Origin of the sequence: Methanoculleus marisnigri JR1, assembly GCF_000015825.1 — an archaeon.
GTDB lineage: Archaea > Halobacteriota > Methanomicrobia > Methanomicrobiales > Methanoculleaceae > Methanoculleus > Methanoculleus marisnigri.
Map to the genome: position 1 here is coordinate 892,858 of NC_009051.1, position 111,855 is coordinate 1,004,712.

Sequence of the window (111,855 nt, forward strand, 5' to 3'; positions counted from 1 at the left end):
GCACATCACGAGACGGCTTTGGCGATCGGTGACGTAGATGGGTGCCGGCGTATTCTCGCAGATGGCGTTGAGGATGGCATTGGCCTTCGCAAGTTCGTCCGTACGTTCGATCACGCGCTCTTCAAGTGTCTCGTTCAGCCGTTGCAGCGCCTCCTCGGCACGCTTGCGTTTGGTGATGTCGATGCCGACCTCCAGGATGTGGGGGGAGCCGTCCGCTTCGGTGAAGGGGAAGTCGAAGATATCGTAATCGCGGCCGTCCGGGCCGGTCCACTCCCAGTGGTGGGGCGCTCCCGTCTTCATGACGCGGTAAGACTCGCAGTTCTCACAGGGCTCCGAGCGCGAGAAGAGGTAATCGAAGCAGCGCCGACCGTCGGACTCGCCGAACTGCTCCCGGAAGAAGCGGTTTGCGAAAGGCACGTGATAGTCCGGTGAGAGGAGTACCACGTATACCGGCAGCATCTCGAGGACGTCGTAGAGCCGCTTTCGCTCGGCCTTCACCGCCTCCTCCGCCCGGGTGCGCTCCGTGATCTCGGCCTGCAGGGCCTCGTTGGCCGCCCGGATCTCGAGGGTGCGTTCCCTGACACGCATCTCCTGCTCGTCGTGCGCTCTCTTAAGCGCCTCTTCGGCCCGTTTGCGCTCGGTGATGTCCTGGCCCTGGGCGATGACCGAGGAGACCGTTTTCCGATCGTCCCCGTACACGGCGGCAGAGTTCCAGAGAACCGTCCTGATCCTGCCGTCCGCCGTGAGTATGGGAATCTCGACGGTCTCCCACCGCTCCCCTGCCGTCGTCTTCCGGATGAGATCCATCAGTTCTTCCCGCCGGGTTTCGGGGAAGAGGATCTCCGGCGACCGGCCGATGACCTCGTCCGCGGCCCGTCCCGTCAACCGTTCGAAGGCGTTGTTGAACCTGGTGATCCTGAGACTCGCATCCCAGACGATGATGGGGGCATTGGCGTAGGTGATCAGGTTCTCCAGGTACTGGGTCGTTTCGGCCATCTTCTCGAGTGCTTCGTAATCGCGTGTCAAAATTTGTTCCTCCTTCGGAAGACGTGTCGTCGAGCGGACCGGTGCCGCGGGGAGCTTGCATCGGCGGCCCGGAGCAGCTTTTCCTCTCTGTCGCTCCCGGTGCCGGCCTTTATGGCAGGCTGCTCCGGCGATGTTCTGAGTAGAACGCTTGAATGGAATAGGATTCTGTCCGTAGGAGAGTTTTGGGATACGTTTGCAATTAACGTTTGGCATTGAGTGCCCGCAAAGGCTCACGACGGGCGCGTCAGGATCATTTCGGCCTCTTAATACTCTTAATCCGTTACCGTGTCCTCGTAAACTGCCGGTCGGAATCGTCCGTTCGAGAGCAGGCGCCGGGAGGGTTGTAGGTGAATAATATTGGGTTGAGGTGATCGTTTTTTCCGGAAGCGGCACCGAATACGACGATAAATTCGCTATGTTTTTTAATCTGCGTTGCCTTTTTCCTTCATGCGAAAGCGTATCGGTATAGCTCATTTTCTCCAAAGTTGCCTCTGTCTGTTCGCCGTGCTCCTGCTGGTATCGAATGCAGCGGCATGCACCGTCTTTGCGATAACGCCGGGTGCATCCGAAGACGGATCGATGTATGTCGGGCATACGAACGACGGTGTCGGGAAAGACTGGAGAAACATCGACGACATCAGCATACTCTACGTCCCCGCGGCGAACCATGCGCCCGGAGAGAAGAGGGCGGTCTTCTTCGATCCCGACAGCGGTTCGGATGCGGCGGGAGGCGAGGACAGTGGTGATTCGGGTCTGATTCTCGGGTATATCGACCAGGTGCCGCACACCTACGCCTACTACACCGGTTCGTACGGTATGATGAACGAACACCAGCTCCTCTCCGCCGAATGCACCGAATACGCGAAGGTCGAGCTCAGTGCAGCCGAAGGAAAGCGGATCTTTTACTCCTCGGAGCTCTCGAACGTGGCACTCGAGCGGTGCACGAAAGCACGTGAGGCGGTTGAACTGGTCGGCGGCCTGATCGACACCTACGGCTACTACGGAACCGGCGAGACGCTCGTCTTCGCCGACCCGGAGGAGGCGTGGGTCATCGAGATGTGCTCGAGCCTCGATGAGGAGGACGGCGGGGGCCTCTGGGTCGCACAGAAGATCCCCGACGGAGAGGTCTTCGTCGCGGCAAACGAGTTCAGGATCCGTGAGGTCGTTCCCGGAAACCCCGACCCGATTTACTCGACCGATCTCTTCAGCAAACTCGAAGATGCGGGGGTCTGGTCCCCTGCGGACGGCACCCTCGACTGGCTCGAGGCCGTCAGCTACGGCGAGTATGCGCATCCCTACTACTCGCTGATGCGGGTCTGGCGCATCCAGGACCGGCTCGCCCCGTCGCTCAACCTGAGCCCGTACGTCGAGAACTCGTACACGAAGGCGTACCCGTTCACCATCACGCCCGACGAGAAGGTCAACCTGACCGGGGCGTTCTCGCTCTTCCGGGACCATTACGAAGGAACCGGGTTCGACCTCTCGACCGGCGAGGCCGCTGGGCCGTTCGGGAACCCGTACCGCTACTTAGGGCCCGACGACGCCCACACGAACTTCCAGAACGCGTCGTACATGGAGGTCCGTGCCGGGGCGAATCCGCGGCCGGTCTCGGCGGTCTTCTGCAGTTACAGTTACGTCGCCCAGGCTCGCTCCTCCCTCCCCGACCCGGTGGGAGGCGTGCTCTGGTTCGGTCCGGCGGTCGCGTACGAGACGGTCTATGCACCGTTCTACGCGGGCGCAACGAACGTATCAGCCGCGTACGCGACCGGCGACCGGTTAACATATGATAGCAGTACCGCCTACTGGACGTTCGACCTTGTAACGAACTGGGCCATGCTCCGCTACGACGCGATGATAGACGAAATCACCGCAAAGCAGGGCGAGATCGAGGCCGGGTCCATAGCCCTCGTGCAGGAGACCGACAGAGAGGCGGCCGAACTCATCGCTGCCGGCGACGAGGAAGGGGCGGCACGTCTCCTCACGGACTTCACGGTCACCCGGGGCGACGAGATCATCGATGAGTGGCACGATCTGTCGGGCACGCTGATCGTCAAGTACTCGAACGGCCTCATCACCGACCCGGCGACGGAGGCGGTCGAGGAGCCCGGGTATCCGGCGTGGTGGCTGAACGAGACCGGGTACCAGTACGGGCCGCGGGTCTACCCGCTTGAGGAACTCCGCGCGACCGACGGGCTGAACTATACCGGCAACACTGTCCGGGTTCCGTTGAACGCGACGTTTGCGGACATCCGGGAACTCATCTGATCGCCCTTTTTTTTGCCGATCGGGCGTCACCGTTATATGACGTGAGCAGGATGAGGGTGCACCCTGGAACGGGGGGAAACCTATGAAAAATGTGATTCTGCTTGCAGCGGCCGTATTCCTGCTCCTCCTCGCCGGCGGTGTGAGCGCCGTCGACGTCGGGACTGCCGGGATGCGGAACGGAACGACGGTGACTATCCAGAGCGGCGGCCAGAGTTATCCGGCCTACATCACGACGCCCGAGGACGGCGGCCCGTATCCGGCCGTGGTGTTGATCCACTCCTTCAACGGCCTGGAGCCCGGTTACCAGGTCATGGTCGACCGCCTGGCGACAGAGGGGTTCGTCGTCATCGCCCCGGAGTGGCAGACCTTCGAAGAGGCGCCGGCGGACAACGTGACGGAGGCGCTGGTCAGGGATACGGTCGCGTACCTCGAAACCCGGCCCGAAGTTAACTCAAGCAGCATCGGCCTGACGGGGTTCTGCGCGGGCGGGCGCTACACGATGCTCTTCCTGCCCCGGATCGAGGAGTTCAGTGCGGGTGTCGCCTGGTACGGCTTCCCCTACTCCGGGGGGCAGGCGAACGGGACTCCCCCGGCGGAGTTCGTCGAGAACATCACCGGCCCGATGCTGATCATCCACGGCACGGCGGATGAGGCGAGCCCGGTGGCCGATATCTACCGGTATGCGACCGACCTCGATGCGGCCGGGAAGTACTTCGAGCTCAAGGTCTACCAGGGCGAGCCGCACGGGTTCATGATCGGCGAGGACGGGGAGCTGGTGGAGACGCCCGTCGCAGAGAGCGCGTATGAGGAGATGGCGGGGTTTTTCAATCAGCGACTGGCGGGCGCGTAAGCGCCCGGCAGGAGTTGGAGAAAATGCGCAGCATTTTCGACCGGCGACTGGTGTTTCCGACAAGCGCCCGGCAGGAGCTGGAGAGAGTGCGGAGCATTTTCGACCGGCGACTGGTGTTTCCAACAAGCACCCAGCAGGAGCTGGAGAAAATGCGCAGCATTTTCGACCGGCGACTGGTGTTTCCGACAAGCGCCCGGCAGGAGCTGGAGAGAGTGCGGAGCATTTTCGACCGGCGACTGGTGTTTCCGACAAGCGCCCAGCAGGAGCTGGAGAAAATGCGGAGCATTTTCGACCGGCGACTGGTGTTTCCGACAAGCGCCCAGCAGGAGTTGGAGAAAATGCGCAGCATTTTCGACCGGCGACTGGTGTTTCCAACAAGCGCCCAGCAGGAGCTGGAGAAAATGCGCAGCATTTTCGACCGACGACTGGTGTTTCCAACAAGCGCCCAGCAGGAGTTGGAGAAAATGCGCAGCATTTTCGACCGACGACTGGTGTTTCCGACAAGCGCCCAGCAGGAGCTGGAGAAAATGCGGAGCATTTTCGACCGGCGACTGGTGTTTCCAACAAGCGCCCAGCAGGAGTTGGAGAAAATGCGGAGCATTTTCGACCGGCGACTGGTGTTTCCGACAAGCGCCCAGCAGGAGCTGGAGAAAATGCGCAGCATTTTCGACCGGCGACTGGTGTTTCCGACAAGCGCCCGGCAGGAGTTGGAGAAAATGCGCAGCATTTTCGACCGGCGACTGGTGTTTCCGACAAGCGCCCAGCAGGAGCTGGAGAAAATGCGCAGCATTTTCGACCGGCGACTGGTGTTTCCAATAAGCGCCCAGCAGGAGCTGGAGAACATGCGGAGTTTTCGACCGGACGCTCGGGTGATCTCCACTACCCGGTCATTTTTTAGGTGAATACAGTCTGTCGCTCCGCTCGATCTTCTTCATCACCTTCTCCCAGGACCCCGTGATGAGGAAACTCTCCTCCATGAAGCCGACCACCTTTGTAAACTTCTTCATGGGGAAGGCCATCGTCAGGACGTCCGGCGGGACGCAGGGCCGTGCCGAGGGGTCGAACATCCCGAGCACCGCTCGTGGATTCTCGTTCTGCTGCTCGAGCCACGGGAAGTAAAAGACCGAGCTGCACCCGGCGCCGAAGGGAGAGATGACGCCGTTCGGGTCGGCCCGGTCGAAGTTTGCAAGCGTGAAGAGACCGGAGAGCACCTCCGGCCGGGCGAAGAAGACGACGGCGTCCGGGTTGTCGGCCTCCGTGAGGTTGTCCCAGCGCTTGAAGACGATCTCCTTGCCCTTCGTCGGAATCCGGGTGGTCCCCCGGTCGAGTTCGTCCACGATCTCCGGCGTCTGCTTGTAGCGCTCCCCCTCCATCTCGCCGGGCTTTCCGTAGGAGAGGAAGTAGCGGAAGTCGGGGAACCGTTCGGCGTCGTAGCCGAGGTAGAACCTCCCCCCGCGGCACCCGATGGAGTCTTCTGAGAAGGCGAGGCTTTTGCCGTTCCGTACCTTCGTAAGGTCGCAGACGAAGCACCTCCAGCCTTTCGGGGCGGGGGCCTCCTCCACCCCGTCGGTCGGACCCCCGACCTCGAAGGCGATCGGGAGGTCCGTCCCCGGGAAGTAGTTCTCGTGGAGCCGGATGTAGGCGTCGCGCAGTGCTGTGTCCATATGGCCCTGTTCCGGGGCACCGGGGATTAATATTCTGATCCGTCTCCCGGTCGGGGAGCATACAGCCGGCGGCCTGTCACCATCCGGTCAGGGAAGTGGGGTGTGGCCAGGGCGCTATCCGGCTGCGGGGAACCGCACACGAGCCGGATCGGCGGGAAAGATCGAAATGTATATATTGTCAACCTTCGACTGTTGACGCATGCCTCTCCCCTTAAACGACAGGCAGTTTGCGTTCTGGAAACTCCGCCGCGGCGGTCTTGTAAACATCCAGATCGCGGACCGCTTCCGCATATCCCGCCAGGCGGTCTCGAAGGCGCTGCTTGCCATGGACCGCAAGGTCGAAGAGACGCTTCTCGAGATGGCGCAGGCGAACCAGATCGAGGTCGAGCGCCTGAACGCGGAAAAAGGCGTCCTCTTCGGCCGTTCCGTCCCCTTCAATGCGGCTGCGATCGTCTTCGTCTCGGCAGACCACGGGGTGCAGGTCTGGTACGAGCACGAGGGCGACTGCGGCACATGCCCCCGGTACGCCCGGTGCATCGAGCTCCTCTGGGGCTACGCGGACGAACTGGGGATCACGCTTGAAAAGACCGACGATCCGACACGGTTGGCCGACGAACTCTTTGCGAAACTCCGGGAGATGATATGATGCCTCTTATGGAGACGATACGCGCATACCTGGGCTGGTGCCCCCTGCAGGCGTCGATGCGGGCGGATCTCAAGGTACGGTCGACGACGGCCGTAGCGGCGGGCGGGCGTGACTGCGTCCCCCGGACCGAGCCCGGGTGGTGGCGACTCCACCACAACCAGCTGCTGGTCGCGGCAATAGCCTTCTCGGCGGCGACAGCGGCGCTCGTTATCCTGTTCGAGGATGCTTCAGGGCACCTTGCCATGTGGACGGGTCTTGCCGTCGGGGTAGGAGCGCTCCTCGGCTCTCTGCTCAGTTACCGCTCCCGGTATGCGCGGGTTGCCGCCGGCGAGTTCCACAGGGACAACATGACCCGGAGACAGCGCATTGTCCAGTACCTGAGGGTGCCGGTGGCCTCCGTTCTCCTCGCCGCCGGTATGGCGTATTTTGTTCTGGGCGGGATGTTCGACCGGATTCTCGGGCTCATGCTGGGCATGTGTCTCATCTGCTGGATCTGGTACGGCCTCACGATCCTCTGGGAGCGCCGGTACAAGGCGATCATGATCGCGGAGTGGGGGTCGGTGTATACCCTGGATACGGCAACGGAGGGTGAACGCGTATGATGAAGTTCTCCGAGACGATACGGAGATGGATGGGCTGGTGCCCGAACGCGGCAATGGTCAGCACCAGCCGGCGGCAGTATGCCGCTCCTGACGGCGAGGTCGGTATGGCGAGAGAAGGCAACCGGGATGTGGTGGAGGGCGCCCTTGTGGACTACGGCCCGATCGGAACTCCGGGAAAGCTCTTCATTCTGCCTGTTGCCGCCGCTCTCCTCATTGGATGCCTCTTCGTTATGGCACCTGCTGTGGGCCTTTTTGTGCTGGTCATCATACTGGCTTACTCCGGTATGGAGATCTATGGAGTCATGCGAAGAGCCCGTGTCGAGGTCACCCCGGACACGATTACCATCACGCGACCGCTCTTTCGGCCCATCGTCATCCCGAAGGACGCCGTCGTGAAAGTGGAAGTGAAGGAGAACAAACTCCCCATCCCTTACTGGCTCCTTATGGGGGCACTGGCGATGATCTTCCTATCGGCGGCCGGCGGTATATACTATGGACTCTCAAATCCGACCTCCATGCGGTTTATCTCCGGGCTTGGCGCTGCGATCTTCTTCCCCGTGATCTTCTACCGCACCTACGTGAGGACACATTACCCGCAAATCCTGACGATAACGACGGAGAAGAAGATCGCCGCAATCTACACCGGTGACCCCGAACGGATGGCCCGAACGCTGGGGGTGGCCGGATGACGGTCTTTATGGAGTATCTCAGGAAGAAACTCGGCTGGTGCCCGAACGCCGACGCCGTCAGGCCCGTCCGGCGCACGAGCGCGGAAGCGGGCTACGGGGATGCGTGGCAGGGAAAGAAGCCGGAGCCAGACCCCGGCCCGGAGCCCGCCGGCACCGCAGGCGGCGATCGGAGCGGCTACCAGGACAACATGCTGCTGATCCTCATTGCCCTGGCCTGGCTCCTCCCGGTCGTGTACGACCGTGAGTTCCTCCCGATCCTCATCCTCCTCTCCGCCGTCGCCGTATATTATGACGCGCAGAGCATCCGTGCCGGGGAAAAATTCGAGAAGGAGACGCTGTTTGGCGATATCGTCACCTGGCAGCCGCTGACCTGGGGAGCAGCGACGCTTGTCGGCGGGATCATCATCATGGCGATCTACCTCTTCCACCGGAAAGAGATCTACCGCGCAAACTTCGCCGGGGAGGCATCCGCATGACGCTGAAACTCGCTGAAGCGATACGCCGGTGGATGGGCTGGTGCCCGAACGCGGCAGCGGCCGGCACCGGTCGGCGGCGGTACGCCGCGCCGGTCGGCGAGGTCGGGTTCGGGACGGCGGCGGCCGGCAGCCGGGAGGTGGTGGAGGACGTGTTCGTGGAGTACACCAGTCCTCGCTTCTTTGTGCTGATGCCGTTTGCCGTCCTCGTTTTCCTCCTCCTCTTCGTGATATCCGTCCTGATCCCCTCCCTGTGGCCAGGGCTCATCTTTACCTTCCTGGCCGTTTCCCTTCTGGCGTGGGCCGCATGGCGCATCTACCTCGATCCCTACCGAACCATGATAGAATTCTCCGGGAATTCCGTCATCGTCCGGAGATCGCATACCCGGCCCCTCGTCTTTGGAATGGATACGATCAGGTCGGTCGAGGTGAAACGACCCTACCTCTCTATACCCCGCTGGGCGTCCGCGCTGCTCCTGGTACTCATGACTGCAGCGATATTCTTTGCCGGCGTAGGGAACTGGTTGATGCGCTATCCTGGCGACTCGGTCGCTGATCCCTATCTTGGCTTTCAGGTTCTTCTGGCGGTCGGCTGGATGGCATTCATGCTGGAGTTGCTCTATCGTGCCCTGGCCGGTCTGCGGTATCCCGGCCGCGTCTGGGTGAGGCTGGAGCCCGCCGGGTTCCTCCAGATCTATGCGGACGACCCGGAGAGGGTTGCAGCGCTGCTCGGTTCCCCACGATGACGGGGCATACCTTTTGAGGAGAACCGTCCAACATACAGAACGGTAAGATTCAATGAGCCCCCCGTATCGCAGACCCCACCCGACGGAGCAGCCGGCATGACCAGCAGTGCCCACCTTTCTTCCCCGCCGCTCGTCGAGTTCCGAAACGTCAGCGTCGTCCGGGACGGCCACAGACTCCTTGATGCGGTATCGCTCACGATCCGCGAGGGGGAGCATATCGCCATCCTCGGCCCGAACGGTGCCGGGAAGTCGTCGCTCATCCGGGCGATCACCCGCGAGTACTACCCCTCCTCGCCGGGCGGGGACGTCACGTTCCGGTTCCGGGGGCAGAACCGGTGGGACGCCTTCGATCTCCGGTCCCACATCGGGCTTGTCTCCGGCGACCTCCAGCAGACCTTCACCCGGAGCATATCGGGCCGCGAGGTCGTGCTCTCGGGGTTCTTCTCGAGCATCGGGCTCTTCCTCTCCCACGAGGTGACGGACGCGATGGAGCAGAAGACCGACGAGATCCTCGAGTTCCTCGAGGTCGCGCACCTCGCCGACCGCCCGATGACGGAGATCTCCTCTGGCGAGGCACGCAGGCTCCTGATCGGGCGGGCGCTTGTCCACGACCCCGGCACCCTCGTCCTCGACGAGCCCACGAACAGCCTTGATCTGCACGCGCTCCACACCTTCCGTAAGACCCTCCGGAAGATCGCCCAATCAGGCACCGGCATCATCCTGGTGACCCACAACCTCCCCGATATCATTCCCGAGATCTCCCGGGTCGTCCTGATGCGGGACGGCGCCGTCCGGATGGACGGCGAAAAGGCGGAAGTCCTGACCGACGGGGCCGTCGGCGACCTCTTCCGCGTCCCGGTCCGCGTCCGGGAGGAGGACGGCTACTACTACGCGACGGGCTACTGAAAGACCCCCTGAAACCTCATTTTTCCAATCGACACAACGCTTAAGGCCGGTGACGATCTCTCCCGCCGCCTATACCCCGGCACCAACGTGTGGGGGAATCCGAGAGGAGAGAGAAACATGGTCGAGATTGGCTACAAACTCTTCACCGAGTCGCACAGTGCGCCCGAACTGGTGAAGAACGCAAGACTGGCCGAGGATGCCGGGTTCTCGTTTCTGAGCATCAGCGATCACTACCTCCCGTGGATCTCGAACCACGGGCGCGCCGGGTTTGCCTGGTGCACCATCGGCGGGGTATCGCAGGCCACCTCGCGGGTCAGGGTCTCCACCGGCGTGACCTGCCCGCTGATACGTTACCACCCGGCGATCGTCGCGCAGGCCGCCGCAACCGCCGCCACGATGATGCCGGGGAGGTTCGAACTCGGGCTCGGGACGGGCGAGAGCCTGAACGAACACGTCGTCAGCGGCGTTTTTCCGACATCCGAGCCGGTGCGGCTCGATATGCTCCGGGAAGCGGTGAAGATCATCCGGCTGCTCTGGAGGGGCGGGATGCAGGACTACTCCGGCGTCTACTACACCCTCGATAACGCGCAGATCTACGAACTGCCGCGGGAACTCCCCCAGATCCGCATCTCGGCGGAAGGGCCGATCTCGGCAGAGGTGGCCGGCGAGATCGGTGACGCGCTCATCCACTTCGAGCAGAAGCCCGAGGAGGTCATCGAGACGTTCCGCGCTTCAGGCGGCGAGGGCAAATCGTGCATGATCGAGACCGTGGTCTGCTATGGCCGAAGCGTTGAGGAGGCGAAGCGCACGGCATACGAGTGGTTCCCCGTGGCAGCGAACAAGGGGGAGCTGAACTGGATCGTCCCCACCCCGACGCACTTCGAGCAGTTGCAGCAGATGGTGACACCGAACGATGTTGCAAAGAACGTCCTCTGCGGCCCCGACCCGCAGAAGATCATAGAGAAGGTGGGCAAATTCGTCGATATGGGTTACGACAGCATCCTGCTTCACCAGGTCGGCCCGGAGCAGAAAGAGTTCATCAACCTCGCGCACGACGTCATCCTGCCCGAGTTCGGGATCAAGCCCCCGCGGCCTGAGTCCGGGGGCAGGATGGTACCCGGCCCTGCGCGGTGAGCCGGAGGCCGGTGAATCTTTTTTACGGTCGCTGCCATGTCCAGGGCCAGGCAGTGCTACCGGCGTGCCCTTTCTCCGAGGTATCACCCGATGATCGCACCGACTGCGGTGCCCGCAACCCCGCCGGGCAGCCCGGCACGCATCAGTCCCGCGTTCATCCCGAGCGCCGCTCCGACTCCGGCAGACCCACCTGCAACATCTGGCATTCCTATCCGGTCTGCCCCTCCGGATTCGATGCCCTCGTCTGTGATGATGAGGTGAGGATGCCCTCTGCAGGGGCCTCCATCACCCATACCATTTTAAGCAGAAGCGATGATTCCGGGATCAACAGGAGGAAAGAACTGTGGTATCAAAACTGATGGACTACTTCAACAAACAGCCGAGGATTGGTCTTCTCAGCAGCGCAAACAAAGAGGGAAAGGTCGATGCGGCAATCTTCGGCTCGCCGATGATGCTCGACGAGAAGACCGTCGTCATGGGGCTCGGGGAGAACCGCACGTTTGAATACCTGCAGGAGAACCCGAACGCCGTCTACACGATCGTGGAGCAGGGAGAGACGATCATGGACTGGAAAGGGCTCCGGGTCTACCTGAAGATGAAGGAGTATGCAACTTCCGGGGAGACGCTGGAGACCTACAAGAAACAGGTCGCCAAGGTCGCGGGTGAGGATGCGGCGGCGATGATCCACGCCACGGTGACGTTCGAGGTCACTGAAATCCGCCCCCTCATTGATATGGGCCAGGGCTGGGAGAAGTCTATCTGACCTCTCTGCCGGGGGGCCGTGCCCCTCCGCGTAACCTCAAGGTGCTTCTCATGAGACTGGAAAATAAGGTTGCCATCGTCACCGGGGCAAGCTCCGGGATGGGAGCCGCAATCGCAGAACGTTTTGCAGAGGAAGGCGCTTCCGTCGTCGTGATTGCGCGGCGGAAAGAGCGGCTGCAGAGTCTTGTCGACCGGATCGCCGCCGGCGGCGGAAAGGCCATCGCCGTTGCCGGAGACGTGACCCGTGATGAGGATGTCGAGAACGTGGTGAAGACGACCGTCCGGGAGTTCGGCAAACTCGACATCGTCGTCAACAACGCCGGGCTGCTGGATCGGTTCGTTCCGGTTGCCGAGCTCGACGACGATCTCTGGAACGCGGTCATCGACGTCAACCTGACGGGGCCGATGCGGATGTTCCGCGCCGCGATCCCGGAGATGGAGAAGGCCGGCGGCGGCTCGTTCGTCACCATCGCATCAGTCGGCGGGCTCCAGGGATCCCGTGCCGGGCCGGCGTATACGGCGTCGAAACACGGCGTGATCGGCCTCGCGAAGAACGTTGCATACATGTATGCGAAAAAAGGCATCCGGTCGAACATCATCGCCCCCGGCGCCGTCAGGACAGAGATTGGCGCCGGCCAGGAAGCAAACGAGGGAGGTGCGGCCGTATGTATGGCGGGTATGGGCACCAACCCGCGAATGGGGGAGGCCGAAGAGATTGCATCAGTGGCCCTCTTTCTCGTCTCGGATGAGGCTGGCTTCGTGAACGGGGCGACGGTAGTCGCCGATGCCGGCTGGACTGCTTACTGACCCGGTTATCGTGCTCTGCCCGGAAAACGGGGGCAGGACGAATACCTCACGTCCTTCGGCGGGAGAACGGGCCGAGCAGTGCATATCAAACGACTCCACAGTACGGGTCAGATCGCACTGTGAAGAGAGGCATCCGGGGGATCCTCTCCAGGTTCCCCGGATTCAACGATTCGCCCGAAGGCCCTGCCCGGGCCCGTGGGTGACTACACTGCAGTGTACCCGCCGTCGACGAGCAGGCTGGTTCCGGTTATGTTCGACGCATCATCGCTCGCCAGGAACGTGACGGCCTTCGCGACCTCCATCGGCCGGCCCAGGCGCCCGATCGGGTGCAGTTTTTTCAGTTCCTCGTAGGCTTCCCGCGGAAGGGCCGCGAGCAGGGGCGTGTCTATATACCCGGGTGCAACAAAATTCGCACGGATCCCCTGCGCCGCGTAACTGGTGCCGAGCGTCCGGGTCAGCATCGCGACGCCCCCTTTGGCGGCGCCGTATGCTGTGACGCCCTGCTTGGCGACAAAACTATGTATGGATCCGGTATTCACGATGGCCCCTCCCTGACCCTGTTTCAACATCTGCTGGACAGCGTACTTGTCACAGAGGAAGATTCCCTTCAGGTTCACGTCAAGAACCCTGTCCCATTCTTCCGTCTCTACTTCGTGAGGGTCGCCCAGGCTGCCGACGCCGGAGTTGGCGACGAAGACGTCCAGTCTCCCGAAGGCCTCGACGGTCTTCGCGACGAGGTTCCTGACATCGTCTTCGACGGTGACGTCCGCCCGGATGAATATCACCTCTCCACCCGCTTCTTTTATCTCGTTAACGATCCTGGCGCCCTCTTTCTCGTTCCGGCCGGAGACAACGACCTTGCCGCCCTCGGCTGCCATGTCCTTCGCGCAGGCTTCACCGATACCGCTGGTGGATCCGGTGATAACACAAACTTTGTTTTCCATTCTTCCCATAATGGTTCCTCCTTGACGTTCTGTTCGAATGACGGTGCTGGCAGACGCGCTCCTGACCCTTGTCGAGGTAGGCGATCCGGATGCCACCGAAATGGCGCTTGTTCCTGATGTTAAGGTCGATTAAGAGCGGGGCGATCTTCTCGATGATGCTCGCGCGTTCGAGCGCGCCATGGCTACCATCCCCTCAACAATTTATATGATAATCGATCCGTCTGCCGCCCCATCCACCCCGGGGTTCGGGCAGCGTCTGCTCCCCTACTCCGAGAGGAACGGGAATATCCGCCGCAGGTCCTTATCGAGCGGTTTCTTTTTCTGCCAGGTTTCCTCAAGCGGAGTGTACGTGAGGTTCCCGCCGATCTCTCCCACCATGCACCCGCTCCGGCCCTCCATCAGCGCCTCGACGGCGGCAAAACCGAGGAGGCTCCCGAGCACCCGGTCGCGCAGCGTCGGCGGCCCGCCCCGCTGGAGGTGGCCGAGGACGACGACGCGGGATTCGAAGTTGAGGCGCTCGCCGACCTCCCGTGCGATCGAAAAAGAGATTCCCGGCGTCTTTCCCTCCGCCACCACCACGATCGCGCTCTTTTTGCCGATGGTAAACCCCCTCTCGATGCGATCGCTGATCCGGGCGACCGAGACCTCTTCTTCCGGGATGACCAGTTCCTCGGCGCCGCCGGCGATGCCGCTCTCGAGCGCCAGGAACCCGGCCGTCCGCCCCATCACCTCGATGAAGAAGAGGCGGTCGTGCGACCGGGCGGTATCGCGGATGCGGTCGATCGCCTCGACCGCACAGTTCGCCGCCGTATCGAACCCGATGCAGTAGTCGGTCCCGTAAACGTCGTTATCGATGCTCGCCGGGACCCCCACGAGCGCCGCCGTATCCGCATCCGCAGCAAGCAGGCTTGCGCCGTGAAACGTTCCCTCGCCGCCGATCAGGACGATGCCGTCAAGCCCCATCCGGTCGATGGCCGCGGCCGCCCGAAGCCGGCCTTCCCGGGTGTAAAAGTCCTGGTTCCGGGAGGTCTCGAGGATGGTGCCGCCCAGGTGGATGGTGTTACGGATCGCCGAGCGGTCGAGCGGCACCGCGTCGCCGGCAATGAGCCCGGTATACCCCCGGCGTATCCCGACGACGGCAAGGTCGTTCGCGAGCGCGGTGCGCACCGCCGCCCGGATGCAGGCGTTCATTCCGGGAGCATCGCCCCCGCTCGTCAGGATACCGATGCGCTTCATGGTGTCCCTGCATCGTCGAGCGCCTCAAAACCCGGGAGCGGCTTACCCGCAAGCATGGCGAGGGCGGCTCCCCCGCCCGTCGAGACGTGGGTCATCTCGTCGGCAAGTCCGAACCGTTGCACCGCATCCGTGGTCGAACCGCCGCCGATGACCGTGGTGCCGCGAAGGTTGGCGAGGGCCGCGGCGACCCGGCGGGTCCCTTCCGCAAACTCCGGGACCTCGAAGACCCCCACGGGGCCGTTCCAGACGACGGTTCGCGCACCGCCGAGTTCCCGGGAGAACTCGTCGGCAGCCTCCGGCCCGATATCGGCGATGACCTGGCCGTCCGGGACCTCCGTCGCGGGCACAACCCGGGTCGGGGCGCCCGTTTCCGGCCTCTCCGCGACGACGACGTCCCGGGGCAGGACGAGGCGGACGCCACGTTTCGCAGCGTTCTCCTCGACCCTTCTGACGTCGTCCAGGCGATCGGTCTCGACGTGCGACGCGCCGGTCGGGTAGCCCCGGCTCGCAAGAAACGTCGCCGCCATGCCTCCCCCGATGAGAAGGAGGTCCACCCGGGAGATGACGTTATCGAGGACCCCCAGTTTGTCGCTCACCTTTGCCCCCCCGATCACCGCGGCAAACGGCCGTTCGGGATCCTGCAGGATGCGCGTAAACGCGCTGACCTCTCGCTCCAGGAGGAGCCCTGCCACCGCCGGCAGGTGCTGTGGGACGCCCACGACCGATGCGTGGGACCGGTGAGAGGCCCCGAAGGCGTCGTTGACGTAGACCTCGGCAAGGTCGGCGAGTTTTTCTGAAAAAGAGGGGTCGTCAGCCCGCTCCTCCGGGTGGAACCTGAGGTTCTCGAGGAGAACGATATCCCCGTCGCTCATCGCCGCGACCGCGCTCTCCACCTCCGGCCCGATGCAGTCCCGGAGCGCGACGACCGGCCGGCCGAGCAGCGCGGAGAGCCGGTTTGCCACGAGGGCGAGGCGTAACCGCTCAACGATCTCGCCTTTCGGCCGATCCAGGTGGGAGCAGAGGATGACCCGCGCCCCTCGCTCGCAGAGGTAATTTATCGTCGGCAGGCTGGCCCGAATACGGGTGTCGTCGGCGATTGCCCCTTCCTCATCGAGCGGCACGTTGAAGTCGGCACGGACGAGCACCCGTTTGCCCCGCACGTCGATCTCCTGGACTGTCTTCTTCTGTCTTGGTATCACGTTCTGCATACCGGCATACCCCCGGAGCAGCGGAGAACGAGAGGGTTTCCATGCCGCGTGTGCGGGCGGCCGCGCCTCCCTCCGGCTCTTCCTGTCTTTCGTTCTCCACCGGATTACGGTTCGCAGTGCATGCGTGCCCTGGCATATATAGTGTTCGCAGCGTCACCCGCAACGCGGGCCCGTGCGGCAAAGGCGACGATGTCGATCAATCCGCCCCGAAAAGTGTCGCCGGCCCCGGTTCCCGGCTGGGGCCGGCGGTTGGTCGAATCCCCGATCTTTTCAGCAGGTTCACTGCTCCATGCGGCGTTCCCAGTAGGGCGTGTAGCCGTAGTGGCTGTACATCCCGGTGAGCCAGGTGCGTTCGGCGGTCGTCGGCCAGTTGTCCTTGTCGAAGCCCGGCGCATTCTCCAGCCGCTCTTTTGGCACGTCAAGGACGAAGGTGTCGTCGGTCGCGTTGTACTGCAGGGCCTCCCAGGGGACGGCGAAGAGTTTGTCGCCGAGCCCCATGAGCCCCCCGAACGAGAGGGCGGCATAGGCGATGCAGCCTTCGCCTGTATCGATCACGACGTCCTTGATCGTCCCGAGATCTTCGCCCTGCGGGTTCCTGACCGAATAATCCTCAATATCCTTCCCCCGGATAATGCTCCGTGTCTGCATCTCTGTAGCAGTTCCTCTCATGTGTATCACGTCTCCATAATTGTGGAACGTCCTGTCCCACGGCAAGAGGGTGAATACAGGCCGGGGATATTTAATTGTTATTGAAATATAATGGTGTGCAGATATGTGGTGCCGCAGGAGCGTTTTCCAGGGCAGGCCCGGAGACAGCGTTGCCCGGAGCGCGACCTAATGCTTCGCCTCCTCTTTTTGTCGCCATTCACCGCCCGGCCCCTTCTCGTAGACGTGCTCCACCGCCGCCCAGGCGACCTTGTGGGCAACCTCCTCGCGTGACGTTTCCGGGTTTCGCCGCTCCGAGGGATCGGCGTACTGCTCCCAGGCGCTGTTGAACGCTTCGCGGTAGATATCCTGGCCGTGCTCGGGAAGCGCCTCTCTCACCGGTAGCGGCAGGTCTTCGTTCCGTCCGTACTTCGGCATCGCACCTCACCAGCCGTTCTGCTCCGTCTCTCCCATCCTCACGATAAACGTACCGGCCCGGCAGGTCGTCACCTTAATCCCGTGCCCGGAGAGACTGTTAGGATACATGCCGTGCAGGCGGAATCGCCGGGGAAACCCGGTGAACGCACGCCGCACGGCCGGAATGCTGCAGTCATGAAAATCTACTGGCGACACATCCCCCAGGCGAACAACTCCTTCGCCGCGCTCGCTGCCGCGTGCGAGGTGCACGGATACGACCTCGAGGCGACGGACGGGCCGCTCCCCGACATCACCATCTACAGTATAAACTCCATCAACGAGCGTATCTACCGCGACGAGATCGTGGGAGCCGACTGCATAACGATCGTCGGCGGCCCCCATGCCTCCGCCTGCTACCGCGAGGTGGCGGAGTATGCCGACTACGTCGTCGTCGGGGAGGGGGAGTACACCCTCCCGGCGCTTCTCTCCGCCATCGAGGAAGGGAGAGATCCGCCTCCCGGGGTCGCCACCGCCGCCGGTTACACGCCCGCCCGCCACACCGTCCTCCTCGACGGCTACCCGCCGTTCTCCCGGATCAAGGGGTTCGTCGAGATCACCCGGGGATGCCCGTTCTCCTGCGGCTACTGCCAGACGCCGCGCCTCTTCGGGCGGTGCATGCGCCACCGCTCCATCGACGAGATCGTCCGTTACGCCTCGCGCTACCGGGATATCCGGTTCGTCACCCCGAACGCGTTCGCCTACGGCTCCGACGGCGTTCATCTCCGTCTCGACAAAGTCGAGCGTCTCCTCCGGAGCCTCAAAGGCCGGGTCTACTTCGGCACCTTCCCCGGCGAGGTGCGCCCGGAGTGCATCTCGCAACAGTCGGTCGAACTCGTCCTCGACACCTGCGCCAACACCCGCCTGCACTTCGGGGCGCAGTCGGGAAGCGACCGTGTGCTGCGCCACCTGCACCGCGGGCATACCGTCGAGGACGTCGTCCGTGCCTTCGACCTCTGCCGGGAGCACGGCCTCGTCCCGGTCGTCGACTTCATCCTCGGACTGCCGTTCGAGAGCGACGACGATCAGCGCGCGACGCTCGACCTTGTGAAGATGGTCACCCGGGGCGGGAAGGCGCACATCCACTACTTCATGCCGCTACCCGGGACTCCTCTCCAGAATGCACGCCCCCGTCCGCTCCTCCCCGAGACAAAAAAGGTTCTCGGGAAACTGGCGCTCGACGGCAGAATAACCGGCTCGTGGATGGATCATGAGATAAGGTTTTTTAGACGCACTTCTCATCTATAGAGCATGACGGATGTGCTACTCCTAGCAGATCTGCACGGTAACTTCGGAAAGCTTGACGCTTTTCTCAGCTACGACTACGATGCAGTCATCATTGCAGGCGACATCACCAATTTCGGTCCACTTGAGCCTGTAGATTCGGTACTCTCCAACTTCGAGGTGCCGTGTTTCGCAATCCCCGGAAACTGCGACCCCCGCGAGATCGTCGACGTGCTCGAACGCTCGGATGCGGTCTGCCTGCACAACTCGTGGATCGCGCTCGGCAAGATCACGCTTGCGGGTCTTGGCGGTTCGAACAAGACTCCGTTCGACACGCCGTTCGAGTTGACGGAGGAGGAGATCGATAAAGAACTCACCCGGATAACCAATCACATGGACAAAAACGTCCACAACGTCCTGCTCTGCCACGCCCCGCCGTACGAGGCGCTTGATACCGTCGAGGATAACCACGTCGGCAGCCAGAGCATCCGAAAGCACATGGCCCGGTTCGATCTGGTCTGCTGTGCCCACATCCACGAGGCACGGGGCATCACCGAGGTCGACGGCGTCAAGGTCGTCAACCCCGGACCTGCTTCAGAAGGTTACGGCGCTATCATCCGTTTCGGGAAGGAGCCCAAAGATATCCATATAGAACTTATTGCTGTTTAAATAGCAGCATCTCCAGATACGAGGTGTAGATCGGTGGGCCGTCTACACCCAATTCTTTTGCAATCGCCCCGATCCGGCCGGCGGCATCCTCTTTGTCCTTTTCTGTCAGGATCTCGATCTCGGCGAACGTCCCGAGCCCCTCGACGTCGTCGAGCGTGACCGTCACGTCCCCCATCTCGTAGAACTCCCGCATCTTCGAGACAGTGGCGGCACGCCGGAAACCGAGACGGGAGAGGATCTCCTCGAGCGTCTCTCCGTCGGCGACCGCGAGGTTGAACTCCTCGCGGGCCTTCGCGCTCCCGACCCGGATCTTCGGGCCTTTGTAGGTCACGGTGACCCCGGTGTCGTCGTACCTGACCCTTAATGCCTCGTCCGTCTCTCCGAAATCACGGTGGGGGGCGTTGTAGTAGACGTCGCGTTCCTGTTGCCTTTTTTCCATCCGCACTTCCTTCCGGTCGAGCCCGGCCCTGACGCTCTCCAGGTCTCCGACCGCAAATTTCGCTTCTACTTCGAGCATGCCTGGTCCCAGATCGTCTCTCGGGAACGACGATAAACCCTCACCGCCCGACCCCGGGCGGGCCGGAGGTTTTCTGCCGGATCAGGTCTCTCTGCCGTTCTGCGGCGGCGAGGAGCGCGTCGTCTCCGAGCCGTTCCGCGGAGAGCGCCGCCCGCTCCGTGAGCATCAGGGCGGTATCGTGGTCCTCGCGATGGTGGAACCGGAGCCCGATCTCCAGGTTCAGGTCGGCGGCTTTCCCGTACTCGCGCGCGTGGAAGAGGTGACCGGCAAGCGAGAGAAGGACGTACAGCCTGCCGGGGAGGCGGTGCATGGAGCGCTCGAAGCAATCCGCCGCACGGGCGTTGAGCGCAACTCGTGCGTCTTCCGGGAGTTCCCGCCTGCAGTGCCCCTGCAGGAGGGGGTGCGCGAAGGCGTACTCACCGTCCGGAAGCTTTCGGAACATGCCGCTCTCCTGCAGCCGGTTTGCCATCGCCGTCACGCCCGCCCCCTGGAGGTCGAGCATGCAGGCCATGATCGGTACGGGGAACGGGGGGTTTAAGATGCAGAGTCCCTCCGTCCATGCCTTCATGGCTTCGGGGAGCACGGCAAAGACAAGCCCCGCGGGATCTGTTGCCCCGGCGATGACTTCCGCGACGTTTTCCCGGGACGGTGCGAGTCCCCGGTTGCGCAGGGCGTTGAAGCAGGCTATTAGACGGAACGGGTCGCCTGCACTCTCTTCGAGGAGGCCGGCGGCGGCATCCTCGATGGAGAGGTGAAACCGCCTCTCCCCGAGTTCCCGGATCTCGTGCCGCTGCATCCCGGATAACTGCACTTCGTGGATGCCGAGATCCCGGATCTCCTCCTGCATCGTCGCGTATCCGGAACCGGCGCCATCTTCCGTCCGGCAGGTGAAGGCGAGGAGGATGCCGGGCGGGAGGTCGTGCACAACGTCCCGGAGGAGACGCCGGTCGTGGTTCGAGGCGAGATGAACGTCGTCCAGGAGAACCGCCGCAACGTGGCCGGCCATACGCATCTGTCTCCCGAGCTCCCTGAGCAGTTCCTCGAACGCCTGGTATACGCGGTCGTATCCGACCTCGGGTGACCGGGCGAAGACGCCGACGATCTCCTCGCCGGCCTTCGGGAGCAGGCCGACCGGCTCTACCGGAGCGGCATATTTTTCGAAGACGTCGTCGGCGTACCGGGTAGCCTCTTTCATGCTCTCGGCATCAAAGAGGGCCCCAAACCCTGCGGATGCCGAGGATCGCCGAAGGTCGTTCAACAACTCGCGGAACGCAGAGAAGATCATCCCCGGGAGGTCGAAGACCTCCGCCCTGAGGACAGGAGACTGCTGTCCGCCGGGGCGTTCCTGCACCTCGTATGCGAGCCTGTTCAGGAGCGAACTCTTCCCGATGCCCGGCGGCCCGGAGATCATCACCGTCTGCCCGTGCTCGCCCACCGCCGAGAGAACGGCGGAAATCCGCTCAAGTTCCTCCCGTCTGCCGCAGAACTCCTCCGGAGGAGAGGGGGCGTACGAGACCCCGCCGGCCTGCTGCTGTATCTCGTCCATGATCCTGCCGGGGTGTTCCGGTAGACAGTATAAATACCATTCCATCCAAATAAAATGGAACAACAAGACGCAGGCATGCGGCGGGCAGGTGCGGGAGGCGTACCGCGTCCGCAACGCACCCGCTATTCAAGGTGAATGGAATGGCACTTCAGGAAGGAGATTTTATCAGGCTCAGGTACACCGGCCGTGTCGGTGAGAGTATCTTCGATACCACGGATGAGGAGAACGCAAAGGAAGAGGGGATCTACAACCCGCGGGCGGAGTACGGTCCTGTCACCGTCCGCCTGGGGAGCCACCACATCATCGTCGGCCTTGAGGACGAGCTGATTGGCAAAGAGGTAGGCGCCGAGGGCGAGGTCGACGTCCCGCCCGAGAAAGGGTTCGGGGCGCACGAGGATGGGGCCGTAAAGTCCGTCCCGGTCACGCAGTTCCGCGAGAAGCCGCAGAGGGGGATGCGGATCGAGGTCGAGGGCCGCGAGGGCGTCGTCGTCGACGTCATCGGAAGGCGTGCGGTCGTCGACTTCAACCACCCGCTTGCCGGGAAGACCCTGAACTACTCCTACGCGATCCTCGAGAAGGTCGAGGAGCCGGTGGAGCAGATCAAGGGTCTCATCAAGCTCTTCTCGGGCAGAGCCGATATCGGCGTCACCATCGCCGACGGCACGGCCGAGCTGGAGCTCCCTCCCGCGATCACCTACGACCGGCGGTGGATGGTCTGGCGGGGCACCCTCGTCCGCGAGATATTCGAGAACTACTCCGACGTCAACGACGTCGTCATGAAGGAGACGATCTCCCGCCCGGCCGAGCCGGAGGCGGCGCCTGAGGTCGTTGAGGCCGAAGAGCCCGCCGAACCCGCCGAGACCGAAGAGACGAAAGAGTCCGAGGAGTAATTCTCCTCCGCTCTTGTGGTTTTGCTTTTTTTTGAAGACTTTTCTACGCCTGTAGATGCTCCCTGAGTGCGAGGTGTCATGGGCTGTCGGGCACCCCTGTCTGGGATGCTTGTTTATGACCGACGGCAGCATGAAATGAGTTCTCATATCTGCGTTTCACGCTTATAGCACTCACCAGGGGTTTGAGCACCTGGAAGCGAGGGTAAAACCCCGTACACTGGACCGTGGGGGTATCGCCCTAAGGGGGGAACGACTGCCGGAACGGCAGGAGTTCGAGAAACCCGAAGGGTTTCGCTGTGGGGACAGGGGAGGGGGGATGCTCCCCCCTCCCCGTCAGCCCCTCCCCCGCGTGGCGATATCCACTGGAAATCCGTTTCCGGGAATGCGCAACAGCAGGAGCATCTGAGTTCCTTGGGTTCGAACTACGACTGTCTTCAGGTCCCCGAGTGCAATGAATATTTTGTCGCCGATCCTCTTGACCCCGGATACCCGCTCCCCCCCAGATCAGGAACCTGCGTCACCCGCCCGTACCCTTCTTTAGGTACCGGGCCGAATGTATTCTGAATCAATGGCGACACTACAGGGAATGAGCGGGGTCGATCTTCGTGCGCTGGTAGCGGAAGCTGCCGATCGCCTCCCGCTCTGGGTCGGCAAGATCTACCAGTTCGACGCGAAGACCCTCGGCATCAGGCTGAACGGTGAAGATCGGGCGAAGTACCTGTTCCTCATCGAGACGGGACGGCGCGCCCACTTCACCGCAGAGTTTCCTGTGCCTCCAAAGAACCCGCCGAGTTTCGCGATGCTGCTCCGGAAGCACCTCGAGGGCGGGAAGGTGCTCGGTATCCGCCAGCTCGGGCTCGAGCGCACGATGAGCCTCGACATCGGGAAGCGGGATACGACCTACCACCTCATCTTCGAGCTCTTCGACGAGGGGAACGCCGTCCTCTGCGACGAAGGCTACACGATCATCAAACCCCTCTGGCACCACCGGTTCAAGACCCGGGAGGTGGTCCCGGGCGCGGTCTACGCCTTCGAAGGGTCCGACTGCTCGTCTCTCTCGCCGGAGGCGTTCGGGTCGATGCTTGCAGAGTCCGACCGCGACATCGTCCGGACGCTCGCCGTCGGGTGCATGCTCGGCGGCGCGTATGCCGAAGAGGTCTGCAGGATCGTGGGCGTCGAGAAGAGCGCTGCCGCCGCGGAGGTGGACGCGGAGGCGGTTCGGGAGGCGCTCGAACGGCTGATGGCCGACGTCGGGCAGCGCCGTGAACCGGTGATAACGGCGTCCGGGTGCTGGCCGGTGGTGCTTGCCGGTGACGAGGTTCGCGAGCGGTTTGCGACCTTCAGCGAGGCGCTGGATGCCTTCTACCCGAAGACGGTGGGCGGAAAGGAGGAGGCCGCGGCCGGGAAGCCCCGCCTCTCCCAGGCGGAGGTGATCCGACGGCGGCAGGCGGAGGCGATCAAAGGGTTCGAGAAGAAGATCGAGCGTAATCAGCGGATCGTGGAGGTGATCTACGAGAACTACACTGCTGTTGCCGGGATCATAGCGACGCTCGATGAGGCGAGCAAAAACCGGTCGTGGCAGGAGATCGAGAAAATCCTCAAAGAGAACGGCGATAACCCTGCGGCAAAGATGGTCCGTGCGATTCACCCCGCGGACGCGGCGGTTGACGTCGATCTCTCGGGGGAACGGGTGAAGATCTATGTCCACGAGACGATCGAGCAGAACCTCGGCCGCTACTACGACCAGATCAAGAAGTTCAAGAAGAAGAAGACGGGCGCGCTCGCGGCCATGGAGCGGACGGTTCCCGAGAAGCCCCGGACGAAGCGGAACCTTCCCCTCCAGAAAAAGCGGTGGTATCACCGCTTCCGCTGGTTCACCACCAGCGACGGCACCCTTGTCATCGGCGGCCGGGACGCCTCCCAGAACGAGGAACTCGTCAAGAAGTACATGGAAGGCGGCGACCTCTTCGTCCACGCCGACGTCCACGGCGGGAGCGTCGTCATCGTGAAGGGCACGACTGAACACATGGACGAGGCCGTGCGGTTCGCCGCGTCCTACTCCAACGCCTGGAAGGCCGGGCACTTCACGGCGGACGTCTACGCCGCCCGGCCCGACCAGGTGAGCAAGACGGCCGAGTCCGGCGAGTACGTGGCGAGAGGCGCCTTCATCGTCCGGGGCGAGCGGCAATACTTCAGGAACGCGCCCCTGGGCGTGGCGATCGGCCTTCAGATGGCGCCTGAGGTCGCCGTCATCGGTGGCCCGCCCGGTGCCGTCACCGGGCGTACGAAAGTGTGGGTGGAACTCCGTCCCGGGCAGTTCGAACCGAACGACACCGCAAGGAAGGTGGTCCGGGCACTCAGGGAGAAACTCTCGGAGGACGAGTGGAAAGGGCTCAAGAACGCCCTGAACACCGAGGCGGTCGCCGCATTCGTCCCGCCGGGGGGCTCCGACATCGTGGAATCATGAAGGCCGAAGTCCGGGAGATGAAGAGACAGTTCGGCGAGATACGTCTCTTCCCGGAGACGCTCGACGACCTCTGGCACCTCTCCCACCTGGTTGGGCCCGGGGATCTCGTCTTTGCGACGACCTTTCGGAGCGTGGAGGCGGCGACCGACAAACTCCGGCCGGAGAAGGTCGAGAAACGGCCGGTGCGGCTTGGGATTTGGGTTGAGAAGGTGGAGTTCCACCAGCACACGAACCGTCTCCGGATCGCCGGCATCATCGAGAGCGGGGTGGACGTTGCCGCACACCACACCCTGAACGTCGAAGCCGGGTTCGAGATCTCGGTTGTCAAACGCTGGCGGCCCGTCGACTGTGAGCGGATCCGGCGCGCGGTCGACGCCTCCGCGTACGGCGTGGTTCACGTCGTGAGCGTCGAGGAAGGAGAGGCGCAGATCTACCGGCTGCGCCAGTTCGGCCCGGAGTGGGTGACGACCGTCACGGCCGGGAGCAGCAAGGGTGCCGATACCGGCACCCGGTCGGCGCTTTTTGAGAAAACGCTTGACACGGTCGCCGCGGTCACCGGGCCTCTCGTCGTCGCGGGCCCGGGGTTCGTGAAGGACGAGTTTGCGGAGTACGTGAAGGTCCGGGCCCCCGACCTCGCCGGGCGGATGGTCGCCGTCGAGACCCGTCGCATCGGGCGGGGCGCCGTGCAGGAGGTCATCGGACAGGGGATTCTTGACCGGCTGCTCGGCGACCTCCACCTCGCACGGGAGGTCGCGCTGATGGACGAGGTCCTGGTCAGGATCGCGACCGAGGGCGCCGTCGCCTACGGTATCGACGAGGTCCGCAAAGCGGTTGCCTACGGTGCGGCGGAGACGGTGCTGGTCGCCGACACCCTGCTCCGCGACGATGAGGCTACGGGCGTCATCGAGCAGGCCGAGCGCGTCAACGCAACGGTCGTGGTGCTGAGCACTGAGTTCGAGCCCGGGGAGCGCCTTGATGCCATCGGGGGCGCCGCGGCGCTTTTGCGGTATAAGATCGAGTGAGAGGCGGCGCACCTCGCACCTGATGGTGCTCGACCTCCTTCCTCGAAAATCTTCGGGTTTCTCGATCTCCGGTTCTCTGAACAGTCGCACCCTTCAGGTTTCTCAAACTCCGTTCCTACGGAACGTCGCACTTCGTACCTGACGGTGCTCACGCTCCTGCCCTTCGGCCAGTCGCACTTCGCGGCTTCGCGCTCTTCGCGTGAGGCTCCACCGTTATCTCTTCTCCCAGCTCACGCGAAGCCGCGAAGAACGCGAAGTTCAGTAGATGAGTATATGACTCCCCTGCGCACTCTTCGAGTGCTCAAACTCCATTTCTTCGAAACGTTGTTCTTCGCGTGAGATCGTGACGCTATCTCTGTATCGTCGTCTCATGTAACGTGCGTCGGACCGGAGTTCGACGAACATCGCAAGTGCGATGCGGTCCTTTCTACGTCACTGCACCTCGTTACTATCACCCGCTCCGCTGCCCCTCCTGCCCCGTCGGGCAGGAGGTACCTACCTTTTATAACCGGAGAACGTCCAATAATGTAGTAATTCCGTCAATCCCGGGAAGTGGCCAGAAGTCGGTTTGCTCCGCCGGGCCGCCGCCCCGAAGGGACTTCCCTTTCAGGAATGGCGCAACACTGGTGTCACGATGAGCGATAATGCGGTAGCAGCAGAGGTCGAAAAGACACGACCGCGGACCCGTGCCGAGAAACAGGTCGAGCACAGGAATCGGATGAAGCGGACGTTAGTAGCCTGTTTCATGGGCATCCTCGCCGGAGGACTCTCGTTCTACCTCTCCGGCACCCCCGACCCGGTGAGCGGGCTCCAGCAGAACGCCATCATCGGCATCCTTCTCCTGATGGCGGGCGTCGTCTTCCAGAAACACATCTTCATGCTCCTTCGGCTCGACTACATGGAGTTGACCGGAAAGGACTGGTTCTACCAGAGTTTCATGACGTTCGCGCTCTGGTTCATGACCTGGACGATCCTCCTGACTACCACCGTTCTGTGATCACCCATGCGTATTGCTGTCGTACACCGTGATCGGTGTCACCCTGCCAAGTGCGGCACCGAGTGCATCCTCTACTGCCCCCGCGTCCGGACCGGCGACGAGACCGTCGTCATCGGCGAGGACCAGATCGCTGTCATATCCGAGGAACTCTGCGTCGGGTGCGGTATCTGCGTGAAGAAGTGCCCCTTCCAGGCACTCGACATCGTCAACCTCCCCGAACAGCTCGACCAGCCGACCCACCGCTACGGCCAGAACGGCTTCGTCCTCTACGGCCTTCCGATCCCCGTCGAGGGGAAGGTCACGGGCGTCCTCGGGCCGAACGGCATCGGCAAGAGCACGTCGGTGAAGATCCTCTCGGGCACGCTCGTCCCGAACCTGGGGAGAACCGATGAAGAGGTCTCCTGGAAGGAAGTCCTCGACCTCTACCAGGGGACCGAGCTCTTCGACTACCTCCAGCTGCTCTCGCAGAAGAACGTGAAGGTCGCGGTAAAACCGCAGTACATCGACCAGATCCCGAAGGTCTTTACCGGGTCGGTGCGCGACCTTCTCGCGACCACCGACGAGCGCGGCAAACTCGACTACTACATCGACCGGTTATCGCTCAGGGCGGTCATCGACCGGCCGATCGCGACCCTCTCCGGCGGCGAGCTGCAGCGGGTGGCGATCACCGCCTGCCTTGCGCGTGACGCCGACTTCTACTTCCTCGACGAGATCACGCCCTACCTCGACGTCTACCAGCGGATGGCCGCCGCAAACCTCATCCGGGAACTCGCCCTGGAGCGGCCGGTCGTGATCGTCGAGCACGACCTTGCCATCCTCGATATGCTTGCCGATACCGTGCACATCGCCTACGGAGAGCCGGCGGTCTTCGGTGTCATCACCCACCCGAAAGGCGTCCGGGTGGGGATCAACCAGTACCTGGAGGGGTTCCTCCCGGAGGAGAACGTCAGGTTCAGGACGTACGCGGTGACGTTCGATACCCGGGCGCATGCTTCCGACGCGGAGCGGGAGGTGCTGCTTGAGTTCCCGGCGATGACGAAAGGCTTTGAGCAGTTCTCGCTCATCGTCGACGGCGGGGAGATCCGGAGCGGCGAGGTTCTCGGGGTGCTCGGGGCGAACGGTATCGGGAAGAGCACCTTCGCGCAGCTCCTTGCCGGGGTGCTCGAACCCGATACCGGGGCGATGGACACCCGGGTGCGGATCTCCTACAAGCCGCAGTACCTCAAAGGCGACACGGAGGCGACCGTCGAAGAGGTCCTCCGGCAGACGACGACGAAGTTCGACACATCATACTACCAGCACGAGATCCTGGAGCCGCTCTCCCTCGCGCAGCTCCTCCAGGCGCCCATAAACACACTTTCCGGCGGCGAACTCCAGCGGGTGGCGATAGCGATCTGCCTCTCGCGCGACGCCGACCTCTACATCCTGGACGAGCCGAGCGCCCACCTCGACGTGGAGCAGCGGGTGAAGATCTCAAGGATGATCAGGAAGCATGCCGAAGGGCGGGACGCGAGCACGCTCGTGATCGACCACGACATCTACGTCATCGACATGATCAGCGACCGTATCCTGGTCTTCGAGGGCGAGCCGGGGGTGCATGGCAAGGCCGCCGGCCCGTTCGACATGGCGCCGGGCATGAACCGGTTCCTCGAGGCGCTCGGGATCACTTTCCGCCGGGACAAGAGCGGGAGGCCGCGGATCAACAAACCGGGCTCGTTCCTGGACCGGGAGCAGGTCGCGGCCGGGGAGTATTACTATACTGAGATCTCGAAGTGATGGGCGGGGTGGGAAATTCTCTTTTTTTCGTGAGCCGTCGATAGTAACCACGAAGATTTAATTGGAAACAGAGTCACGTTCGTCGGCGTCCCAAACACGGTTTTCCAGTGAATATCGCGTCTGGGGGTGGGGTTGCAGGGGAGGGGGGAGACCCCCCTCCCCTGTCCCCACCCCCCGTGGCGGTATTCCCACGGTCCAGTGTATCGGGTTTTTTCCGGGCCTCTAACGTTCCATCAGTCTCGTCAAAAGGGGGTACCTGTGATTGCCGGGCAAACAAGCAGCTTCTAGTCTTTGAGGATACGCCCAACTAACTCACAGGCCGGCTCAAACACGCCTGTGCATTTGACCGTAGTGTTGCGATGGTCGGAGGCACCTGCCTTCCCGGAATCTCTGGTTACGCCTCAAGCCCCGTTCACCCACGGCTCCCCGCGCCGATCAACCCTTCAAAGAAAGCCCAAACCCCCTCAAACAGCCCGGCAGCCTCTTCGGGTGTCTCCACCTGTGTCGGGGTCCGAGGCAGCGGCGTCTCCGTCACTTCCGGTGCCGGCACCGGGGCGGCGGAGAGATCGAGGGTGGCGTGCTCCGTCATCTGCGGGATGTAGCCCACGTTCCCGGGAACGATGAACCAGCACCGGCCGTCGGCGTCGACGAAAAGTTTCTTGACAATGTTTACGCGGATACCGTCCCCCGACGTGATGTGCAGGGCGACGCCCGACGAATTCCGCGCGTATATCCCGTTATCGGATGCGATGTAGAGCATCCCTTCGGGTGTCGCCGCGACGTCGTTGATCATGACCGGGAACGCGCCCAGGTCTTCGGCGCCGAGGACCTGTGTAACCCCCGCATTGGGGGCGTAATGGAGAACCGTCGTGCGGTTGAAGAGGTACACCCCTCCGAACGGATCGACCCGCACCTCCGAGACCCCGCGAAGCGTGTCGTTACCGTAGGTGACCCGCTCGAAGCGGATGTCGCCCGTCCGATTCTTGAGCACCCCGATACCTTCGTTCTCCGATCCGATGACGAGCGCATCGCTCGCGGCATCGACCGCCATGCTCACGACGGTATGGCACCCGAGCCCCTCGGGCCCGGCCGGCTTGTACCACGTCCAGTCATCCCCGTGGCAGCGGTGGAGGCCCGCCCGCCCGGTGGCGATCCACATCTCGTCCCCCCACCGTTCGATGCAGTTGACGTTGAGGTTTTTGAGGAAATCCAGATCCTGGACGGCACGGTATTCCTTCCCGTCTCCGATCTGCAGCCCGTTCGGGTATCCGATCCAGAGGTGCCCCTCCGCGTCGAGGGCGACCGCGGTGACCATGGTCTCGAGAGGCGCGAGCAGACCATACGCCGTCTCTTCAGGATGCCTCGCGTTGACCGAATGCCAGGTGCCGTTCGCCATGTACACCGAGATACCGCTGTCGGTCGCAAAGATGACGTCTCCGTACCGGCCATTGATCGCATCCTTTACCCCGGCGGACGCGATGCCCGAATGATAATCGGGCACCTCGACGTACAGAGCAGATGCAAGAGGGGTGAATAGAGATGCCGCGGCTAAAATGAGGATCAGAGCGCGATACATGTCCCGTCCGCCCTCTTGATGATGAGGCGCCCCTTTCCCTCCGGCCAGTAGTACACAGACCGCCCGAGTTTTCCGCCGGTCTCCTCGTGTTCGATCCTGATGCCCTGTTCCTGAAGCAGTTCCTTCACCACAGCGGCGTTTCGCTCGCCGATATTCAGGGAGTTGGCCGAAAACTCAAACATGCTTGCACCGCCGACCACGATTGCGGTGATCGAGGATTTTGAGCTTCCGAGTTTCGTCATCTCCTCGAGGAGCGCGCACATGGCAGTATCTGCGAACTTCCCGGGACGATCGGTCACCCCCCGGCTTTCGGGGAGCATGATATGGGCGAGCCCCGCAAGGGCCCTCCGCTCGTCGTGCAGGATGAGCGCGATACAGGAACCAAGCCCGATCGTCCCCATCGGGCACTTCCCGACCCGGAGTTCGCCCAGACCCAGGATTATCGCCGTCTCTTCACCAAAAAAATTGTTCTCCATGATATCCCGGAGGCTGATTATGAGAGCGGTTCCATCATCTGTTCCAGCATGACGAACAGCTGCTGCGTAAGTTCGGCGTTCGGGAGCATGTAGATGCCCCCGTAGACAGGCGGCGCCTCGCTCGTGAGCTCGGTGTTGAAGATCAGGACGTCGTTCACGTCGCCGGCCACCTGCGCGACGATGGACTCGAAGGCGGCATGCGCCATATCGATGGCCAGCGCCGGGGGAGACGGCAGCATGACGATACCCAGCAGTTCGGCTGTCGCATCGAGAAACGCCGATATCATGATGTTCCCGATCTCGATCGCAGCGCTCTGGTCCATCTCGTTGATCTCGCGATCGGTATCGGTGGTGCCGAGCATCTGGTTGGTCAGCTGGATGACGGTCTCCCGGGGCATGCTGACGACGACATACCCACCGTCCGCGACCTCCCCCTGAATCTGGAAGACGACCATGGCCGAGATCTCGTTGCTGATGTGGTTATGCAGATCGGCGATATCGATGGCCAGCACCTCCGGCACCGTCATCTCGATCGGGCTCATCAGCATCTGCGATAACGTCGTCGCCGCGTGTGCTGCACCGATATTCCCAAACTCTGCCAGCGCGTCTTTCTGAAACGGATTCAGTTCCATGAGAATTCTCTCCTAAATCATTGTATTTACATCGAGTACCGGCACGACATCCCCGTCTCCGGGGATGGTGATCCCGCTGATCCCGCGGCAGTTGCCTGCAATCCTGGAGAGCGGTTTCACCACCACTTCCTGCTGACCGTCGACGGAATCGACGACGATACAGCATCTCCTGCCGTCGTTCTGCAGCACGACCAGCGTGTCGCTCTTCTCAGCCCGGCCGAACATATCCTCCAGGCGGTGCATCGGAAGGGTCTGGTCACGGAGCAGGATCGCCTCGCTGTTGCCGATCCGGTGGATAGCCTCCGGTCTCGTCTGCGCCACCTCGACGACGTTGCTGACCGGAATGGCGCACCGCATGCCGCTGATGTGTACCATCATGACATCGATGATCGCCATCGTCGGGGGGAGGACAAGTTCGAACTTCGTTCCCCTGCCTACCTCTGTCTCGACCTTGATCGATCCTTTGAGCGATTCTATCGTCTTCTTGACCACATCGAGCCCGACACCCCTGCCGCTGATGTCGGTGATCGTCTCGGCCGTGCTGAACCCGGGTTCGAAGAGCAGGCCGACCAGTTCGTCTTTCGTTGCGCTTGCCGCCGCTTCAGCCGTCATGAGACCTTTCTCAACGCCCTTCTTCCGGAGTCTCTCGGTATCGATGCCGGCACCGTCGTCCTCGATATCGATGACGACGTTGTCCTTGTCCCTCCTTGCCGTCAGCCGCAGCGATCCTTTGGGGGGTTTACCGCCGGCTTCGCGGATCTCCGGCGTCTCGATGCCGTGGTTCACGGCGTTCCTGATGATGTGCAGAAGCGGGTCGGAGAGCCCGTCCATCATGCTCCGATCGAGTTCGGTCTCGCCGCCTTCGATGGAGAACTCGACCTCCTTCCCGTCGTGGTTTGCAACGTCCCGCACGACCCGGGGAAGGCGGTTGAAGATGCGCTCGAGCGGCATCATCCGGATCCCCATCATGAGGTTCTGAAGGTCGGAGACGGAACGGCCGACCATGGAGAGCGCCTCGTCGAACTCTTTGATGCCGTGCTTCTTTGCGATCTGCTCGAGCCGTCCGCGGTTGATGACCAGATCCTCCACCAGGTTCATCATGCGGTCGAGCCGCTGGATGTCGACGCGGATATTCTTGATCTCCCGGCTCTTCTCGGCTTTCACCGCCCGCTGTACCTGCGGCGGCGGGATCTGCGGTTCGGAGGGGGCCTGTTCGGGCGCTCGAACCTCCTCGCTCGCCACCGGGGGGATCGCGAGAGGAGCCACCGTCGGCGACTGCGAAGTAGAGAGAGCAAGGAGCGAGATCTCCGTGCCGGAAGCGATCGTCCTGAGCGCATCCACCCCTGCCTCGCTCTCGATGAGAATCTCGAACGCCCCGTCGAATTTTCCGTCCTCGAGGAGTTCCCGTGAGGGGGTCGTCGAACGGACCGTCCCGATCTCTTCCAGGTTCTGCAGGAGCAGCATTGCCCGGATGTCCTTCATGGTGCTGGACGGGTCGACGGCGACTGCTAACGTATAAAGCGGCCGGCCGTCGGCTTCTTCTGCCTGTTCGGGAGGAACCCCGGCGGAAGCCGCCATATCGGGAGTCTCCTGCTCGCCTCCCTCCTCCTCTTCTTCGGCAAATGCCTGGAGATCCTGGACCAGACTTGTGGACTGCTCGTCGGACGGCTTTTCTCCTGCTTCGATGGCATCCAGCATCCCCTCGATCGCGTCGGTGCAGGTGAGCAGAAGGTCGGTGAGCGACGCGGTCACCTCGCGCCGGCCGCTACGGATGAGTGAGAATACGTCCTCCATCGAGTGGCAGAGGTGCTCCATCGCATCAAAGCCCATCGATGCCGACATCCCCTTGAGCGTATGTGCGGACCGGAAGATCTCGTCGATGGCTGTATGCTGGTCATCTCCGCTCTCAAGAGCGAGCAGGTTGTTCACGATGTTCTCGTGGTTCTCCCGTGATTCCTCAACAAACAGCTTCCGATATCCCTCTTCGTCAAACATGATTCACCTCGAGTTGGCTGACTGCTCTCGTGATCTCGCGCGCGAGACTCTCGAGCGGAATCACCTTATCGACGCAGTTCCTGGCAAGAGCGGAGCGCGCCATCCCGTATACGAGACAGTCCTCTTCGGCGCATACCATCGTCCTGCCGCCTGTACCCTTCACTGCGAGCGTTCCCTCGCCGCCGTCGTTCCCCATCCCCGAGAGGAGCACGGAGACGGTGCGCGAGCCGAAGACGCGTGCTGCCGAGGCAAAGGTCTTGTCGACGGCAGGCCGAACCGCGTGCAGGCGGGGAGCGGTCGAGTGGACGATCCGCCCGTGGGTTTTCCCGTTGCCCGATACGACTCCCGATATGACTGTGTGGAACCCGGCCTTTGAGAGCAGGACCATTCCGTCCTGCAGATTGTCTCCGTTCGCGGTCTCTTTCACGGGAAGAGCAGAGACTCTGTTCAGGCGCTCGGCGAGCGATGCGGTGAACCCCTCGGGCATATGCTGGGTGACGACGACGGCGGCAGGCAGGTCCGGCGGAAGCGCGGAGAGGAGCGTATCGAGCATCGGCGGTCCCCCGGCAGAAGAGCCTATCACAACGACTGCATCCGCCTCATTCCGGCTGACTGCTGGGGGTTTTATGATCGTCGGGAGCACGACAAGATTTCTGATCTTCTGGACGAGTTCTTTTTCGATGCCCCTGACGTTCGGAACGTCCCTCGGTTTGAGCATGAAATCGTCTGCTCCAAGCCGCAACGCCCGGTGGGTCATATCGGCCTGACGGGAGGTCAGCGTGCTCAAGACGATCACTTTCGGTCTTGCGCTCGCCTTTTGCAGCGTCTCGAGGACCTCAAGACCGCCCATCCGGGGCATCTCGATGTCGAGCGTGACGACGTCGGGTTTTAGATCGGATATCTTTTCGAGGGCATCGATGCCGTTGACCGCTGTTCCGACCACTTCGATCTCCGGGCTGTCTTTGAGCAGATCCCGGAGAATCGTGCGGATGAAGAGCGAGTCGTCGACGATCAAAACCCGTATCATGGTTACGCACTGAGAACGTTCTTGACTTCTTCGAGAACTTTCGGAGCCTGGAACGGTTTGACGATGTAGCCTCTCGCACCGCTCTTGACGGCGAGTTTGACCATCTGCTCCTGGCCGACCGCCGTGCACATGATGACTTTTGCTGCCGGGTCGGCTGCTTTGATGGCCTTGAGCGCCTCGATCCCGTTCACTTTCGGCATGACTACATCCATAGTAACGAGGTCAGGCTTGAGTTCCTGATATTTGGCGAGGGCTTCCGCCCCGTCCGCTGCCTCACCGACGATGTCGTGCCCGCCGGAGAAGAGGATGTTCTTCAGCAGCGTCCTCATAAACATTGTATCATCGACGATTAGGATTCTCCCCATCGAACACCACTCACTGAATATTTGATAAAAAAGTTATATATACCTTCTTATTTTGAAGAAATAAAGTTTTTAATCTAATGGAGATTTTACAGACTCTGAGATGTATCTAACACCTTTTGGGGTTAGTTGTACTTCCTTTCTGACATAGAGTACTTCGGCGAGCCCCGAGCCGAGGAGTTTCTCGTAGATGACGTCGAGGTCTTTGTGCGAGAGTTTGAGCATGTTCTCGATGGCGCTCGAGTCCATCCCGCTGTAGACCAGCATGGCCACCTGCCCGGTCAGGGGATCGATCTCCTCGCTGACCTCGGTATCGTGCGCCGCCTCTTTGAGGAAGTTGTAGAGAACCTGGAGCGTCGTCAGCGGGCAGAGAACAAAACTCGTCACGAGTTCGTTCTCGCTGAGGTGGTCGATCTTCACGACGTCGAGATTTTTCTCCTGGATCTCCCGGGACGTAAGTTCGATGCCGGTCACCTCGTCGAGAGGGATGCAGACCTGCTTCTCCTGGCTGATGAACCAGATGCCGGTCTTCATGACGGTGATCGCGCCTTTCTCCCATTGCGCGTTCTGGACGAGTACCCCCCCGCGGATTGCGGGCGACATGAAGAAAGCGTTCAGCCGGTAGGCGCTCGCCTGGGTGATGATGAACTTTTTTAAGACCAGGAGAACCTTCTCGACCGAGGCGATACGGTAGACCCCCTCACCGGTCGCCCCGGCGGTGATGATCACCTGGTTCTTCTTCTCCTCGAGATCGACCACGGATTTGTATGGGATCTCCTGATTGAGGGGAGCATCGATGCGGAAACGATCCTCAGCGATGCCCATCGTCGTCGGGATCCACTTGCCTTCGTGCTCGACCTTTATCGGAACTGATTTCATCTTTGCTTCCCTCGTCTCCTCTGTATTACTCTATCCTGCGCGATATCATCATCGTTGTGATTTCATTGCCGTGAGGACATCCTCGAGCCCCGCCGCCAGGTCTTTCGCATGGAACTTCTCCCCTTTCAGTTCGCGGACCAGGCTGATATCCTCCACGAACGTCTTCTTTTTGGCGTCGGCTTTGAGTGCGGTGATCAGGTCGTCCTCGACCGCGCCGCCGGACGCAAAGGAGACCATGTCGAAGTCTTCTTTTGTCTCCTCCTCGATCTCCCCGAGGATGTCTTCTTCCGGGACAGGTTCTTCGGCGTCGGTCTCATCCTCTTCTTCGCCCTCGATCTCGATCTCGTCGAGATCCAGGTCGTCGAGCGTGGAGAGATCTTCGCTCAACGCGCTCATGTCCGGCATGCCGTCGTCTCCGGGCAGCTCCGGGACGTCCGCTGCTACCGGCGGGAGGGCGGCGTCGGGCTCGCCGGCGTCTCCGGCAAGATCGATGCCGGACGGAATGTCGAGGTCATCGAGCTCGCTCTGGTGCGACTTGAGAATATCCGATATGGCATCCGCATCCTCCGCCGAGAGCAGGGAGATCTGGTCGTGCTCGAACAGCGTCCCGGGGCCGGACGCTTCGCCGTCGATGTCGAGCCCCTCCAGTGAGTCGATGTCGATGTCTGCAAGCGAAGCAAGGGGATCGGCCGTGTTCCCGCCGGCCTTCGGCGGGGCCGGGGTTATGGACGGGTCGGGGACCGTCCCCTCGACCGTCTGGTCGAGCATGGCGTCGATCTGCTCGATGCCGCTCTTCTTCTCTCGTTCAGGAGCACGGGCATGTGCGATCGCTTCCAGGACCGATACCTTGAGTGTCCCGAGCATACCGGAGAGGTCGATCCCGGAGAACGGGCGTCCCGGGGTGGGGACCGGGCTCTCTGCCGGTGCACCCGGTTTTTCGATCGGCACATCGGGTTGTTCCTTCTTGCGCTCCCGGAGCGCGGCGCGCAGCCTCGAAGGTCTCAGGTCTGCAACGTCGAGCGCCCCGGTGACGACGAGCGCGAGGAACCCTGCGAGCACGGTGCTTGCGATGACGACCTCGGCGGTTGCGTCGAGGACGATGATCACGGAGCCTGTACCAACGGTTATTAGAAACAGAAGCGGACGACGTATATCTTCTCTCAACATCACACCTCCACGAATGCTGGAATGTTAAAGAATGCGCTCACCATGATCGGTGCAATGATGTAGACGGCACCGGTTGCCACGCAGAGCAGGCTTGCGAAGAAGTAGTACAGGTATCGGTCGCCACCCATGACAATCTTTCCTGCAAGCATGTTTGCAACGGTCAGCATTAAGAGGATCGTTACTACGTAGGTTCGCATTACGTCCTCGGGGAAGTTCACGAAGATGTTCAATGACGTTGCCATCGAACCGCCGATCGAAGACGTTCCTCCCGAGAGTGCTGCCGAGGACTCGGCGAAGTGATCCATCACCTCCGTCACGGCACGCGACATCGAGAGAAGGATCTCGAAGAGGAAGACGAAGATGCCGATCATCGCCCCGTGCATCGGCACGAGCAGGACGACGAACCCCTTCACCATCATGTCGCGCTTCCTCCGGAGCAGCACCTGTTCGAGCATCGACGAACCGACGATCTTTCCGATCGCGTCGGGCGACCCGCCGAGAGCCACGGCGTCACGGAAGATGTTCATGTACTTGTAGATCAGGTAACTGCCGGTCTCCCCGATGAACTTCTTCCAGCTCCCGGCTTCATCGAGCCCGAGGTTCAGTTTCGACGAGACCGAGTTGATGAACGGCTCCAGGTGGAAGAGCGACTTCCGGTCGACCTCCTGGAGAGCGTCGCCGGTGGTGATGCCCTTGCCGCCCATGATCGACCCGAGCCCCCGGATGAACGTGGCGAAATCGTTGTCCCGGTTGATGACGTTCGCGTCGTCGATGTAGCCGATGACCCCGAGCGGCATCAGGAGCAGGCCGACAAGCAGGAAGATGATGCCCGCGTTGGCGCCGACGAGGATGAGCATCAGCCCGATTGCGGCGGTGACCGGCAGGATCAGGCGTTCCAGCCGCCGGATGACGTCCTGCTCCCTTGAGCAGATCTCAGTGAGGCCGTGCGTGCGGGGGTCGTCGGGGACGGCCCGGTACATGATAAAGAGGCCGAAGACCGATATTGCGAGGATGATGAGGTAGGATGAGTTCAGCGCCGACTCGATACCTTCGGGGGCGTAGATGGCCACCGAGATCATGATGATGATCGCGACGAGCGCTCCCGAGAGGAGCATCGCGATGTAGGCGTCGCCCCACTTTTTCAGGAGTTCGATCCCCTGCTCGAACGTGTTCCGGTAGATGCTCCGGATACTCGAGAGTTCCGTGGCGATGAAGTCGTCGTCCGGGACACCGGAGTCGATGGAGTTGGCGTAGCGGTTGAGCATGCTCTGGAGGGTTCCGTTCCGGCACCGCTCCGCGACCGCCCGGAGGGCGTTGGAATAATTCTGGCCCCACCCGGCGACCAGGCGCTGCACCTTTGCTATGTAGCGCGACGGGATGTACTCGAACCGCTCGGAGGTGTACTGGAAGATCTCCGGCCGGGTCACGGTGGATGTGGTGATCGCGGCCATGTAGGTGTACATGAAGAGCAGATCCTGCTCCATCTTCTTGTTCTCGAGGATGGAAGAGCGGAGGTTGTCGAGAGATTCTGCCTGCTCCTCGAACGGGATCTTCCCCTGGTTTGCCGCCCGCAGTCGTTCGGTTACATCCTCGAACAACGCTTACACCTCGATGTTGAGCAGACCCTGCTTCTTGATCTTCGTGGTCATGTGGAAGAGATCCCAGAACTGGGTGTACCCGGCCTTGTGAAGCCGTTCAAGAATTTTGGCGCGTTTATCGACTTCATCGTAGATCTCGGCCCGCCGGTTCTCGGGGATGCCGAGCATCGTTGCGATCTTGTTTTCAAGCAGGTAACTGCTTCCTTTCCCGGTAAAGGTGAAGGAGTCGGTGGCGGGGTCCCAGACGAACGCCGCCATGAAGGAGAATCCCTGCGTCTCGGGGTCGTAGCCCACGAGTTCGTTGACGCTGAGCATCCGCCGCACGGTTCCCCCCTGGGGGAGTTTTACCGCACTCTGGATGATGACCAGGTTTAAGTTGTCGACGTAGGTCTTGGGGATGTTGATCGGGTCGCCGCAGAGACGCTGGATCAGTTTCTCGACCGACGCTGCGTGGAAGGTGCTCATCACCGGGTGGCCGGTCTGCATTGCGGAGAATGCGACGGACCCTTCCACTCCACGAATCTCACCGACCAGGATCTGGTTCGGGCGCTGACGCAGCGCAGCTTTGAGGAGGTCGAACATCGTGACCTCGGAGCCTTCCCCTTCGCCCTTTCCTTTGGCTTTCGCGACCTCGCGTGTCCAGTTCCTGTGGGGAACGGTCAGTTCCGGGGTATCCTCGATGGTGACGATCTTGTTCTCGGGCGGGAGGAAGGTCGTGAGGGCGTTCAACGTCGTCGTCTTGCCGCTTGCGGTCTCACCGGAGACGAACATCGACATCCCGTACTCAAGGCAGATCCAGAGGTAGGCGGCCATCATGTAGTCGCACGCCCCGCTCTCGATGACCTGCAGGATGCTCAGCGGCACTTCGTTCACCTTACGAATGGTGAAGTTGCTTCCGTGCTTGCTGATCTCGGTTCCGTAGACGATGTTGATACGCGAGCCGTCGGGGAGGGTCGAGTCCACGATGGGGTTCCTGTACGTCAGCGGCCGTTTGATTCGCTCGGCGAGTTTGACGACGAAGTTGTCGAGTTCCTGGGAGTCCCGAAACCCGATGACCGATTTCAACCCTTTGAAGATCTTGTGCTCGATGAAGATCGGCCCGACGCCGTCGCAGGTGATATCCTCGATATACCTGTCGGAGAGAAACGGTTTGAGCGTCCCCATCTCGATCTTGTCGCGGATTATCATGTACTCGAGCGCCTTGTACTCCTGCTGCGTGAGGATGATCCGCCCGTCGGCAAGTTCCTGGCGCCCCGAAACCTGCGGTCGCTTCGGCGCGCCGATCTCGGAGGTGAGGAAGGTCTTGATCCGGAGTTTGAGGTCTTTCGATTTCCCGCCGGCAAGCAGGGACTTGTCGATCACCTCGCCCGGCTTCTTGATGTAGACGAGTTGCTGGATGAAATTCTTCAGCACCCCGATCCGTGCCTTTTCGGTCACCGGCTCCTCCTCGAGGGCATCGATCATATCGATCAGTTTCTCCTCGATCACCGGGAGGATCTCTTTTACAGAGTGCAGAAATGCCGGCTCGATCGGGATGTACCAGTTCCGGACGTCGTTCGGGTCCGGGAAGATGTGGATGAACGTCGTCTCGTTCACCGGGTAGATGATGTTCGGGTTCTCCATCGATTTTAAGTCCCGCTTCAGCTCCGAGAGGAAGAGCGGGATGCCGACGGTGTTGACCGGCAGGATGTGGAGGTACTCGAGCAGGTGGGGGCTCGCCTTGACGTAGTCGCGGGCGTTTGCCGGGAGCATCCGGTAGAGTGCGCAGGACTCCACGTTGTTGTAGCAGTCGTTCCCCTCGTCGATGAACTCGGGCTCGAAGGGGAGGGTTACCGTTGCTTCCAGCGCCGATCCCATCTCTCACACCTTCGCGACCGAGACGGGGATGATCTTGATGCCGTACCCGGGGTGAACCTCGAAACTGATGATGTTGCCCGTGGTCTTTCGTGCGCCGCGAACCTTGACGACCTCGAGCATCATCACGTATTTGCCCCCGACGAGCGCCTTCTTCATGAAGAGGTGGGCGTCGCAGATCGAGCGAATCCGGACGAGGGAGTCTTCGACGAAGGCGTAGGTGTGGTGGGTTACGAGGATGGTCTTGCCGTGGTCGACGAGGTTCTTGCAGTTCGTGAAGAACGTAAGAACCGTGTCCTGCTTGGCGTACTCGGTGAAGAGGGTGAGCGAGTCGATGACGATCACCTGTGCCTTGCTCTGCTCCATGTAGTGGATCATCCGCTCGAGCGTCCCCTGCATCTTCTCTTTCGTCCACTCGAACCCGACGACGTGCATGGGAAATACCCGGAAGTAGCCCCAGGCGAAGTAGTCGGAGACATCGAGGCTCATCGATTCCATCTGGGTGAGGAAACTCTTGCTCGTATTCTCGGTCGAGAAGAGGTCGACGTTGAACCCCTGTTTCAAGGCGCCCCAGATGATCTGCTGGGTGAGCACGCTCTTTCCGGTGTCGTTCTCACCCTCGATGAGGGTGAGCGACTGGAGCGGGAGGCCGTCGGCGATCTTCTTGTCGAGTTCGGTGTTTCCGGTCGAGAGGATCGTCTTGTCGGGCATCTCGAGAACACTGCTGTTTGCTTCTTCGCTCGTTGCCATTTCGTCATTCACCTGTCTGTATGTATGCCGAACCGGAGACCCCATTTCCGGTGACGACCTGAACCCACGTGAGATTGGCGTCCTCCGTGCAGGTGACGGAGAGGTTGAGGGTCTCGCCGGGATCGAGCTCGCCCGGGTGGATTCCGTCGGGGGTTATGCTCACCTTGCTCCAGCGGTAGGTGTCGTTGCCGCAGGGAACGTAGACCGGTTCCCCCTCGATCTGGAGGTAGACGTCGATGGACGTAATATCGACGACCGGTTCGCTCCCGGTGTTCTTCACCTCGACGTAAAGTGTCGTGCCGTCGAGGGTCGTATTCTGGATCGCGATCGCCGTCCGCATCCGGGCTTCCTGGTAGGCGGCGAGGTTGCTCTGCGCTTCGACCATCACCTCGGTGGTGGTGAGGGTGCCGCCGATCAGGACATAGGCGGTGACGACCAGGAGGAGGATGCCGATTCCGGATGCGACGAGGGGTCCCGCACTCATGGTCAATCACTCGCGGTGAAGGTGGTCGACCGGATGAGCCCCGAGGGGAGGACGAACTGGAAGTAGACGATCTCCCCCTTGCCGGGGATCTTCGCCGTGTTTCCTTCAATGTAGAGCGTCTCCCCGGGGTCCCAGTAGTTGTTGGTGTCTTCGAGGATCTCGTACCTCCAGGTTCCCTCGGTAAGCGCCCCAGATCGCGTCAGCCGTATGAAGTCGCTCTGGCTCCCGAGGAAGACGTCGCTCCTCTGTATACTGCTATCGGCGATTCTGCCGGCACCGATGTTCTTCAGCCAGATCTTTGCGGTGCCGGTGCTGCTGGCGTAGGTCGTGACGACCTTTACGTCCGTACTCAACCGTTCGTCCACGTTGTGGGAGGACGACGAGATCGTGCTCGAGAGCGTGTAGATTACTGGAAATACTGCGTTAATGAGGACGCCGGCCGATATGATGGCGGCGATAAGGAACATCGCTGTGGTGAAGGTTTCGCTCGACATTCATCATATCCTGTCCAGCAACTCAATCCAGGCATCACCGGCATTCCGTTCCTGTGAGGATGTCTTCTCGCTGTCCAGTTCCCCTGCATCCCGCCGGGAGAGCATCAGCACCTCAATCATGTCGCGGTCGAGCGTGGAGTCGTCGGGGTCGAGGATCCGGTTCAAGACGTAGAGTTCCGAGACGAATTCGTTCGGGCCGATCTCCTGCACGTCTTTCCGGGTTTCGGGCGCCATCCTCATGATCTCGCCAATCTGGTCGGAGACCTCTTCGGTGATGTAACCCATCGACCGGTAGGCGTCGATCATGATTGCCATGTGCTCGTGCCCGTACCTGGAGCATCCCCGGTGCACCCACTCAAAGAGCCGGTGAACCTTCTGGAGTTTGAGCTTTCCTGCGGGTTTCGCCTGCGGAAGAGCGCCAGCGCGGGCTCCCGGGAACCCGGCCGCCTCGAGGTCGGTCGGGAAGAGTTCGCCGCCAGGCCCCTCAAGCGCCGGTTTCTCCGGCTTCAGGCCGAGATCCGCGGGCAGAGCGTCCAGCTCGGGCATCTCGTCGTCTGCCTCGTCGTCGTCCGGGGTGCCAGCCGGCTGCTCGAACCGGTTCCCTGCGTACGAAACGGCGGCGCTGGTGAACGGGTTGTCCAGTTCGTTCATCCGTTCCCGGAGATCGATGAGCAGCCGCTTGATCGAGGTCTTGACGAAGTCCAGTTCCTTCTCGAGAGTGTCGAGACGTGCCTCCGGGTCCTCGGAGGACGCGCCGGAGAGAATTTTATCGATTTGAGCCTGGTCTACCCCCACCATAATATTGAATTATATCAGTGTCATAGTTAATAAAAGTTGCTTGTGTTGATATTCGATTTCCGGTCGACTTATTGCCTTCTGACCGTTATCAAGGACTTGTTCGGGGTATATGTCTTCGATATTGCCGGGGACTGCCGAACGGTATGGTTCCCCGGGCGCCGGGGTGAGGTGAGGTACTGGGTTCGGGCAGTGCAATCGGTTGTTGGCCGGTGATGCGAGCACTTTTCCTGGAACCATTGCGCCCCTGCACTCCGGGGTCGCTGCGGTGGTGGCGGTGACGCGCGGTTGAAGGGGCGGGGATGCCCGGGGGGGCGGAGAGTTTCGATGTATTCTTTCCGTGGAGCAACAGCTTTGCTGGCTTACAGCATACTCTATCGCCCCGGAGTGCGGCTCCGGCACGGGCCGGTGTTCGGATGGTTCCTTGCCCTTCCCCGGCCGGCTCCTCATCGGTGGCTCCGGCGGTGCCCGGGTTTCGCGGGATTTTGAGGCGATGTCTTCCGGAATGGGTGCGGCGAAAACAGGTACTCATTAAAAGAATGACATCGTACCCTTCACGAGCCAGACAGATTCATAATTGTCTTATTCACCTGGGGGCCGACCGTGCAGACCGAAACCGAAGCCAACCAACGTTTTGCCGCCCAGCTACCCCGCAACCTCGCGGGAAACGTCGCCTACTTCCTGGCGAATGTTGTTATCGGCGTTCTTCTGGTTCCATACTTCATCGACACACTCGGGGTCGCAGCCTATGGGCTTATCCCGCTTGCGACCTCGATCACGGGGTACGTGGCGATTGTCGTGCAATCGCTCAACACCTCGGTCTCCCGGTTCCTCACCGTCGACCTTCAGCGGGAGGATTATGTAGCAGCAAACAGGACCTTCAACACCGCGCTCTTCGGGCTTACTGCGGTCATCCTTCTGATGGTCCCGGTCGTCCTCGCGGTCGCTTACTTCGCTCCATCGATCTTCAACGTCCCGGCCGGACAGGAGGCCGGCGTGACTCTCCTCTTCCTCGGGGTCTCCGCCTCCTTCCTGATCCGGGCCTGGAGCGGGAACTTCACGGTCCAGCTCTTTGCCTACAACCGTCTCGACTTGCAGAACTTCGTCAATATAACAAACGTTGTAGTCCAGGCCGGGATGATCGTCCTCCTCTTCGCTCTCTTCGGCCCCGATCTCGCCCTCGTCGGCGGCGCGTACCTGGCCGGGGCGGTGGTGGCTTCCGTGGTTTCGATCGCCCTCGCCCGGGGGGTCTGTCCCCATCTTCGGGTCTCGATCCACGCCTTTGACCGCAGGAGAGTGAAGGACCTCTGCGGGATGGGGTGGTGGGTGGTCATCAACCAGGTCGGCTCCCTCCTCTTTCTCCAGATCGATCTCATCATCGTGAACCTCCTCTTCGGGTCGACGTCCGCCGGGGAGTACGCGATCGCTCTCCAGTGGGTGGTGCTTCTGCGGGCGGTCGCCGGAGTGCTCTCCGGCGTCCTGACGCCGACGATCCTCTCCTGTTATGCCCGGGAACAGACCGGAACCCTGATCCGGGTCACGAAGAGCGCCGTCAAACTGATGGGGCTTGCCATGGCCCTACCGATTGGCGTCGTCTGCGGGCTTGCCCCGCAGCTCCTCACGGTCTGGGTTGGGGAGCAATTTACCTCCCTTGCCCCGCTGATGGTCCTCCTGACGGTGCACCTCGCGGTCAACCTCGCGGTGCTGCCCCTCTTCCCGATCAACGTCGCCTATAATCGGGTGCGGGTGCCCGGGCTGGTGACCTTCTTTATGGGGATCGGGAATTTCGGCCTTGCGATTGCCCTCCCGCTGCTGACAGGGTGGGGCTATTACGGCGTCGCGGCCGCGGGGGCGATTGTCCTCACGTTGAAGAACGCTTTCTTCACCCCCTGGTATGCGACGAGGGTGCTTGGGGTTGGGGTCCACACCTTCACGCGGTCGATGCTCCCGGGGATCGTTGCGACGGTTATCGTCGGGGCCGCGGCGGCAACCCTGGGTGCCGTCGTCCAGCTTCCCGCTCTGATTACGCTCGCCGTTGTCGGTGCGGCTATCGCCCTCGTCTACCTTTGGATGGTCTGGGCGTTCGGCCTCAGTGGGTATGAACGGAGGCTCTTTGAATCCTACCTTCCTCAGCACTCAGGAGAATGATTGCGTGAAATCGCCTGTCATTACAAGCGTTGTTGAACACGATCTCTGCATCGGCTGCGGCCTCTGCGCCGCCCTCTGCCCGCAGGGTATCCTTGCGATGCAATGGAATTGCTACGGGGAGTATAACCCGGTGGAAACATCGCCTTGCACCACAGAGTGTGGCCTCTGCCTGAAGGCCTGCCCTTTTGCAGACTCCGGGGAGAACGAAGACACCATCGCGAAGCGGCTCTACGGTGCGGTCCCGGGCATCCGGCACCGCTCCGAGACCGGTTACTACCTCGCCTCGTACGTCGGCTACTCCGAAAGACACCGGCCGACCAGCGCCTCGGGAGGGATGGCGACCTGGCTCCTGGAGACCCTGCTTACCGAGGGCGTCGTCGACCACGTCATCTGCGTCTCCCCCACCGGCGACCCGGAGAGGCTTTTTTCCTTCCAGGTCTTCGATACCCCGGAGGATGTGCGCACCGGGGCCGGCTCGGCCTACTACCCGGTGGAGATGTCAGAGGTTATCAGGCAGGTCCTCGAGGTGCCGGGGCGCTACGCCGTCACCGGCCTGCCCTGTTTCCTCAAGGCGATCCGGCTTGCCCAGCAGCGGAACAAGAAACTCCGGGAGCGGATCGTCGTCACCGTCGGTCTTACCTGCGGGCAGTTGAAGAGCAGGCAGTTCACGGAGTATATCGCCGACCTCGCCGGGGTGCGGGGGGAGGTGGCCGGGGTGCGCTACCGTGGGAAGAGCCAGGACCAGCCGGCGAATAATTTCTACTTCTCTTTCACGACTGCCGATGGCAAAGAGCGCAGGCTCTTCTGGAACGAGGGGATCGCCGAGGCCTGGAGGAACCGGTGGTTCACGCCGGAGGCCTGCAACTACTGCGACGATGTCTTTGCCGAATGCGCGGACGTCACCTGCATGGACGCCTGGCTGCCGGATTTCTCCGGTGATCCCGGGGGTACCAGCCTGCTGATAGTGCGATCTGGTGAGATGTTGAATTTGATTGAAGAATGCTGTGCTTTCGGTAAAATATCCGTTGCATCCATCAACATCTCTCGCGTCGTTCGGAGTCAGAGGAGTGTGATTACAATTAAAAAAAGTCATCTTGCATATCGTTTGTACCAAGATGAACTTCTTCGGAAAGTTTTCCCAAAAAAACGAATTCGCTCGAGTAGCAACCTCAGTGAACTAGAAAGGTGGAAATGCAAAACAATCTGTGCAATGCAGAGGCAGAGCAGAGAATTTACCCTCAAAAATGGATGTTATCTGAAGGACGGTGCGAGCTCCCTAAAAGGTGAAATGTACTGGGATCTCATGCAGTTGCGTTTAATCAGGTTTTTGAGCTTTCCTTTTCGAGCCGTTCGTTATGGCCTGGAGTTGGTGGCGCAAACATTAGATCGGAGATAGATCCGATTCGAGGTACTTCGCAAACAGGTATCCATTCAATAATGATTTTTCTTTCACTTCTGGAATAACATTTTCAAGGTGTTTCTTAATGCTACTTCTATCAGACCATACGGTTTCAGCTACTGATTTCAGGACATCGCTGTCCAATTTATTAATATCTATGATATATCGTTCCAGACCAAGTGTTTTTCCAACAATTCCATGAATTTTGTGGCTGTAAGATATTCCTATTGTCGGTACGCAGAGGGATGTCGCAGCAATCGTGGCATGCATTCGTGATCCGATGAAAACATCGCATAACCCGATAATTCCTTTCAATTCTGCGGCAGAGTATTCATTGGTGATCTGGAAAACATGTTGACGATTCTGAACTTTTTCCATGACTTTTTGAATAATAATTCGGTCGTCAACATCTTTTGAGTATACATGCGGAATTAAGAGAACGCTCGCCTCTTTAGTTTCGATGAGATAATCGATTACATCCGCTATTGACTGCACATAGTGGTCTTCGGATTTTTCAGGGTCATTAAAATATCTGCTTATCAATCCGCTGGGATTTACCCCGATAATCGGGTCTGGAATGCGTGGAATTCCTTCTGAGCGGAGTATTTCATCGATTCTCGAACGCGGTGCAGGAGGCAAAACGAACGCAGGATCTGCAGTCACGAATATCTTTCCCGCATCTATACCAAGATCGATTAGATATTCTTTGGAGAGTTCTTCCCGGACTAAGATCAGTTTGGCGTTCCTGAAGATATATCTCCCCACCAGGCGATTTACAGAATACCTGTAGTATCCGAGGCTTTCTGCAAACAACACCACTGGTTTGTCAAGTAAAAGCGGATATAGAAGGTTTAGAAAACTGTTTCCTATGATTTTCTCTCCGCTTAGCTGGTCCCCTCCGCTATTAACAACAACATCCACTCCATTGTATATGCTTAATTTTGATTTCTTCGAAACACTTACAGCAAAACCACATCGACGCAACGCACGTATCCCCACGCATTCTATAAGATATAACCATGGATATGGGGATCTCGTTGGGTTTCTTGCAATCTGGGGGACTATTTGGTTTTCGTCGTCTCCCTCTGATCCTACATTAATAAATTTTATATCGTCTCTAAAATCCTGGATAACCTTTTTCGTCGAAATAACCAATGCTTCATTGCCTTTATTCGTAACCCCTACATTCAACAAAAGGGCTATCATTGGTTATTTTTATTATCTCTTTGTTGTTATGTAATTGTCGTTTTGCGTGAGCGCCCCTCAAAATAATTCGAGTTGTATCTGCTCTTATCCTGTGCATTTCACGCTTTGTATTCAAGTTCTCTTACCCTCTCATGATACATCTCCCAAATCTGGGTGCAGAACGCTTGTTCTCGCTGATATTTTTATCAGCAAAACTTCTCTTTAAAGCCTGGAGTACACATCTACAATCTCCTTCCCGATGTTCTCCCATGTAAACCTCTCTATATATTGGAGGATTGCTTTTCTGTCCCATTCCCTCTCTAATGCTACCTGAATCATCTCCGCCAGATCCTCGGAATTGGCAGGGTCGACCAGCAGGCCGTACTCCTTTGAAATGACGACCTCCTCGCTCCCACCGTTCCGTGTCGCGACAACGGGCTTTCCGCATGCCATGGCCTCGATCTGAACGACACCGAAACTCTCTCTCAGGCTCGGCAGGACAAATAGATCGCAGGCATTCATCCAAGTGGCGATCTCGTCGTGGGGCTTCCCGCCGACAAGCACGACATAGTCCTCCAGCCCGAGCGAGCGAATCTGGCGCTTGAGGGTGGTGCGGAGTTTCCCGGCACCGACGATCACGCACAGGATGTCTTTTCTTTCCCGAATGACCCTCTGGACGGCTTCGATAAGGTGCGTCTGGCCCTTGACAGGTTCCAGGTTCCCCACTGTGAGGATGATCTTCTTATCCTGGGGAAGGTTTAGTGCTTTCCTGCACTCTGATGAGTCGCGAGGGTAGAACCGCTCGCTCCTGAACCCATTGGGTATAACCGTGACTGGCGTGGAGACGTCCAGTTTCTGGATGCACGCAAGATTGCTCTGGCTGACAGTGACAACATGGTCTGCGGTGTTGAGAACGTATTCGATCTTTTCCCGCCACTCGTTGTCTTCAAAGGGGAGGGAGTAAACATCGTAACCGTGTCCGGTGACAACGAAGGGGATACCGCATTCCTCCTTGAGGCGGGCACCAACGTAGCCGGCGGACCAGGTGAAGTGGGCATGGATGAGATCGAATTCGGCCCCATACTTTTGCATAAGAGATTTAGCACAAGAATAGTGCCTCTCACCCAATTTTTTGTAGTCATGATCTGTGGGAAGATACCAGATAGGAGTTGGATGCACTTGCACATTCTCCGGGATCCCGGTCCGGTCTATCTTATACGCAGAGGAAAAGCGCTCGACCTGCGGAATCGGGAGAAAATTTCCTATTTCAGCAAACGGATTTACCCGAACGTAGACATTTACTGATGAAACATGAGGAGCAAGTGCCTCGGTCGGATCTTTCTGGAAATTATTATAGGAATGACTGATCACAGCCAGATTCATACTATTTATTTCACCCTTCAAGGACATGGCGTCGTGAAACTCCTCAATAAGCCCCTTTTCCAATCCCCAGGTACACAATCCCCTCGCCGCCCGCAAACAGGTTCTTCCCGTCCACGACCACCGGCGAGACCCATGATGGTGATCTTTGCCCCGTAGAGGCGCTTGCCGACCTGCCGAAGACCGCGCTCGGCGAGGTTGATGGCGTGCATCTTCATGAACTCGTTGATCTCGCCGGAGGTCTCGATGAAGCAGTGCTGTTTCGTGGCAGCATGACCGGAGGGATGACTGGTTAGAGAGCCTGCATACGCAGTGGCGTTCATGGTGTATCACCAGAGATCGAAGCGCAGGAATATTGCACCCCGGAGTGTTCCTTCATCATGGTAAAACTCTGGGGGTAGTTCACGATGAACCAGACCAAGAACGCAGTAACATCAACTTTGTCGCTCAATAAGCGCTTTCGTTTCTCTCGCCCTTTTTCCTTGAGGTCTGGATCTTGCAACAATTCCAATGCCTTTTGAATCGACTCCGTCTGGCTTAATCCATCCAGCTTGAAATTATAGACGAGATCATACTCTCTCTCCTCTTCGTCGGTATAGCCACGACCGGCGAAGTCACAGAATATCGCATGGGTCCCCAAAACAGCGCACTCAGACGCCATGGTTGCGCTCTCACCGTAGAGGAGGGTTGCATAGTAGAGTAGATCATGCATTTTCTCTGGAGAAACCGAGATGCGATAATTCTCAAATTCGTCCGGAAGGGGCTTTTCTGAGGTAATGAACACGCGCCCGTACTTTTCAAATTCATGGATGGCTTTTCGCTTGGTATCCAGCGTAAGGCCGTGCTGCCCGACATCATGGCTCGCCTGCCATGAGACGAAACGAACGATGATGAAAGGGTCGCCCTCGGCAAGATCGAGTTCGGTGAGGACGGCGGGGTTGGGGATGAAGTGGTTTGGGTGGAGGTAGGCGAGCTCGTGGTAGCCGTTGTAGCGGACCTGTTTCGGGCCGATGTCGTCACAGTAGCACGAGGGAGTACAGATGACACTTGCGAAGGGAAATGTGACCCTGTTTCCAAATTTTGCATGCTCGGTGTCGGTAAATATTACAGATGGCTTTCTCAGCATCATTGCGGCGTGAGCTATAGAAGGGTTCCCGACGCCAAGCAAAATATCCGGACGAAATTTACGGGAAATTTTAAACACTTCTATACTGCGGGAGATCCATTCCCAAATCAGGTTTGTATTCCCTGTTTTTCCACTGCCCGTTTGTACAAAGTTGAAGCCATACCTGCGCAGGAGTTGCAACGTGATCTCTTTGTCCCTTGCAGTGATCTTGACTTCATGCCCTCGGTATCTCATCTCCCGGATGAAATTTTTGAATAGATGTACGTGGCCGGGGTGGCCCATATCGATAAGTAATCTCATCGAGTTCTCCCGTACTCCGTATCTGTCACGGTCAGTACCATCCGCCATTCCTCTCCGCCTGCATATCGAACAGCATCGCAAAGAGCAGGAACTGCGCTCCCAGGCCGAAGACAAGAATTGCAATAACCGCCGGGACGAAGATGGGGTATCCCTGGATAAACTTGAAGTGCAGGGCGTAGACGCCGACCAGCAACCCGAGAACCGTAAAGATCGTACCGAAGAAGTAGTAAAACACCAGCGGGTGGAATCCCATGACGACGTACTTCGTCTTCATCCTCCAGAGGAAGTCTTTCAGGAGAAGCCTGGAGAGCTTCACGATGTAACGGCCGTACCGGATCCCGGATTGCTCGAGCCCGTAGCGTGCAGGGTGCGGGACGTTCTTCACCCGGAACCCGTAGACGTTGAGCCGCACGAGGATGTCGTTGCAGTAGCCGTACCGTGGGTAGACGGCATCGAGGGGTATCGTCTCGAGCGCCCGCCGTGAGATTGCCGTGTAACCGTTCTGCGGGTCCATCAGCTGCCAGTAGCCCGAAGCGATCTTCGTGAGCAGGGTCAGTGCCGCGTTCCCGACAAACCGCCATCGGCTCATATCCTTACGGAACTCGGGGTTGATCAGCCGGTTCCCAACAGCGTAGTCGGCCTTTTCGTCAACGACCGGATCCAGCAACCTCGGGAGGAACGCCGGGTCCATCTGGTTGTCGCCGGCCATGACGGCGACGATGTCCATCCCGTCCGCAAGCGCCGCCGTATAACCGGTGACGATCGCCGCCCCGACACCGGAGTTCATCTCGTGCCGGAGGGAGACGATCCGCGGGTCACGTGCCGAACGCTCCCTGATCTCCGTGGATGTCCTGTCCGTGGAGCAGTCGTCCACGACGTAGACCCGGTCCACGCACTCCGGCATGGTATCGAGCGTCGGCCCGATCAGGAGTTCCTCGTTATACGCAGGGACGACCACTGCGATCCGGTGTTCTCGGTACATGACGACAGCGCTCCGTCTGCACCCGCAGGCAGGTGCCGGAGAATTTCCGGCTGCCCTGCCGGGGTGCATTACTTGCTACCTATATTCTCTTGTGGTCAGGGATAACCATATCGCTTTTTAAAACAATTTATCCGCTCCCTGTTGGTTAAAAACGGTGTATTTCATCAGAAAATTGCGGTTTTGATGCTGGATACGGATCGGGCGTGGCCGTACATTCTCTATCCTGCAAATGCCGCGCGATCCGCGTACTCTGGATGCCGGACTTGAGCCTCCCGGATCTCCAGCGCTCGTCGGGAGCCGTTTGGGGGTATCACGGCGTTGTGCTGTTCCTCTCTTTATTCATACTGCCTGGATATACTTTCCGCATTCGAATGAAGGAATTTTTACGAAGATATTAAAATTGGCGAGTCAAAACGGTACTAATCTAGGGATCAACTCCTCTTTATGCATTCAGGGCGGTTATCATGAGTTCACGACGACGAAAGTCAACAACAAATCCTCAGCCCGATCGGGTAGAGGAAACCCGGGACATGCCGGAGCAGGGAGTGGTATCCGGGTTCCTGAGCAATAACCTCATACCGGTGCTCATCTTCCTCTTCGCGCTCTTCCTTACCTTGACGTTCTCGAATCCGGCGCTCTTCTTAAACGACGAGTGGATCACCGTCAACCAGCTTCACCAGCTCGGAGAGGGTCACCAGGTAACCGTGAACGAGGGGAAGTACGGCACGTTCCTGAACGGGACGCCGGGCCCCTACTTCCAGGCCCGCCATAACCTCCTCGGCTACACGATGATGCTCCCCGTTCTCTCGCTTCCTGCGCTCTGGTTCTTCGGCCTCTTCGGCGACCAGTTCAGGCTGGCTATCGTGCTCCTCTGGTCGTTCCTCCCGGTCGCGATGGCGGTGCTGGTCGACGCTTACCGGCCGCAGTATGCACGGTGGCACGGGGTCCGGTGGATCTGGCTCGTGATCGGTGCGGCGTTCGCAGGACTGCTCGCAAACCTTGCCCTCTACTACCCGTGGCCGTTCACCGCGCCGGACGCGCCTATTGAGACCGCAGCGGTGATCTTCACGAACCATCTTCTCTTTGCCGCGCTCGCGGTGATGATCTATCTCATCTGCAGGACCCTCTTCGAGGATACCTGGTTCTCCATCTTCGGGACGATCGCCTGCATCTCCTGTTCATCCTATGTCTTCTGGGCAGCGAACGCAAAGGACCACATGCTGCTGATAGCGATGACCGCGGCGGTCGTCCTCTTCCTGGTGCGCTACATCCGGTACGGGAGTCTCCGGGATGCCGCGCTCGGGTTTGCATTCATCGGGCTGCTCGCGTGGGCGAGACCTGAGGTCGGGTTCACGGTCTTCGTCTTTGCCGTGCTCTACTACGTCGCGCTCCAGGTCTCCCGTGGCCTCCTGCAGAAACGTCCGGTGGAGGCTGTCAGAGCGCTCTGCATACCCCTTGCTACGATCATAGGGGCCATCCCCCTGCTCATAAACAACGCTCTCGTGACCGGAAATCCCCTGGTGCCCGCGTTCTACGTCTACGAGAAGAAGATCCTCGCCGGTGCTTCGGGGGAGGAGATCATCGGTGCGGGCGAGGCCGTAAACGGTGTCGTCCAATCGGTCCCGGCACCGCCGGGAGGGATCTCGGGTTTCCTCTCGGTCCTTGCAAATCACTTCTCGCCGTCGTGGTCGACCCTGCCCGGTGATATCTTTGGCATCCTCTTTGCTCCCGCATCCGGGAACATGAGCCTCGTCGCGATCTCGCCGCTGATCGTCCTCGCGATCATCCTGCTCCCGGTGATCTACCTGGACTGGCGGAGGGGGGAGCGGCCGCAAAACCTCGCGGCGGTGGCCTTCCTCGCCGTCATAGCCTGCGCCGTCTGGGTCGCCTATATCCGGAGCCTTCCGGGGCTGAACGCCAGCCACGGCATCGTCCCGGATATCCGGTATCTCGCTCCCTTCTATCTGCCCGCGGGGCTGCTCGGGGTCTACGCCATGTCGCGTTTTAACGGCGAATATGGCTCCCGGAAGAGGACGCTCCTGCAGATAGCCGTCCTTGCGGTCTCCGCCCCGGTGCTGCTTGTCGTCATGATGCTCATTCATCCCACCGGCGCTCAGTATGCTGACTACGTAATGTTCTTCACGAGAATCTCGTTCGTGCTGCTTGCTGTAACTCTCATCCTCATCGCGGCGAGAAAACGGTTTGAAATATCGCACGCCTGGATTGCGGCGGCCCTGCTCCTGCTTATAGCCATCCCGTTCGCATGGCAGCTGATGATGGTCTTCCTCTACTCCGCGGCGAAGTTCAATGGCTATCCTCTCTGGATCCCGCTCGTTGAGACGCTCTACGATCACTTCATCGTGGTTTCGACGCCGGACCTCCCCTGAACCTGGTGTCTCTTCTGCGTCGGTCGTCGCGAAGTTGATGCAGGGGAAAATCCCTCTTTTAACACCTGAAAGCGTTTGTTCGGGGTATCTTCATTTGAGGAAGGGCGACACCTTCATTACTTGCTATTCCTCCCATCCTCGAGGATCTCCCGGCACGGTATACAGACTCAGATCTATCTTGCCGGGAGCATTTTTGTGTAAAGCTTCTGCCATTCAGGTCATAGCCGGAACCAGCGTCTGAAAAACTCTTCTCCTGGCATCGCTTCGTGAGGGAGAGCGACTGGCCGTATGGTGTGACGGACAACATCCGGAACTTGAGAAGCCATCAGGCTTCGATGAGCAGGCAAAAACGTGAAGAGCCTCCTCAGCGAAGCCGTCTGAAAACCCGGACGGAAGGGGAGATCCCCTCCTGCATCCTCGGAGAACTTCGTTCTTCCTGAACCCCCTGACCGCCCGTGTGGGTCCCCTTGAGTCTAATATCCAGGTGCTTCGTCTATCCTGATTTACACTCTGTATCGGGGCACCATCAACGGTTGGGCCTGCGGCTGTACAACAGTCCCGCTGAGGTGGGTTTTTCGGGATCCTTCAGCGCCTTCTGCCTGTCCGGCTACGCTCAACAGGAACGTTCATGCCGGTGTAGCAGATGGTGCCCGGTATCCGGTCAACCGTAGGATGGAGATGCCGACTGTAAACGATACGGCACAAAAAAATAGGTTTAGGGGAGTAGGTTAATCGGCTCGATGGCGGGCGGAACCGTCTTCTTGATCGGGTAAACGGCACCGGCGGCCGGCTGCAGGTTCACCGTAAATGCCTTGTTTACTCCCGGGTTCGGGACGGCCACTACGAGCTCGAACTGTTCGCCCGGCTCAAGGAGCATGTCGCTTGTACCGTCGTCGGAGTTGTACCGCTCCACAACTGCCCACTCGTTAGCCGCTATGCTGCTTTCATCAGCCGCATAGGTCAGCACATCGTGGTGATCTTCATCCACGTAGGTGACAACCATCTGTTTTACATCGATGGCCGTTCCACCGGCGGTGTTCGCAACAACGAACGTGATGGAGCCTAAGGTTGATAGGGAGGCACTGTCCTGCAGTCCATAGACGTAGCCGACGATCTCCATGCTGGAGCTGGCCTGGCTTACACCTGTGTGGACGACTTCCTGGCTCTTCTGTGTCGTGAAGAAGCCAGCGCCGAGCACGACGTACGAGAAGACCGCGGCCACGACGATGAACGCGATCAGGACGATCGCCGCCTCAAGCCCGGTGAATGCATTATCGTTGAATTGTCTCTTCATTTACATCACCCTCTCAGTAGACCTCGTAGTATTTGCCGTCCTCCAGGCTCGGCGGAGCGTTCCGCTCGAGCGGGTAGGCCGCACCCTGGTCGGGCCGGATCTCGACGATGAACTTGTCGTTCGCGGTGATTGAAACCACGTCCGGGGTGATGGTCACCTTTACGAACTCGAATTTCTCGAGGAGATTGTTAGCGGTCGTTGTTACGTCTTTACCGTCTTTGTACCACTTCATGTCGGCCGATATGTCGGCATACGTAAAGGTCTCCAGGTCATCTTTGGTCGAGACAACATAGGTCACCTTTTGCATGTCGATCGGCGATCCGCCGGCTGCCAGCTGGAGATAGAACGTGATGGTATCGACCTCGCTGCTCGAGGCCTGTATGACAACAGGTCCCGACACTTCCATGTTCGAGCTCGCCTGGGCCACACCCGTGTGGACGACCTCCTGGCTCTTCTGTGTCGTGAAGAAGCCGGCGCCGAGCACCACGTACGAGAAGACTGCGGCCACGACGATGAACGCGATCAGGACGATCGCGGCCTCAAGGCCGGTGAATGCATCTTCGTTTCTCATCATTTTGCTCATGAAACGTTTCCTCCTGTTACCGGAGTCCGAATGAGCGTTTCATCCGGAACAATACGGTTCTTTTGAGTATATGCGTAAGCCTGTATAAAAAGTTATTCAAACAGTAGGGGATTTGAAAACTGCCGTTTTTGATAATGAATCCGTATAAAATCGCTTTTAACGGCCTGCATCGGTCTCAGACAAGTATTTGTAGCCGGAGGTACAACGATACCTGTACCGAAAAACCACGCGGATGACCGCCCCGTTTTGGAAAAAACGTTTCGAAATGGGAAATATAATGCAATTTCCGGGTACCGGAAACGGAGGGGCGGATCGGCCGCACGGGATGGTCCCAATCGGGGGGAAAGGAAGGAACTGGATATGACGAAGAAGCAGGATTTTATCTACGTTTTTCTGGGAATTGCGGTCGTCCTCGTGATGGCCCTGATCATCAAGCCGGCGGCGACCGGCGAACTGCCGGGCTTATGGGGGTCCGGGGAACCGGAGCCGGGAATAACCCCGACCTGGACGCCCACGATACCCACCACGGTGCCGACGCCCACGCCGGTGCCCACCTGGGACGGGAAGCCGCGGCCGGTCGGGTTCGTCGACCCGGGGACCTACCAGATTCCGATCGAGGAGAACCACCTGAACATGACCGCCCCGCCGGGGGCCGTGGCCGGGCCCGGCATCACCCGGTGGGTGACTTACGCGACGATCGACGGGCAGTGGTCGGGGACGACCGGGATCATCCGGGTCCCGTTCCCGATGTGGCGGCTCGACTACTCGGATATCACGACCTCAAACGACGAGATCCCGCTCTTCAACTGCCAGGTGATGGACGCCGAAGACCCGAACCGGTTCGTCCGGGTCGTCACCCTCAACTTCGCCGACTTCTTGGGGACGAAGGAGAACCCCGATCTCAGGAAGCAACAGTGGGTGAGCACCTTCTACGAAGGATATCATGATTACTACTTCGTCATCAACACCCGGCGCATCGACTCCTACCACTTGAAGATCCAGGTGCCGGAGACGTACCTGGATGCATGAGACGGGTGCGTGAAACTGGAATCTTTTAGGGGGGTGCGCACGGTCCCCCGGGAGCATCTCCTCCCCGTTTCCAACCTGCACGGGATGGTGCTCCTGCTCCTGCCCGAAACCCTTCGGTTTTCTCAAGCTCCGGACTCGCAACTCGCACCTCCGGTGCTCGAACTCCGTTCGCACCCGACGGTGCTCAAGCTCCGGCCTTCCGGCCCGTCGCATTCCCATGGAACGTCGTTCCTACCGATGCTCCTGCTCCGCTCCTCGAAGACCTTCGGTCTTCTCGAACTCCTGCCCTTCGGCCAGTCGTTTTTAGGGAAAAAATTCTTGGGGCCGTCACTGCCCGGCGAGCCAGTGCCGGGCGATGAACTCCCGCACGATCTGCGCCGCCACCGCCGCCGTCTGCCCGGTATCGAACGGCGCGACCTCAACGTAATCGAAACCCGCGACCTCGGGCGCGAGGGCACGCACGACCTCCCGGATATCGAGCGGCGTCATCCCGAACGGTTCGGGCGTCCCGAGGCCGGGGGTGAGACAGCAGTCGATCGCATCTGCGTCGATCGAGAGGTAGATCCTCCTCCCCGCAACGTGCTCCCGGACCTCCCGGAGGACGGCGTCGATCCCCTGTTCCCGCACCGTATCGGCGGTGTAGAGGCGCGTCCTCTCCGCCGCAATCTCATACTGCTCGCGATCGCCGCTCCGGGCACCTATGATGACGACGTCTTCGACCGTATCGAGGACGCGCCGGGTGACGCACCCATGACTGTAAGGCGTCCCGTCGAGTTCGTCCCGGAGATCCAGGTGGGCGTCGCAGACGACGTAGACATCCGGCCGGACGGCCCGGACCGTGCCGACAGTCGCGGTGTGCTCGCCGCCGAGCATCACCGGCACCTTGTTGTCGCGGACGATATCCCCCGCGACGTCCGCCACCTGCCCGGCGACCTCCTCGGGCAGCCGGGAGACCGCAAGGTCGCCGAGATCCGTGATCGGCACTTCAGAAAAGTCTATTTTGGTCGCGGGATCGTAGGACTCGAAATTGAACGAGACCTCCCGGATCGCCCGGGGCCCGAACCGCGTCCCCGGCCGAAACGACGTCGTACCGTCGTAGGGCACGCCGAAGACGGCGTAGCGGGCATCCTCGTATGACGCATCCGCATCCGCAAAATGGAGATGGGCGAGTTCGTGCATGCCCGTTTTCGTAAGCCAGAAAAGGTCACTCAAGTTTCTTCTTGCCCAGGGATGATATGTACGGGATCTCCTTACCCGGCTCGAGTCCGGCGACCTGCTCTTCGGTCACGTTGAGCTCGAACATATCGAAGTCCTTGACGTCCATAAGCTGGACTGTCGTGCCGGCGATCGAGATGACCTGTGCCATCTTCCGCTCCACTATGGGCACGTAGGTCTTTGCCGAGACCGGCTGGACGATCGAGCGTTTGACGCCGTCGAAGATGCCGATACAGTCGATTCGGGACTTTGCCGCTCCGTGCTTCCCGGGCTTGGAGGTAGCGATGGAGACAATCCTGCAAGGTTCATCCTCTACGACGACGTAACGTCCCTCTTTCAGTTTCCCAACTTCTGTCTGTTCCTTCATATTGCCTCACTCGGTAAACGCGTGATTAATGTATCTGGATTACAGTACATAAATACACCGTAGAATAAGGGACGGGACGAGGAGAGTTGATGGAGTTCATCCGGGCGTGTGAAGACGTGGCGGGGGCGGTACGCGATGCAATAGCAGGCATGGTCGGAACGCCGGAGGCAGGGGCGTACGTCAAGATGGGCGCGGACGGCACGCCCACGAAGAAGATCGACCAGGTGGCTGAAGAGATCATCGTGGACTACTTCACGTGCCACCCGTTCTGCCGGCGCCTGATCAGCGAGGAACTCGGGTGCGCCGAGATGGGCGGGGAGAGCGGAACCATCTTCCTCGACCCGGTCGACGGCACCTACAACGCCGTGGTCGGGATCCCCTTCTACGCCCTCTCGATTGCGTATGCAGAAGAAGGGGTCGTGCAGGCGGGATACGTCCAGAACCTCGCCACGGGCGAGACCTTCCACGCTGTCCGGGGCCGGGGCGCCTGCCTCGACGGGCGGCCCATCCGCGTCTCGGGGGTATCGCTCCTCGAAGAGAGCGCCATGAGCGTCTACGGCCGGAAGTTCGACCCGACGCGTGTCCAGATGATCGGCCGGAAGATCCGGCGGTGGCGCCTCCTCGGCGCATCGGCGCTCGAGCTCTGCTACGTCGGGTGCGGCCGCATCGACGGTTTCATCGACGTGCGGGGAACGCTCCGGGTCACCGACGCGGCGGCGGGGATGCTGGTCTGCGAGGAAGCCGGCGGGAAGGTCTCCGATCTCGAAGGAAATGCCCTTGTCTTCCCCGACGAGGTATCCGTCGGGCGGAGCCTCGTCGCCACGAACGGGATCGTGCACAACAAGGTTGTCGAGTACCTGAGGTGAACCGCGCATGAAGATCGTCCTTGTATCGCGTATCGACGAGGCGGATGCGCTCCGTTACACCGCGTCGCTCGCCCGGGAACTCGAAGGTCTGGGCCACGAGGTTGCTCTCGAAGAGGGCACGGCGGCACACCTCGGGGAAGGGGGTATTTCGTTTGAGGAGATCGACGGCGACCTGGTCGTGGTCGTCGGCGGCGACGGGTCGGTTCTCCTCACCGTCCACCAGATGAAGAAGCAGGTTCCGGTTCTCGGGATCAACTGGGGCGAGGTGGGATTCCTCGCGGATCTGGAACCCGACGAAGCAGGAACGTTCTTCGCCGCCCACACGGAAGGGTTTCATATCGAGCGCCGGATGCGGGTCAGCCTCTCCGTCAACGGGGTACCGCTCGGCGATGCCCTCAACGAGGGGCTCGTCGTCACCGATCGGCCGGCGAAGATGCTCCGGTTCGGCGTTTACGTCGACGGCACGCCCGCGGAGCGGTTCCGGGCCGACGGCCTGCTCGTATCGACCCCGACCGGATCGACCGCATACGCCATGAGCGCGGGAGGGCCGATCGTCGACCCGCAGATCGAGGGTTTCCTCCTCGTGCCGCTCGCGCCGTATATGCTCTCGTCCCGCCCCCATCTCATCAGCACCGGGAGGAACCTCGAGATCACCCTCGAGACCGAGAAACCGGCGCACCTCGTCATCGATGGGCAGAGCACGTTCGAACTCGAAAAAGAGGCTACCCTCACGGTCAAGAAGTCGGATCAGCCCGCCCTCTTCGTCCATACGGGCAAACCGTTCTTTGAGAAGGTGAACCACAAACTGCGCAACCTCTGACCCTGCCGATACCTCGAACAAAGATTTTATGAGTGACCGCGGGGATTATCTGCACAGAGGAGTGAGCACGATTATGGAAGACCAGATGCGCACGGAGATCGCCTATCCGGAGATCGCGGAGACGCTGAAGAAATCCCTCGACCTGCGGGGCTCACCGGTCGCGGTGAAACTCGCAAAGAACCCCGAAGGCATCCCCGAAGGGGTCGGGCCGATCGACGAGACTGTCCGCCACTGCCAGATGATCACCCGGGCGCGATTGAACGGCGAGATCTTCTACGCGACCGCCGACAAACACGTATGCATGGGGGGTGGCTGGGCCCTCGGGCTGAAGGAACTCACGCCGAGCCTCCGCTCGGGAGAGTTCTACTACAAACTCGGCAAGTTCGAGAGCTGGGCCGCCTGTATGCGGACCATCCGGCAGGTGCCGCACGTCCCGGAACTCGAGACGTATGCGACCGTCTATGCGCCGCTTGAGAAGACGCCGTTCGACCCGCACGTCGTCGTCATCGTTGCCGAACCACGGGCGATGCTGAAACTCGCGCAGACGACGCTCTACCTGCTCGGAGGACGGATCGAGTCCACGATGGCGGGGATCCAGTCGGTCTGTGCGGACGCGACCGCGCTGCCCTACCTCACCGGAAAGATCAATTACTCGCTCGGGTGCGACGGTTCGCGGCGGTTCTCGGGGATCGAGGACAACGAACTCGTCATGGGCATCCCCGCCGAGCTCCTTCCCGAGTTTGCCCGGGCGCTTCCGGTCGTCACCGCTGCACCCGGGTCGGTGAAGTAACAAAGCCCCCCTCTCTATTTTTACGGTACACCTCCCCGTCGAAGGACTGTTCCCGGGTATAAGGCTTATCACCCCGGCAGGTCAACTATTCAGCAGGTGGTTTTTTTTGCAGGTATCCATGAAGCTCGAGATGAGGGACCAGCCCGGACAGCTGGTCGCAGCCCTCCAGCCGATCTCGGCTGTCGGGGGAAATATCATCGCGGTTATCCACCAGCGGGAGACGCCGGCGGCTACGGAGACGCTGGACGTCCAGATCGTGCTGGAACTTCCCGAGGGCCGCCTTGAGAAACTCCTTGAACTGCTCCGGGAGCAGGGCGTCAACGTCGTGCGCATCGGCGAGGAGCGGCTCCTCTACGAATGCACGCTGATCACGATCGGGCACCTGATGCACACGGATCTCTCCGACACGGTCGACCGGATCGACACGACCGGCTCGGCCGAGGTGACGGATCTCTCTCTTGCCATGCCCGCGATCAGTTCCCCGTCGTCGGCCCGCATCACCATCCGTTCGACCACCCGCGAGGAGATGAAGAAGGCTATCCGGATCCTGCGCAGCGTTGCGGAGCAGAAGGATCTCCTCATCATCGAGCCCCTGGAGGATGCATGATGCGGATCGCCATACTCGGGTTCGGTTCCGTCGGCCGGGGGATCGCCCGGGCAATCCTTGCAAAAAACCTCGATATCACCGTCACCGGTCTTGCCGACTCGCGGAGCGGGGTCATCGACCCGGCCGGGATCGACATTGCGGCGGCGCTTGCCAAGAAGGAGGGAGGTGGCCCCTGCGGCAGCCCGGACGTCAGCCCCGCGGACGTGGTGGCGAAGGCGGATTACGACGTCCTCGTCGAGGTGACCCCGACGAACGTGGAGGACGGCGAACCGGCGCTGGGCCACATGCGGGCGGCCCTCCGGCGGCAAAAGCACGTCGTCACCTCGAATAAAGGCCCTATCGCCCTCGCCTACCCGGAACTCCGGGATCTTGCAGCGGCAAACGGCGTCTTCCTGAAGTACGAAGCGACGGTCTGCGGGGCGATCCCGCTCATCCACGCGATGCAGGAGGGGCTTGCGGGCAACACCATCTCCAGGCTTTACGGGGTCTTCAACGGCACCTGCAACTACATCCTCACCCGGATGGCCGAGGACAGCCTCACCTACGAGCAGGCCCTTGCCGAGGCCCGGGAACTCGGGTATGCCGAAGCCGACCCCACCTACGACGTCGAGGGGATCGATGCGGGCGTTAAACTGGTCATCCTCGCAAACACCATCCTCGATATGCGGACCACGCTTGATGACGTGGAGAGGACGGGGATTACCCTCCTGACACCCGAAGCCCTGCGGCTTGCGGAGGATCAGGACTGCACCATCCGGCTGATCGGCGAGATCGTCCCGGAGGCTGGAGTGCTCCGCGTCTCGCCGCGGATCGTCGCAAAAGCGCACCCGCTCGTCGTCGAAGGAACGCTCAACGCGGTCACGGTGGGGACGGACCTCGCCGGGGATCTGACGTTCATCGGGAAGGGCGCGGGCTCCATGGAGACCGCCAGCGCCGTGATCGGCGACCTCCTCTACATCCGTGATCGGCATGTCCAGGGTTCTTGAACGGAGAAAACAGTACCTGCGGCTGATGCGTCAGGCGACGCTTGAGAGTGGCTACTTCACGGTGGCCGATATCGCTGAGGCGACCGAGACCCCCCGGAGCACCGTCCAGGACTGGGTGAACCGCCTCATCGAGGAGGGCTGCGTCCTCATCACGGAGGAGCAGCGGGGGCGGCACGCGGCGCGGTATGCGGCGACCAGCGTGATGCCGGAGAGCGCCTGCCGCCGGGTCTTCACCACGATCGACGGCGGCGAGGTCGAGATCTACCATGAGTGCATGAGCGGGGGATGTGCAGCGTTCTGCGAGTTCCATCACGCCCGTGCCGGCGGCGCCCTGCAGTCCGTCCGCCGGGACGGGACGCTGCTCCGCGAGCGGGCGAGCCTCGGGCGCCGGGAGGTGGCCGTCGGGCTCGATCCCGCGCCGGCAGTCGGGATCGTCGGTGTCTTCCACGAGGACGGCTACATCCGCCAGCAGATCCGGTGTATCGGCGGTCCGGCCTACTCGCTCACCGATATGATGTCTTTTGCGGAGGGCGTCTGCGGCGTCACCGTCTGCCGCGAAGGGCCGGTGGTCGAGGGCGAGGTGGTCACCCGGGCGCTCGCCTACGTCGCCGTCGGGATCGACGACACCGATACCGGGACTGAGGGTGCGACCTTCGCCCTCGCCCTCGCCCTCCTCCAGCACCTCGCGAAACTCGACGGCGTCATGCCGATCGGCCACCGTGTCGCGATGCTCAACCCCCGGCTCGAGGCCCGGACGGCCGGGAACTCGTGCAGTTGCATCGAGCTCGCGGTGGAGCCCGGGTTCGTGCCGCGGATCGAGGAGTCCGCCGTGCGGTTCGTCGCCGGCGAGGCGGCGTCCCCCGAGTGGGGCATCGCCGTCCGGCAGGGTTTCCGTGTTCCCGGCGCGCTCCGGGCATACGGGAGGAGCGCGAGAGAGTCGGTGATCGACCGGGAAGCGGCTGAGAAAACCGCCGGACTCTTCGGAGCACATCTCTACGGCGGCCGGGGCGTCATCGGGGCGCTCGCGGCGGTCTCGCTCATCGGGCTCCCCCACGATGTGCTCCTCGATCCCGGACGGGACGTCTGCACCGGTTGGGAGCCGGTGGAGTGAGGAAGGCAGCGAGTTTGGGAGACCAAAGTGAGGGTTTTGTTGCCTGTAGCGGTTGTCTTTGGGTTCGGTTCTTGAAGTGCTTATTTTTGAGTGACTCGCGCTTACGATGTGCCTGTTCTTTGACCATTGTCTCACATCCCCGGACACGGATTCCCATGGGCTATCGTCATTGGGGGAGGGGCTGACGGGGAGGGGGGAGCATCCCCCCTCCCCTGTCCCCACCCCCCAGGCGCGATATCCCCACGGTCCACTGCATCGGGCTTTGTCCTCGCTTTTGTTGTCACATCAACCGTGGCAGGAACCCTAATGCCTTTTCACGCTCGTGCTCACAGTGCCGCCGCGTCCATGCTTCCGGTCACTTCCTACCCATCCACCATACACCCCGCCGGAACCCCCTCTCCCCCGCGCTACCCATAAATACCCGGATAGACACCCCTCATCGAGGCAAAGGCGATGAGAAGCGAACTTGAAGAGGAGATCGGGAAACTCTCCTCCCTTGCACGGGAGCGGGGCGCGGAAGCGCGGCGGATAGCGGCCCATGACGTCGTCGTCGCGGAATGGGTGCGGTTCAAGTGCCGGTTCGGGTGCCAGGGTTACGGGAAGCACATGTCCTGCCCGCCCTACGCCCCCACCCCCGCCGAGACCGGGCGGCTGCTCGGCGAGTACAGCACCGCTCTCCTTCTGCGGTTCGAGGGCATCCCCGGGCATCCCGGCCTCAAACCCGACGAGATACCGCTCGACTTCCACCCGTTCTTCCGCGACCTCATCCTCTGGGTGAACTCGACGGTGCACCTCCTCGAGAAGACGGCGTTCTACGACGATTTCCCGAAGGCCTTCGGGTTCGGGGGATACCCCTGCATCTACTGCGAACACCTGCACTGCGTCGCCGAGGAGCACGAAGGGGTCGTCGACGAGAGCATCCGCAGGCTCTGCCGGCATATGGATCTCGTCCGCCCGACGATGGAGGGGGCCGGAATCGACGTCTTCTCCACCGCCCGGAAGGCCGGATGGGATCTGCACGTCGTCCCCTGCCGCGACCTCGAGTACGGGAAGATCGAGCACGGCAAGATCACCTCGATAGGGCTCGTCCTCATCGAGTAACGTACCGGCCTTCAGTCGTCCCGGGCGCCCCGGATGAACTCCTCGGTCATGCGCCAGGCGTCGTCGTCCCGGAATTGCACCGGAGGGTGCTTCATGAAGTAGGCGGACGGTGATATGAGCGGGCCGCCGATGCCCCGGTCGAGAGCGAGCCTGCAGCACCGGATGGCATCGATGACGATCCCCGCGGAGTTGGGCGAGTCCTCGACGGAGAGGCGGAGTTCGATCTGCATGGGAACGTCCCCGAACAGCCGTCCTTCCATTCTGAGAAAGCAGACCTTGTTATCCTTCTGCCAGCAGACGTAGTCGCTTGGGCCGATGTGGATGTTATCGTCGTCGAGAGGCACTTCGAGGACCGATTGCACCGCTTCGGTCTTCGACGTCCTCTTCGAGGCGAGGCGGTCGCGGTTGAGCATGTTCAAAAAGTCGGTGTTGCCGCCGGTGTTCAACTGGTAGGTCCGGTCGAGCCTCACTCCTCGCTGCCGGAAGAGGTTCGCGAGGACCCGGTGGGTGATCGTCGCCCCGAGCTGGGCCTTGACGTCGTCGCCGACGACCGGAAGGCCGCGTTCGCGAAACCTTGCCGCCCAGGCCGGATCGCTCGCGATGAAGACCGGCATGTTGTTGACGAGGCCGACGCCCGCCTCCAGCGCACAATCGGCATAGAACCGTGCGGCCTCCTCGGAGCCCACGGGGAGGTAGTTGAGCAGTATCTCGGCGCCAGATTCCTCGAGCACCCGGACGACGTCCTCGCGCGACGCTTCCTCCTCGTCGGCGAGCACGAACCGGCACTCCTCCCGATAACCCTGCATATGCGCGGGAAAGCCATCCAGCACCCGCCCCATACGGACGGCGACACCGGTTCCCGGCATCTTTGGGCAGAAGGCCGTGGTGCAGTTCGGGGGGGCGAACATCGCTTCGGAGACGTCCTTTCCGACCTTCCTCGCATCGATATCGAACGCCGCAGCCACCTCGATGTCGGACGGCCGGTAACCGCAGAGGTCCCAGTGCATCAGCCCGATTGCGTCCTTCTCGCTCTTCCCCCGGTAGTATTCGATCCCCTGAAGCAGTGAACTGGCACAGTTCCCGACGCCCACGATTGCAATCCTGATCGAGTCCACGACAGTCCCCCGATAGATCCGGTATGCTGCCTGGCGCGCCCTCTCTCGACGGACGCGTCATGCGCAGATTGAGACGACGCAACCCTCTCCGAGTTGCGTTTTCGACTATAATACGGAGCGGGAAATATAAGGGTATGGTTCGGGAAGCGCCGGGGGTCCATGCCCGGCAGCACCGGACCGGAGTATCGGGGTCCTCTGCGGGGTCGCAGCTGCAGTTCCGGCGGCCGCATACGGGCAAGTCCGCTCCGAAGAGCAGGCTATTTCGAACGGGCGGATACTTGGGCCGTAGCATGCCAAACGACCGCTCGCTGTTCCCGCCTGCGGCAGGCCCCACTCTCCGTAACGTTTTATTACTCCCACACATCCATACCGGCATAATCCAGATCCTGGAGGTATTGGATTATGGTTTATTTCGAACATGCACTCATCGGAGAAGCGCTCGTCGGCGAAGGGCCGGAGGTTGCCCACGTCGATCTGGTCATCGGGAAGAAGGGGAGCAGCGTGGAGCAGGCATTCGTCACGGCGCTTGCATCGCCTGCACGGGGGCACACGCCGCTCCTTGCCGTGCTCACCCCGAACATTCCGGCGAAGCCCCCGACGCTGATGGTCAATAAGGTCACCATCAAGAATGCGGATCAGGCTCTCCTGATCTTCGGCCCGGCCCAGGCCGCCGTCGCGAAGGCCGTGGTGGACAGCGTTGCGGAGGGCGTCATCCCGGAGGCGGAGGCTGATAACCTGCTGATCATAGCATCGATCTTCATCGAGTGGGACGCAGCGGACAAGAAGAAGATCCACGACTGGAACTACGAGGCGACGAAGACCGCCATCCGCCGGGCTGTCAGGGGTGAACCGGCGGTTGCCGAGGTGCTTGCACAGAAAGATACTGCAAAGCATCCCTTCGCGTGAACTGCCGGCGTGCACCGGCAGGAGCGTGGGGGCGTAGCCGAATGCCCCGAATTGATTGGGCGCGATGCGTTCCGTCGCTCCTTAAGATGTCTCTTTTTGCATGTGAAGGATCACGCTGCCGATGAGGGATGCGGAAAAGGCGCTATGCTCTTACAGGAGGGAATTGGAAGAAAAAGTCGAACCGGAGTTCCTGATGCGCCGACCGGGACTCGAACCCGGGTTTAGGCGTTGGCAACGCCTAGTGATAACCACTACACTATCGGCGCACGTCCGTGCTTTCGCACTGTGTGCCTTACAACATGAGTTTTTCAGGCTAATAAGCCTATCGAAGCGCGGCCCGGATCGGGCGGTGCCGCCCCTGCAGGATCGCATGATGGACGGCGTTTCCGGTCTAACGGTTGGCCCTGCGGGGGCCGGCCGCACCGCCCCCGCGCACCTACCGGTGTCCGTGGTCGAGCGCCCGCCTGATGTTTCGGTTCGCAAGGATCCAGAGCCCCGGCGTCAGGACCAGGATGAAGACGGCCATGGCGTAGGCGAAGATCTCGGCGGAGAAGAGCAGGAAGTTGAAGATGCCGTGCAGCACCATCCCGAGCAGAAGTCCCTGAAGGACGATCGTCGGCCGGCGTTCGGCGGCTGTGAACTTGGCCCGGCCGAGGGCGTAGCCCCATACGCCGGCAAAGAGCGCGTGCCCCGGAACCGAGAAGATCGCGCGGACGGCGATCGTGCCGAGGGCGAGCGCCGGCGACGTCAGGTATGCCGTAAAGACGTAAAGGATGTTTTCGAGCGTTGCGAGACCGAGGGCGGCGGCGGCGGCGTAGACGATGCCGTCCATCGGTTCGTCGAACTCGGTGTTTGGATAGGCGAACCGGCGCACAACCGCAAACTTGCCGTACTCCTCGACGATGGGCGCGATGACGGCGCCCATGATCAGCGGGGATACGATGAAGAGGCCGAAGAAGCCTTCGACGAAGGCGACGGGGAACGTGACGAGGACGCCGAGGAGGAAGATCTTCACGATCAGCGCCTTTGGTTCGGGCTCGAATTTGTCCCTGCGGTAGAAGTACCACGCCCAGAACACCCCCGGCGCCAGCGCCAGGGCAAGGATTACCAGCGGCTCGACGACCATGCTGATCGGGGTTCATGGTTTCGGAGAGGAAGAGTCTTTCCGTCCACGAGGATTGCCGAGCAATACCTCCTTTGAGAGGAGGATCGTAAGGCTACTGTTCCCTGGCGCGGCGGGAGGCTGGATCTCCCACCACCCGAGCTTCGCGCTCCTCACTGGCGCTCCATGCCGGGATGTTCTCCTGCCCGGTTATCAGGCACTCGGTTTTCTCCTTTTCAGTGCTCCATCAAAAAAAGGGTTATTCGGGGAGAAGGCGGTACTCCGGGGCGAGCCCCTCGAGCACCAGCAGCCCGTAGTACCGGAAGAAGGTGACGAACGGCACCATGATCAGGAGCACGACCGGGATGGCGATGATGAGGTAGGGGACGAGGAGAGGGAGGAACGACATGTAGTTTCCGGTCTGGAATGGGCCGAACATGGCTGTCCCAATGAGGACGAAGGGTATCGCGGTGACCACCAGCGCGAGGGCGATGAGAATCGTGCAGACGATCCCGGCGATGAAGCCCAGCGTGAGCCTGCCGACGACATAGACGACGATCTGCAAGAATTTTGCCGAGATCATCCCGATCATCCGTTTCCAGCCCTTGATGGCCCCGCAATCTTCACGGATCATGATCGGGACGACGAAGTCAGTGGTCAGGAGGAGGATGATCCTGAAAAGGAAGGTTACCCCCATCATGACCGGAATGAACACGTAGAACGGGATCGACGGAACACTGCCGCCCCCCCTCCCGAAACCGAGGAGCGCGACAAGGAACGCTGTACCGGCGAGGGCCGGGAGCAGCGTGAGGGCGACCTGGAAGAGGAAGAGCCGCACCCCTTTTCCGAGCCGCTCCCGAAAGAAGCGCCTGATCCGGATGTCTCCGGTCGAGAGCATATCGACGAAGACGAACTGCAACACCGTGCCGATGATCCACCAGAGGAGGGCGATCCCCACCAGTGCGACGGCGACGATCGGGGGCATGACGGATATGATCGAACCGAGTACAAAAGAAACCACGAGGTATGGGTCAAAGTTGCTCAGTAGATCGAGGCTGCCTCCTACGAAGAGTGCAATCACCGTCAGGCGAAGCCAGACCCCTCGTAGAGGCGGCCAGAGCAGCGATTTCGTACGGTCGAAGGTTTCATCCAGCCTGCTGAGGGCATACATCTCTTCAGGCATACTATAGCGGAGAAAAGGATCTCACTGCTCTTGAAACCTTCTTTTTAACTGGCTGGCTCCTTTCCCTAGTCCGGGCATATGCCCGCGATTTTTCGGGCAAATAGATTTTTCAACATCGCATTGCAGCCCGTTCACTGCATTATCTCCGTCACCGGCGTCGGGATCATCTGCGGCTCGGTGACCGCGTCTCCCGGGGAGAGCACCGTTTGCAAAAAAAAGTTATTCGGGGAGGAGACGGTACTCCGGAGCGAGCCCCTCGAGCACCAGCAGCCCGTAGTACCGGAAGAACGTGACGAACGGCACCGCGATCAGGAGCGCGACCGGGATGGCGATGACGAGGTAGGGGATCAGGAGCGCGAGGAGCAGCACGATGTTCGCCTGGATTGCGGCGAGGAGCACGATCCCGACGAGCACGAAGGGTATCGCGATGATCAGCAGTGCGAGGATGATCACGACCGCCTGCGCGATCGCGGCGACGAGGCCAAGCACGAGCCTGGTGACGATGTAGACGACGATCTGCCAGTACTGGCCGGAAATCGTCGCGAAAAGCCGCCGCCACCCCTCGATGACCCCGCAGTCTTCATGGATCATGATCGGGACGACGAAGTCGGTGGTCAGGAGGAAGACGATCCCGAAGAGGAGGGCCGCGACCAGGATGATCGGGATGAACACGAGGATGAGTGCAGCACCGCCGATACCCGCCCCCCCGATACCGATAAGCATGAGGATGAACGCCATCATGGCGAGGATCAGGATCAGCGTGAGGGCGACCTGGAAGAGGAAGAGCCGCACTCCTTTTCCGAGCCGCTCTCCGAAGAAGGGCCTGATGTGGATGTCACCCGCCCGCAACATGTCGACGAAGACGAACTGCAACACCGTGCCGATGATCCACCAGATGAGAGCGATCGCAAGCACGACGAGGACGAACGCTACAATGAGCGGCGCGATATCGGGGAGGGACTCCGCGAAGCCGGGGGGGAGGTCGCCCTCTCCGAAGTCATACCCGGAGGTGTTCGGGATACTTACGCCCCCTCCCACGAAGAGCGCAATCAGGGCCAGGCGGAGCCAGACGCCCCATTTTATGGGCCAGAGCAGGCTTTTGGTGCGCTGGAAGGCACCATCCAGTCTGCTGAATGCATACGTATCTTCAGCCATATCTCTCACGTAGAAGATGATCTCCGTCTCATTAAAACCTTCTTTCGCCGGATCTGTTTCAGGTCCCCGGCCGGGCGCTGTACGCTCACGGGTTTTTGAGGAAACCGGTTTTTCAACACCTTAATGTAGTCCGTTCACCACATATAGAACGAATGATCCCTCTCATGCTTGACCTGACGGGCAGGAGGGTGCTCATATTCGGCGGAGGCGGTGTCGGTGCCCGAAAGGCTGCGTTCTTTGAGCATGAGGCGGAGGTGACGGTGATCAGCCGTTCGTTCTCGCCGGATCTCGACGGTCTCACGGTCCGGCGGCAGGAAGCCGATCTTTCGGATCTTTCGGACGAGGCGCTCGGGTTTCTCCTCGCAGGTGCGTTCCTCGCGGTAGCCGCGACGCCGGACCCGAGCCTCAACGACCGTATCGGGAGGCTGTGCGCCGAGGCCGGCGTTCTCTTCAACAACGCCGCCGGCGAGCCCGGCGACGTCATCATCCCTTCGGTCGTCCGGGGCAGCCGCTATCTGGTCGCGATCAGCACCCACGGAAAGAGCCCCGCCGTATCGCGGTACCTCCGTACGAGGCTCGAGGCGGATTACGCAGACCTCGATAAGATGATCGAACTGCAGGAGGAGGTCCGCTCGATGCTCCGGGAGACCGAACCGGCGCAGGCACAGCGGTCCCGCATCCTCTGGAAGATCCTCTTGGACGACGAGATCCGGGCAGCGCTCGCCACCGATTACGGCCGGGCACGCGCACTGGCGATCGAGAGGTACCTGCATGCCTGAACTGTTCACCATCCCCCTCGCGCTTGCGGGGATCAGCCACCACGCCGCGGACATCGCCACGCTCGAGGCGTTCCGGTTCCCCGACGAGGCGGCGTTCCTCCATGAGGCGCGGGAACGGTTCCGGGGCGTGCTCCTGCTCCAGACCTGCAACCGCATCGAGGTGCTGGTGCAGGGCGACGCACGGAGTCTTGAAGGGTTCCTGCAGGAGAAGGGCAGGCACGGCTTTACGGTCATCGAGGGCGAGGCCGTGCCCCGCCACCTCCTGGAACTGGCCGCAGGCATCGACTCGCTGATCGTCGGGGAAGACCAGATCCTCGGGCAGCTCAAGCAGGCGCTCGCGGCCGCGGAGGAGGCAGGAACCTGCTGTAGCGCCATCGGGCTTTGCATCAAGAAGGCAGTGCACGCGGGAGTCCGTGTCCGGCGCCAGACGCAGATCAACCGGGGAGCGGTCTCGGTCGGCTCCGCAGCCGTGACGCTCGCGGAGAACCTCCTCGGCACCCTGCGCGACCGGCACATTCTGGTCGTCGGGAGCGGGGAGATGGGCGTTCTGGTGGCGCAGGCGCTCGCCGCCAGGGGTCTCACGGCCATCTACGTCGCCAACAGGACCTATGAGCGCGCCGTGATGCTCGCGGATAAGATCGGTGGACGCGCGGTCAATTTCAAGGATCTCTACCGTTACATCGCGCTCTCCGACGTCGTCATCTCCTGCACCGCCGCACCGCACCCGGTCATCCGGACGGAGGATATCCGGGCGGTGATGGAGGAGCGACTCTGGCCGCTCGATACTCACCCCCGCCACCTGATCCTCATCGACATCGCCCAGCCCCGCGATGTCGAGGAAGGGGTGCGGTCGATCGAAGGCGTGCACCTCTTCACCATCGACGACCTCAGAAACGTCAACGACGCAACCATGGAGTCCCGGAGGAGCGAGGCGGATCGCGCACGGGGGATCATCGACGAGGAGGCCGAACACTTCGTCCGGCTCCTCCGCCGGGCGGCGGCCGACGAGACGCTCGCACTCCTCTACACCTGGGCGGAGTCGATCCGGGCGCGTGAACGCGACCGGGCGCTCGCACGCCTGAGGGAGAGGGACGACCGCACGGCGGAGGTCATTGACGACCTGACGCATGCGCTCACCAATAAAATCCTCTCGGACGTGACGACGGCAATCCGTGCGTGTGCGGAGTGCGGCGATATAACAACGGCAGAAGCCCTGATGAGGGCGATTACCCGGGGAGAACCATGTTTCCAGAACGAAGAATGAGACGGATGCGGCGGCGGATTATCCAGCCGCTCCTCCGCGAAACCGAACTGCGAAAGACCGACCTCATTGCGCCGGTCTTCGTGGACGAATCGATCAGTGCACCGCTTCCGGTCGCCTCGATGCCGGGGCAGTTCCGCCACCCGACGGACGACGTCGCCGACTATTGCGAGCGCCTCCGGGCTGCCGGCATCCGGGCGGTGCTCCTCTTCGGGGTTCCGGCCGCAAAGGACGGCGAGGCGACCGAAGCCTACGCGGCGGACGGCGTCGTCCAGCGTGCCGTCCGCAATATCAAGGAGCGGTTGCCGGAGATCGTCGTCATCACCGACGTCTGCGCCTGCGAGTACACCGACCACGGCCACTGTGGCATCGTGGGAGAGACCGCCGACGGCCCCGACCTCCTAAACGACCCCTCGCTCGAACTGATGGCGCAAATAGCCGTCTCCCACGCACGGAGCGGCGCCGATATCGTCGCGCCGTCGTGCATGCTCGACGGGATGGTTCGCGCGATCCGGCAGGCTCTCGACGCCGCCGGATACCAGGACGTCCTGATCATGTCCTACTCCTCGAAGTTCGCGAGCGCTCTCTACGGGCCGTTCCGCGACGCGGCGGACTCGGGGTTCAGTTTCGGCGACCGGACGACCTACCAGATCTGCCCGGGCAACGCACGGGAGGCGGTGATGGAGTCGGAGCTCGACATGGCCGAAGGGGCGGATATCCTGATGGTCAAGCCCGCGGGGGCCTACCTCGACATCCTCGCGGCCGTCACGGGGTTCGGACTGCCGGTCGCGGCCTACCAGGTCAGCGGTGAGTACGCGATGATCAAGGCCGCCGCAGAACGCGGGTGGCTGGACGAGCGGGCGGTCGCCATCGAGACCCTCACCGCCATCAAGCGTGCCGGGGCCGACCTGATCATCACCTACTTTGCAGAAGACGCGGCGAGGTGGCTCGATGAAGAGCAGTGAACTCTTTAATCGTGCAAAAACCCTGATGCCGGGCGGGGTCAGCAGCCCGGTGCGGGCGATCAAGCCGTATCCGTTCTACGTGGAGCGCGCCGCGGGTTCGCACCTTACAACCGTCGACGGTGCCGACCTCATCGACTGCTGCCTCGGCTACGGCCCCCTCATCCTCGGGCACGCCCACCCGGAAGTCCGGGAGGCGATCGAGCGCCAGCTCGAGAAGGGGTGGCTCTACGGTACACCGACGCCGCTCGAGCTCGACCTTGCGGGCATCATCACCGGCGACCATCCTGCGGTCGAGATGGTCCGTTTCGTCTCGTCGGGCTCCGAAGCGACGATGGCCGCGATCCGGCTCGCCCGCGGCTACACGGGCAAGCAGGATATCATCAAGATCGAGGGCGGGTTCCACGGCGCCCACGACGCGGTCCTCGTCAAGGCCGGGTCGGGGGCGACGACCCTCGGGGTGCCCGACTCTGCGGGCGTCCTCGCAGATCTCACGGCGCACACCCGGCAGGTCCCCTACAACGATACGGAGGCGCTGGAAGCCCTCCTCGCCGGAAACGACGACGTCGCCGCGTTCATCCTCGAGCCGGTCATGGGGAACGTCGGCCCGGTCCTCCCCGATGACGGCTACCTCGCCGACGTCCGGGAGATCACCGCCGCCCACGACGTCCTCCTCATCCTCGACGAGGTGATCACCGGCTACCGGGCCGGGATCGGCGGCGCGGAGGTGCTCTACGATGTAAAGCCGGATCTCGCCACGTTCGGCAAGATCATCGGCGGCGGCCTCCCCATCGGGGCGTTTGGGGGGCGGTGCGATATCATGGAACTGGTCGCTCCCGCAGGACCCGTCTACCAGGCCGGCACGTTCAGCGGCAACCCGGCAAGCCTCGCGGCGGGGTACGCGACCCTCCGCCACCTTCACGACCACCCGGAGATCTACCGGCGGCTCGACGACGCTACGCGGGCGATCGGGGAGGCCGCCGCGGATGCGGGCAAGGGAACATTCGTCAGGATAGGCTCGCTCTTCAAGCACTTCTTCCGGGACGCGGCCCCGCGGGACTACCGTGAGGTCAAGGAGTGCGACACAGAGGCATTCTCGCGGTTCTGGAAGGCGATGCTCGAGGCCGGGATCTTCCTCCCGCCGTCGCAGTTCGAGACGAACTTCCTCTCGGCCGCACACACAACGCAGGACATCAAACAGATAGCGGAGGCATACGGATCATGTCTCTTCGCATAGGCACACGGGGAAGCGCTCTCGCGCTTGCGCAGACGAACAAGGTGGTCGGCATGCTCGCCGACCGGGGCATCGAGGCGGAGGTCGTCACGATCGCGACCGAGGGCGACACCGCGACCGGGGTCCCGCTCCACGCCATCGGGGGGCAGGGGGTCTTCGTCCGGGCACTCGACGACGCGATCCTCCGCGGCGAGATCGACGCCGCGGTGCACAGCATGAAAGACATCCCCGCGGCCCGCCCGGCGGGGCTCGTCTGCTGCGCGGTGCTCGAGCGGGACTCGCCCGCCGATTTCCTGGTACACGAGTGCCCCCTCGATGCGGTCTCTGTCATCGGGTCGTCGAGCACCCGGCGCTGCGCCCAGCTCCTCCGCGACGCCCCGGCGCTTGAGGTGAAGCAGCTCCGCGGGAACGTCGATACCCGGTTACGGAAGCTCCGCGAGGGGCAGTACGACGCCATCGTGCTCGCGGAGGCGGGCCTCCAGCGCCTCGGGCTCACGCTGCCGGGAGAGCCCCTCCCCACCGACCGGTTCGTCCCGTCCCCGAACCAGGGAACCATCGCAGTCGTCTGCCGGGACGACCCGGCCGTCGCCGGCGCCTTCGCGGCGCTCGACCACGCGCCGACCCGCCTCGACGTCGAGATCGAGCGTGCCGTCATGGAGGAGGTCGGCGGCGGGTGCTTCACCCCGCAGGGGATCTACTGCCGGAACGGGAACCTGATCGCCGAGGTGCTTGCGCTCGACGGCTCCCGGTGGGAGCGGATCGAGCGGCACGTCGCGACCGTCGGCGAAGCCCGGGAGTGGGGGCGGGCGCTGCGCGTGCAGGCGGCCTCCCTGATTCGTGAGGCTCATGCGGCACTGGGGATAAAACCATGACAGGAAAAGCGTATCTCGTGGGGTCCGGCCCGGGCGGGCTCGGCCTCATGACGATAAGGGCCCGCGAGGTGATCGACAGTGCGGACGTGATCCTCTACGACCAGCTCCCGGGCGAGGAGATCCTTGCAACCCTCCCGCGGGACGCCGAGCTCGTCGACTGCGGGAAGTACGGCGGCAGCCACACCCTCGAGCAGGACGAGATCGAGGCGCTGATGGTCGAGCGGGTCAGGGCAGGCAAAACGGTCGTGCGCCTGAAAGGCGGCGACCCCTTCCTCTTCGGCCGCGGGGGAGAGGAGGTCGAGACCCTCCGGGAGCACGGCATCGCCGTCGAGGTGGTGCCGGGAGTCACGAGCGCCATCGCCGTCCCGGAGATGGTCGGCATCCCGGTCACCCACCGGAAATATGCGTCGCAGGCGACGTTCATCACCGGCCACGAAGACCCCACGAAACCCGAGTCCGCCCTCGACTGGGAGGTTCTGGCCCGGGTGAAGGGGACCCTCGTCATCCTGATGGGCGTAAAGAATCTCCCGGCCATCGCGGCGGCCCTCACCGCGAACGGCAAGGACCCCGCAACCCCGGTCGCGATCATCGAGCGGGGGCTCCGGCCGGACCAGCGCGTGACGGTCGGGACACTTGCGGATATCGCCGATAAAGCCCGCACCGCAGGCGTCCGGCCCCCGGCAGTGATCGTCATCGGCGGGGTTGTGGAACTGTATGAGGGGTTTGAGAGGTGAAACGGATTCCATATCCTCCTCTTTTTTGCACAGTTTGAACGCTCAGTGAACAATGGATTTTTGCGCACCATCGCCACTTGTAAATGCTTCGTGTTCTCTTCTGCTTCTGCCCTTCGGCCAGTCGCCAGTCCAAGACCTTCGGTCTTCTCCAGCGATGTCCCCACGGGACATCGCCTATCGCCACGCACTGCCCCCGCCCCGCAGGAAGGGGGAGGAGCGCGAAGCGCGGGTGGGGTGGGGTGACGAGAAGTACAGATCTTTGAGAGTTGAGACAGGGGAGGGGGCATGCCCCCTCCCCGTCAGCCCCTCCCCCAAGGCGATACTCCCACGGTCCAGTGCATGGGGCTCTCTCTGAGTCCAACAGTTCTGTGTTAGGGGGTCGTAATTACACTGCCGGAGCTCATGTTATCGGAGACCATACTATTCCCGTTAAACTCCAGTACCTGCTCCATTACCATGGACAAAAAACCCGCCCCCACCCTGCAGGAAAAAATCTTCCTCCCCCTGCACCACACCCCCGCAACCGGAATACTCTTTTCTCCCCATGCGTTTATTCTCATACGAGGATTACCATGCGGAGTGAGACGGTTAAGAAAGGCTACCAGCGTGCTCCGAACCGGGCGTTGCTCCGGTCGCTCGGCGTCACCGACCGTGAGATGGATCTGCCCTTCATCGGGATAGCGAACGCGTACAACAACATCGTCCCCGGGCACCTCCACCTCCGGTCGATCTCGCAGAAGGTGCAGGAGGGGGTCGCGGCCGCGGGCGCCGTACCGTTCGAGTTCGGAACCATCGGCATCTGCGACGGGATCGCGATGGGGCACGAAGGGATGCGGTATTCCCTCCCCTCGCGGGAGAACATTGCCGACGCCGTCGAACTGATGGTCGAGGCGCACCGGTTCGACGGCCTGGTCTGCGTCTGCACCTGCGACAAGATCGTTCCCGGCATGCTCATGGCGGCGGTGCGGTGCAACATCCCGGCGATCGTTGTCACCGGCGGCCCCATGCTCCCCGGCTATGCGGCGGGCCGCGAACTCTCCCTCATCGATGTCTTCGAGGGTGTGGGTCGCGTCGCCGCCGGCACGATGAGCGAGGAGGAGCTCGGCGAGCTCGAGTGCGCGGCGATGCCCGGGTGCGGGAGTTGCCAGGGGCTCTATACCGCAAACACCATGGCGTGCGTGACCGAGGCGCTGGGCCTCTCCCTTCCGGGATGTGCGGCAATCCCTGCCGTCGACGCCGCAAAACTCCGCATTGCCCGGGAGAGCGGGGAGCGGGTGGTCGGCCTTGTCCGGGAGGGCGTCCGCCCGCGGGATCTCGTCACCCCAAAAAGCCTCGCGAACGCGATAAGGGTGGATATGGCGCTCGGCGGGTCGTCGAACACCGTTCTTCACCTGATGGCCGTCGCACGGGAGGCGGCGGTCCCCCTGGATCTCGAAGCCTTCAACGCCGTCGCCGAGGTGACCCCGCACATCTGCCACATGATGCCCGGGGGCCCGCACTCGATGCTTGCCCTCTACCGGGCGGGAGGCATCCCCGCGGTCTTAAAGATGCTCGAGCGTCACCTCGACGATGCCCCGACGGTCTCGGGCCGCTCGATCCTCGAGATCGCAAAAGGCGCGCGGGTCGCCGACCCGGACGTGATCAGGACGACCGACGCCCCGGTCAGCCCCGCCGGCGGCCTGAAGATCGTGCGGGGATCGCTCGCCCCCGACGGCGCCGTCGTCAAATGCGCCGCCGTCCCGGAGGCGATGTGGCGGCACAGGGGGCCGGCACGGGTCTTCGACGGTGAAGGTGCCGCGATGGAAGCGATCCTGCACCGCGAGATCGCGGAAGGCGACGTCCTCGTTATCCGCTACGAGGGGCCGCGGGGAGGGCCCGGGATGCCCGAGATGCTCTCGCCGACATCGGCGCTGATGGGTCTTGGCTACGCCCGGGTCGCCCTGGTGACGGACGGACGCTTCTCGGGCGGCACCCGGGGGCCGTGCATCGGGCACATCGCCCCAGAGGCCGCAGTCGGCGGGCCGATCGCCCTCGTGGAGGACGGCGACGAGATCGTAATCGACCTCTACGCGAAAAGCCTCGATCTCGCCGTGGAGAGAGCGACCCTCGAGGAGCGGCGGAAGACCTGGAAACCGCCGGCACGCCGGCTTACCGGTATGCTCGCCCGCTACGTGCAGACCGTCGAGCAGGCAAACCTCGGCGCCGTCCAGAGGTAACCCCTTCTCCGGGAGAGGGAGCGCATACTCTCCGCCGGGATCGCGGCTCCCGGCGGGGAACATCTTCTAAACAAACCAGCCCGGTTAAGCGGGTTTACCCGGGACTTTGTGGCGCATCCGGCGTTCCGTGCCTCTACCCGGGCACCGGCGTTCGGGAATGCTCGGGTGCCCCGGACTCCGTCCGGGGGCTGGATAACGCTTTTTCCCTCGCTTTATCGCCGCACGTTTTCTCCGGAAATTCCAACGATCTATATTTTTAAACCCCGGGGCGTAACCCACTTTTCGGGCGTATCCGTCCAGGACCGTCGCCCATATCGTTTACGGAGCATAAAGATGATCGACAGATTTCTTGAGGGTAACAAGCATTTCCTGGAAGAAGATTTCGGAAAAGATCCCGATCATTACGGCCCGCTTGCGTCAAGCCAGCACCCCGAGGTTCTCTGGATAGGGTGCTCCGACTCACGGGTGAATCCCGAGCGCATCACCGGCGCGAAGGCCGGGCAGATCTTCGTGCAGCGCAACATCGGCAACATCGTCCCGGTTCATGACTGGAACTTCGCGACCGTACTCGAGTACGCGGTCAATCATCTCAAGGTCGGGGATATCGTCGTCTGCGGGCATTCCGACTGCGGCGCCATAAAGGCGCTCGACCACGAGAGCAAGGATGCATACGTCCCGCTCTGGCTGAACAACGCGATGGAAGCGAAACGCCGCGTCGACGCAAAGATCCAGGCGCCGAAGAACCCCGAAGAAGAGAAGAACCGGCTGCGTCTCATCGAGCTCGAGAACGTCGCCCTGCAGATCGAGCACCTCCGCACCTACCCGCCGGTCAGGGCTGCGGAAAAAGAAGGACGGATACAGATTCACGGCCTGTACTTCGACCTTGCGAGCGGAGAGTTGAAGAAGATACTCTAAGACTCTTCAAGCGCATAATCAATCTCTTCTTTTATCAGGTCGAGCGAGATCCTCCCGATCGACGTGAGCCTGCCGTTGACCAGGATGATCGGGATGGGCGGGTGGCGCTCCTCGACGATCTCTCTCACGTAGTCGGGCACCTCCTCGTCGATCAGTGTCGTCTTCACCTCGACCGTATCACCGTACCCGGCGAGAAGTTCGTCGCGCAGGGCGCTGATGGCGTCCATCAGGCTATTGGACGGGTAGCAGGTCTCGAGTCCGCAGGATCGCGTCTCGTCGCAGGGAAACGGTCCACATTCGGATTCCGCAAACCCAACAATCTCAACAGTCACTTCTGCCATGCATCATCGGTGGGGGATGAATGCTATATTATTCTTCGTCTCGGGGAGCAAGCAGCGCGGAGAGCGCCGCCCGGACGTCGTCTTCAACCCCGCCGATCGTTTCCACGTCTCTTGCCCGATCGAGGTCGCCGATCAGCACCGGCGCGGCGGGACGGATGCCCAGGTTCTCCATGAACGCGTCGACCACGTGTGTGACGCAGATGAACGGTTCGGCCCCCCGCCGTCCCGCGACGGCGATGAGCAGACCACGGGCGTGCACTTCCTTCCCCAGAACCTTTTCCCTGGCATGAAGCCACTGGCAGCGGTCGATCGCCGCCTTGAGAGCCGCCGGAACGGTGCCGGTGTAGACCGGGGTGCAGACGACGACCACGGAAGCGGCCTCGAGCGCCCGGATGATCGGGGGCATATCGTCCTCGACCGGGCAGTAGCCCTGGTCGTAGCAGACGTAACAGCCGATGCACGGGCGGATATCCATCTCCTGCAGGTAGAATACCCGTGAGGAGAGGCCGGCCCGTGTGGCCTCGTCGTCGCACCACGACGCAACCTTGGCGGAGTTCCCGAACCGGCGCGGGCTCCCCTGCAGGATGACGACGTCGGCCGTGCCGGTGCCCGGCAGCGGGCGGGTAAAGACCCTTGGCCGGGTGTAGAGATGGGGGCGGGACACCACGTCGTGCGCGAGCCGGGCAAAGACGATCTCCGCCGCCTTCCGGGTATCGAAGAGGGAGCTCCGGCGTCCGCTCTCGTAGGTGTTGATCGCGTAGGTGTAGACCCTCTCGGTGCCGTGGAGAACGTCGACGGTATACCGGATCATGCCCGGATAGATCTTCCCCAGGTCGTCACGGACGAGCCTGAGCGTGAACGTCCCTTCCGGTGTCTCGATGGTCTGGATCTTCTCCGCCGCGCTCTCGCTCATTACGTGTCACCTCACGCCCGGCCGCCTTCAACATTTCGGGTCGATGAAGCCCCGCTGTTCCGGGTTTTCTGCAGGAGTGCGGGGGCGGGCGTTCGATCCGTCATTACCGTTAATAAGGAATCTGATCCACATGGTATGGTAATTCATGAAGGCGGTTCTGGGTCTTGAAGACGGAACATTTGTTGTAGGGGATGGTTTTGGCGTTGAGGGGACATGTTCCGGCGAACTCGTCTTCACGACGCAGATGACCGGTTACATGGAGGCATTGACTGACCCCAGTTATGCCGGGCAACTTTTGATGTTTACGTATCCCCTCATCGGGAACTATGGTGTAGACCAGCAGAATTTTGAGAGCCCGAAGGTTCACGCGCAGGGCTGCGTCGCGCGTGAGATCGCACGCGTGCCCGCGGCACGACCCTCGGTTGCAGAATATTTTGAAGAAAACGGCCTTTTCGGGATATCGGGCGTCGATACCCGCAGCCTGACGATAAAGACCCGGATGGTCGGCACGCTCAGGGCATCGCTCATCGTCGGCAGCGACGACGGGGACGAGGCGGTCAGGCGCGCCCGGGCCATCTCCCCGATCGGTGACGTCGACCTCATCGGGGATGTCTCCTGCCCTGAGCCCTACCGGATCGCCGGTCCCGGAAAGCGGATCGCCGTCATCGATCTCGGTGTGAAGCGGCACATCCTTGAGAGCCTCGGCCACCGGGGCGCGGATATCCACGTCTTCCCGCACACCGCCGCACCGGACGAGGTGATGGCGGCAGAGCCCGACGCACTCTTCATCAGCAACGGTCCCGGCGACCCGAGGAGGGCGACGCACGCCATCCGGTGCGTCCGGGATCTGACCGGCGAGGTGCCGGTCATCGGGATCTGCATGGGCATCCAGGTCGCCGCCCTCGCGCTCGGCGCCGAGACCTACAAGATGAAGTTCGGACACCGGGGGACGAACCAGCCGGTCCGTTACAAGGACGGGAGCATCTACATCACGACGCAGAACCATGGGTTCGCGGTGGACGAAGAGACCCTGCCCGAGGGATGCGCGGTCTCGTACCGGAACGTGAACGACGGCTCGGTCGAGGGGTTCGAGAACCGCGATCTTGCCGTCACCTGCGTCCAGTTCCACCCGGAGGCGCACGGCGGCCCCCGGGATACGGAGATGCACTTCTTTGACCGCATATACAGGGAGATTCCATAATGCCGAAGAAATCTCATATCAAGAAAGTTCTCATCATCGGTTCCGGCCCCATCCAGATCGGGCAGGCGGCCGAGTTCGACTTCTCGGGGTCGCAGGCCTGCCGCGCGCTCCGGGAGGAGGGTGTCGAGGTCGTCCTCGTCAACTCGAACCCCGCGACGATCCAGACCGACCCCGATACGGCGGACGTCATCTACATCGAGCCGCTGAAGGCCGAACTCATCGCGAAGATCATCGCAAAAGAGAAGCCTGACGGGATCCTGAGCGGCATGGGCGGCCAGACCGGCCTCAACATGACCGCGGAACTCGCGGAGATGGGTGCGCTCGAGGGCGTCGAGATCCTCGGGACGCCGCTCGAGGCGATCTACCGGGGCGAAGATCGGGAACAGTTCCGCGACCTGATGAACGCCATCGGCGAACCCGTTCCGAGGAGCATGATCCTCGAGCACATGAACCAGATCGACGAGGCGATCCGCGAGGTCGGTCTCCCGGCGATCATCAGGCCGGCATATACTCTCGGCGGCTCCGGCGGCGGCGTGGCGCACACGCCCGAGGAGATGCGGCGGATATGCGAGCTCGGGCTCGCCCGATCCCGGATTCATCAGGTGCTGGTCGAGGAGAGCGTCGCCGGGTGGAAGGAGATCGAGTTTGAGGTGATGCGGGACGCGGCCGATACCTGCATCATCGTCTGCGGCATGGAGAACGTCGACCCGATGGGTATCCACACCGGCGAGAGCGTCGTCGTCGCGCCCATCCTCACCCTGCGTGACGACGAGTTCCAGACGCTCCGGACCGCCGCGATAAAGATCATCCGGGCGCTCGACGTCCAGGGCGGATGCAATATCCAGTTCGCCTACAAAGACGGCGATTACCGGATCATCGAGGTGAACCCCCGGGTCTCGCGGTCGTCCGCGCTCGCCTCCAAAGCGACCGGCTACCCGATCGCCCGGGTCGCGGCAAAGATCGCGATCGGGCTCCGGCTCGACGAGATCATGAACACCGTGACCGGCGTCACCCCGGCATCCTTCGAGCCTGCAATCGACTACGTGGTGGTGAAGGTGCCGCGGTGGCCGTTCGACAAGTTCAAGTCGGCGGACCGAACGCTCACGACGGCCATGAAGAGCACCGGCGAAGTGATGGCGATCGGGCGGACGGTCGAGGAGGCGTTCAAGAAGGCGCTCCGGTCGCTCGACAACGATATGCAGCAGCACACGAACCCGAGCGAGATCCGGATGATCCTTACGTCCCCGACGGACGAGCGGTTCGGGTGCCTCTTCGATGCCTTCCGCGAGGGGTTCACGGTCAGGGAGATTGCCGAACTCACGGCGATCACGCCGTTCTTCCTCGAGAAGATCAAGAACATCGTGGATCTCGAGCGGAAACTCGAGACCGATTTCGAACCGGAGGATGTCAGGGTCGCCCGGCGCTCTGGGTTCTCGGACGAAGATCTCCTGGCACTGACGAAGAAGACCGCCGGCGAGATCGAGGCGCTCGGAGGAACCCCGACCTACAAGATGGTGGACACCTGCGCCGCCGAGTTCCCGGCGACGACGCCCTACTTCTACTCCACCTGGGAGGAGGGGTGCGAGCTCGTCCGGGACAGCGCGAAGAAGGTGCTGATCCTCGGTTCCGGGCCGATCCGGATCGGGCAGGGGATCGAGTTCGACTACTGCACCGTTCACGCGGTGATGGCGCTTCGCGAAGAGGAGGGGATCGAGGTCCATATCGTCAACAACAACCCCGAGACGGTCTCGACCGATGCCGACACTTCCGATCGGCTCTTCTTCGAGCCGATGCAGCTTGAGGACGTCATGAACATCCTCAAGAAGGACGACTACTACGGTGTTATGGTTCAGTTCGGCGGCCAGAACTCGGTGAACCTGGCCGTGCCGCTGGAAGCGGAGATCAGGCGTCTCGATCTCCCGACGAAGATCCTCGGCACGTCGCCCGACGCCATGGACGCGGCGGAAGACCGCGACCGGTTCAGCCGGCTTCTCACCCGGCTCGAGATCCCGAGCCCGGCGAACAGTTCCGCCTACTCGGAAGAGGAGGCGCGGGAGATGGCCGGGGAGATCGGCTACCCGGTGCTGGTCAGGCCGTCCTACGTCCTCGGGGGCCGGGCGATGGAACTCGTCCACGACGAGGCCGAACTCGAGAGTTACATCAAGGAGGCCGTCCGGGTGAGCCGGAAACACCCGGTGCTGATCGACTCCTTCCTCCAGAACGCCGTCGAGATCGATGTCGACGCGGTCTCGGACGGGACGGACGTCCTGATCGGCGGCATCATGGAGCACATCGAGTGGGCCGGCGTCCACTCCGGCGACTCGGCCTGCGTCATACCGCCGCAGTCCCTCACGCCCTCGGTGATCGCGCGGGTGCGGGACTACACGAAGAAGATCGCTCTCGGCCTCGGGGTCGTCGGCCTGATCAACATCCAGTATGCCGTTAGAAACGACGTGGTCTATGTCCTGGAGGCGAACCCGCGTGCGAGCCGGACGGTGCCGTTCGTCGCGAAGGCGACGGGCATCGCGCTCGCGAAGATCGCGGCGAAGGTGATGGTGGGCCGGAAACTTGCCGATATGGGTGTCGCCGAGCCCGAGATCGAGCACGTCGCGGTCAAAGAGGTGCTCCTGCCCTTCAACAAGCTCCCCGGCGTCGACACCGTCCTCGGGCCGGAGATGAAGAGCACCGGCGAGGTGATGGGCATCGATTACGACTTCGGTCGTGCCTACTACAAGGCATGCACTGCTGCAGACAACACCCTGCCGACGACCGGCAACGTCTTCATCTCGGTGACGGACGAGCAGAAGGAGGAACTCCTGCCGGTCGCCCGGAAACTCCGGGAACTCGGCCTCTCGCTGTATGGGACAAGCGGGACGGTCGACTTCCTCACCCAGAACGGTGTCGAGGCAAACCTTGTGCGGAAGGTTCAGGAAGGCTCCCCGAACGTCATCGACGCGATGCGTTCCGGCAGCATCCGGCTGATCATCAACACCCCGGCGGACAAGGCGTCCCGGCAGGATCACATCCAGATCATGCGGGCCGCCGTCGATTACGGCATACCCTACATCACCACCCTCCAGGCGGCGCGGGCGGCGGCGATGGCGATCGACGCCATCAAGCGGGAGGAGATTACTATCGAGCCGCTCGGGCATTACCACGGGCTGATGTAATGCGCCTCTCGCGCACTCTTTTTTCTACCGGGTTTTGCGCGCGATTACTCTATTCCTGATAGTGCTGCCTGATTCTATTGCTGTCCCATCTTGCGAGATTTTTCGCAGATTTTCCTGTAATTTCGCCGTTGGCCCAATATGTATATCTGCGTTGTGAACGGCCTCTTGCCGAGAGCACGGGGAGCCTCTGAAGAAGAACCGTGGACGGCTTCCCACTGGCTTCGCACCTTCGGTGCTCTAGCTCCGGTTCTCGAAGACCTCCGGCCTTCTCGAACTCCTGTCCTAAGGACAGTCGTTCTCCGAACCATCGCCTATCGCCATGACTGCCCCCGCCCCGAGGTGTGGGGTGCGACGGGCCATAGGGCCGGAGCATGAGCACCGTAGGTGCGAATGAGGAGCGCGAAGCGCGGGCGGGGTGGGGGCAACAGTTAGAGGCTTACATGGTAGAGACAGGGGAGGGGGCAGGCCCCCCTTCCCACCTGACGGTGGTCGAGCTCTGCTCCTTCGGAGCATCGCACTCCCCGTCGGCCCCTTCCCCAATGGCGATAAACGATGCGTGCCCGAAGGGCAGGCGGAGTTCGAGCACCAAAGGTGCGAGTCTCCCACGGTCCACAGTATGGGAGAACCTGGAAATGTAAAGGGTCCCGGCTCGCTCCCTGGATAAGGCTTTCCGCCAGGCTAGCACCAGGAGGTGTTCGAACCCTGTTCCTGTCGAAACATCGTTTATCGCCATGGCTGCCCCGCTCCTCAGGAAGGGGAGGAGGCCGAAGGCCAGGGCAGGTGAGTACCACCAGATAACAAACCGGCAGAGTATGCGAAGCGTTTAGAGCGAGTTGGAAAAAAAGAGAGGGTTATGCGTTCCCGAGCCAGACGTCGACCTTGTCGCGGTTGGCATCGATCCACTTCTGCGCGGCTTCCTCTTCGGACATGCCGCCCTCGATATCGGTCATGACCAACGCGATGTCCTCGGCAGTCCACTCGAACCGCTCAAGGATGGCGTAGGCCTCCGGGTCGTCTTCCGCCAGACCCTGGCGCGCGAGAGTCACGACGTCCTCGGCCCCGCCGTAGACGCCCTTCGGGTCTTCGAGGAACTTGAGGTCGAAGCGGCCGAACTTCCAGTGCGGCGACCATCCGGTCACCACGACCCACTCCTCGCCGCTGATGGCGGAGGAGAGCTCAGCCGCCATGCCGGCGCTGCTGCTTGCAACCAACTCGTAGTTGAGATCGTACTCATCGATGGCCTGTTCGGTCCGGGTCATGATGCCCGCACCGGGCTCGATGCCGACGATCCTGCCGTCGAACTGGTCCGAGACGTCGTTCATCTCCTCGATCGAGTCGATGGTCACGTAAGTCGGGACGACAAGCCCGATCCGTGCCGCGCCGGGGATGTTTTCATTGACGTAATCGATCTGGTCGCCGTACTGCTCCCAGTAGTGCGCATGGGTGTGCGGGAGCCATCCGGTCGTCGTGAAGTCGACGTCTCCGCTGGCGAGCGCCTGGAAGAGCGGTCCTGCGTCGACTGCGACCATTTCGACATCGTATCCCGCTTCTTCAAAGACCTGCTTCATCACGTTGCTGCTGGCAATTGCACAGTCCCACGTGACGTAGCCGATGCTGACCTCCTTTGCCTCAGTTTCCGTACCGGTGCATCCGGCGGAGAAGAGGGAGAGTGTCAGGATTAAGCCTGTCAGTGCGAGCAGGCTTCCAATTTTTCGAACCATATTTCACCTCGTATGTTTTTACCGCCTTCTGGGGCGGGTTGCATTCAGAACCCGGCTGTGTGGGGTTCCGGTTTCTCACGAACTTGTCCGGGACGGCGATTCGCCGATGACCTGGATATCGAGCAGAGGTGGCGGTAGATGCCACTCCTGGCGTGTTTGCACCCCAGGGCAAAAAGGCCCGTTTTTGACCGGTTCAACGTATGGACTTAACCTTATTTAGGTTTTACGGGTTCCGTTCGTCGAACGGAGCCCGCTTGAAACTGGATTTTAAAGTATGTGCAGCCGGGAAATGATCCTCGATGCGCAGGCAGCATCGCCGTTCTGCCGTTGTCCGGTGTCCGGGAAGTTCGCGAAAAAATGTGGGACCCGATCCGCTTTTCCCGGTCACGACCTCTCATTGTGCTGCGGCACGAGGTTCTGGGTGATCCGGTCGAGGATGATCGCGATGATCACGATGGCAAGCCCCGCCTCGAACCCCCCGCCGATATCCACTCGCTGGATGCCCACGAGCACCTGGTAGCCGAGCCCTCTGGCACCGATCATCGATGCGATGACGACCATGGAGAGGGCGAGCATGATGCACTGGTTCACCCCCGCCATGATGGTGGGAAGCGCAACCGGGAGCTGCACCTTGAGGAGTTTCTGCCGGGGCGTCGAGCCGAACGCGTCCGCGACCTCGATCAGTTCGATCGGCACCTGCCGGATCCCGAGGTTGGTGAGGCGCAATGCCGGCGGTATCGCGAAGACGACCGTTGCGATGGTGCCCGGCACGTTCCCGATGCCGAAGAAGATCACGGCGGGGATGAGGTAAACGAACGAGGGCATCGTCTGCATGAAGTCGAGGATCGGCCGGAGCGCTGCATTGAGCGCGTCGCTTCCTGCGGCCGCGATACCGAGCGGGATCGATATCGCGAGCGCGACGATCGTCGAGACGAGGACGAGCGCCAGGGTGAGCATGGCCAGGCTCCAGAGCTGGAGATCCCAGATCAGCAGCAGGCCGAGCGCGGTAAGCCCTGCCAGCTTGATGTCGCGCCGGGTGACGAACCAGACCAGCACGCTTATCAGGACGATCAGGATCGGTGCCGGTATGGCGATCAGGATGCTCTGAAACCCGCCGATGAGGAACCCGAGCCCTCCGCTGATGGCATCGAGCAGCCAGCCGAAGTACTGCTCGATCCAGTAAACGAGCACTTCGACGGCATCTCCCACGGGGAGTTTAGGAAGTTGCATTGATATCCTCCCCCTTTCGTGCCAGAGCAGCAAGGATGGCGCCACGCGATATGACACCCCTGAGCCTGCCGGTATCGTCCACCACCGCCACAGGATAGGGGCTCTCGACGATCAGCGAGATGATGTCGGAAAGCGATGCATCGGGAGCCACGACGGGAACGTCGGTGATGAGCACTTCCTGTAATTCCTTGCCCTTCTTGACGGCTCCGGCAGCAGCTTCGAGCGTCACCAGGCCCCTGAGCAGGCGCTGACGGGTGACCACGAATACCCCTGTAATATCGTGCTCCTCCATGAGGTGCAGGGCCACCCTCGGGCCCGCGGTGCACTGGGCGACCGGCTCGGGGCGCCGCATCACGTCGCTTGCCGAGAGAACCCTCGTGAGGTCGACGTCGGCGACGAACTTCTCGACGTAGGCGTTCTCGGGGTTCGTCAGGATCTCCTCCGGCGTGCCGATCTGCACGATTGCGCCGTCCTTCATCAGGGCGATCCGGTCGCCGAGTTTCAGGGCCTCGTCGAGGTCGTGGGTGACGAAGATGATTGTCTTGCCGAGCCGCTGCTGGAGGTCCAGCAGTTCGTCCTGCATGTCCCTGCGGATAAGGGGGTCGAGAGCGCTGAACGCCTCGTCCATCAGGAGTACATCCGGGTCGCTGGTGAGCGCGCGGGCGAGCCCGACACGCTGCTTCATGCCGCCGGAGAGCTCCCCGGGCATGCTCGCCCCGTAGCCCCCGAGCCCCACCATCTGGAGCACTTCCTCGGCTTTCGCGTGCCGTTCTTCCGCCGGGACGCCCTGGATCTCGAGGCCGAAAGCGACGTTGTCGAGAACCGTTCGATGGGGGAGGAGAGCGAAACCCTGGAAGATCATCCCGAGTTTGCGTCGCCGGGTCGTCCGGAGTTCTTCATGGCCCATGCCGACGATGTCCTCGCCGCCGATCAGTATTTCGCCCTCGGTGGGGTCGATGATTCGGTTGATGCAGCGCAGGAGCGTCGATTTCCCGCTCCCGGACAGCCCCATCAGGACGAACGTCTCGCCCGGCATGACGTCGAACGAGACGTCATCGAGGGCCAGCGTCGAGCCGGTCTCCTCGTAGATCTCCTGTTTCGAGCGGCCTGTTCTATGGAGTTCCAGTGCCTTTTCCGGGTCCTGCCCAAATACCTTGGTCAGGTCCCTGACGCTGATTATTGGTTGTAATGATCTTGTGTACTCTATGGGTATCTCCTCAAAAATGACGGACCCCTCCAGCTTCACGATTTCTATGTTATCTGCTTTATAATTTCGGGTTCCTTAAAATCCGCTTACTTTTGGACGGTTTTTAATTTTTGGGCCATTTTGATGTTTTTTAAACGCTGGGCTGTATGAATGCCCCTTATCCCGTGATTTATCTATAGTGTGCCGACTATTTTCTATATAGTGCTCATTCTTCCGGATCCCGGGATCTCCTCCCCGGCCCCCGGTGACCTCCGGCCGCGCAGACAGGCGCCGGGGTTACCCGGTCGTTGCGGCAGCGCCTCCGGGGCCTTCGCGCCCTACCCTTCGGCACCTGGAAAAACAGGGGTGGTCGGGATTCCTGTCGGTGCGTCCGTCCATACCATTTCTTTTATTGGGTGAAAGGTCATATCAATGTAGATTACTCCAGTCTGCCGTTAGGCAGGGAGGAACGCGGAGATCAGTACCATGGAAAAGGGAAAAGTCGTCCTAGCATTTTCGGGAGGTCTCGACACCTCCATCTGTATTCCCCTCCTGCGCGAGCACTACGGGTTCGACGAGATCGTCACCGTCGCCGTCGACGTGGGCCAGCCCGAGGAGGAGATCGCCCGGGCAACAGAGAAGGGCCGGATGCTTGCAGACAACCACTACACCATCGATGCGAAGGAGAAGTTCGTAGCGGACTGCCTCTTCCCCTCGATACGAGCGAACGGGTCGTACGAGGGCTACCCGATGGGCACGGCGCTTGCCCGCCCGCTGATCGCCGAGGAGATCGTGAAGGTCGCGAAGCAGGAAAGCGCCTCAAAGATCGCGCACGGGTGCACCGGCAAAGGAAACGACCAGCTCCGGTTCGACTTCATCTTCAGGGCCGCCGGATACGATATCGTTGCGCCGATGCGGGAGATGAACCTGACCCGCGAGTGGGAGATCTGCTACGCACAGGATCACGATATCCCGGTGACGGTGGCGAAGGACAAGCCCTACAGCATCGACGAGAACTGCTGGAGCCGGAGCATCGAGGGCGGCAAACTCGAGGACCCGGCCTTCCACCCGCCCGACGATATCTATGCCTGGACGGTCTCGCCGAAGGATGCTCCCGACGCGATGGAAGAGATCCGTATCGAGTTCGAGCAGGGTGTCCCGGTCGCTCTCAACGGAAAGAAGATGTCCGGTCTTGCCCTGATCCGGGAGCTGAACAGGATCGCCGGAAGGAACGGTGTCGGCCGCAACGATATGGTCGAGGACCGGATCCTCGGCCTGAAGGCTCGCGAGATCTACGAGCACCCGGCCGCGACCGTCCTCCTCGCCGCGCACAGCGATCTCGAACGCCTCGTCCTGACCCGTTCGGAGCTCGCGTTCAAGCGTATCGTCGACGATAAGTGGTCGGAACTCGCCTACATGGGGCTCGTGCACGAACCGCTCTTCTACGCGCTCAACGCGTTCATCGACAAGACGCAGGAGCGGGCGAACGGCACCGTGGACGTCGGCCTCTACAAGGGCAGCGTGAAGGTGCTCGGACGGAGCTCGGATTCCGCGCTCTACTCCGACGATCTGGTGTCCTTCGACTCGACGACGCTCGACCAGAACCACGCCGTCGGGTTCTCGAATTACTTCGGCCTGCAGGCTCGCCTGCTCAAAAATCTCAAGAAGTGTTGAAGAGGTGCCTAGAGCACCTTCTTCCCGGCTTCTTTTCCCGGCGTGCACTCGAAGACGTCGGTGATCTTGATGACGATGAGCGACTTCGCCGGGTACTGGTGGCCCTTCGTCCTCACCTGGTCGCGGAACTTCTCGTAGTCGGGGCCGGACGTCTTGATCTCCGTGTCCCCCTTCACCTGGAAGCAGCGCTTGGTCTCCTGGTCGTAGAAATAGAGCGCCGTGACAGGGTTCTCTTTGAGGTTTTCAAGCGTCTTTACCATGTAGTTGTCCATGATCCAGATGGTGTCGTCGGCGACGAGCTGGATCGATGCCATCGGCGCCACGTTCGGAACGCCGCTCTTTGAAGCGGTGGCCATCGGCATGACTTTGGTCTTCGTAAATATCTCCTTAATCTCACCTGAAAGCGCAACCATACGGTTCACCTCTCCCTGGAAGCGGAACGGGCGCGACGAAGCGCCGGAACCCATCCGGTAATGTGGTTATCCGTGTTAGCGATATATAAGCGCTCTGCCGGAACCGGCAGTGCCGGCCGTTCGGTGGTGATCCGTGACGACGGCGAAAGCGATCTTTCGCACGGTGCGGGGAGGCCGGAGGCGTAACGGCTTCTCACGCTCCTCCCGCCTGCACGGCAAAGACCAGACCCTCGTCAAACTCCCGGCCTCGAACCCGGGCGCCAGACATCTCCCGAATCAATAAATCCTGCTGGAGAAGCCGAGATAGCGTCCCGGGAACAGGAAGGTGAGGTTCCTCAGCGATTTTCTCCCTCTCCGGGTCACGGGAACCGTATGGAATCATGGAAAGGTATAAAGTGGGAGACGGGGAAACGACTACTATGTGTGCCCGCTTTTTGGAGCGCTTTTTCAAACCTACACCTCACATCGTCGAAAGCCCCCCTCCGCCGTCGCTCTCGCACGGGGCGGGCGCGGGTGTTCCCGAGTACCGGGTGAAGCCCTATTTTATCGTGGCGTCTGTTGAGATGGGCAATACCACGACAAAGTGCATCCTGACCGGCACGAACCTGGAGACGGGCAGGTCCTATGTCATCAACAAGACCGTGACCATGAGCCGCGACGTCCGGCCGCCAAAACCGGGCGAGACGATCTTCGGGGCGACCCTGGACGGCACGGAGTTGACGCGGGAGTCGGTCACGGAACTGGTGCGCGACACCCTGATCCAGTGCCACAAGGAGGCTCACCTGAGCATCAAGGACGACCTGGACTTCGTCGTCAGGAGCACCGGCGTCGTGGCGGCGATGGACTCTCCCGACCAGGTCGGGGACTTTGTCATTGCTCTTGCAAACGGCTGCCTCGAAGCAGGCGTTCCCCCGCGGAAGATGACCCCGCCGATGTCGATCGACAACCTCCCGCCGAAACTCCGGCAGTTCTCGTTCGCCGATAAAGTGGTCTTCGTCGGTGCGGTGGCCGGCGTCGTGCCGCCGGTCGGGTGCACCGGCGTCGAGATGGTGGCAAACGAGATGGAAGGCGAGCTTGCGATGGCAGGCATCAAGGAGGGCGCAAAGTGGACGCCGGTCGACTTCCGGAACCCCTGCATATCCATCGACTTCGGGACGACGCTCGACGGCCGGATCACGAGCGACGTCGCCCGCGATGACCCGAACCCGTTCGCCCAGACGACCGGGAACTTCTGCGGGCTCGCGGGCGCCATACCGGACGCGATCGTCCGGGGCACCGGGCTCGTGAAGGAGCAGACAGGAACCGCGCTCGACCTCTTCGGCGACCACAGTATCAAGGGCGCGTTCGGGGGCAGGAAGCGTTCCGTCGTCGATGACTACGTCGACCGCTGCCACGAGCACATCGACATCCGGATCGTCCCTCCCGACCGGACGAGATTCGGGCGGGTTCCGGTCTGCGCCGACGTGGCCGACAAGTCTGGCGTCGCCCTCATCGGGTGCGACTCGGGCGTCAACGGCAGCGGTATGCCCGCGCTCGAGGAGATCGGGCAAGAAATCCACGAGAAACACGGCATGGCGATGCTGACCGAGGTCGTCGACCGGGTCTGCGCGAGGATGGCGCTCCGGCTCATCGACGTCGCCGTCGAGAGAGAGATGGTGCCGCCGAACTCGTCGATCGGGTTCACCGGGCGTGCGGCGATATCGGGGAGGAAGCCCGAGTACATCCTCGCGGGCATCACGGAACGAAACCTCTACGACACCCCGAACGACCACCTGGTCTTCGTGGACGACGGCCTTGCCCGGGGAGCGGCACTGATGGGCCGGTGCATGAACTCACTCGGGAAACCGAAGGCTCCGCTCGGCGGTGTGCGGGGAGGGCCATGTATTATGTCCCGCCGGATCAAAATAGGAAAGTAGGATCTGGTGAACCATGGCTGAAGAAGAACTCTACGATATGCTCGTTCCCCCCGGTGTGCCGCGGAGGATGATCTACGACGTTGCCGAGAAGTACGACGTCGAAGTGGTGCGCCGGCAACAGAGGCTGTCGTTCGCGAACATGGACGGAGACGCACGGGAACTGATTGCGTTCCGCGGGAAGAGAGAGGTCGTCGAAGAGGTGCAGAAGTACCTTTTTGAGCAGCTCAAAGAGTTCGTCGCGGAATAACGACATCTTTTTTTCCCGGTTTTAAGCCGGGGAGTTCCGGGGCGGGGTATGAGTGCTGCTCGGGGAGACCGGGCGGTGGTTGGAGGAATGTTTGTCATACCTGGACTCTTCTCAGGAGTTTCGGGGCCTTCCTGATGGCAAAATCTCGTCCAGGGATTTTTAGGGTTCTATTCGTATTGGAGTATTGCCTACTCCCATACGCAACTCTCCAGGGAACTGTGCACCTAAGGGTGCTCACACTCCTGCTCGAAGCCTAACAATTTCTCAAACTCCGGACATTGTCCGTCGGGCTCAGGAACGTTGCACCTTCGGCCAGTCACACTCACGTCTCGTTCTTGGGAGACCGCTTACCCCTATGCACGGATTTCTTGGGGATATCGCCACAGGGGGAGGGGCTGACGGGGAGGGGGGGTGCAGCCCCCCTCCCCTGTCTCTACCTGGTTTGAGGACACCGCTAACCCCCACCCCGCCCGGCCTTCGGCCTCCTCCTCCGCACCTTCGGTGCTCATGCTCCGGCCCTATGGCCCCGTCGCACCCCGCCCCGGGGGGCGGGGGCAGTGCGTGGCGATATCCCCACGGTCCAGTGTCCCGGGATTTCTCACGGTTAGGGCCGTATATTCGAGTTTGAGGCGTTATCTGGTTTCGAGCCACAACGATGCGTCAGAAATGGAACTAGATTACTACAAGGTGCGAGTTGCACAGTCCGCTAAAAATCCCTGGACGGGCTCCCCCACCGGGGAACCCTATGGCTTCCGGCCGGAGAGAGCCCACAACCGATCTCACCCATCGAACCCCGGGCGGATCGGCCGCGGAGATGTTTCAATCGACCGACGCCATCCCGCCCGCGATCAGCCGCACGAGGAGCGCCTTCTGCGCGTGGAGCCGGTTCTCGGCCTGGTCCCAGACGATGCTCTGCGGCCCTTCCATCACCTCGTCGGTGATCTCCTCGCCCCGGTGGGCGGGGAGGCAGTGCATCACGAGAGCGTCGGGGGACGCCTGCGCAAGGAGGCGGGAGTCTATCGTGTAGCCTTTGAGCGCCTGTAACCGCTCGGCACGCTCCTGTTCGTCGCCCATGGAGACCCAGATGTCGGTGTAGAGGACATCCGCGTCCCTGACCGCTTCATCCGGGTCTGTGACGACGGTGACCTTTCCTCCCGCCGCCCGTGCCTGGTCGACGATCTCGTCCCTCGGCCGGTAGCGCGGGGGGCTGGCAACCGCAATCTCCATCCCGGTCAGGGCGGAGGAGAGGAGCCACGAGTTGCAGACGTTGTTGCCGTCCCCGACCCACGCGAGTTTCAGGCCGTGGAGATCGCCGAACCGCTCGCTGAGGGTCATGATGTCGGCCAGCACCTGGCACGGGTGCAGGCGATCGGAGAGGCCGTTGACGACCGGAACATTCGCGTAGCGGGCGAACTCCTCGATGGCGGCGTGACTGTAGGCGCGGATCATCACCGCATCGACGTAGCGGGCAAGCACCCGTGCCGTGTCCCGGATCTCCTCGCCCCGTCCGAGCTGCATATCCTGGGGATTTAAGAAGAGCGCGTGGCCGCCGAGATCGGACATCCCCACCTCGAACGAGACCCGGGTGCGGGTGGACGCCTTCTCGAAGATCATCCCGAGGCTCTTGCCTCTGAGGAATTCGTGTGCGGTTCCCGCAGACTTCAGCCTCTTCAGGCGCACTGCGTCGGCAACGATGCTCTCGAGTTCGTACTCGCCGATATCGAGGATCGAGAGAAAATCCTTCTTCATAAAATCTCCCTCATGTGCTGGCACCTCTTCTCGAGGATCTCGGGTGTGCCGATGTCCCTGCGGTGAAAGACGCTTCCCGAGACGGAAGATGCCGCTTTCTCGGCTATCGCTTCGGCCTCCTCGAGCGTCTCGCCCCTCCCGACGAACGCGAGCGTCCGTGACGTCAGGGTGTGGAGCGTCCCGTCCCGCTCCTCGACGCTTGCGTAATACAGCAGGGCGTCGCCGTAGTCGCCGAGGGTAAGCGGTTCGTTCGCCCTCGGCGCATCCGGGTAGCCCTCGGGGACGAGGTACTTGCAGACCGTCGCCTTCTTCGCGAACCGGACGTGCGACGGCGCAAGATCGCCCTCGATGATGTGGCCGACGATCCCGGCAAAATCCGATTCCAGGAGCGAAAGAACGTTCATGGCCTCGGGGTCACCGAACCGGGCGTTGAACTCGATGACTTTCGGGCCTTCGCGGGTGTTCATGAACTGGCCGTAGAGGATTCCCCGGTAGGGCGTCCCCTCTGCCCGCATGGCCGCGACCGTGTCTGTCATGATCCGGAGGGCTTTCTCGTAGTCCCGGCGGGAGACGAAGGGGAGCATGTGATCTGCCAGGGAGTAGGAGCCCATGCCGCCGGTGTTCGGTCCCACGTCCCCTTCGTAGGCACGCTTGTGGTCCTGCACGAGCGGCATGGGTATCAGGTGCTCGCCGTCGACGAACGCCTGGAGGGTAAACTCCTCCCCCACCAGCCGCTCTTCCAGGACGACGCTTCCCCCGATCTCCCGGGCGTACTCGACCGCCCCCGCCACATCGACGTGTTCGCCCATGATGCGCACGCCCTTCCCGCCGGTGAGCCCGATGGGCTTGACCGCGAGGTCGCCGTCGTAGGACTCGATGAACCGCCGTGCCTCCTCCGGGTCGCGGCAGACCCGGTACTCCGGGCACCCCGCGATTCCGTGCCGCTCCATCAGTCGGCGGCAGAACGCCTTGTCCGTCTCGATCCGGGCCGCGGCACGCGTCGGCCCGAGAGACGGTATCCCCGCCGCCTCAAGGCGGTCGACGATGCCCGCCTCAAGGGGGGCCTCCGGCCCGATGACTGCGGCATCAACTCCGCAATTGGTGGCGAATGGTATTACTTTCTCGATATTGGTCTCTTTTTCGAGGAGCACCCGCTCCGAGAGCCGGGCAATCCCCGGGTTCTTGCGTGCCATGACAGAAAAAATCTTCGTGTCGCTGTTGCAGGAAAGCGCCCTGGTGATCGCATGCTCCCTGCCACCACCGCCTACAACGAGTACTTTCATATCCATCATATTTGCCCGCTCTTAAAAAATGTTTATCCGTCCAGCAGCTCGCTGACCCGCACAAGTGCAAGAAGAGACGCACCTTTTTCTGCAAGCGCCTCGCGAGCGCCCGCTTCCCGGTCGACGACGGTCACTACCTGGTCGACGTGCGCGCCCGCGGCACGAAGCGCCTCGAGACCGTAGAGGGCGCTTCCTCCGGATGTGGTTACATCTTCGACCAGCAGCACGTTTTTCCCGAGCACGTCGCCGATGATTGTCCCGGCCTTGCCGTGATCCTTCCCCTCCTTCCGGACGACGGCATAAGGCCGGCCGCTCGCGAGCGAGACGGCGACGGCGATCGGTACGGCGCCGACCGCCACTCCGGCGACCATCTCAAATTCCCGGCCTTCGGCAATGGTTTTCCCGATCTCTGTGAGGACGGCGGGATTCGTTGTCGCAGCTTTGATGTCGATGTAGTAAGAACTCCGGGCTCCCGATGCGAGGACGAACTCCCCGAACTCGATAGCCCCGCATTCAAGCAACAGTGTCGCGATTGGGTTTACCATGGTACCTCTTTAACTCCGATGTAATAGCCGATAATGTTCACCACCCGGTGCAGGAGCGGTGTCATGACGACGATCCAGACTGCGATGGGCAAAGTGATGGTTCCGAACAACCACTGGGGGTCGAAGATGAGAATCAGCAGGAAGGAACCGACGACCAGGTCGTACTGGTCGGCCAGGAACCAGGATTCTCCCCGATCCTTACCCAGTCTCCGCTTCAGGAAACTTTTAGCGAGATCACCGAGGAGCGCGCCGGTTGCAAGGAGGGTGACGGAGAGGAACGTCTGCTGGGGGAGAGCACTCAGGCTGAACGCGGTGGCTGCCCAGATCTCGATGAGACCCACCAGCACACCCGAGACTACGCCACCGAAGAATCCCCGGTACGTCTTTCCGTCGCCGAAGACCCTTCTCCCGTCGGAGAACGTCCGCCCGAGATCGATGGGCGTCCCGCCGCCGAAGAGTGCAGCCGCCGAATTCGGCACGTATGCCGGAATCATGATCCACAGTGCTGCCAGCCCGGCAAAAATCCAGTAGCCGATGTCTGTACTGATAACTGTCAATATTCAGTACAATCAGTAAATATAAAGATTAAAGTGTCGAAACATGAGATACGAATGAAAGGTGGGCACGGTGAGAGAATGCTGATAAAAAAGACGAAGAGCCTCTGCCCAACATGCGGTCGCGTGCTCGATGCCGATGTCGTTGAGGAGGAGGGACAGGTCTGGCTGGTCCGGACCTGCCCGGAACACGGCGCGTACCGGGGCCTCTACTGGTCCGATGCAGAGATGTACCGGAGATTCGATGCTTACGAGCGTATCGGAAACGGGATCTCGAACCCGCAGAAGGTTGTCTCCCCGGCAGGATGCCCGAACGACTGCGGTGCCTGCGAGAACCACCGGTCGACGACGCTGCTCGCGAACATCGACCTGACGAACCGGTGTAACCTCAACTGCGACTTCTGCTTTGCGAACGCCCGGGCATGTGGTTACGTTTACGAACCGACGTTCGACCAGATCGTCGGGATGCTGCGCATGTTGCGCGAGGAAAAGCCTGTTCCGGCACCTGCCGTCCAGTTCTCGGGAGGCGAGCCGACGATGCGTGACGATCTGCCCGAGATCATCCGGAAGGCAAAAGAACTCGGGATGTCCCAGGTGCAGGTCGCGACGAACGGTATCCGGCTCGCACAGGATCCCGACTACGCCCGGCAGCTCAAAGAGGCCGGGCTCTCCACCGTCTACCTCCACTTCGACGGCGTGTCCCGCGAGACGAACTCGAAACTCGCGAGTGACTGGCGGGCAATAGAGAACTGCGAGAGGATCGGCATGGGAGTGGTGCTGGTGCCTACGGTCATCAGGGGCAGGAACGACCATGAGGTGGGCGCCATCATCAAATACGCCGCCGAGCATATCAAGACCATCCGGGGTGTCAATTTCCAGCCGGTGGCGTTTACCGGGGCCGCAAGCGAGGATGACGTCAGGAACGAACGGATAACCATCCCGGAACTCGCGAAGCGGATTGAGGAGCAGACGGACGGCGTGATCAAGAAGGACTACTTCTACCCGGTGCCCTGTGTCGTCCCGATCTCCGAACTCGTCGAGGCTTATACCGGTAAACCCCAGATCTCGTTCACCACGCACCAGCACTGCGGCGCAGCGACCTATGTCTTCGTCACCGACGAGGGGATGGTTCCGGTCAACAGGATGGTGGACGTCGATGCCTTCTTCGAGTCGGTCGAGAAGATGACGGCGAAACTCGCGAAAGGCGGCTCGCTCAACAAGTACGTGACTCTCGTCGAGGGGGTCAAGGATCTCTACGGCTCCACCAGGAAGGCGGAGCAGAAGAACACCGGGGAATTCGTGAAACTGATAGCAAAGGCTCTCGTGATGCAGAACTTCGAGGCCCTGCGTGAGTTTCACTGGAATGCCCTCTTCATCGGCACGATGCACTTCATGGACCGGTACAACTACGACCTCTCCCGGGTGCAGCGGTGCTGCATCCACTACGCGACCCCCGACGGCCGCCTGATCCCGTTCTGCACCTACAACAGCGGCCCGGTCTACCGCGAGCAGGTCTGGAAAGCCTTCGCAGAGCCCCAGAAGGACGAGTGACCGCCTGCCTTATACGAGATGGGGAGGAGTGACTGCTCGCTCGCACCTAACGGTGCTCAAGCTCGCTTCGCTCGCACTCCCCCCCGGCGGCTTTTTATGTGTACCCTATCTTTTGCGCGAAGTATTGGAGATTGTAACTTCGCTGAATCTGGTGTGGGTGGGGGCTATTGATAGAGCCTTACGCGATAGAGACAGGGGGGATGCTCCTGCCGTCCTGGCAGTCGCGCTCTGGAACATCGCACTCCCCGTCGGCCCCTCTCCCGATGGCGATACCCTCACAGCCCAGTGTACGGGGAGTACCTGGAGAAGAACCATGCACGGCTGCCCACCGGGTATCGCCATGACTGCCCCCGCCCCCTTGGGGGCGGGGGAGGAGGCCGAAGGCCGGGCGGGGTGGGGGTTACAGATATACCGAAGTGGTGGGTGATACCGGGAGAAACCATATGCGATAGAGACAGGGGAGGGGGGCGTGTCCCCCCTCCCCGTCAGCCCCACCCCAGTGGCGATACCCTCACGGTCCACTGCACCGGGGAGATACTGGAAATGTGATGTATGCGCCCCGAACCATGTTTTTTCCACCGGCTATCGCCATGACTGCCCCCTTCCAGCGTGGCGGGGAGGACCGGGCGGATTTCTCCCCCTATAAGGCGGGGGCAAGCTTGGCAAAGGGGGGGTCATCTTCATTCATACAGCATGGACACCCCATCACCCGGCCTCGTGCAAGCGTCACGGAAACGGCAGTTCGTATCCCCCGTCCCCGTCCCGCAGGACGAGGGCGGCGATGGCGAGGTCCTGGATGGCAAGCCCGGTGGAGTCGAAGATTGTAATGGCGTCCGGGGACGACCGCCCCTTCTTCCCGATGACGACCTCGCCGAGGGTTCCCGCGATCCGGGCGGGGTCGTAGTACCCGGTGCCGACCGGGACGTTGACCTCGCCCGAGTGGGTCGCCTGGCCGGGGTCGTCGACGAAGACCTCGGCATTCTCCAGGATCGTGGGATCCAGTTCCTGTTTGCCGGGGGCGTCCGCGCCGATCGCATTGATGTGCGTCCCTTCGTGGATCCAGTCCGCCATCACGACCGGTTTCGTCGACGGCGTCGTCGTGGTCAGCACGTCGCAGTCGCAGGCGCGCTCGATCGGGACGCTCCGGGCATTGTAGTCGGAGTAACGCGCTGCAAAAGCCTCCGCACTCTTCTCAGTCCTGCTCCAGACCAGGATCTCCTCGATCGCGAGCGAGGCAGCCGTTGCCTCGACCTGCGCCTCCGCCTGCCGCCCGGCTCCCACGATCCCGAGGGTGACGGGGTGGCGGGGCGCGAGATACTTCGCCGCAATGGCGCCCGCTGATCCGGTTCGCAGCGCGGTGAGTTCGGTGGCGTTGATGATCGCCGTCGGGATACCGGTTGTTATATCGATGATGACGGTGAGCGCCATGACGGTGGGAAGGCCTCTCGTGCGGTTATGCGGGTGGACGTTGACGATCTTCACCCCGGCAATCTCCTGGGCCGGGAGGTATGCCGGCATCGTCCGGAAATCCCCGCTCTCGACGAACGTCACGTAGACCTTCGGCGGCATCTGAACATTGCCTCTCCCGTGTTCGGCAAAGGCCGCTTCAATCGCCGGGTTCACCTCGGCATACGGCGGGTATCCGGCATGAACCGGGTAATACTTCATAGGGCGATCACCCCGCGAAGGCAGGGTCGCCTCGCCGTTCTCCTCGATCCGATGGAGAGATGCATAGAACTACTCCGGTGGACGGAGATATCAACTGTTTGGTGCGGGGGAATCCGGTTCGTTCATGCGTGTGATCCGGGAAGTCTTGCAGCATGGTAGAAAAAGAGTGCGAGCGGGCTCTCCCGTAAATAGGCCTCGCGTACACCGTCGGTGCGGGTCGCCGGGAGAGAGGGCGGGGAGTGTTGGAACCCCGGCTCTCACTCGGGGTTCTCCTGCATCCCCCGTATCGAGAGCCGGATCAGGCCGAGATTGGCATCCGGCTTCGTAAGGATGCAGAGGGAGAGATCGCCGTAGGGTGCGATGATGAGCTTCCCTGCCGGTGTCTCGAGGATTATCTGGGAGAGGTCGCCCATCTCCATATCGCCGGTGATGCGGGTGCCGGCACGGAGCAGGTCTTCGGCGACCGCGGCCACCTGCTCGAAGTCCGCGGAGCCGAGCGACTGAAGGGCAAACCCCTCGTGGAAGACCGAGACTGCAGCGACGCCCGGCTGCCGCACGATCTGGTCGAGGCAACTCGTATCCACCGACCCTATCCGGGAAGAAGGCTTTGCGCCGCCCTCGCTGATCAGGCACCCCGCCTCGCTGGAGGCTTCCCGGGCCGCCTCGGTTTCCTCGCCCGTGTAGGCGATGAGTTCCGAATCGAGCGACGGCCGTTCAAACAGGTAACTGTAAGCTTCGTCTCCGCTGAGCAGCAACCCTTTGCCGCTGTTCTCGAACGCGGCTCCGTATGGCTTCCCGTTCTGAACCAGAACGAAACCGGTTCCTCCGGGTTCGCTGATGCGCACCGCTCCGGTGAAGTGAGGGCTGATCGAAGCAAGGGCCGAGAGAGGCCCCTGCAGTCGTCCGAGTGAGATGCCGTCGGGTAGCATCGTCTCACAGAGCAGCGATAATCCGATCTCTGTTCTTCTTCAGTTCGTAGCGGATTCTCCCGACATTAACGTTCGCGTTCGCCACAATGGCGATCAGCTCGTCCTCCGAGAGCGGGGAGAGCAGGATGGGGCCGTTCTCCAGTTCGATGAGCATCTGGTTCATCTCGCCCTTTCCGAGTTCGTCGCTCATGGCTTCGGACGTACCCATGCCTGTCGATGCCATGGCACCCAGGGCCTCGACGTCCACGTCCCCGGCAACGACGCTCTCGATCACAAAGCCGTCCCGCCCCGCCACGACTGCGGCGGTAACCCCGTCAAGTTTCAGGAATTCTCCCAGGATCTGTTTTAGCATGTTTTATCTCCTATGTTCTCCGAACGCACTCGATCTTGAGGGGCATTCTCCCGATCGCGTGCGTCGCGCACGAAATACAGGGGTCATACGCCCTGATGATCATCTCGATCCGGTTTGCTGCCCCATCGGTCAACGCTCCGTTCTCCACCACCCGGCGTGCCATATCCTCCACGCCGCGGTCCATCCCGTAGTTGTTCTGGCAGGTCGCCACGATCAGGTTGCACCGCTCGATGATACCGTTTTCATCGACGGAATAGTCGTGGATCAGGGTTCCCCGGGGCGCTTCGATGATCCCGACACCCCGGCGGTTCACGACCGCTCCCACCGGCGTCCGGATGTCTGATCCGGTGATGCCCGGGTCGGAGAGCAACTGGACGGCCCGCTCGCACGAGGCGATGAACTCGATGTAGCGCGCCAGGTTGTATGCCAGCGTGGCCTGGGTGACGGTGCCGAACCGCTCGCGGTACTCCGCGAGAGCGGCGTCCGCGTGCTCCGTGCCCATCTTCTGCACGATGTTGAGCCGGGCGAGCGGCCCGACCCGGTAATAGTCTCCGCCTTTGAACCGGGCGAACTTCAGGTACGACCAGTCCTCCGAGTACTCCTCGATGAAGTTCGTGTAGTCCTGACCCGAGAACGAACCGAGCTGACCGCCGTCCGGCCCGAGCATCATAGCAGGCCCTTCGTAGGTCGAGTAGACCCCGTTGTTGGCCATGCCCAGGAAACCGGTCGTTACGGCCCCGAACTCCATATCGACGCCGTCGAGGAGACCGCGAGCGAGATCCCATCCTTCACGCGCGATCCCGAGCGCCTCATTCGCCATGGTGGCGAGTTCTGCTCTCTTTCCTTCCGTGAGCGCCGTCGACATCCCGCCGGGCAGCGCGTTAGACGGGTGGATGGGTTTGCCGCCGACCGCTTCCGTCAGGCGCTGACCGAACTTCCGGACCGCGATCGCCTTCTTCGCGAGATCCGGCGAGTGGCGGGCAAGCCCGATGACGTTCCGCGTCTCTGCCGGTGCGTCGTGGCCCAGGATGAAGTCCGGAGCCGCGAGCATGAAGAAGTGAAGGGCGTGGGAGTGGATGAACTGCCCGATGCTCAGGAGTTCCCGGAGTTTCTTCCCGGTCGCGGGCGGTTCGACGCCGAAGATCTGGTCGGTCGCCTTCGCTGCGGCCAGGTGGTGTGCCGAAGGGCATATCCCGCAGATGCGGGGCGTTATACGGGGTGCTTCCCCAATCGAAGCGCCGATAAGGAACTTCTCGAACCCCCTCAGTTCCACGACCTGGAAGTGGGCCGAGTCGACCTGCCCCTGGTCGTTGAGGTAGATCCTGACGCCTGCATGACCCTCGATCCGGGTCACCGGGCTGATTGTGATCTCTTTCATCTGCTCCTCTCCTTTACCAGATCCCGGATCTTTGAGTTCTCCTTGTCCTCCATGATCAGGCTCCCGATAGTGAAGGCGTACATCGTGTGTGCGACGTCGTAGAGTTCCTTCTCCACCTCTTTCTGCGGCTTACCGGTGAGATCCGAAATTCTCCGCGCCATCATGCCGTAGATGTCCCGGCAGGGCTCACGGAGGATATCGAGCGAGGGGCCGTTGCACCCGTGGCACGGGATGTTGTTTTTGGGGCACGACGCACCGCATCTCCCGAAGGTGACGCTCCCGAGGCAGAGGTAGCCCTGCCCGAGCAGGCAGTGTTCGCGGTCGGGAACGCCCTCGTGCCGATGCTTGAGCGTCCAGCTCTCGACCGGTCCCATGATCCTGTCGCATTCCGAACAGACGGACTTGCGCGAGAGTTCGAGGGTGTCTCCCGCGATCATTGCCGGGATGATCTGCTTTAAGAACGCCTCTTTCGGCGGGCAGCCCACGATGTAGTAATCGATCTTCACGAGGTCGCCCACCGCGAACGCCCGGTAGAGGAACGGCGGCACGTCCGTCGGGATAACCCCGTCGGGCTTCGTCGTCTCAACCTCCCGGTAGACGCAGGAGAAGAGGTCTTCGTTCGAGCTCAGCATTGAGAGACCCGATACGCCCCCGTAGCAGGCGCAGGTCCCTAGTGCGATAAGCGTCTTTGACCGTTTCCGGATCTTCTCGAGGCGTTCGCGGTTCTCTTCGTTCCGAACGGCTCCGGTCACGAACGCGATATCGATATCCTCGGGAGGCTCCTTGACGTCCATGATCACCGGGGAGTAGACGATGTCCGCTTCTGCGATGACGTCAAGGAGCATTTCATGGAGATCCAGCACTGCGATCGTACACCCTGAACATCCTGCCAGTTCTTCAATAGCAATCTTCATCGTCCTCGCCTCATTTCAGGATCAGTTTCTTCAGGCAGGCGTTCGGGCCGGTGTGAACGATCTCCAGTTTGGCTTTCCTGCCGGTGATCTCCTCGACTGCGCCGACGACATACCCGAAGAGCGTCTGGCAGAGCGGGCCGCCCTGATCGAGACCGTTGCGCCGGAGCGTCTGGCGGACGATGCAGTCGTGGAAGACGAGGTAGATGAACGTCTCGCCGTTCTCCTCGATGATGAACGTCTCCTTGTCTTCGGGCTTCCAGACTTCGAACGAGTACTGGCCCCGAAGCAGGTCGGAGAGTTCATGAAGCGCCCCCTCGACGTCCTCACGTTTCTGGAAGTACTGGGCGACCTCGTGGCCGAACTTCTTCCCGGCACGGTAGGTGACCGCGTTTGCCCCGCGGCCCGCGATCTCCTCAAGCGACCTGATCACGAGGCCGTTGAGTTTCATCACGCCGTGGAGCGTCTGTTCCATCTCTCTGGGCTTGGGTGAACACTCGAGGGGAATATCCTCGGAACGATAGACGAGATCGGAGTGAAAAGCCTCGTGCATTTCGTCGATGTATCCAGCGCTCATCAGACCACCTTCCGAAGCATTTCACAGACCTTGATGTCGATGTAGTGTCTCCGGGCAGCGTAGATGCCCCGGTGCTCGAGTGCCTGAGCCGGGCAGATCTCGTGGCAGGAAAGGCATCCCATGCAATTGTTCGGCCTGACCGCGACACTTATGTTGTCCTGGAGTTCGTACACGTGCATCGGGCAGTCCTTGACACAGAGACCGCACCCGACGCACGCGTCCTTATCCACATGTATCTCCATTGCGTGCCTCAGAAGGTGATTAACACTTCCTGCTATTAAAAGTATATAGTTTGTTCGCTAAGAGGATCCATCATGCAGAAGAATATTTCGGATTTTATGCAATTTGATTCTACTTGCGGACTGTACGGGCCGTTTCAGGGTTTGCAGATAAAATAACCGCGCACCTGTGCCGCCGGCAGCGACCGGTCGCGGAGAGTGACCGATCCGAATAGTCTTTCTTCTCGATGCATCATGCCAGCCGGAACCGGCGTTTGCACGGCTCACTAGCCGTTGCTTCCCGTGCGCCGGGACGCTACGTGCGAAAAAGGCGGTAATGAGCGTGATAGACCTTGCCGGCCTCAAAAATCACGCTCTCGCCCGGAAGAGGGCGCGGGCGAGCCGGTCGACAAAGCCTTCACTGGTACCCTGCGTCTCTTCCTCGGCATACTCGATGCCGGCTACGTCGGCGGAGAGGCGTTTGAAGGCACGGGATGCGCTGGACGTCGGGTACTTCACCACGATCGGCGACCTCCCGGCAGATGCGCGCCGGATGTTCGGGTCCTCCGGGATGATCCCGAGCACCCGGACCCCGAGGAGTTTCTCCATCTGTGCGCTGTTGAAGTCGTTCCCGGTGGCCGCGACCCGGTTGATGATCGCCCCTTCGATGTGCCCGCCGACGGTCTCGGTCAGGATCTTTGTCTTCAAGGAGTCGACAATCGAGGAGATCTCGGGGTTCACGACGAGAATCACCCCGTCGGCAATCGTCAGCGGGATGACGCCGTCCCTGCTGATCCCTGCAGGAGCATCCAGGATCAGGATGTCGAACTCGCTCACGAGGTCGGTCATGATGTCCTTGAGCCGGTCGGGGTTCGACTGCTGGAAGCCCTGCAGAGAGAGACCGCACGGCACGACCTTCACGCCGAACGGTCCGTCGTAGATGGCGTCCCGGACGCGCGCTTTGCCTGCCAGCACCTCGTGCAGGGTCACCGGCAGGTTTTCAAGCCCGAGAATGAGCCCGAGATTCGCCATTCCGACGTCGGCATCCAGAATGCATGTCTTCTTCCCGTATTGGGCAAGCATAGGGCCCAGATTTGCTGTGACCGTCGTTTTGCCGGTACCGCCCTTACCGGACGCAATCGTGTATACTTTTACCATGTAATCACTCGCTGTTTTTGATCTTTCCGGTCTTACACCCAGTGCTGCAGGGTTTCCCGGATATCCTGTTCGAGTGCGTTCATCTGTTCGTCGGAGAGATGCTCCGAAGAGTGGGCGATGCCGACCACCGTCTCCCCGCGGTAGGGGACACCGAGGAGTTCCACTCCTTCTTCGTCGTGCAGTCTTCCCTCCGAGTAGAGGTGACTGTAGCGTGCGGCCTCGTCCTCGCTGCCGGGCTTCGTCGAGCCGATCAGGAGACCGTCTGCGGCCGCCAGCGTCAGGGATGCAAGGCTGTATTTTTCGCTGATTGCACCGAGCGTCTCCTCAAGGTTTCCCGTCTTCTTGGGATCGATAACCTCGAGGGGAGGCGTGGAGACGGGCGCCGTGATATCCGGGCCCGAAGAAGTCTTCGGCGTTACTGAAGCCTCTGGAGAATCCTGCCTTTTGATTGCCCGGGAGATCTCCGCAAGGTAGTATGTAATACCGGCAAAACCGACTACCGTCATTATCGTGAGGAGGATGAGGAAAAACTGGATAGTACCTGTTGAATCCATTCTGTTACCATCTCCTGAATTAGGTCTCTTGGTCCTTGATGAGGTGATCGAGGTGAATCTTTTTGAGCATGTCCTTGCAGTTTACTTTGAAACTGCCGACCAGTTGCTCGACGTCCATCTCTTCCATGTTCTGGACGAGCGTATCGATCTCGTCACCTCCTGGTTGAGACGCCTCGGCCGTCTCCTGCGCGGGTTTCACTCCCGGCATGGGGATATGATGCACTTCTGCGGCCGGTTCCGGACGACGCCTGGATGAAGATGCCGCACCGGCACCCTTCTGTCCTGTAGGCGGCGTCGCTCCGCCCGGAGCCCCTCTCCCTGCCGACGACCGTCCCGGTTTTCCGGGAACCCCGGTCGCGAACGGGGGATTGAACTCCAGGGCGAGCTGTACCTGCTCGGGCGTCAGAAGGTTCAGTTCTGCCGCCACCTCGTCCTCTTCGCCCTCCAGCACCGTGTCAAGTGCATGCTGCCCCTTTGTGCCCCCATATTCGGCAAGCACGACAAGACCTTCGTTCAGCACAAAGGTAGCACTCTCGTTGCCAAGGACGATCGTGCAGATCCCGGTAAACTGTGCTGAGCTCATCTCTTCTTTCAGCGCACGGGCTGTCGTGGACTTGATAAGACGATGGAACCGACCGCGTGGCAGTTGCATTCAGACAACTTTAGTTCAGTGGTATAACATAAATCTTGTTATTTATACTCTCCATAGGAGAACCTGGTACACAAAAATTCGAATGGTACGGTGACTCCTATCTATGATCGCATCCCCTGATCCCCGATCCACTCCCGGAGGATGGTGAGGATCTTCTGTTCGGCAACCCGGATTCCCTCTTCGACCGCAGGGTCGATATCCCTGCTGAACGCCTGGATCTCGCCCACTTCAATCCCGACGGTCACGATCTCTCCGGCGTACCCGAGTTCGCGGGCGATCGTCACCACCTCACCGATCCCGATGTCGTGGAGCGCGTATGCCGGGAGGTCCCAGGACGGCGGAACCTCAAACGTGAGGACTTCCCCGGTACGGTCGCCGATACCCGTCATCGCATCGACGATCACCACCCTCTCGTAGCCTTCCATCAGCGGGATCAGGCCGAATCCGCCGGTGCCGCCGTCGATTGCCTCCACTCCGGGGAATCTCCCTTCAAAGAGGCGCATCACCGAGATCCCCGCCCCGTCGTTTCCCATGAAGGGGTTCCCGCACCCGATGATACATACCCGGTTCTTCTGCATGGTACCTACCGGTTATATCCGGCAAGGTACAAAATGGTACTGAAAACCCCCTGACCGTGAACTGCTGTTCCGGGAGCGGGATGTGAGGCGCATGATCCACATCGTACCAAAACCGACCGATACGCCGGACGACAACTCGACCGGCGCTGTTATGCGGGAGCTGGAGAGGGCCGGTGCCCGATACGGGGTTCTCGATCTCGGCGCAGTCGACCCCCTCGATTCCGGACTTGAGAACGAACTCATCTGGGTCTGCGGTATCCGGCAGGACGGGCACCAGTTCGAGACCTTAAACGTGCTCTCGCTCCATAACCGGGTGATCAACACGCCCGAAAGCATCGTTGCCTGCGCATCCAAGGTGATGACGACGGCACTCCTCCTCGCAAACAATGTGAGGACGCCGGAGACGGCCTACATGCAGTCGGAGGAGCAGGCGCGGAAATTTCTCCTGCGGCACGGAAAAGTCGTCTATAAGCCGCTGTATGGGTATGACGGAAACGGCATCCGGCTCGTGACGGAGCCGGGGGAACTCGGCCCGGGGCCCTGGTACCTGCAGGAGTACGTGAAAAACGACCGGGACTTCCGCGTCTTCGTCCTCGGCGGCGAGGCCGTCGGTGCGATAGCCCGGGTCTCCGATACCCTGATGCACAATATCCACCAGGGCGGGACCGGGATGCCGGTCGCGATCGACGAGGAGATGCGCGCCACTGCCGATGCGGCGGCGGCGGCGATCGGGATCGACTACTGCGGCGTCGATCTCCTCCGTGACCGGGACGGCTACACGGTCCTCGAGGTGAACGGGACGCCGAACTGGCACTGCATGGCGGCACCCATCCCGGAGCTGCTCGCTCGATACCTCATCGAGCGCGAACGCGAGATGCGTGCCTGAGGAGAGGGGAGGGGGGCGGAGGGCTTTCGCACCCGCGTGCGTTCCTACTGGAGATACTCTATCTCTTTCAAGGTCTTCTCTGCAAGTTCCTTCATCCTGGCGGAGATCCGGCCGGATGACGAGAACTCCACATCCTTCATGGCATTCGCAAGTTCCGTGCCGAGCACGAATATTGCGTACTTATGTTCCATCTTGCTCTTATGCACCTGAGAAGGGTCTATCTTCAACGCGTAATATTGTGAAAATTTCAGTTCCTGGTTCTGCAACTCAAAAAAGTCTTTAATCTCAGTAAGAATCCCATGTAAGGCTATTAACTCTTCCTTGTGCATATTCTCTCCCAGAGATAAAAATGGTGGATGTAAATATATATAAATTTGCACCCGGGATAACCGTCACCCTATCTTTATGAGCCTGATGGAGAGCGGGCGCTTTATTATCCCCTTAAAGTCCCGGGCAGCCACGAACTCGATGTCCCTCCCCCCGAGTTGATCGAGGAGTTTCTGGTCGATGATCCGATCGACGACGAGCCCTTCGACGTCGCCGTTCAGGTTCTGGAGTGCGCCCTCGACGTCGGTTGCGTTGGATTCCAGGAGGACGGTGTAATCCGGGGAGAGGAACCGCGCAATCTTTTTGTCCCGGACGTCGGCCATGTGCTCCCCGAGCGTCGAGGGGGGCTTTGAATCCCATTCCCGGCGTGGCGGCCGCTCGCCTTCGCTTGTCCTTCCGGCACCGGCAGGAGCCCGCACCTCGGCGGGGGCCGCACTCGGAGGCAACCGCTCGACGTTCTCCTCGGCGGGAGGCTGGTCGATGATCCCCACTGCAGGCACTTTGTTCCGGAGCGCCTTGACGATCTCTTTGCGGCTCATCTCCTCGACGCTCTTTCCCCGGGGACTGTAGGCCACGAAGTCGATCTCGGCGACCTGGAGGAGTTCGCGGAGGATCAATTCTCCGCCCCGGTCGCCGTCGAGCAGGGTCGTCGCGGTCTTCTGCGAACAGAGATCGATGATGATGCGCGGAACGTTGGTTCCTTCGACCGCAACGGCATTTTTGATCCCGTAGCGCAGCAGGTTGATGACGTCGGCCCGTCCTTCGACGATGATGATGGCGTCGGAGTCTATGACGTTCGGCCCCGCGTGCACCTTTTCTTCGCCGAGGTACTCGAGTTTCTCGATCCTGATGGCTTCCCTGACCTCGTCGAGCAGATCGTCGCTGTTGATGGAGCCCTCGTCGAAGTCCTCGAGAAGGAGTTCTTTGGCGCGTTCGACGATCTTGCGCCGTTTGGTCACCCGGATGTCTTCGATGCGGTCGACCCTCACGTGCGCCGTGCACGGCCCGACCCGGTCGATCGTTTCGAGCGACGAGGCGAGGAGCGCGGTCTCCGCCCGGTCGAGTGAAGACGAGATGAGTATCACGCCTTTTGTCTCTCCTCGTTTCGTGGTGATCTGGACATCGATCCGGCCGACGCGGCCGGTTCTCTGTAAATCGCGCAGGTCGAGGTCTTCGCCGAGCAACCCCTCGGTCTGGCCGAAGATGGCGCCCACCACGTCGGGCTTGTCGACCACCCCCTCGATCTGCAGGATAAGATGAATGAGATACTTTGTTGTATCCGGTGAATACATGGAGTTTTGCCCCCTTTAGTATGTATAAATCTGATTGCCGCACCCCACGCGGGTTTTGATCTGCGCGGACGTACAGGTTAGTCATATATCTAGGGTGCAATTACTTAAATCAGATGGCGGTCCCGACGCAAGATTTTTTAAAGGATATGTCGAAAATTAAGTTCCTGTAAAGCAGCGTTTTGACAAACCCTGCTGTATCGTTCTCTCAAGGCCAAAGTAGTCCTGTTCCGGGTGTTTTGTTTTTCCCGCCCGAATCGGGTCATGCATCGGCGGCGTTCAGGCGCACGAGAGCATGCGATTTCGATACGCCGGCGATTGCTACGGTCTTTGAGGAAGACGTGTGTCCGGTGATTATGCTCACGTCGGCGCGGGGCACGCCGAACGTCTCCGCGAGAAGGTCGGTGATAGCGCGGTTTGCTTTTCCGCCGACGGCGGGGGCCGCGATCTGGCACTTAATACTCTTGCGCCATTCGTTGTAACCCGCCGGAAACGAGGAGCGCTTTGCACCCGCCGTGACGTCGAGCGTGATAGTCACCCCGTGCGAGGTTTCGGCGACGGCATCGGCATAGGTGTCCATGAGAATAGTCCTCTCGAAAGGATGTCGCCCGACACTAACGATCGGTGTTCACAGGTGGCTTGTGCCGTACCTCACCCGATCGAACCCATATGTCGGGCGTGCCTGTCGCGCACCTGGGTTGTCCCGCGGATCATGTCCGGGCGTCTCGCCAGATGATCACCCGGGGACCTATAAGGTGCGCTTTATCGGCTCTGTATTATTTATTTTACAAGGGTAAATATCCTCGCCCGGGATACCACACCGGACGCTCCTCCCGGAGATCGCCGTGGGCGTAGGCCCGCGTTCCCCCGACGATCACCTCCTCCGGGAAGACCGCTTCGAGCCCCTCGAACGGCGACCAGCCGCACTTTGTATGGAGACGCGAGGCGTCGATCCGGGTGATCTCGTCCGGGTAGAGGGCATAGTCCGCCCGGTCGCCCGGCTCGAATCCCGCGTGCGGGATGCCGAGGATGGCTGCAGGCTTCCACGACGTCTTCTCGATCACCGAGGCGAGGGTGATCCGCCCACTCTGCACCGCCGCCATCAGGAGCGGCACCATCGTCTCGACACCGGGGATGCCGGAGGGGGCGGTCTCGAACGGCACGGACTTCTCTGGAACCGTGTGCGGGGCGTGATCGGAGGCGACGACGTCTATCCTGTCCCAACACGACCAGAGATCGCGCCGGGTCTTCTCGTCCCTGAGCGGCGGGTTCACCCGGGCCCGGGTGTCGTCCGGATCGAAGTTATCGTGCGAGAGGAAGAGGTGGTGCGGCGTCACCTCCACCGTACCGCGCGCGGCCCTGACCGAGGCGGCGGTGCTGAGGTGGCAGAAGTGGAGTTGCATCCCTGCCGGGGCGAGGCCGGCGATCTTTTGCACGGCGCGCGCCTCACCGGCGCCGGACCGTGCGCGGTCGTGATCGGCGAGCGTCGCCGGCGCCGGCCCAGAGACCTCCTCGGCGTGGATGGTCACGAGCCCTTCGAGGGCGTGGATGCGGTCAAACAACCCTCTGAGCGTCTCCGCATCGAGCCCCTCACCGTAGCTCGACGGAGCGGCGAAGGTCTCCCCGAATGCCATTGCGCCGGCACGGCACATCCCGGCCAGATCGGCGTCCGGCACAACGGCTGCGTTCACCGCGAACCCGCATACCGCCCGCTCCTCCGCCTCGCGGACGCGTGCCCGGAGGAGTTCGGGCGTGGTGATGGGGGGGACGGTGTTCGGCTGGTCGACGACGACCGTCACCCCGCCGGCGACCGCGCTCGTCGTGCCCGTCCGCCAGTCCTCCTTCCCGGCCTGCACCCCTCCCCGCATGTGGACGTGCATGTCGACCGCACCCGGAAGGCAGGTATACCCGGTGCAGTCGATCGTCTCGTCGGCACGAACCGCCGCGCCGACGTGCCGGACGAGGCCGTCGGCGACGGCGATATCGGCGCGCCGCCCCGTCGGGAGCGTCACGTTCCGGAGCACGATATCGGCGGTCACCGGCAGCACGCCTCCAGATCTTCCCGGGTTGCGTAGTACACCTCGACCATGTAGGCGGGGTGGTAACGCGTCTTCGATTCGCGGAGCCCGGGCACGCCCATGTCGCACTCGCGGTTGACGTAGCGGTAGCGGTCCCGGAGCCCCGCCGCCGTCTCGGTCGTGATCACCTTGTAAATGCCCGGGTAGGTCTCGGGGAGCGCCTTCTCGAAGTGGACTACCGCCATAGATTCGTTGACCGGACCGACGATCGATATCGCCCCG

Annotated in this window: 109 protein-coding genes and 1 tRNA gene (2 of these 110 cut by a window edge); 46 read left to right on the forward strand and 64 right to left on the reverse strand. The window is 61.4% G+C overall.

The features are described 5' to 3' along the window. Positions 1–1,026, reverse strand: the 5' end (the start) of a protein-coding gene (locus MEMAR_RS12925) for a PAS domain S-box protein (protein ID WP_052291853.1). The gene continues 1,473 nt to the left of window position 1, outside the view; 1,026 of the gene's 2,499 nt are visible here — the first part of the coding sequence; its start codon is at positions 1,024–1,026; its stop codon lies off the left edge, out of view. A 504-nt stretch (positions 1,027–1,530) separates the two neighbouring features. On the opposite strand from MEMAR_RS12925, the gene MEMAR_RS04480 reads away from it, so the two are divergent. From MEMAR_RS04480 to MEMAR_RS04490, 3 genes are all read left to right on the forward strand, one after another. Further along, a complete protein-coding gene (locus MEMAR_RS04480; RefSeq protein WP_245526651.1) occupies positions 1,531–3,291 on the forward strand; it encodes a dipeptidase in 1,761 nt (586 codons plus the stop codon). Between the two features lie 82 nt (positions 3,292–3,373). Then, positions 3,374–4,141 (forward strand): dienelactone hydrolase family protein, encoded by a 768-nt coding sequence (locus MEMAR_RS04485; protein ID WP_011843758.1) that lies wholly within the window; start codon positions 3,374–3,376, stop codon positions 4,139–4,141. A 23-nt stretch (positions 4,142–4,164) separates the two neighbouring features. Continuing rightward, positions 4,165–5,043, forward strand: a complete 879-nt coding sequence (locus MEMAR_RS04490) for a hypothetical protein (protein ID WP_048063750.1) — start codon at positions 4,165–4,167, stop codon at positions 5,041–5,043. Here the strand turns inward: MEMAR_RS04490 and MEMAR_RS04495 are convergent. Continuing rightward, on the reverse strand, positions 5,029–5,805 hold the full coding sequence (locus tag MEMAR_RS04495; RefSeq protein WP_011843759.1) for a DUF169 domain-containing protein: 777 nt from the start codon (positions 5,803–5,805) through the stop codon (positions 5,029–5,031). The two genes, MEMAR_RS04490 and MEMAR_RS04495, sit on opposite strands and share 15 nt — an antisense overlap. A gap of 199 nt (positions 5,806–6,004) precedes the next feature. On the opposite strand from MEMAR_RS04495, the gene MEMAR_RS04500 reads away from it, so the two are divergent. The 7 genes from MEMAR_RS04500 (at position 6,005) to MEMAR_RS04530 (ending at position 11,001) form a co-directional block, all read left to right on the forward strand. Then, entirely contained in the window at positions 6,005–6,451 is a 447-nt protein-coding gene (locus MEMAR_RS04500; RefSeq protein WP_011843760.1) for a hypothetical protein, read from the forward strand. Next, positions 6,448–7,053, forward strand: coding sequence for a DUF1673 family protein (locus tag MEMAR_RS04505; RefSeq protein ID WP_143706321.1), 606 nt, complete (start codon positions 6,448–6,450; stop codon positions 7,051–7,053). The genes MEMAR_RS04500 and MEMAR_RS04505 overlap by 4 nt, the downstream gene beginning before the upstream one ends. Further along, entirely contained in the window at positions 7,050–7,742 is a 693-nt protein-coding gene (locus MEMAR_RS04510; RefSeq protein WP_048063751.1) for a DUF1673 family protein, read from the forward strand. Before MEMAR_RS04505 ends, MEMAR_RS04510 begins: the two co-directional genes overlap by 4 nt. Beyond that, positions 7,739–8,218 (forward strand): hypothetical protein, encoded by a 480-nt coding sequence (locus MEMAR_RS04515; RefSeq protein ID WP_011843763.1) that lies wholly within the window; start codon positions 7,739–7,741, stop codon positions 8,216–8,218. The genes MEMAR_RS04510 and MEMAR_RS04515 overlap by 4 nt, the downstream gene beginning before the upstream one ends. Then, the gene (locus MEMAR_RS04520) at positions 8,215–8,961 is read left to right on the forward strand and encodes a DUF1673 family protein (protein WP_011843764.1); all 747 of its coding nucleotides are present in this window, start codon (positions 8,215–8,217) and stop codon (positions 8,959–8,961) included. Before MEMAR_RS04515 ends, MEMAR_RS04520 begins: the two co-directional genes overlap by 4 nt. A 96-nt stretch (positions 8,962–9,057) precedes the next feature. Next, a complete protein-coding gene (locus MEMAR_RS04525; protein WP_011843765.1) occupies positions 9,058–9,867 on the forward strand; it encodes an ABC transporter ATP-binding protein in 810 nt (269 codons plus the stop codon). Positions 9,868–9,984: 117 nt separating this feature from the next. Continuing rightward, positions 9,985–11,001, forward strand: a complete 1,017-nt coding sequence (locus tag MEMAR_RS04530) for a TIGR03557 family F420-dependent LLM class oxidoreductase (RefSeq protein WP_011843766.1) — start codon at positions 9,985–9,987, stop codon at positions 10,999–11,001. A gap of 83 nt (positions 11,002–11,084) precedes the next feature. On the opposite strand, the gene MEMAR_RS13340 is transcribed toward MEMAR_RS04530, so the two are convergent. Next, the gene (locus tag MEMAR_RS13340) at positions 11,085–11,207 is read right to left on the reverse strand and encodes a hypothetical protein (protein WP_267312957.1); all 123 of its coding nucleotides are present in this window, start codon (positions 11,205–11,207) and stop codon (positions 11,085–11,087) included. Between the two features lie 137 nt (positions 11,208–11,344). On the opposite strand from MEMAR_RS13340, the gene MEMAR_RS04540 reads away from it, so the two are divergent. Further along, a complete protein-coding gene (locus tag MEMAR_RS04540) occupies positions 11,345–11,764 on the forward strand; it encodes a pyridoxamine 5'-phosphate oxidase (protein ID WP_048063753.1) in 420 nt (139 codons plus the stop codon). 50 nt (positions 11,765–11,814) lie between these two features. Further along, positions 11,815–12,570, forward strand: a complete 756-nt coding sequence (locus tag MEMAR_RS04545) for an SDR family oxidoreductase (protein ID WP_011843769.1) — start codon at positions 11,815–11,817, stop codon at positions 12,568–12,570. Positions 12,571–12,773: 203 nt separating this feature from the next. Here MEMAR_RS04545 and MEMAR_RS04550 read toward each other — a convergent pair whose 3' ends face one another. From MEMAR_RS04550 to MEMAR_RS04570, 5 genes are all read right to left on the reverse strand, one after another. Continuing rightward, positions 12,774–13,523, reverse strand: a complete 750-nt coding sequence (locus MEMAR_RS04550; RefSeq protein WP_011843770.1) for an SDR family NAD(P)-dependent oxidoreductase — start codon at positions 13,521–13,523, stop codon at positions 12,774–12,776. A gap of 255 nt (positions 13,524–13,778) precedes the next feature. Then, on the reverse strand, positions 13,779–14,750 hold the full coding sequence (pfkA, locus tag MEMAR_RS04555) for a 6-phosphofructokinase (RefSeq protein ID WP_011843771.1): 972 nt from the start codon (positions 14,748–14,750) through the stop codon (positions 13,779–13,781). After that, positions 14,747–15,958, reverse strand: coding sequence for a phosphoglycerate kinase (locus MEMAR_RS04560; protein WP_011843772.1), 1,212 nt, complete (start codon positions 15,956–15,958; stop codon positions 14,747–14,749). The genes pfkA and MEMAR_RS04560 overlap by 4 nt, the downstream gene beginning before the upstream one ends. A gap of 279 nt (positions 15,959–16,237) precedes the next feature. Beyond that, positions 16,238–16,627 (reverse strand): PRC-barrel domain-containing protein, encoded by a 390-nt coding sequence (locus MEMAR_RS04565; protein WP_048063754.1) that lies wholly within the window; start codon positions 16,625–16,627, stop codon positions 16,238–16,240. 165 nt (positions 16,628–16,792) lie between these two features. Then, positions 16,793–17,041, reverse strand: a complete 249-nt coding sequence (locus MEMAR_RS04570) for a ChaB family protein (protein ID WP_011843774.1) — start codon at positions 17,039–17,041, stop codon at positions 16,793–16,795. A gap of 174 nt (positions 17,042–17,215) precedes the next feature. On the opposite strand from MEMAR_RS04570, the gene MEMAR_RS04575 reads away from it, so the two are divergent. Then, positions 17,216–18,325, forward strand: coding sequence for a TIGR04013 family B12-binding domain/radical SAM domain-containing protein (locus MEMAR_RS04575; protein ID WP_011843775.1), 1,110 nt, complete (start codon positions 17,216–17,218; stop codon positions 18,323–18,325). 3 nt (positions 18,326–18,328) lie between these two features. Then, the gene (locus MEMAR_RS04580; RefSeq protein WP_011843776.1) at positions 18,329–18,970 is read left to right on the forward strand and encodes a metallophosphoesterase family protein; all 642 of its coding nucleotides are present in this window, start codon (positions 18,329–18,331) and stop codon (positions 18,968–18,970) included. Here the strand turns inward: MEMAR_RS04580 and cyaB are convergent. Continuing rightward, complete coding sequence (gene cyaB, locus MEMAR_RS04585) at positions 18,957–19,487, reverse strand: class IV adenylate cyclase (RefSeq protein ID WP_011843777.1); 531 nt, start codon at positions 19,485–19,487, stop codon at positions 18,957–18,959. The genes MEMAR_RS04580 and cyaB overlap by 14 nt on opposite strands. Positions 19,488–19,527: 40 nt before the next feature. Continuing rightward, positions 19,528–21,033, reverse strand: a complete 1,506-nt coding sequence (locus tag MEMAR_RS04590; RefSeq protein ID WP_143706322.1) for an AAA family ATPase — start codon at positions 21,031–21,033, stop codon at positions 19,528–19,530. A 140-nt stretch (positions 21,034–21,173) separates the two neighbouring features. Here MEMAR_RS04590 and MEMAR_RS04595 point away from each other — a divergent pair, with 140 nt between their 5' ends. From MEMAR_RS04595 to MEMAR_RS04615, 5 genes are all read left to right on the forward strand, one after another. Next, positions 21,174–21,923, forward strand: coding sequence for a peptidylprolyl isomerase (locus MEMAR_RS04595; protein ID WP_011843779.1), 750 nt, complete (start codon positions 21,174–21,176; stop codon positions 21,921–21,923). A 568-nt stretch (positions 21,924–22,491) separates the two neighbouring features. Then, a complete protein-coding gene (gene rqcH, locus MEMAR_RS04600) occupies positions 22,492–24,390 on the forward strand; it encodes a ribosome rescue protein RqcH (RefSeq protein ID WP_011843780.1) in 1,899 nt (632 codons plus the stop codon). Further along, positions 24,387–25,412: an mRNA surveillance protein pelota gene (locus MEMAR_RS04605; RefSeq protein ID WP_011843781.1), complete on the forward strand. Its 1,026-nt coding sequence runs from the start codon at positions 24,387–24,389 to the stop codon at positions 25,410–25,412. The genes rqcH and MEMAR_RS04605 overlap by 4 nt, the downstream gene beginning before the upstream one ends. A gap of 634 nt (positions 25,413–26,046) precedes the next feature. Next, complete coding sequence (locus MEMAR_RS04610; protein ID WP_011843782.1) at positions 26,047–26,409, forward strand: EMC6-like membrane protein; 363 nt, start codon at positions 26,047–26,049, stop codon at positions 26,407–26,409. A gap of 6 nt (positions 26,410–26,415) precedes the next feature. Then, positions 26,416–28,185 (forward strand): ribosome biogenesis/translation initiation ATPase RLI, encoded by a 1,770-nt coding sequence (locus tag MEMAR_RS04615; RefSeq protein WP_011843783.1) that lies wholly within the window; start codon positions 26,416–26,418, stop codon positions 28,183–28,185. A gap of 412 nt (positions 28,186–28,597) precedes the next feature. On the opposite strand, the gene MEMAR_RS04620 is transcribed toward MEMAR_RS04615, so the two are convergent. The 14 genes from MEMAR_RS04620 to MEMAR_RS04685 all read right to left on the reverse strand — a co-directional run bounded on the left by MEMAR_RS04620 (position 28,598) and on the right by MEMAR_RS04685 (position 42,277). Next, positions 28,598–29,761 (reverse strand): ligand-binding sensor domain-containing protein, encoded by a 1,164-nt coding sequence (locus MEMAR_RS04620; protein WP_081432595.1) that lies wholly within the window; start codon positions 29,759–29,761, stop codon positions 28,598–28,600. After that, on the reverse strand, positions 29,746–30,237 hold the full coding sequence (locus MEMAR_RS04625; protein ID WP_011843785.1) for a chemotaxis protein CheD: 492 nt from the start codon (positions 30,235–30,237) through the stop codon (positions 29,746–29,748). Before MEMAR_RS04625 ends, MEMAR_RS04620 begins: the two co-directional genes overlap by 16 nt. A gap of 17 nt (positions 30,238–30,254) precedes the next feature. After that, positions 30,255–30,869 (reverse strand): chemotaxis protein CheC, encoded by a 615-nt coding sequence (locus MEMAR_RS04630; protein ID WP_011843786.1) that lies wholly within the window; start codon positions 30,867–30,869, stop codon positions 30,255–30,257. Positions 30,870–30,881: 12 nt separating this feature from the next. Beyond that, on the reverse strand, positions 30,882–32,864 hold the full coding sequence (locus MEMAR_RS04635) for a chemotaxis protein CheA (RefSeq protein WP_011843787.1): 1,983 nt from the start codon (positions 32,862–32,864) through the stop codon (positions 30,882–30,884). After that, positions 32,857–33,891, reverse strand: a complete 1,035-nt coding sequence (gene cheB / locus MEMAR_RS04640) for a chemotaxis-specific protein-glutamate methyltransferase CheB (protein ID WP_011843788.1) — start codon at positions 33,889–33,891, stop codon at positions 32,857–32,859. Before cheB ends, MEMAR_RS04635 begins: the two co-directional genes overlap by 8 nt. Positions 33,892–33,893: 2 nt before the next feature. Beyond that, on the reverse strand, positions 33,894–34,256 hold the full coding sequence (locus MEMAR_RS04645) for a response regulator (RefSeq protein WP_011843789.1): 363 nt from the start codon (positions 34,254–34,256) through the stop codon (positions 33,894–33,896). A 69-nt stretch (positions 34,257–34,325) separates the two neighbouring features. Beyond that, positions 34,326–35,132 carry a CheF family chemotaxis protein gene (locus MEMAR_RS04650; RefSeq protein ID WP_011843790.1) on the reverse strand — a complete coding sequence of 269 codons (807 nt, stop codon included), beginning with the start codon at positions 35,130–35,132 and terminating at the stop codon, positions 34,326–34,328. A 48-nt stretch (positions 35,133–35,180) separates the two neighbouring features. Continuing rightward, positions 35,181–36,299, reverse strand: coding sequence for a hypothetical protein (locus MEMAR_RS04655; protein ID WP_011843791.1), 1,119 nt, complete (start codon positions 36,297–36,299; stop codon positions 35,181–35,183). Next, the gene (gene flaJ, locus MEMAR_RS04660; protein WP_011843792.1) at positions 36,299–37,897 is read right to left on the reverse strand and encodes an archaellar assembly protein FlaJ; all 1,599 of its coding nucleotides are present in this window, start codon (positions 37,895–37,897) and stop codon (positions 36,299–36,301) included. Before flaJ ends, MEMAR_RS04655 begins: the two co-directional genes overlap by 1 nt. Positions 37,898–37,900: 3 nt before the next feature. After that, on the reverse strand, positions 37,901–39,754 hold the full coding sequence (locus MEMAR_RS04665; RefSeq protein WP_011843793.1) for a type II/IV secretion system ATPase subunit: 1,854 nt from the start codon (positions 39,752–39,754) through the stop codon (positions 37,901–37,903). 3 nt (positions 39,755–39,757) lie between these two features. Beyond that, entirely contained in the window at positions 39,758–40,501 is a 744-nt protein-coding gene (locus MEMAR_RS04670) for an ATPase domain-containing protein (protein WP_011843794.1), read from the reverse strand. Between the two features lie 4 nt (positions 40,502–40,505). Next, positions 40,506–40,985 carry a flagellar protein FlaF gene (locus tag MEMAR_RS04675; protein WP_011843795.1) on the reverse strand — a complete coding sequence of 160 codons (480 nt, stop codon included), beginning with the start codon at positions 40,983–40,985 and terminating at the stop codon, positions 40,506–40,508. A gap of 2 nt (positions 40,986–40,987) precedes the next feature. Continuing rightward, positions 40,988–41,479: a hypothetical protein gene (locus MEMAR_RS04680; protein WP_011843796.1), complete on the reverse strand. Its 492-nt coding sequence runs from the start codon at positions 41,477–41,479 to the stop codon at positions 40,988–40,990. Positions 41,480–41,482: 3 nt separating this feature from the next. After that, positions 41,483–42,277: a FlaD/FlaE family flagellar protein gene (locus tag MEMAR_RS04685; protein ID WP_011843797.1), complete on the reverse strand. Its 795-nt coding sequence runs from the start codon at positions 42,275–42,277 to the stop codon at positions 41,483–41,485. 600 nt (positions 42,278–42,877) lie between these two features. Here MEMAR_RS04685 and MEMAR_RS04690 point away from each other — a divergent pair. After that, positions 42,878–44,422 (forward strand): oligosaccharide flippase family protein, encoded by a 1,545-nt coding sequence (locus MEMAR_RS04690; protein WP_011843798.1) that lies wholly within the window; start codon positions 42,878–42,880, stop codon positions 44,420–44,422. Continuing rightward, complete coding sequence (locus MEMAR_RS04695; protein WP_394295775.1) at positions 44,373–45,818, forward strand: Coenzyme F420 hydrogenase/dehydrogenase, beta subunit C-terminal domain; 1,446 nt, start codon at positions 44,373–44,375, stop codon at positions 45,816–45,818. Before MEMAR_RS04690 ends, MEMAR_RS04695 begins: the two co-directional genes overlap by 50 nt. Here MEMAR_RS04695 and MEMAR_RS12695 read toward each other — a convergent pair. The 5 genes from MEMAR_RS12695 to MEMAR_RS04710 all read right to left on the reverse strand — a co-directional run bounded on the left by MEMAR_RS12695 (position 45,804) and on the right by MEMAR_RS04710 (position 50,794). Next, complete coding sequence (locus tag MEMAR_RS12695; protein WP_011843800.1) at positions 45,804–47,027, reverse strand: polysaccharide pyruvyl transferase family protein; 1,224 nt, start codon at positions 47,025–47,027, stop codon at positions 45,804–45,806. The genes MEMAR_RS04695 and MEMAR_RS12695 overlap by 15 nt on opposite strands. Positions 47,028–47,228: 201 nt before the next feature. Then, positions 47,229–48,389, reverse strand: a complete 1,161-nt coding sequence (locus MEMAR_RS04700) for a glycosyltransferase family 4 protein (RefSeq protein WP_011843801.1) — start codon at positions 48,387–48,389, stop codon at positions 47,229–47,231. A gap of 17 nt (positions 48,390–48,406) precedes the next feature. Beyond that, on the reverse strand, positions 48,407–48,709 hold the full coding sequence (locus tag MEMAR_RS13090; RefSeq protein ID WP_011843802.1) for a hypothetical protein: 303 nt from the start codon (positions 48,707–48,709) through the stop codon (positions 48,407–48,409). Beyond that, complete coding sequence (locus MEMAR_RS04705) at positions 48,706–49,812, reverse strand: DUF354 domain-containing protein (protein WP_011843803.1); 1,107 nt, start codon at positions 49,810–49,812, stop codon at positions 48,706–48,708. The genes MEMAR_RS13090 and MEMAR_RS04705 overlap by 4 nt, the downstream gene beginning before the upstream one ends. Before the next feature lie 31 nt (positions 49,813–49,843). Continuing rightward, on the reverse strand, positions 49,844–50,794 hold the full coding sequence (locus MEMAR_RS04710; RefSeq protein WP_011843804.1) for a glycosyltransferase family 2 protein: 951 nt from the start codon (positions 50,792–50,794) through the stop codon (positions 49,844–49,846). Positions 50,795–51,324: 530 nt separating this feature from the next. On the opposite strand from MEMAR_RS04710, the gene MEMAR_RS04715 reads away from it, so the two are divergent. Then, complete coding sequence (locus MEMAR_RS04715) at positions 51,325–53,181, forward strand: glycosyltransferase family 39 protein (RefSeq protein ID WP_048063755.1); 1,857 nt, start codon at positions 51,325–51,327, stop codon at positions 53,179–53,181. Between the two features lie 715 nt (positions 53,182–53,896). On the opposite strand, the gene MEMAR_RS04720 is transcribed toward MEMAR_RS04715, so the two are convergent. Both MEMAR_RS04720 and MEMAR_RS04725 read right to left on the reverse strand, forming a co-directional pair. Then, positions 53,897–54,475 (reverse strand): archaellin/type IV pilin N-terminal domain-containing protein, encoded by a 579-nt coding sequence (locus MEMAR_RS04720; protein WP_011843806.1) that lies wholly within the window; start codon positions 54,473–54,475, stop codon positions 53,897–53,899. A 13-nt stretch (positions 54,476–54,488) separates the two neighbouring features. Further along, the gene (locus MEMAR_RS04725) at positions 54,489–55,049 is read right to left on the reverse strand and encodes an archaellin/type IV pilin N-terminal domain-containing protein (RefSeq protein ID WP_245526653.1); all 561 of its coding nucleotides are present in this window, start codon (positions 55,047–55,049) and stop codon (positions 54,489–54,491) included. Positions 55,050–55,418: 369 nt separating this feature from the next. On the opposite strand from MEMAR_RS04725, the gene MEMAR_RS04730 reads away from it, so the two are divergent. Further along, a complete protein-coding gene (locus MEMAR_RS04730) occupies positions 55,419–56,087 on the forward strand; it encodes a hypothetical protein (RefSeq protein ID WP_011843808.1) in 669 nt (222 codons plus the stop codon). 327 nt (positions 56,088–56,414) lie between these two features. Here MEMAR_RS04730 and speB read toward each other — a convergent pair whose 3' ends face one another. Both speB and MEMAR_RS04740 read right to left on the reverse strand, forming a co-directional pair. After that, complete coding sequence (gene speB, locus MEMAR_RS04735; protein ID WP_011843809.1) at positions 56,415–57,266, reverse strand: agmatinase; 852 nt, start codon at positions 57,264–57,266, stop codon at positions 56,415–56,417. Between the two features lie 25 nt (positions 57,267–57,291). Beyond that, positions 57,292–57,669: a translation initiation factor IF-5A gene (locus tag MEMAR_RS04740; protein ID WP_011843810.1), complete on the reverse strand. Its 378-nt coding sequence runs from the start codon at positions 57,667–57,669 to the stop codon at positions 57,292–57,294. A gap of 89 nt (positions 57,670–57,758) precedes the next feature. On the opposite strand from MEMAR_RS04740, the gene MEMAR_RS04745 reads away from it, so the two are divergent. The 7 genes from MEMAR_RS04745 (at position 57,759) to MEMAR_RS04775 (ending at position 63,950) form a co-directional block, all read left to right on the forward strand. Then, on the forward strand, positions 57,759–58,535 hold the full coding sequence (locus MEMAR_RS04745) for a bifunctional fructose-bisphosphatase/inositol-phosphate phosphatase (RefSeq protein WP_011843811.1): 777 nt from the start codon (positions 57,759–57,761) through the stop codon (positions 58,533–58,535). A 7-nt stretch (positions 58,536–58,542) separates the two neighbouring features. Continuing rightward, positions 58,543–59,355: an NAD(+)/NADH kinase gene (locus MEMAR_RS04750; RefSeq protein ID WP_011843812.1), complete on the forward strand. Its 813-nt coding sequence runs from the start codon at positions 58,543–58,545 to the stop codon at positions 59,353–59,355. 73 nt (positions 59,356–59,428) lie between these two features. Beyond that, positions 59,429–60,145 carry a DUF169 domain-containing protein gene (locus tag MEMAR_RS04755; RefSeq protein ID WP_011843813.1) on the forward strand — a complete coding sequence of 239 codons (717 nt, stop codon included), beginning with the start codon at positions 59,429–59,431 and terminating at the stop codon, positions 60,143–60,145. A 118-nt stretch (positions 60,146–60,263) separates the two neighbouring features. Then, positions 60,264–60,752 (forward strand): amino acid-binding protein, encoded by a 489-nt coding sequence (locus MEMAR_RS04760; RefSeq protein ID WP_011843814.1) that lies wholly within the window; start codon positions 60,264–60,266, stop codon positions 60,750–60,752. Next, positions 60,752–61,738: a homoserine dehydrogenase gene (locus tag MEMAR_RS04765; protein WP_011843815.1), complete on the forward strand. Its 987-nt coding sequence runs from the start codon at positions 60,752–60,754 to the stop codon at positions 61,736–61,738. The genes MEMAR_RS04760 and MEMAR_RS04765 overlap by 1 nt, the downstream gene beginning before the upstream one ends. Further along, positions 61,722–62,849: a helix-turn-helix domain-containing protein gene (locus MEMAR_RS04770; protein ID WP_048063756.1), complete on the forward strand. Its 1,128-nt coding sequence runs from the start codon at positions 61,722–61,724 to the stop codon at positions 62,847–62,849. Before MEMAR_RS04765 ends, MEMAR_RS04770 begins: the two co-directional genes overlap by 17 nt. A gap of 453 nt (positions 62,850–63,302) precedes the next feature. Beyond that, positions 63,303–63,950: a DUF2284 domain-containing protein gene (locus MEMAR_RS04775; protein ID WP_011843817.1), complete on the forward strand. Its 648-nt coding sequence runs from the start codon at positions 63,303–63,305 to the stop codon at positions 63,948–63,950. Between the two features lie 11 nt (positions 63,951–63,961). Here MEMAR_RS04775 and MEMAR_RS04780 read toward each other — a convergent pair whose 3' ends face one another. Then, complete coding sequence (locus tag MEMAR_RS04780; protein ID WP_011843818.1) at positions 63,962–65,065, reverse strand: inositol-3-phosphate synthase; 1,104 nt, start codon at positions 65,063–65,065, stop codon at positions 63,962–63,964. Between the two features lie 402 nt (positions 65,066–65,467). On the opposite strand from MEMAR_RS04780, the gene fae reads away from it, so the two are divergent. Beyond that, the gene (gene fae, locus MEMAR_RS04785) at positions 65,468–65,971 is read left to right on the forward strand and encodes a formaldehyde-activating enzyme (protein ID WP_011843819.1); all 504 of its coding nucleotides are present in this window, start codon (positions 65,468–65,470) and stop codon (positions 65,969–65,971) included. Between the two features lie 194 nt (positions 65,972–66,165). Here fae and MEMAR_RS04790 read toward each other — a convergent pair. From MEMAR_RS04790 to MEMAR_RS04805, 4 genes are all read right to left on the reverse strand, one after another. Further along, a tRNA-Gly gene (locus tag MEMAR_RS04790) sits at positions 66,166–66,237 on the reverse strand. 170 nt (positions 66,238–66,407) lie between these two features. Then, positions 66,408–67,097: a PrsW family intramembrane metalloprotease gene (locus MEMAR_RS04795; RefSeq protein ID WP_011843820.1), complete on the reverse strand. Its 690-nt coding sequence runs from the start codon at positions 67,095–67,097 to the stop codon at positions 66,408–66,410. 235 nt (positions 67,098–67,332) lie between these two features. Then, the gene (locus MEMAR_RS04800; RefSeq protein WP_011843821.1) at positions 67,333–68,256 is read right to left on the reverse strand and encodes a DUF7544 domain-containing protein; all 924 of its coding nucleotides are present in this window, start codon (positions 68,254–68,256) and stop codon (positions 67,333–67,335) included. Between the two features lie 219 nt (positions 68,257–68,475). Beyond that, positions 68,476–69,411 (reverse strand): DUF7544 domain-containing protein, encoded by a 936-nt coding sequence (locus MEMAR_RS04805; protein ID WP_011843822.1) that lies wholly within the window; start codon positions 69,409–69,411, stop codon positions 68,476–68,478. A 164-nt stretch (positions 69,412–69,575) separates the two neighbouring features. Here MEMAR_RS04805 and MEMAR_RS04810 point away from each other — a divergent pair, with 164 nt between their 5' ends. The 8 genes from MEMAR_RS04810 (at position 69,576) to MEMAR_RS04845 (ending at position 78,384) form a co-directional block, all read left to right on the forward strand. Further along, positions 69,576–70,190 carry a precorrin-2 dehydrogenase/sirohydrochlorin ferrochelatase family protein gene (locus tag MEMAR_RS04810; RefSeq protein WP_245526654.1) on the forward strand — a complete coding sequence of 205 codons (615 nt, stop codon included), beginning with the start codon at positions 69,576–69,578 and terminating at the stop codon, positions 70,188–70,190. Further along, a complete protein-coding gene (gene hemA, locus MEMAR_RS04815) occupies positions 70,183–71,454 on the forward strand; it encodes a glutamyl-tRNA reductase (protein ID WP_011843824.1) in 1,272 nt (423 codons plus the stop codon). The genes MEMAR_RS04810 and hemA overlap by 8 nt, the downstream gene beginning before the upstream one ends. Then, positions 71,433–72,416: a porphobilinogen synthase gene (hemB, locus tag MEMAR_RS04820; RefSeq protein ID WP_011843825.1), complete on the forward strand. Its 984-nt coding sequence runs from the start codon at positions 71,433–71,435 to the stop codon at positions 72,414–72,416. The genes hemA and hemB overlap by 22 nt, the downstream gene beginning before the upstream one ends. Next, entirely contained in the window at positions 72,403–73,650 is a 1,248-nt protein-coding gene (hemL, locus tag MEMAR_RS04825) for a glutamate-1-semialdehyde 2,1-aminomutase (RefSeq protein WP_011843826.1), read from the forward strand. The genes hemB and hemL overlap by 14 nt, the downstream gene beginning before the upstream one ends. Then, complete coding sequence (gene hemC / locus MEMAR_RS04830; protein ID WP_011843827.1) at positions 73,635–74,519, forward strand: hydroxymethylbilane synthase; 885 nt, start codon at positions 73,635–73,637, stop codon at positions 74,517–74,519. Before hemL ends, hemC begins: the two co-directional genes overlap by 16 nt. After that, on the forward strand, positions 74,516–75,253 hold the full coding sequence (gene cobA, locus MEMAR_RS04835) for a uroporphyrinogen-III C-methyltransferase (protein ID WP_011843828.1): 738 nt from the start codon (positions 74,516–74,518) through the stop codon (positions 75,251–75,253). The genes hemC and cobA overlap by 4 nt, the downstream gene beginning before the upstream one ends. Before the next feature lie 572 nt (positions 75,254–75,825). Further along, positions 75,826–77,469, forward strand: a complete 1,644-nt coding sequence (ilvD, locus tag MEMAR_RS04840; protein ID WP_011843829.1) for a dihydroxy-acid dehydratase — start codon at positions 75,826–75,828, stop codon at positions 77,467–77,469. A gap of 333 nt (positions 77,470–77,802) precedes the next feature. After that, positions 77,803–78,384, forward strand: a complete 582-nt coding sequence (locus MEMAR_RS04845) for a carbonic anhydrase (protein ID WP_011843830.1) — start codon at positions 77,803–77,805, stop codon at positions 78,382–78,384. On the opposite strand, the gene MEMAR_RS04850 is transcribed toward MEMAR_RS04845, so the two are convergent. Together MEMAR_RS04850 and MEMAR_RS04855 are read right to left on the reverse strand one after the other, a co-directional pair. After that, complete coding sequence (locus MEMAR_RS04850) at positions 78,381–78,725, reverse strand: hypothetical protein (protein WP_011843831.1); 345 nt, start codon at positions 78,723–78,725, stop codon at positions 78,381–78,383. The two genes, MEMAR_RS04845 and MEMAR_RS04850, sit on opposite strands and share 4 nt — an antisense overlap. A 28-nt stretch (positions 78,726–78,753) precedes the next feature. After that, positions 78,754–79,638: a flavodoxin family protein gene (locus tag MEMAR_RS04855; RefSeq protein ID WP_011843832.1), complete on the reverse strand. Its 885-nt coding sequence runs from the start codon at positions 79,636–79,638 to the stop codon at positions 78,754–78,756. Between the two features lie 145 nt (positions 79,639–79,783). Between MEMAR_RS04855 and carA the strand changes: the two genes are divergently transcribed. Further along, positions 79,784–80,839, forward strand: coding sequence for a glutamine-hydrolyzing carbamoyl-phosphate synthase small subunit (carA, locus tag MEMAR_RS04860; RefSeq protein WP_011843833.1), 1,056 nt, complete (start codon positions 79,784–79,786; stop codon positions 80,837–80,839). Then, positions 80,839–84,009 carry a carbamoyl-phosphate synthase large subunit gene (gene carB, locus MEMAR_RS04865; RefSeq protein WP_011843834.1) on the forward strand — a complete coding sequence of 1,057 codons (3,171 nt, stop codon included), beginning with the start codon at positions 80,839–80,841 and terminating at the stop codon, positions 84,007–84,009. The genes carA and carB overlap by 1 nt, the downstream gene beginning before the upstream one ends. Before the next feature lie 851 nt (positions 84,010–84,860). Here the strand turns inward: carB and MEMAR_RS04875 are convergent. From MEMAR_RS04875 to MEMAR_RS04885, 3 genes are all read right to left on the reverse strand, one after another. Continuing rightward, positions 84,861–85,730: a glycine betaine ABC transporter substrate-binding protein gene (locus MEMAR_RS04875; RefSeq protein WP_011843836.1), complete on the reverse strand. Its 870-nt coding sequence runs from the start codon at positions 85,728–85,730 to the stop codon at positions 84,861–84,863. Between the two features lie 384 nt (positions 85,731–86,114). Further along, the gene (locus tag MEMAR_RS04880) at positions 86,115–86,960 is read right to left on the reverse strand and encodes an ABC transporter permease (protein WP_011843837.1); all 846 of its coding nucleotides are present in this window, start codon (positions 86,958–86,960) and stop codon (positions 86,115–86,117) included. Next, on the reverse strand, positions 86,947–88,206 hold the full coding sequence (locus tag MEMAR_RS04885; protein ID WP_011843838.1) for a quaternary amine ABC transporter ATP-binding protein: 1,260 nt from the start codon (positions 88,204–88,206) through the stop codon (positions 86,947–86,949). Before MEMAR_RS04885 ends, MEMAR_RS04880 begins: the two co-directional genes overlap by 14 nt. A gap of 426 nt (positions 88,207–88,632) precedes the next feature. On the opposite strand from MEMAR_RS04885, the gene MEMAR_RS04890 reads away from it, so the two are divergent. Continuing rightward, complete coding sequence (locus tag MEMAR_RS04890) at positions 88,633–89,820, forward strand: argininosuccinate synthase (RefSeq protein ID WP_011843839.1); 1,188 nt, start codon at positions 88,633–88,635, stop codon at positions 89,818–89,820. Positions 89,821–89,828: 8 nt separating this feature from the next. Here the strand turns inward: MEMAR_RS04890 and MEMAR_RS04895 are convergent, their stop codons facing one another. Beyond that, the gene (locus MEMAR_RS04895) at positions 89,829–90,233 is read right to left on the reverse strand and encodes a pyridoxamine 5'-phosphate oxidase family protein (RefSeq protein ID WP_011843840.1); all 405 of its coding nucleotides are present in this window, start codon (positions 90,231–90,233) and stop codon (positions 89,829–89,831) included. A gap of 419 nt (positions 90,234–90,652) precedes the next feature. Between MEMAR_RS04895 and MEMAR_RS04900 the strand changes: the two genes are divergently transcribed. Together MEMAR_RS04900 and MEMAR_RS04905 are read left to right on the forward strand one after the other, a co-directional pair. Continuing rightward, on the forward strand, positions 90,653–92,149 hold the full coding sequence (locus MEMAR_RS04900; protein WP_011843841.1) for a methanogenesis marker 14 protein: 1,497 nt from the start codon (positions 90,653–90,655) through the stop codon (positions 92,147–92,149). Positions 92,150–92,162: 13 nt separating this feature from the next. After that, the gene (locus MEMAR_RS04905; protein ID WP_011843842.1) at positions 92,163–92,396 is read left to right on the forward strand and encodes a hypothetical protein; all 234 of its coding nucleotides are present in this window, start codon (positions 92,163–92,165) and stop codon (positions 92,394–92,396) included. An 819-nt stretch (positions 92,397–93,215) separates the two neighbouring features. On the opposite strand, the gene argF is transcribed toward MEMAR_RS04905, so the two are convergent. The 4 genes from argF to MEMAR_RS04925 are packed head-to-tail and all read right to left on the reverse strand — an operon-like array spanning position 93,216 to position 96,467. Beyond that, complete coding sequence (argF, locus tag MEMAR_RS04910; RefSeq protein WP_011843843.1) at positions 93,216–94,145, reverse strand: ornithine carbamoyltransferase; 930 nt, start codon at positions 94,143–94,145, stop codon at positions 93,216–93,218. Continuing rightward, positions 94,142–95,434 (reverse strand): phosphoribosylamine--glycine ligase, encoded by a 1,293-nt coding sequence (gene purD / locus MEMAR_RS04915; RefSeq protein ID WP_011843844.1) that lies wholly within the window; start codon positions 95,432–95,434, stop codon positions 94,142–94,144. The genes argF and purD overlap by 4 nt, the downstream gene beginning before the upstream one ends. 26 nt (positions 95,435–95,460) lie before the next feature. After that, complete coding sequence (gene pyrE, locus MEMAR_RS04920; RefSeq protein WP_011843845.1) at positions 95,461–95,973, reverse strand: orotate phosphoribosyltransferase; 513 nt, start codon at positions 95,971–95,973, stop codon at positions 95,461–95,463. Beyond that, complete coding sequence (locus tag MEMAR_RS04925) at positions 95,967–96,467, reverse strand: CDP-2,3-bis-(O-geranylgeranyl)-sn-glycerol synthase (RefSeq protein ID WP_011843846.1); 501 nt, start codon at positions 96,465–96,467, stop codon at positions 95,967–95,969. Before MEMAR_RS04925 ends, pyrE begins: the two co-directional genes overlap by 7 nt. A 141-nt stretch (positions 96,468–96,608) precedes the next feature. On the opposite strand from MEMAR_RS04925, the gene tes reads away from it, so the two are divergent. Further along, positions 96,609–98,078 carry a tetraether lipid synthase Tes gene (tes, locus tag MEMAR_RS04930; RefSeq protein WP_011843847.1) on the forward strand — a complete coding sequence of 490 codons (1,470 nt, stop codon included), beginning with the start codon at positions 96,609–96,611 and terminating at the stop codon, positions 98,076–98,078. A gap of 726 nt (positions 98,079–98,804) precedes the next feature. On the opposite strand, the gene MEMAR_RS04935 is transcribed toward tes, so the two are convergent. The 11 genes from MEMAR_RS04935 to MEMAR_RS04985 form a co-directional block, all read right to left on the reverse strand. Then, positions 98,805–99,746 (reverse strand): ornithine cyclodeaminase family protein, encoded by a 942-nt coding sequence (locus MEMAR_RS04935; protein ID WP_011843848.1) that lies wholly within the window; start codon positions 99,744–99,746, stop codon positions 98,805–98,807. 257 nt (positions 99,747–100,003) lie between these two features. Then, complete coding sequence (locus tag MEMAR_RS04940) at positions 100,004–100,675, reverse strand: roadblock/LC7 domain-containing protein (protein ID WP_011843849.1); 672 nt, start codon at positions 100,673–100,675, stop codon at positions 100,004–100,006. A gap of 4 nt (positions 100,676–100,679) precedes the next feature. Next, on the reverse strand, positions 100,680–101,027 hold the full coding sequence (locus MEMAR_RS04945) for a roadblock/LC7 domain-containing protein (protein ID WP_011843850.1): 348 nt from the start codon (positions 101,025–101,027) through the stop codon (positions 100,680–100,682). A 10-nt stretch (positions 101,028–101,037) separates the two neighbouring features. Further along, positions 101,038–102,405 (reverse strand): Ni/Fe hydrogenase subunit alpha, encoded by a 1,368-nt coding sequence (locus MEMAR_RS04950; RefSeq protein ID WP_011843851.1) that lies wholly within the window; start codon positions 102,403–102,405, stop codon positions 101,038–101,040. Next, a complete protein-coding gene (locus MEMAR_RS04955) occupies positions 102,402–103,319 on the reverse strand; it encodes an NADH-quinone oxidoreductase subunit B family protein (RefSeq protein WP_011843852.1) in 918 nt (305 codons plus the stop codon). Before MEMAR_RS04955 ends, MEMAR_RS04950 begins: the two co-directional genes overlap by 4 nt. Before the next feature lie 10 nt (positions 103,320–103,329). Continuing rightward, positions 103,330–103,893: a hypothetical protein gene (locus MEMAR_RS04960; RefSeq protein ID WP_048063757.1), complete on the reverse strand. Its 564-nt coding sequence runs from the start codon at positions 103,891–103,893 to the stop codon at positions 103,330–103,332. Further along, positions 103,893–104,135 carry a 4Fe-4S dicluster domain-containing protein gene (locus tag MEMAR_RS04965; protein WP_011843854.1) on the reverse strand — a complete coding sequence of 81 codons (243 nt, stop codon included), beginning with the start codon at positions 104,133–104,135 and terminating at the stop codon, positions 103,893–103,895. Before MEMAR_RS04965 ends, MEMAR_RS04960 begins: the two co-directional genes overlap by 1 nt. A gap of 345 nt (positions 104,136–104,480) precedes the next feature. Beyond that, positions 104,481–105,269 (reverse strand): cell division ATPase MinD, encoded by a 789-nt coding sequence (gene minD, locus MEMAR_RS04970; protein WP_011843855.1) that lies wholly within the window; start codon positions 105,267–105,269, stop codon positions 104,481–104,483. Positions 105,270–105,301: 32 nt separating this feature from the next. Further along, complete coding sequence (locus MEMAR_RS04975) at positions 105,302–105,823, reverse strand: hypothetical protein (protein ID WP_011843856.1); 522 nt, start codon at positions 105,821–105,823, stop codon at positions 105,302–105,304. Between the two features lie 19 nt (positions 105,824–105,842). Further along, positions 105,843–106,406, reverse strand: a complete 564-nt coding sequence (locus MEMAR_RS04980) for a hypothetical protein (protein WP_245526655.1) — start codon at positions 106,404–106,406, stop codon at positions 105,843–105,845. A gap of 170 nt (positions 106,407–106,576) precedes the next feature. Then, complete coding sequence (locus MEMAR_RS04985) at positions 106,577–107,053, reverse strand: hydrogenase maturation protease (protein ID WP_011843858.1); 477 nt, start codon at positions 107,051–107,053, stop codon at positions 106,577–106,579. Positions 107,054–107,144: 91 nt separating this feature from the next. Between MEMAR_RS04985 and MEMAR_RS04990 the strand changes: the two genes are divergently transcribed. Continuing rightward, positions 107,145–107,939, forward strand: a complete 795-nt coding sequence (locus MEMAR_RS04990; protein WP_011843859.1) for an ATP-grasp domain-containing protein — start codon at positions 107,145–107,147, stop codon at positions 107,937–107,939. A gap of 44 nt (positions 107,940–107,983) precedes the next feature. On the opposite strand, the gene MEMAR_RS04995 is transcribed toward MEMAR_RS04990, so the two are convergent. The 5 genes from MEMAR_RS04995 to MEMAR_RS05015 form a co-directional block, all read right to left on the reverse strand. Beyond that, positions 107,984–108,268, reverse strand: a complete 285-nt coding sequence (locus tag MEMAR_RS04995; RefSeq protein ID WP_011843860.1) for a UPF0058 family protein — start codon at positions 108,266–108,268, stop codon at positions 107,984–107,986. 63 nt (positions 108,269–108,331) lie between these two features. Further along, positions 108,332–109,558, reverse strand: coding sequence for a DNA primase DnaG (dnaG, locus tag MEMAR_RS05000; RefSeq protein WP_011843861.1), 1,227 nt, complete (start codon positions 109,556–109,558; stop codon positions 108,332–108,334). A gap of 259 nt (positions 109,559–109,817) precedes the next feature. Then, entirely contained in the window at positions 109,818–110,135 is a 318-nt protein-coding gene (locus MEMAR_RS05005; RefSeq protein WP_011843862.1) for a DUF167 domain-containing protein, read from the reverse strand. Positions 110,136–110,340: 205 nt separating this feature from the next. Further along, entirely contained in the window at positions 110,341–111,594 is a 1,254-nt protein-coding gene (locus MEMAR_RS05010; protein WP_048063938.1) for a dihydroorotase, read from the reverse strand. Continuing rightward, positions 111,591–111,855, reverse strand: partial view of a DUF2156 domain-containing protein gene (locus MEMAR_RS05015; RefSeq protein ID WP_011843864.1) — the end only. The gene runs 650 nt beyond the window's last position; 265 of the gene's 915 nt are visible here — the last part of the coding sequence; the start codon falls outside the window, past its right edge; the stop codon is at positions 111,591–111,593. Before MEMAR_RS05015 ends, MEMAR_RS05010 begins: the two co-directional genes overlap by 4 nt.

Excerpts from the sequence above, each read along its gene's own strand:
- MEMAR_RS04485 (WP_011843758.1), top strand. The coding sequence starts at position 3,374 with ATGAAAAATGTGATTCTGCTTGCAGCGGCCGTATTCCTGCTCCTCCTC.
- MEMAR_RS04490 (WP_048063750.1), top strand. The coding sequence starts at position 4,165 with ATGCGCAGCATTTTCGACCGGCGACTGGTGTTTCCGACAAGCGCCCGG.
- MEMAR_RS04495 (WP_011843759.1), bottom strand. The coding sequence starts at position 5,805 with ATGGACACAGCACTGCGCGACGCCTACATCCGGCTCCACGAGAACTAC.
- MEMAR_RS04500 (WP_011843760.1), top strand. The coding sequence starts at position 6,005 with ATGCCTCTCCCCTTAAACGACAGGCAGTTTGCGTTCTGGAAACTCCGC.
- MEMAR_RS04505 (WP_143706321.1), top strand. The coding sequence starts at position 6,448 with ATGATGCCTCTTATGGAGACGATACGCGCATACCTGGGCTGGTGCCCC.
- MEMAR_RS04510 (WP_048063751.1), top strand. The coding sequence starts at position 7,050 with ATGATGAAGTTCTCCGAGACGATACGGAGATGGATGGGCTGGTGCCCG.
- MEMAR_RS04515 (WP_011843763.1), top strand. The coding sequence starts at position 7,739 with ATGACGGTCTTTATGGAGTATCTCAGGAAGAAACTCGGCTGGTGCCCG.
- MEMAR_RS04520 (WP_011843764.1), top strand. The coding sequence starts at position 8,215 with ATGACGCTGAAACTCGCTGAAGCGATACGCCGGTGGATGGGCTGGTGC.
- MEMAR_RS04525 (WP_011843765.1), top strand. The coding sequence starts at position 9,058 with ATGACCAGCAGTGCCCACCTTTCTTCCCCGCCGCTCGTCGAGTTCCGA.
- MEMAR_RS04530 (WP_011843766.1), top strand. The coding sequence starts at position 9,985 with ATGGTCGAGATTGGCTACAAACTCTTCACCGAGTCGCACAGTGCGCCC.
- MEMAR_RS13340 (WP_267312957.1), bottom strand. The coding sequence starts at position 11,207 with ATGCCAGATGTTGCAGGTGGGTCTGCCGGAGTCGGAGCGGCGCTCGGG.
- MEMAR_RS04545 (WP_011843769.1), top strand. The coding sequence starts at position 11,815 with ATGAGACTGGAAAATAAGGTTGCCATCGTCACCGGGGCAAGCTCCGGG.
- MEMAR_RS04550 (WP_011843770.1), bottom strand. The coding sequence starts at position 13,523 with ATGGGAAGAATGGAAAACAAAGTTTGTGTTATCACCGGATCCACCAGC.
- pfkA (WP_011843771.1), bottom strand. The coding sequence starts at position 14,750 with ATGAAGCGCATCGGTATCCTGACGAGCGGGGGCGATGCTCCCGGAATG.
- MEMAR_RS04560 (WP_011843772.1), bottom strand. The coding sequence starts at position 15,958 with ATGCAGAACGTGATACCAAGACAGAAGAAGACAGTCCAGGAGATCGAC.
- MEMAR_RS04565 (WP_048063754.1), bottom strand. The coding sequence starts at position 16,627 with ATGAGAGGAACTGCTACAGAGATGCAGACACGGAGCATTATCCGGGGG.
- MEMAR_RS04570 (WP_011843774.1), bottom strand. The coding sequence starts at position 17,041 with ATGCCGAAGTACGGACGGAACGAAGACCTGCCGCTACCGGTGAGAGAG.
- MEMAR_RS04575 (WP_011843775.1), top strand. The coding sequence starts at position 17,216 with ATGAAAATCTACTGGCGACACATCCCCCAGGCGAACAACTCCTTCGCC.
- MEMAR_RS04580 (WP_011843776.1), top strand. The coding sequence starts at position 18,329 with ATGACGGATGTGCTACTCCTAGCAGATCTGCACGGTAACTTCGGAAAG.
- cyaB (WP_011843777.1), bottom strand. The coding sequence starts at position 19,487 with ATGCTCGAAGTAGAAGCGAAATTTGCGGTCGGAGACCTGGAGAGCGTC.
- MEMAR_RS04590 (WP_143706322.1), bottom strand. The coding sequence starts at position 21,033 with ATGGACGAGATACAGCAGCAGGCCGGCGGGGTCTCGTACGCCCCCTCT.
- MEMAR_RS04595 (WP_011843779.1), top strand. The coding sequence starts at position 21,174 with ATGGCACTTCAGGAAGGAGATTTTATCAGGCTCAGGTACACCGGCCGT.
- rqcH (WP_011843780.1), top strand. The coding sequence starts at position 22,492 with ATGGCGACACTACAGGGAATGAGCGGGGTCGATCTTCGTGCGCTGGTA.
- MEMAR_RS04605 (WP_011843781.1), top strand. The coding sequence starts at position 24,387 with ATGAAGGCCGAAGTCCGGGAGATGAAGAGACAGTTCGGCGAGATACGT.
- MEMAR_RS04610 (WP_011843782.1), top strand. The coding sequence starts at position 26,047 with ATGAGCGATAATGCGGTAGCAGCAGAGGTCGAAAAGACACGACCGCGG.
- MEMAR_RS04615 (WP_011843783.1), top strand. The coding sequence starts at position 26,416 with ATGCGTATTGCTGTCGTACACCGTGATCGGTGTCACCCTGCCAAGTGC.
- MEMAR_RS04620 (WP_081432595.1), bottom strand. The coding sequence starts at position 29,761 with ATGTATCGCGCTCTGATCCTCATTTTAGCCGCGGCATCTCTATTCACC.
- MEMAR_RS04625 (WP_011843785.1), bottom strand. The coding sequence starts at position 30,237 with ATGGAGAACAATTTTTTTGGTGAAGAGACGGCGATAATCCTGGGTCTG.
- MEMAR_RS04630 (WP_011843786.1), bottom strand. The coding sequence starts at position 30,869 with ATGGAACTGAATCCGTTTCAGAAAGACGCGCTGGCAGAGTTTGGGAAT.
- MEMAR_RS04635 (WP_011843787.1), bottom strand. The coding sequence starts at position 32,864 with ATGTTTGACGAAGAGGGATATCGGAAGCTGTTTGTTGAGGAATCACGG.
- cheB (WP_011843788.1), bottom strand. The coding sequence starts at position 33,891 with ATGATACGGGTTTTGATCGTCGACGACTCGCTCTTCATCCGCACGATT.
- MEMAR_RS04645 (WP_011843789.1), bottom strand. The coding sequence starts at position 34,256 with ATGGGGAGAATCCTAATCGTCGATGATACAATGTTTATGAGGACGCTG.
- MEMAR_RS04650 (WP_011843790.1), bottom strand. The coding sequence starts at position 35,132 with ATGAAATCAGTTCCGATAAAGGTCGAGCACGAAGGCAAGTGGATCCCG.
- MEMAR_RS04655 (WP_011843791.1), bottom strand. The coding sequence starts at position 36,299 with ATGTTGAGAGAAGATATACGTCGTCCGCTTCTGTTTCTAATAACCGTT.
- MEMAR_RS04665 (WP_011843793.1), bottom strand. The coding sequence starts at position 39,754 with ATGGGATCGGCGCTGGAAGCAACGGTAACCCTCCCCTTCGAGCCCGAG.
- MEMAR_RS04670 (WP_011843794.1), bottom strand. The coding sequence starts at position 40,501 with ATGGCAACGAGCGAAGAAGCAAACAGCAGTGTTCTCGAGATGCCCGAC.
- MEMAR_RS04675 (WP_011843795.1), bottom strand. The coding sequence starts at position 40,985 with ATGAGTGCGGGACCCCTCGTCGCATCCGGAATCGGCATCCTCCTCCTG.
- MEMAR_RS04680 (WP_011843796.1), bottom strand. The coding sequence starts at position 41,479 with ATGTCGAGCGAAACCTTCACCACAGCGATGTTCCTTATCGCCGCCATC.
- MEMAR_RS04685 (WP_011843797.1), bottom strand. The coding sequence starts at position 42,277 with ATGGTGGGGGTAGACCAGGCTCAAATCGATAAAATTCTCTCCGGCGCG.
- MEMAR_RS04695 (WP_394295775.1), top strand. The coding sequence starts at position 44,373 with ATGAACGGAGGCTCTTTGAATCCTACCTTCCTCAGCACTCAGGAGAAT.
- MEMAR_RS12695 (WP_011843800.1), bottom strand. The coding sequence starts at position 47,027 with ATGATAGCCCTTTTGTTGAATGTAGGGGTTACGAATAAAGGCAATGAA.
- MEMAR_RS04700 (WP_011843801.1), bottom strand. The coding sequence starts at position 48,389 with ATGAATCTGGCTGTGATCAGTCATTCCTATAATAATTTCCAGAAAGAT.
- MEMAR_RS13090 (WP_011843802.1), bottom strand. The coding sequence starts at position 48,709 with ATGAACGCCACTGCGTATGCAGGCTCTCTAACCAGTCATCCCTCCGGT.
- MEMAR_RS04705 (WP_011843803.1), bottom strand. The coding sequence starts at position 49,812 with ATGAGATTACTTATCGATATGGGCCACCCCGGCCACGTACATCTATTC.
- MEMAR_RS04710 (WP_011843804.1), bottom strand. The coding sequence starts at position 50,794 with ATGTACCGAGAACACCGGATCGCAGTGGTCGTCCCTGCGTATAACGAG.
- MEMAR_RS04715 (WP_048063755.1), top strand. The coding sequence starts at position 51,325 with ATGCCGGAGCAGGGAGTGGTATCCGGGTTCCTGAGCAATAACCTCATA.
- MEMAR_RS04720 (WP_011843806.1), bottom strand. The coding sequence starts at position 54,475 with ATGAAGAGACAATTCAACGATAATGCATTCACCGGGCTTGAGGCGGCG.
- MEMAR_RS04725 (WP_245526653.1), bottom strand. The coding sequence starts at position 55,049 with ATGATGAGAAACGAAGATGCATTCACCGGCCTTGAGGCCGCGATCGTC.
- MEMAR_RS04730 (WP_011843808.1), top strand. The coding sequence starts at position 55,419 with ATGACGAAGAAGCAGGATTTTATCTACGTTTTTCTGGGAATTGCGGTC.
- speB (WP_011843809.1), bottom strand. The coding sequence starts at position 57,266 with ATGCACGAACTCGCCCATCTCCATTTTGCGGATGCGGATGCGTCATAC.
- MEMAR_RS04740 (WP_011843810.1), bottom strand. The coding sequence starts at position 57,669 with ATGAAGGAACAGACAGAAGTTGGGAAACTGAAAGAGGGACGTTACGTC.
- MEMAR_RS04745 (WP_011843811.1), top strand. The coding sequence starts at position 57,759 with ATGGAGTTCATCCGGGCGTGTGAAGACGTGGCGGGGGCGGTACGCGAT.
- MEMAR_RS04750 (WP_011843812.1), top strand. The coding sequence starts at position 58,543 with ATGAAGATCGTCCTTGTATCGCGTATCGACGAGGCGGATGCGCTCCGT.
- MEMAR_RS04755 (WP_011843813.1), top strand. The coding sequence starts at position 59,429 with ATGGAAGACCAGATGCGCACGGAGATCGCCTATCCGGAGATCGCGGAG.
- MEMAR_RS04760 (WP_011843814.1), top strand. The coding sequence starts at position 60,264 with ATGAAGCTCGAGATGAGGGACCAGCCCGGACAGCTGGTCGCAGCCCTC.
- MEMAR_RS04765 (WP_011843815.1), top strand. The coding sequence starts at position 60,752 with ATGCGGATCGCCATACTCGGGTTCGGTTCCGTCGGCCGGGGGATCGCC.
- MEMAR_RS04770 (WP_048063756.1), top strand. The coding sequence starts at position 61,722 with ATGTCCAGGGTTCTTGAACGGAGAAAACAGTACCTGCGGCTGATGCGT.
- MEMAR_RS04775 (WP_011843817.1), top strand. The coding sequence starts at position 63,303 with ATGAGAAGCGAACTTGAAGAGGAGATCGGGAAACTCTCCTCCCTTGCA.
- fae (WP_011843819.1), top strand. The coding sequence starts at position 65,468 with ATGGTTTATTTCGAACATGCACTCATCGGAGAAGCGCTCGTCGGCGAA.
- MEMAR_RS04795 (WP_011843820.1), bottom strand. The coding sequence starts at position 67,097 with ATGGTCGTCGAGCCGCTGGTAATCCTTGCCCTGGCGCTGGCGCCGGGG.
- MEMAR_RS04800 (WP_011843821.1), bottom strand. The coding sequence starts at position 68,256 with ATGCCTGAAGAGATGTATGCCCTCAGCAGGCTGGATGAAACCTTCGAC.
- MEMAR_RS04805 (WP_011843822.1), bottom strand. The coding sequence starts at position 69,411 with ATGGCTGAAGATACGTATGCATTCAGCAGACTGGATGGTGCCTTCCAG.
- MEMAR_RS04810 (WP_245526654.1), top strand. The coding sequence starts at position 69,576 with ATGCTTGACCTGACGGGCAGGAGGGTGCTCATATTCGGCGGAGGCGGT.
- hemA (WP_011843824.1), top strand. The coding sequence starts at position 70,183 with ATGCCTGAACTGTTCACCATCCCCCTCGCGCTTGCGGGGATCAGCCAC.
- hemB (WP_011843825.1), top strand. The coding sequence starts at position 71,433 with ATGTTTCCAGAACGAAGAATGAGACGGATGCGGCGGCGGATTATCCAG.
- hemL (WP_011843826.1), top strand. The coding sequence starts at position 72,403 with ATGAAGAGCAGTGAACTCTTTAATCGTGCAAAAACCCTGATGCCGGGC.
- hemC (WP_011843827.1), top strand. The coding sequence starts at position 73,635 with ATGTCTCTTCGCATAGGCACACGGGGAAGCGCTCTCGCGCTTGCGCAG.
- cobA (WP_011843828.1), top strand. The coding sequence starts at position 74,516 with ATGACAGGAAAAGCGTATCTCGTGGGGTCCGGCCCGGGCGGGCTCGGC.
- ilvD (WP_011843829.1), top strand. The coding sequence starts at position 75,826 with ATGCGGAGTGAGACGGTTAAGAAAGGCTACCAGCGTGCTCCGAACCGG.
- MEMAR_RS04845 (WP_011843830.1), top strand. The coding sequence starts at position 77,803 with ATGATCGACAGATTTCTTGAGGGTAACAAGCATTTCCTGGAAGAAGAT.
- MEMAR_RS04850 (WP_011843831.1), bottom strand. The coding sequence starts at position 78,725 with ATGGCAGAAGTGACTGTTGAGATTGTTGGGTTTGCGGAATCCGAATGT.
- MEMAR_RS04855 (WP_011843832.1), bottom strand. The coding sequence starts at position 79,638 with ATGAGCGAGAGCGCGGCGGAGAAGATCCAGACCATCGAGACACCGGAA.
- carA (WP_011843833.1), top strand. The coding sequence starts at position 79,784 with ATGAAGGCGGTTCTGGGTCTTGAAGACGGAACATTTGTTGTAGGGGAT.
- carB (WP_011843834.1), top strand. The coding sequence starts at position 80,839 with ATGCCGAAGAAATCTCATATCAAGAAAGTTCTCATCATCGGTTCCGGC.
- MEMAR_RS04875 (WP_011843836.1), bottom strand. The coding sequence starts at position 85,730 with ATGGTTCGAAAAATTGGAAGCCTGCTCGCACTGACAGGCTTAATCCTG.
- MEMAR_RS04880 (WP_011843837.1), bottom strand. The coding sequence starts at position 86,960 with ATGCAACTTCCTAAACTCCCCGTGGGAGATGCCGTCGAAGTGCTCGTT.
- MEMAR_RS04890 (WP_011843839.1), top strand. The coding sequence starts at position 88,633 with ATGGAAAAGGGAAAAGTCGTCCTAGCATTTTCGGGAGGTCTCGACACC.
- MEMAR_RS04895 (WP_011843840.1), bottom strand. The coding sequence starts at position 90,233 with ATGGTTGCGCTTTCAGGTGAGATTAAGGAGATATTTACGAAGACCAAA.
- MEMAR_RS04900 (WP_011843841.1), top strand. The coding sequence starts at position 90,653 with ATGTGTGCCCGCTTTTTGGAGCGCTTTTTCAAACCTACACCTCACATC.
- MEMAR_RS04905 (WP_011843842.1), top strand. The coding sequence starts at position 92,163 with ATGGCTGAAGAAGAACTCTACGATATGCTCGTTCCCCCCGGTGTGCCG.
- argF (WP_011843843.1), bottom strand. The coding sequence starts at position 94,145 with ATGAAGAAGGATTTTCTCTCGATCCTCGATATCGGCGAGTACGAACTC.
- purD (WP_011843844.1), bottom strand. The coding sequence starts at position 95,434 with ATGGATATGAAAGTACTCGTTGTAGGCGGTGGTGGCAGGGAGCATGCG.
- pyrE (WP_011843845.1), bottom strand. The coding sequence starts at position 95,973 with ATGGTAAACCCAATCGCGACACTGTTGCTTGAATGCGGGGCTATCGAG.
- MEMAR_RS04925 (WP_011843846.1), bottom strand. The coding sequence starts at position 96,467 with ATGATTCCGGCATACGTGCCGAATTCGGCGGCTGCACTCTTCGGCGGC.
- tes (WP_011843847.1), top strand. The coding sequence starts at position 96,609 with ATGCTGATAAAAAAGACGAAGAGCCTCTGCCCAACATGCGGTCGCGTG.
- MEMAR_RS04935 (WP_011843848.1), bottom strand. The coding sequence starts at position 99,746 with ATGAAGTATTACCCGGTTCATGCCGGATACCCGCCGTATGCCGAGGTG.
- MEMAR_RS04940 (WP_011843849.1), bottom strand. The coding sequence starts at position 100,675 with ATGCTACCCGACGGCATCTCACTCGGACGACTGCAGGGGCCTCTCTCG.
- MEMAR_RS04945 (WP_011843850.1), bottom strand. The coding sequence starts at position 101,027 with ATGCTAAAACAGATCCTGGGAGAATTCCTGAAACTTGACGGGGTTACC.
- MEMAR_RS04950 (WP_011843851.1), bottom strand. The coding sequence starts at position 102,405 with ATGAAAGAGATCACAATCAGCCCGGTGACCCGGATCGAGGGTCATGCA.
- MEMAR_RS04955 (WP_011843852.1), bottom strand. The coding sequence starts at position 103,319 with ATGAAGATTGCTATTGAAGAACTGGCAGGATGTTCAGGGTGTACGATC.
- MEMAR_RS04960 (WP_048063757.1), bottom strand. The coding sequence starts at position 103,893 with ATGAGCGCTGGATACATCGACGAAATGCACGAGGCTTTTCACTCCGAT.
- MEMAR_RS04965 (WP_011843854.1), bottom strand. The coding sequence starts at position 104,135 with ATGGAGATACATGTGGATAAGGACGCGTGCGTCGGGTGCGGTCTCTGT.
- minD (WP_011843855.1), bottom strand. The coding sequence starts at position 105,269 with ATGGTAAAAGTATACACGATTGCGTCCGGTAAGGGCGGTACCGGCAAA.
- MEMAR_RS04975 (WP_011843856.1), bottom strand. The coding sequence starts at position 105,823 with ATGGATTCAACAGGTACTATCCAGTTTTTCCTCATCCTCCTCACGATA.
- MEMAR_RS04980 (WP_245526655.1), bottom strand. The coding sequence starts at position 106,406 with ATGAGCTCAGCACAGTTTACCGGGATCTGCACGATCGTCCTTGGCAAC.
- MEMAR_RS04985 (WP_011843858.1), bottom strand. The coding sequence starts at position 107,053 with ATGCAGAAGAACCGGGTATGTATCATCGGGTGCGGGAACCCCTTCATG.
- MEMAR_RS04990 (WP_011843859.1), top strand. The coding sequence starts at position 107,145 with ATGATCCACATCGTACCAAAACCGACCGATACGCCGGACGACAACTCG.
- MEMAR_RS04995 (WP_011843860.1), bottom strand. The coding sequence starts at position 108,268 with ATGCACAAGGAAGAGTTAATAGCCTTACATGGGATTCTTACTGAGATT.
- dnaG (WP_011843861.1), bottom strand. The coding sequence starts at position 109,558 with ATGTATTCACCGGATACAACAAAGTATCTCATTCATCTTATCCTGCAG.
- MEMAR_RS05005 (WP_011843862.1), bottom strand. The coding sequence starts at position 110,135 with ATGGACACCTATGCCGATGCCGTCGCCGAAACCTCGCACGGGGTGACT.